The 110,230-nt window shown below is 61.9% G+C and carries 113 protein-coding genes, 3 tRNA genes and 4 pseudogenes (2 of these 120 running past the window's edge); 70 read left to right on the plus strand and 50 right to left on the minus strand.

Translation table 11 applies throughout. From position 1 onward, the window contains the following. Positions 1–910: the 5' portion of a metallophosphoesterase family protein gene (locus tag NKH23_RS10130; RefSeq protein ID WP_352450402.1), read on the minus strand. The gene continues 236 nt to the left of window position 1, outside the view; the window shows 910 of its 1,146 coding nt (coding positions 1–910); its start codon is at positions 908–910; the stop codon falls past the left edge of the window. Positions 911–1,001: 91 nt separating this feature from the next. Next, entirely contained in the window at positions 1,002–1,700 is a 699-nt protein-coding gene (locus NKH23_RS10135) for a carboxypeptidase regulatory-like domain-containing protein (RefSeq protein ID WP_502908328.1), read from the minus strand. Positions 1,701–1,894: 194 nt separating this feature from the next. Here NKH23_RS10135 and NKH23_RS10140 point away from each other — a divergent pair, with 194 nt between their 5' ends. The 6 genes from NKH23_RS10140 (at position 1,895) to NKH23_RS10165 (ending at position 8,005) form a co-directional block, all read left to right on the plus strand. After that, a complete protein-coding gene (locus NKH23_RS10140; RefSeq protein WP_352910953.1) occupies positions 1,895–2,500 on the plus strand; it encodes an SCO family protein in 606 nt (201 codons plus the stop codon). 79 nt (positions 2,501–2,579) lie between these two features. Beyond that, on the plus strand, positions 2,580–2,822 hold the full coding sequence (locus NKH23_RS10145) for a hypothetical protein (RefSeq protein WP_027154144.1): 243 nt from the start codon (positions 2,580–2,582) through the stop codon (positions 2,820–2,822). A 173-nt stretch (positions 2,823–2,995) separates the two neighbouring features. Next, on the plus strand, positions 2,996–4,252 hold the full coding sequence (gene hemA, locus NKH23_RS10150; protein WP_353015233.1) for a 5-aminolevulinate synthase: 1,257 nt from the start codon (positions 2,996–2,998) through the stop codon (positions 4,250–4,252). 54 nt (positions 4,253–4,306) lie between these two features. Further along, entirely contained in the window at positions 4,307–5,950 is a 1,644-nt protein-coding gene (gene groL, locus NKH23_RS10155; RefSeq protein WP_352910950.1) for a chaperonin GroEL, read from the plus strand. Positions 5,951–6,702: 752 nt separating this feature from the next. Continuing rightward, positions 6,703–7,647 carry an HWE histidine kinase domain-containing protein gene (locus tag NKH23_RS10160; protein ID WP_502912336.1) on the plus strand — a complete coding sequence of 315 codons (945 nt, stop codon included), beginning with the start codon at positions 6,703–6,705 and terminating at the stop codon, positions 7,645–7,647. After that, positions 7,640–8,005 (plus strand): response regulator, encoded by a 366-nt coding sequence (locus tag NKH23_RS10165; protein ID WP_352910948.1) that lies wholly within the window; start codon positions 7,640–7,642, stop codon positions 8,003–8,005. The genes NKH23_RS10160 and NKH23_RS10165 overlap by 8 nt, the downstream gene beginning before the upstream one ends. Before the next feature lie 172 nt (positions 8,006–8,177). Here the strand turns inward: NKH23_RS10165 and NKH23_RS10170 are convergent, their stop codons facing one another. After that, positions 8,178–9,266 (minus strand): AI-2E family transporter, encoded by a 1,089-nt coding sequence (locus NKH23_RS10170; RefSeq protein WP_353034621.1) that lies wholly within the window; start codon positions 9,264–9,266, stop codon positions 8,178–8,180. A 662-nt stretch (positions 9,267–9,928) separates the two neighbouring features. Here NKH23_RS10170 and NKH23_RS10175 point away from each other — a divergent pair. Then, positions 9,929–10,527 (plus strand): annotated as a pseudogene (locus NKH23_RS10175) (tyrosine-type recombinase/integrase). A gap of 215 nt (positions 10,528–10,742) precedes the next feature. Further along, positions 10,743–12,980: an adenylate/guanylate cyclase domain-containing protein gene (locus NKH23_RS10180; RefSeq protein ID WP_353034623.1), complete on the plus strand. Its 2,238-nt coding sequence runs from the start codon at positions 10,743–10,745 to the stop codon at positions 12,978–12,980. A 226-nt stretch (positions 12,981–13,206) separates the two neighbouring features. Here NKH23_RS10180 and NKH23_RS10185 read toward each other — a convergent pair whose 3' ends face one another. After that, on the minus strand, positions 13,207–13,602 hold the full coding sequence (locus NKH23_RS10185; protein ID WP_353034625.1) for an MAPEG family protein: 396 nt from the start codon (positions 13,600–13,602) through the stop codon (positions 13,207–13,209). A 205-nt stretch (positions 13,603–13,807) separates the two neighbouring features. On the opposite strand from NKH23_RS10185, the gene NKH23_RS10190 reads away from it, so the two are divergent. Next, positions 13,808–13,960, plus strand: a complete 153-nt coding sequence (locus NKH23_RS10190) for a hypothetical protein (protein WP_353025030.1) — start codon at positions 13,808–13,810, stop codon at positions 13,958–13,960. Positions 13,961–14,011: 51 nt separating this feature from the next. Here the strand turns inward: NKH23_RS10190 and NKH23_RS10195 are convergent. Beyond that, a pseudogene (locus tag NKH23_RS10195) lies at positions 14,012–14,260 on the minus strand (AhpC/TSA family protein); the annotation flags it as partial. A gap of 17 nt (positions 14,261–14,277) precedes the next feature. Between NKH23_RS10195 and NKH23_RS10200 the strand changes: the two are divergent. Together NKH23_RS10200 and NKH23_RS10205 are read left to right on the plus strand one after the other, a co-directional pair. Next, the gene (locus NKH23_RS10200; protein WP_352910939.1) at positions 14,278–14,541 is read left to right on the plus strand and encodes a hypothetical protein; all 264 of its coding nucleotides are present in this window, start codon (positions 14,278–14,280) and stop codon (positions 14,539–14,541) included. Between the two features lie 76 nt (positions 14,542–14,617). Continuing rightward, positions 14,618–15,265 (plus strand): hypothetical protein, encoded by a 648-nt coding sequence (locus tag NKH23_RS10205; RefSeq protein ID WP_353025031.1) that lies wholly within the window; start codon positions 14,618–14,620, stop codon positions 15,263–15,265. A gap of 1,263 nt (positions 15,266–16,528) precedes the next feature. Here the strand turns inward: NKH23_RS10205 and NKH23_RS10210 are convergent. Continuing rightward, positions 16,529–16,756: a hypothetical protein gene (locus NKH23_RS10210; protein WP_353034627.1), complete on the minus strand. Its 228-nt coding sequence runs from the start codon at positions 16,754–16,756 to the stop codon at positions 16,529–16,531. A 2-nt stretch (positions 16,757–16,758) separates the two neighbouring features. Between NKH23_RS10210 and NKH23_RS10215 the strand changes: the two genes are divergently transcribed. Beyond that, on the plus strand, positions 16,759–17,052 hold the full coding sequence (locus tag NKH23_RS10215; RefSeq protein ID WP_352910933.1) for a hypothetical protein: 294 nt from the start codon (positions 16,759–16,761) through the stop codon (positions 17,050–17,052). A gap of 108 nt (positions 17,053–17,160) precedes the next feature. Here NKH23_RS10215 and NKH23_RS10220 read toward each other — a convergent pair whose 3' ends face one another. After that, the gene (locus tag NKH23_RS10220; RefSeq protein WP_352910930.1) at positions 17,161–17,601 is read right to left on the minus strand and encodes a hypothetical protein; all 441 of its coding nucleotides are present in this window, start codon (positions 17,599–17,601) and stop codon (positions 17,161–17,163) included. A gap of 173 nt (positions 17,602–17,774) precedes the next feature. Then, positions 17,775–18,065 (minus strand): hypothetical protein, encoded by a 291-nt coding sequence (locus NKH23_RS10225; protein WP_352910928.1) that lies wholly within the window; start codon positions 18,063–18,065, stop codon positions 17,775–17,777. Between the two features lie 1,125 nt (positions 18,066–19,190). On the opposite strand from NKH23_RS10225, the pseudogene NKH23_RS10230 reads away from it, so the two are divergent. Then, a pseudogene (locus NKH23_RS10230) lies at positions 19,191–19,870 on the plus strand (peroxiredoxin-like family protein). Positions 19,871–20,139: 269 nt separating this feature from the next. On the opposite strand, the gene NKH23_RS10235 reads toward NKH23_RS10230, so the two are convergent. After that, positions 20,140–20,433 (minus strand): helix-turn-helix domain-containing protein, encoded by a 294-nt coding sequence (locus tag NKH23_RS10235; RefSeq protein WP_352910926.1) that lies wholly within the window; start codon positions 20,431–20,433, stop codon positions 20,140–20,142. A gap of 92 nt (positions 20,434–20,525) precedes the next feature. Between NKH23_RS10235 and NKH23_RS10240 the strand changes: the two genes are divergently transcribed. The 3 genes from NKH23_RS10240 (at position 20,526) to NKH23_RS10250 (ending at position 21,858) form a co-directional block, all read left to right on the plus strand. Beyond that, on the plus strand, positions 20,526–21,140 hold the full coding sequence (locus tag NKH23_RS10240) for a hypothetical protein (RefSeq protein WP_353034630.1): 615 nt from the start codon (positions 20,526–20,528) through the stop codon (positions 21,138–21,140). Further along, positions 21,137–21,394, plus strand: coding sequence for a hypothetical protein (locus NKH23_RS10245; RefSeq protein ID WP_352910920.1), 258 nt, complete (start codon positions 21,137–21,139; stop codon positions 21,392–21,394). The genes NKH23_RS10240 and NKH23_RS10245 overlap by 4 nt, the downstream gene beginning before the upstream one ends. A 113-nt stretch (positions 21,395–21,507) precedes the next feature. Further along, positions 21,508–21,858, plus strand: coding sequence for an SH3 domain-containing protein (locus tag NKH23_RS10250; protein ID WP_352910917.1), 351 nt, complete (start codon positions 21,508–21,510; stop codon positions 21,856–21,858). A 795-nt stretch (positions 21,859–22,653) separates the two neighbouring features. Here the strand turns inward: NKH23_RS10250 and NKH23_RS10255 are convergent. Next, positions 22,654–22,716 (minus strand) — tRNA-Ser (locus NKH23_RS10255). 124 nt (positions 22,717–22,840) lie between these two features. Here NKH23_RS10255 and NKH23_RS10260 point away from each other — a divergent pair. Further along, positions 22,841–23,230: a hypothetical protein gene (locus NKH23_RS10260; protein ID WP_143744454.1), complete on the plus strand. Its 390-nt coding sequence runs from the start codon at positions 22,841–22,843 to the stop codon at positions 23,228–23,230. A gap of 315 nt (positions 23,231–23,545) precedes the next feature. After that, positions 23,546–23,836, plus strand: coding sequence for a hypothetical protein (locus tag NKH23_RS10265; protein WP_353034632.1), 291 nt, complete (start codon positions 23,546–23,548; stop codon positions 23,834–23,836). Between the two features lie 153 nt (positions 23,837–23,989). Here the strand turns inward: NKH23_RS10265 and NKH23_RS10270 are convergent. Both NKH23_RS10270 and NKH23_RS10275 read right to left on the minus strand, forming a co-directional pair. Continuing rightward, positions 23,990–24,063: transfer RNA gene (locus NKH23_RS10270), tRNA-Gln, on the minus strand. Positions 24,064–24,182: 119 nt separating this feature from the next. Further along, positions 24,183–25,115, minus strand: coding sequence for a putative bifunctional lysylphosphatidylglycerol flippase/synthetase (locus NKH23_RS10275; RefSeq protein ID WP_352714895.1), 933 nt, complete (start codon positions 25,113–25,115; stop codon positions 24,183–24,185). Positions 25,116–25,405: 290 nt separating this feature from the next. Here NKH23_RS10275 and NKH23_RS10280 point away from each other — a divergent pair, with 290 nt between their 5' ends. Together NKH23_RS10280 and NKH23_RS10285 are read left to right on the plus strand one after the other, a co-directional pair. Continuing rightward, a complete protein-coding gene (locus NKH23_RS10280; RefSeq protein WP_352714893.1) occupies positions 25,406–26,833 on the plus strand; it encodes a Ppx/GppA phosphatase family protein in 1,428 nt (475 codons plus the stop codon). Further along, positions 26,830–27,525, plus strand: coding sequence for an RlmE family RNA methyltransferase (locus NKH23_RS10285; protein WP_352714891.1), 696 nt, complete (start codon positions 26,830–26,832; stop codon positions 27,523–27,525). Before NKH23_RS10280 ends, NKH23_RS10285 begins: the two co-directional genes overlap by 4 nt. Before the next feature lie 240 nt (positions 27,526–27,765). Here the strand turns inward: NKH23_RS10285 and NKH23_RS10290 are convergent, their stop codons facing one another. Continuing rightward, entirely contained in the window at positions 27,766–29,187 is a 1,422-nt protein-coding gene (locus tag NKH23_RS10290) for an MFS transporter (RefSeq protein WP_352977381.1), read from the minus strand. Between the two features lie 294 nt (positions 29,188–29,481). Between NKH23_RS10290 and guaB the strand changes: the two genes are divergently transcribed. From guaB to NKH23_RS10305, 3 genes are read left to right on the plus strand one after another with little or no spacing between them, the layout of a single operon-like run. Then, the gene (gene guaB / locus NKH23_RS10295; protein ID WP_352714887.1) at positions 29,482–30,984 is read left to right on the plus strand and encodes an IMP dehydrogenase; all 1,503 of its coding nucleotides are present in this window, start codon (positions 29,482–29,484) and stop codon (positions 30,982–30,984) included. A 31-nt stretch (positions 30,985–31,015) separates the two neighbouring features. Next, positions 31,016–31,555: a hypothetical protein gene (locus NKH23_RS10300; RefSeq protein ID WP_352977382.1), complete on the plus strand. Its 540-nt coding sequence runs from the start codon at positions 31,016–31,018 to the stop codon at positions 31,553–31,555. A 28-nt stretch (positions 31,556–31,583) separates the two neighbouring features. Further along, a complete protein-coding gene (locus NKH23_RS10305) occupies positions 31,584–32,003 on the plus strand; it encodes an MAPEG family protein (RefSeq protein WP_352910905.1) in 420 nt (139 codons plus the stop codon). A 12-nt stretch (positions 32,004–32,015) separates the two neighbouring features. Here the strand turns inward: NKH23_RS10305 and rnd are convergent, their stop codons facing one another. Both rnd and NKH23_RS10315 read right to left on the minus strand, forming a co-directional pair. Continuing rightward, positions 32,016–33,167 carry a ribonuclease D gene (rnd, locus tag NKH23_RS10310; RefSeq protein ID WP_352506534.1) on the minus strand — a complete coding sequence of 384 codons (1,152 nt, stop codon included), beginning with the start codon at positions 33,165–33,167 and terminating at the stop codon, positions 32,016–32,018. A gap of 73 nt (positions 33,168–33,240) precedes the next feature. Beyond that, entirely contained in the window at positions 33,241–34,488 is a 1,248-nt protein-coding gene (locus NKH23_RS10315) for an MFS transporter (RefSeq protein WP_352714884.1), read from the minus strand. 394 nt (positions 34,489–34,882) lie between these two features. Here NKH23_RS10315 and NKH23_RS10320 point away from each other — a divergent pair, with 394 nt between their 5' ends. The 4 genes from NKH23_RS10320 (at position 34,883) to aspS (ending at position 39,942) form a co-directional block, all read left to right on the plus strand. After that, positions 34,883–36,151, plus strand: coding sequence for an ABC transporter substrate-binding protein (locus NKH23_RS10320; RefSeq protein WP_353034634.1), 1,269 nt, complete (start codon positions 34,883–34,885; stop codon positions 36,149–36,151). A 68-nt stretch (positions 36,152–36,219) separates the two neighbouring features. Beyond that, complete coding sequence (locus tag NKH23_RS10325; RefSeq protein ID WP_352715237.1) at positions 36,220–37,092, plus strand: carbohydrate ABC transporter permease; 873 nt, start codon at positions 36,220–36,222, stop codon at positions 37,090–37,092. Between the two features lie 19 nt (positions 37,093–37,111). Next, a complete protein-coding gene (locus tag NKH23_RS10330) occupies positions 37,112–37,936 on the plus strand; it encodes a carbohydrate ABC transporter permease (protein ID WP_352715235.1) in 825 nt (274 codons plus the stop codon). A gap of 215 nt (positions 37,937–38,151) precedes the next feature. Continuing rightward, on the plus strand, positions 38,152–39,942 hold the full coding sequence (aspS, locus tag NKH23_RS10335; RefSeq protein WP_352715234.1) for an aspartate--tRNA ligase: 1,791 nt from the start codon (positions 38,152–38,154) through the stop codon (positions 39,940–39,942). Positions 39,943–40,023: 81 nt separating this feature from the next. Here aspS and NKH23_RS10340 read toward each other — a convergent pair whose 3' ends face one another. Beyond that, positions 40,024–41,217 carry an aq_1923 C-terminal domain gene (locus NKH23_RS10340; RefSeq protein ID WP_352714880.1) on the minus strand — a complete coding sequence of 398 codons (1,194 nt, stop codon included), beginning with the start codon at positions 41,215–41,217 and terminating at the stop codon, positions 40,024–40,026. 368 nt (positions 41,218–41,585) lie between these two features. Here NKH23_RS10340 and parC point away from each other — a divergent pair, with 368 nt between their 5' ends. Both parC and NKH23_RS10350 read left to right on the plus strand, forming a co-directional pair. Next, positions 41,586–43,838: a DNA topoisomerase IV subunit A gene (gene parC / locus NKH23_RS10345; protein WP_352714878.1), complete on the plus strand. Its 2,253-nt coding sequence runs from the start codon at positions 41,586–41,588 to the stop codon at positions 43,836–43,838. A gap of 250 nt (positions 43,839–44,088) precedes the next feature. Continuing rightward, complete coding sequence (locus tag NKH23_RS10350) at positions 44,089–45,309, plus strand: AI-2E family transporter (RefSeq protein ID WP_352714876.1); 1,221 nt, start codon at positions 44,089–44,091, stop codon at positions 45,307–45,309. Here NKH23_RS10350 and NKH23_RS10355 read toward each other — a convergent pair. The 3 genes from NKH23_RS10355 to NKH23_RS10365 form a co-directional block, all read right to left on the minus strand. Continuing rightward, a complete protein-coding gene (locus NKH23_RS10355; protein WP_352977384.1) occupies positions 45,297–46,193 on the minus strand; it encodes a DMT family transporter in 897 nt (298 codons plus the stop codon). The genes NKH23_RS10350 and NKH23_RS10355 overlap by 13 nt on opposite strands. Before the next feature lie 123 nt (positions 46,194–46,316). Continuing rightward, a complete protein-coding gene (locus tag NKH23_RS10360; RefSeq protein WP_352714873.1) occupies positions 46,317–47,081 on the minus strand; it encodes an arginyltransferase in 765 nt (254 codons plus the stop codon). A gap of 138 nt (positions 47,082–47,219) precedes the next feature. Continuing rightward, positions 47,220–47,690: an RDD family protein gene (locus tag NKH23_RS10365; protein ID WP_352714871.1), complete on the minus strand. Its 471-nt coding sequence runs from the start codon at positions 47,688–47,690 to the stop codon at positions 47,220–47,222. Positions 47,691–47,911: 221 nt separating this feature from the next. Between NKH23_RS10365 and sthA the strand changes: the two genes are divergently transcribed. Next, on the plus strand, positions 47,912–49,300 hold the full coding sequence (gene sthA / locus NKH23_RS10370; RefSeq protein ID WP_352465511.1) for a Si-specific NAD(P)(+) transhydrogenase: 1,389 nt from the start codon (positions 47,912–47,914) through the stop codon (positions 49,298–49,300). A 9-nt stretch (positions 49,301–49,309) separates the two neighbouring features. Here sthA and NKH23_RS10375 read toward each other — a convergent pair whose 3' ends face one another. After that, on the minus strand, positions 49,310–50,245 hold the full coding sequence (locus tag NKH23_RS10375; protein ID WP_352714869.1) for an alpha/beta hydrolase: 936 nt from the start codon (positions 50,243–50,245) through the stop codon (positions 49,310–49,312). Here NKH23_RS10375 and NKH23_RS10380 point away from each other — a divergent pair. Next, the gene (locus NKH23_RS10380; RefSeq protein ID WP_292656152.1) at positions 50,191–51,366 is read left to right on the plus strand and encodes an OpgC family protein; all 1,176 of its coding nucleotides are present in this window, start codon (positions 50,191–50,193) and stop codon (positions 51,364–51,366) included. The genes NKH23_RS10375 and NKH23_RS10380 overlap by 55 nt on opposite strands. A 24-nt stretch (positions 51,367–51,390) precedes the next feature. Here NKH23_RS10380 and NKH23_RS10385 read toward each other — a convergent pair whose 3' ends face one another. Continuing rightward, the gene (locus NKH23_RS10385) at positions 51,391–52,473 is read right to left on the minus strand and encodes a LacI family DNA-binding transcriptional regulator (RefSeq protein WP_352714867.1); all 1,083 of its coding nucleotides are present in this window, start codon (positions 52,471–52,473) and stop codon (positions 51,391–51,393) included. Positions 52,474–52,638: 165 nt separating this feature from the next. On the opposite strand from NKH23_RS10385, the gene NKH23_RS10390 reads away from it, so the two are divergent. After that, positions 52,639–52,782: a hypothetical protein gene (locus NKH23_RS10390; RefSeq protein ID WP_352910895.1), complete on the plus strand. Its 144-nt coding sequence runs from the start codon at positions 52,639–52,641 to the stop codon at positions 52,780–52,782. Positions 52,783–52,845: 63 nt separating this feature from the next. Further along, entirely contained in the window at positions 52,846–52,989 is a 144-nt protein-coding gene (locus tag NKH23_RS10395) for a hypothetical protein (protein WP_352481237.1), read from the plus strand. Positions 52,990–53,015: 26 nt separating this feature from the next. Here the strand turns inward: NKH23_RS10395 and NKH23_RS10400 are convergent, their stop codons facing one another. Continuing rightward, entirely contained in the window at positions 53,016–53,384 is a 369-nt protein-coding gene (locus tag NKH23_RS10400; protein ID WP_352714865.1) for a DUF423 domain-containing protein, read from the minus strand. Between the two features lie 53 nt (positions 53,385–53,437). After that, positions 53,438–54,697, minus strand: a complete 1,260-nt coding sequence (locus NKH23_RS10405) for a multidrug efflux MFS transporter (protein WP_352910892.1) — start codon at positions 54,695–54,697, stop codon at positions 53,438–53,440. 197 nt (positions 54,698–54,894) lie between these two features. Between NKH23_RS10405 and NKH23_RS10410 the strand changes: the two genes are divergently transcribed. Beyond that, complete coding sequence (locus NKH23_RS10410; protein WP_352715233.1) at positions 54,895–55,557, plus strand: GntR family transcriptional regulator; 663 nt, start codon at positions 54,895–54,897, stop codon at positions 55,555–55,557. Between the two features lie 96 nt (positions 55,558–55,653). Next, a complete protein-coding gene (locus tag NKH23_RS10415; RefSeq protein WP_023674477.1) occupies positions 55,654–55,911 on the plus strand; it encodes a DUF982 domain-containing protein in 258 nt (85 codons plus the stop codon). Positions 55,912–55,963: 52 nt separating this feature from the next. Here NKH23_RS10415 and NKH23_RS10420 read toward each other — a convergent pair whose 3' ends face one another. Then, positions 55,964–56,122 carry a hypothetical protein gene (locus tag NKH23_RS10420; protein WP_352714860.1) on the minus strand — a complete coding sequence of 53 codons (159 nt, stop codon included), beginning with the start codon at positions 56,120–56,122 and terminating at the stop codon, positions 55,964–55,966. Positions 56,123–56,234: 112 nt separating this feature from the next. Beyond that, entirely contained in the window at positions 56,235–57,278 is a 1,044-nt protein-coding gene (locus NKH23_RS10425; protein WP_352714858.1) for an aldo/keto reductase, read from the minus strand. A 279-nt stretch (positions 57,279–57,557) separates the two neighbouring features. Here NKH23_RS10425 and ppk2 point away from each other — a divergent pair, with 279 nt between their 5' ends. Further along, entirely contained in the window at positions 57,558–58,478 is a 921-nt protein-coding gene (ppk2, locus tag NKH23_RS10430; RefSeq protein WP_352472021.1) for a polyphosphate kinase 2, read from the plus strand. Positions 58,479–58,762: 284 nt separating this feature from the next. Here ppk2 and NKH23_RS10435 read toward each other — a convergent pair whose 3' ends face one another. The 4 genes from NKH23_RS10435 to NKH23_RS10450 form a co-directional block, all read right to left on the minus strand. Further along, a complete protein-coding gene (locus tag NKH23_RS10435; RefSeq protein WP_292658699.1) occupies positions 58,763–59,410 on the minus strand; it encodes a dihydrofolate reductase family protein in 648 nt (215 codons plus the stop codon). Positions 59,411–59,559: 149 nt separating this feature from the next. After that, entirely contained in the window at positions 59,560–60,504 is a 945-nt protein-coding gene (locus NKH23_RS10440) for a cobaltochelatase CobT-related protein (RefSeq protein WP_352910888.1), read from the minus strand. A 9-nt stretch (positions 60,505–60,513) separates the two neighbouring features. Beyond that, positions 60,514–61,545, minus strand: a complete 1,032-nt coding sequence (gene hemB / locus NKH23_RS10445) for a porphobilinogen synthase (protein ID WP_352714855.1) — start codon at positions 61,543–61,545, stop codon at positions 60,514–60,516. 86 nt (positions 61,546–61,631) lie between these two features. Beyond that, positions 61,632–62,456: a DUF8605 domain-containing protein gene (locus NKH23_RS10450; protein ID WP_352714854.1), complete on the minus strand. Its 825-nt coding sequence runs from the start codon at positions 62,454–62,456 to the stop codon at positions 61,632–61,634. A 149-nt stretch (positions 62,457–62,605) separates the two neighbouring features. Here NKH23_RS10450 and NKH23_RS10455 point away from each other — a divergent pair, with 149 nt between their 5' ends. The 16 genes from NKH23_RS10455 to NKH23_RS10530 all read left to right on the plus strand — a co-directional run bounded on the left by NKH23_RS10455 (position 62,606) and on the right by NKH23_RS10530 (position 77,392). Further along, complete coding sequence (locus NKH23_RS10455; RefSeq protein ID WP_352714853.1) at positions 62,606–63,649, plus strand: enoyl-CoA hydratase/isomerase family protein; 1,044 nt, start codon at positions 62,606–62,608, stop codon at positions 63,647–63,649. Beyond that, the gene (locus tag NKH23_RS10460) at positions 63,646–64,068 is read left to right on the plus strand and encodes a DUF6163 family protein (RefSeq protein WP_352714852.1); all 423 of its coding nucleotides are present in this window, start codon (positions 63,646–63,648) and stop codon (positions 64,066–64,068) included. The genes NKH23_RS10455 and NKH23_RS10460 overlap by 4 nt, the downstream gene beginning before the upstream one ends. Before the next feature lie 202 nt (positions 64,069–64,270). After that, complete coding sequence (gene ldtR / locus NKH23_RS10465; RefSeq protein ID WP_023674486.1) at positions 64,271–64,786, plus strand: transcriptional regulator LdtR; 516 nt, start codon at positions 64,271–64,273, stop codon at positions 64,784–64,786. 338 nt (positions 64,787–65,124) lie between these two features. Beyond that, positions 65,125–66,378: a L,D-transpeptidase family protein gene (locus tag NKH23_RS10470; protein WP_023717271.1), complete on the plus strand. Its 1,254-nt coding sequence runs from the start codon at positions 65,125–65,127 to the stop codon at positions 66,376–66,378. A gap of 298 nt (positions 66,379–66,676) precedes the next feature. Further along, positions 66,677–67,990, plus strand: a complete 1,314-nt coding sequence (gene glyA / locus NKH23_RS10475) for a serine hydroxymethyltransferase (protein WP_353034637.1) — start codon at positions 66,677–66,679, stop codon at positions 67,988–67,990. Positions 67,991–68,059: 69 nt separating this feature from the next. Beyond that, positions 68,060–68,641 (plus strand): hypothetical protein, encoded by a 582-nt coding sequence (locus NKH23_RS10480; RefSeq protein ID WP_352714850.1) that lies wholly within the window; start codon positions 68,060–68,062, stop codon positions 68,639–68,641. A gap of 153 nt (positions 68,642–68,794) precedes the next feature. Beyond that, complete coding sequence (nrdR, locus tag NKH23_RS10485) at positions 68,795–69,304, plus strand: transcriptional regulator NrdR (RefSeq protein WP_352977387.1); 510 nt, start codon at positions 68,795–68,797, stop codon at positions 69,302–69,304. Positions 69,305–69,306: 2 nt separating this feature from the next. After that, a complete protein-coding gene (gene ribD / locus NKH23_RS10490) occupies positions 69,307–70,437 on the plus strand; it encodes a bifunctional diaminohydroxyphosphoribosylaminopyrimidine deaminase/5-amino-6-(5-phosphoribosylamino)uracil reductase RibD (RefSeq protein ID WP_353034639.1) in 1,131 nt (376 codons plus the stop codon). A 30-nt stretch (positions 70,438–70,467) separates the two neighbouring features. Continuing rightward, positions 70,468–71,085, plus strand: a complete 618-nt coding sequence (locus NKH23_RS10495) for a riboflavin synthase (RefSeq protein WP_352977389.1) — start codon at positions 70,468–70,470, stop codon at positions 71,083–71,085. 130 nt (positions 71,086–71,215) lie between these two features. Beyond that, positions 71,216–71,710: a 6,7-dimethyl-8-ribityllumazine synthase gene (gene ribH, locus NKH23_RS10500; RefSeq protein WP_352977390.1), complete on the plus strand. Its 495-nt coding sequence runs from the start codon at positions 71,216–71,218 to the stop codon at positions 71,708–71,710. Beyond that, positions 71,707–72,207 carry a transcription antitermination factor NusB gene (gene nusB / locus NKH23_RS10505; RefSeq protein WP_352714844.1) on the plus strand — a complete coding sequence of 167 codons (501 nt, stop codon included), beginning with the start codon at positions 71,707–71,709 and terminating at the stop codon, positions 72,205–72,207. Before ribH ends, nusB begins: the two co-directional genes overlap by 4 nt. Next, entirely contained in the window at positions 72,204–73,421 is a 1,218-nt protein-coding gene (locus NKH23_RS10510; protein WP_352977391.1) for an MFS transporter, read from the plus strand. The genes nusB and NKH23_RS10510 overlap by 4 nt, the downstream gene beginning before the upstream one ends. A 159-nt stretch (positions 73,422–73,580) precedes the next feature. Continuing rightward, positions 73,581–74,492, plus strand: coding sequence for a glycine betaine ABC transporter substrate-binding protein OsmF (osmF, locus tag NKH23_RS10515; RefSeq protein ID WP_352977392.1), 912 nt, complete (start codon positions 73,581–73,583; stop codon positions 74,490–74,492). 43 nt (positions 74,493–74,535) lie between these two features. After that, on the plus strand, positions 74,536–75,711 hold the full coding sequence (locus NKH23_RS10520) for an ABC transporter permease (RefSeq protein WP_353025841.1): 1,176 nt from the start codon (positions 74,536–74,538) through the stop codon (positions 75,709–75,711). After that, a complete protein-coding gene (locus NKH23_RS10525) occupies positions 75,708–76,646 on the plus strand; it encodes an ABC transporter ATP-binding protein (RefSeq protein ID WP_353025842.1) in 939 nt (312 codons plus the stop codon). Before NKH23_RS10520 ends, NKH23_RS10525 begins: the two co-directional genes overlap by 4 nt. Next, entirely contained in the window at positions 76,643–77,392 is a 750-nt protein-coding gene (locus tag NKH23_RS10530) for an ABC transporter permease (protein ID WP_352977395.1), read from the plus strand. Before NKH23_RS10525 ends, NKH23_RS10530 begins: the two co-directional genes overlap by 4 nt. Before the next feature lie 25 nt (positions 77,393–77,417). On the opposite strand, the gene NKH23_RS10535 is transcribed toward NKH23_RS10530, so the two are convergent. Continuing rightward, entirely contained in the window at positions 77,418–77,651 is a 234-nt protein-coding gene (locus NKH23_RS10535; protein WP_352977396.1) for a hypothetical protein, read from the minus strand. A gap of 79 nt (positions 77,652–77,730) precedes the next feature. Between NKH23_RS10535 and NKH23_RS10540 the strand changes: the two genes are divergently transcribed. Next, entirely contained in the window at positions 77,731–78,231 is a 501-nt protein-coding gene (locus tag NKH23_RS10540) for a DUF2165 family protein (RefSeq protein ID WP_352977397.1), read from the plus strand. Positions 78,232–78,484: 253 nt separating this feature from the next. Beyond that, positions 78,485–80,626 (plus strand): sodium-translocating pyrophosphatase, encoded by a 2,142-nt coding sequence (locus NKH23_RS10545; protein ID WP_352977398.1) that lies wholly within the window; start codon positions 78,485–78,487, stop codon positions 80,624–80,626. Positions 80,627–80,745: 119 nt separating this feature from the next. On the opposite strand, the gene NKH23_RS10550 is transcribed toward NKH23_RS10545, so the two are convergent. Further along, positions 80,746–81,279, minus strand: coding sequence for an outer membrane protein assembly factor BamE (locus NKH23_RS10550; protein WP_254817563.1), 534 nt, complete (start codon positions 81,277–81,279; stop codon positions 80,746–80,748). Between the two features lie 114 nt (positions 81,280–81,393). On the opposite strand from NKH23_RS10550, the gene NKH23_RS10555 reads away from it, so the two are divergent. From NKH23_RS10555 to NKH23_RS10595, 9 genes are all read left to right on the plus strand, one after another. Next, positions 81,394–81,933: a ubiquinol-cytochrome C chaperone family protein gene (locus tag NKH23_RS10555; protein ID WP_352649989.1), complete on the plus strand. Its 540-nt coding sequence runs from the start codon at positions 81,394–81,396 to the stop codon at positions 81,931–81,933. A 41-nt stretch (positions 81,934–81,974) separates the two neighbouring features. Continuing rightward, positions 81,975–82,523, plus strand: a complete 549-nt coding sequence (locus tag NKH23_RS10560; RefSeq protein ID WP_352977399.1) for a YceD family protein — start codon at positions 81,975–81,977, stop codon at positions 82,521–82,523. Between the two features lie 123 nt (positions 82,524–82,646). Then, a complete protein-coding gene (plsX, locus tag NKH23_RS10565; RefSeq protein ID WP_352449317.1) occupies positions 82,647–83,717 on the plus strand; it encodes a phosphate acyltransferase PlsX in 1,071 nt (356 codons plus the stop codon). A 9-nt stretch (positions 83,718–83,726) separates the two neighbouring features. Further along, on the plus strand, positions 83,727–84,698 hold the full coding sequence (locus tag NKH23_RS10570; protein ID WP_352714820.1) for a beta-ketoacyl-ACP synthase III: 972 nt from the start codon (positions 83,727–83,729) through the stop codon (positions 84,696–84,698). Positions 84,699–84,802: 104 nt separating this feature from the next. Continuing rightward, complete coding sequence (locus NKH23_RS10575) at positions 84,803–85,126, plus strand: integration host factor subunit alpha (RefSeq protein ID WP_023717292.1); 324 nt, start codon at positions 84,803–84,805, stop codon at positions 85,124–85,126. Between the two features lie 243 nt (positions 85,127–85,369). Beyond that, positions 85,370–85,912 (plus strand): MerR family transcriptional regulator, encoded by a 543-nt coding sequence (locus tag NKH23_RS10580; protein ID WP_023674511.1) that lies wholly within the window; start codon positions 85,370–85,372, stop codon positions 85,910–85,912. 74 nt (positions 85,913–85,986) lie between these two features. Next, complete coding sequence (locus tag NKH23_RS10585; RefSeq protein ID WP_352714818.1) at positions 85,987–86,328, plus strand: hypothetical protein; 342 nt, start codon at positions 85,987–85,989, stop codon at positions 86,326–86,328. A gap of 419 nt (positions 86,329–86,747) precedes the next feature. After that, positions 86,748–87,026 carry a helix-turn-helix domain-containing protein gene (locus tag NKH23_RS10590; protein ID WP_023674515.1) on the plus strand — a complete coding sequence of 93 codons (279 nt, stop codon included), beginning with the start codon at positions 86,748–86,750 and terminating at the stop codon, positions 87,024–87,026. 119 nt (positions 87,027–87,145) lie between these two features. Continuing rightward, positions 87,146–87,604, plus strand: a complete 459-nt coding sequence (locus NKH23_RS10595; RefSeq protein ID WP_352449319.1) for a YbaK/EbsC family protein — start codon at positions 87,146–87,148, stop codon at positions 87,602–87,604. A gap of 38 nt (positions 87,605–87,642) precedes the next feature. Here the strand turns inward: NKH23_RS10595 and NKH23_RS10600 are convergent, their stop codons facing one another. Together NKH23_RS10600 and NKH23_RS10605 are read right to left on the minus strand one after the other, a co-directional pair. Further along, positions 87,643–87,837 (minus strand): hypothetical protein, encoded by a 195-nt coding sequence (locus NKH23_RS10600; RefSeq protein ID WP_352977400.1) that lies wholly within the window; start codon positions 87,835–87,837, stop codon positions 87,643–87,645. Between the two features lie 153 nt (positions 87,838–87,990). Continuing rightward, positions 87,991–88,224, minus strand: a complete 234-nt coding sequence (locus NKH23_RS10605; protein WP_352977401.1) for a hypothetical protein — start codon at positions 88,222–88,224, stop codon at positions 87,991–87,993. A 499-nt stretch (positions 88,225–88,723) separates the two neighbouring features. Between NKH23_RS10605 and NKH23_RS10610 the strand changes: the two are divergent. Beyond that, positions 88,724–89,022, plus strand: a pseudogene (locus tag NKH23_RS10610) (DUF1236 domain-containing protein). Here NKH23_RS10610 and NKH23_RS10615 read toward each other — a convergent pair. The 8 genes from NKH23_RS10615 to NKH23_RS10650 all read right to left on the minus strand — a co-directional run bounded on the left by NKH23_RS10615 (position 89,006) and on the right by NKH23_RS10650 (position 95,177). Beyond that, positions 89,006–89,215 (minus strand): hypothetical protein, encoded by a 210-nt coding sequence (locus NKH23_RS10615; protein WP_352714811.1) that lies wholly within the window; start codon positions 89,213–89,215, stop codon positions 89,006–89,008. The pseudogene NKH23_RS10610 and the gene NKH23_RS10615 overlap by 17 nt on opposite strands. Before the next feature lie 346 nt (positions 89,216–89,561). Then, positions 89,562–89,759: a hypothetical protein gene (locus NKH23_RS10620; RefSeq protein WP_352910872.1), complete on the minus strand. Its 198-nt coding sequence runs from the start codon at positions 89,757–89,759 to the stop codon at positions 89,562–89,564. Positions 89,760–89,768: 9 nt separating this feature from the next. Further along, entirely contained in the window at positions 89,769–90,038 is a 270-nt protein-coding gene (locus tag NKH23_RS10625; protein WP_352714807.1) for a hypothetical protein, read from the minus strand. A 381-nt stretch (positions 90,039–90,419) separates the two neighbouring features. Beyond that, a tRNA-Pro gene (locus tag NKH23_RS10630) sits at positions 90,420–90,496 on the minus strand. Between the two features lie 36 nt (positions 90,497–90,532). Further along, the gene (locus NKH23_RS10635) at positions 90,533–91,822 is read right to left on the minus strand and encodes an O-antigen ligase family protein (RefSeq protein ID WP_352714805.1); all 1,290 of its coding nucleotides are present in this window, start codon (positions 91,820–91,822) and stop codon (positions 90,533–90,535) included. Then, a complete protein-coding gene (locus NKH23_RS10640; protein ID WP_352910867.1) occupies positions 91,819–93,354 on the minus strand; it encodes an undecaprenyl-phosphate glucose phosphotransferase in 1,536 nt (511 codons plus the stop codon). Before NKH23_RS10640 ends, NKH23_RS10635 begins: the two co-directional genes overlap by 4 nt. A 122-nt stretch (positions 93,355–93,476) precedes the next feature. Further along, positions 93,477–94,601 carry a glycosyltransferase family 4 protein gene (locus tag NKH23_RS10645; RefSeq protein WP_352714801.1) on the minus strand — a complete coding sequence of 375 codons (1,125 nt, stop codon included), beginning with the start codon at positions 94,599–94,601 and terminating at the stop codon, positions 93,477–93,479. 12 nt (positions 94,602–94,613) lie between these two features. After that, on the minus strand, positions 94,614–95,177 hold the full coding sequence (locus tag NKH23_RS10650) for a polysaccharide biosynthesis/export family protein (RefSeq protein ID WP_254817578.1): 564 nt from the start codon (positions 95,175–95,177) through the stop codon (positions 94,614–94,616). A 255-nt stretch (positions 95,178–95,432) separates the two neighbouring features. Between NKH23_RS10650 and NKH23_RS10655 the strand changes: the two genes are divergently transcribed. After that, positions 95,433–97,682 (plus strand): GumC family protein, encoded by a 2,250-nt coding sequence (locus NKH23_RS10655; protein WP_352714799.1) that lies wholly within the window; start codon positions 95,433–95,435, stop codon positions 97,680–97,682. A gap of 21 nt (positions 97,683–97,703) precedes the next feature. Here the strand turns inward: NKH23_RS10655 and NKH23_RS10660 are convergent, their stop codons facing one another. Continuing rightward, the gene (locus NKH23_RS10660) at positions 97,704–98,933 is read right to left on the minus strand and encodes a GNAT family N-acetyltransferase (protein WP_352714797.1); all 1,230 of its coding nucleotides are present in this window, start codon (positions 98,931–98,933) and stop codon (positions 97,704–97,706) included. 89 nt (positions 98,934–99,022) lie between these two features. On the opposite strand from NKH23_RS10660, the gene NKH23_RS10665 reads away from it, so the two are divergent. Then, a complete protein-coding gene (locus NKH23_RS10665) occupies positions 99,023–100,081 on the plus strand; it encodes a polysaccharide deacetylase family protein (protein ID WP_352714795.1) in 1,059 nt (352 codons plus the stop codon). Here the strand turns inward: NKH23_RS10665 and NKH23_RS10670 are convergent. Then, positions 100,078–100,305: a DUF2842 domain-containing protein gene (locus NKH23_RS10670; protein ID WP_352715228.1), complete on the minus strand. Its 228-nt coding sequence runs from the start codon at positions 100,303–100,305 to the stop codon at positions 100,078–100,080. The genes NKH23_RS10665 and NKH23_RS10670 overlap by 4 nt on opposite strands. A gap of 151 nt (positions 100,306–100,456) precedes the next feature. Between NKH23_RS10670 and NKH23_RS10675 the strand changes: the two genes are divergently transcribed. Further along, on the plus strand, positions 100,457–101,551 hold the full coding sequence (locus tag NKH23_RS10675; protein ID WP_353025848.1) for a COX15/CtaA family protein: 1,095 nt from the start codon (positions 100,457–100,459) through the stop codon (positions 101,549–101,551). On the opposite strand, the gene NKH23_RS10680 is transcribed toward NKH23_RS10675, so the two are convergent. From NKH23_RS10680 to speB, 3 genes are read right to left on the minus strand one after another with little or no spacing between them, the layout of a single operon-like run. After that, complete coding sequence (locus NKH23_RS10680; protein ID WP_353034642.1) at positions 101,541–102,380, minus strand: aminoglycoside phosphotransferase family protein; 840 nt, start codon at positions 102,378–102,380, stop codon at positions 101,541–101,543. The genes NKH23_RS10675 and NKH23_RS10680 overlap by 11 nt on opposite strands. After that, positions 102,381–103,307 (minus strand): N-acetyl-gamma-glutamyl-phosphate reductase, encoded by a 927-nt coding sequence (argC, locus tag NKH23_RS10685; RefSeq protein ID WP_353025850.1) that lies wholly within the window; start codon positions 103,305–103,307, stop codon positions 102,381–102,383. A gap of 29 nt (positions 103,308–103,336) precedes the next feature. Continuing rightward, positions 103,337–104,344 carry an agmatinase gene (gene speB / locus NKH23_RS10690; protein WP_353025852.1) on the minus strand — a complete coding sequence of 336 codons (1,008 nt, stop codon included), beginning with the start codon at positions 104,342–104,344 and terminating at the stop codon, positions 103,337–103,339. Positions 104,345–104,631: 287 nt separating this feature from the next. Between speB and NKH23_RS10695 the strand changes: the two genes are divergently transcribed. Then, a complete protein-coding gene (locus NKH23_RS10695) occupies positions 104,632–105,690 on the plus strand; it encodes a glycerophosphodiester phosphodiesterase family protein (protein WP_353025853.1) in 1,059 nt (352 codons plus the stop codon). A 30-nt stretch (positions 105,691–105,720) separates the two neighbouring features. Here NKH23_RS10695 and NKH23_RS10700 read toward each other — a convergent pair whose 3' ends face one another. After that, positions 105,721–106,605, minus strand: coding sequence for an aldo/keto reductase family oxidoreductase (locus tag NKH23_RS10700; RefSeq protein ID WP_353034644.1), 885 nt, complete (start codon positions 106,603–106,605; stop codon positions 105,721–105,723). Between the two features lie 94 nt (positions 106,606–106,699). Between NKH23_RS10700 and NKH23_RS10705 the strand changes: the two genes are divergently transcribed. Then, positions 106,700–107,593, plus strand: a complete 894-nt coding sequence (locus NKH23_RS10705) for a LysR family transcriptional regulator (RefSeq protein WP_353025855.1) — start codon at positions 106,700–106,702, stop codon at positions 107,591–107,593. A 104-nt stretch (positions 107,594–107,697) separates the two neighbouring features. On the opposite strand, the gene rpsI is transcribed toward NKH23_RS10705, so the two are convergent. The 3 genes from rpsI to NKH23_RS10720 all read right to left on the minus strand — a co-directional run bounded on the left by rpsI (position 107,698) and on the right by NKH23_RS10720 (position 109,323). Continuing rightward, positions 107,698–108,180 carry a 30S ribosomal protein S9 gene (gene rpsI / locus NKH23_RS10710; protein WP_023717316.1) on the minus strand — a complete coding sequence of 161 codons (483 nt, stop codon included), beginning with the start codon at positions 108,178–108,180 and terminating at the stop codon, positions 107,698–107,700. A gap of 1 nt (position 108,181) precedes the next feature. Then, positions 108,182–108,646 (minus strand): 50S ribosomal protein L13, encoded by a 465-nt coding sequence (rplM, locus tag NKH23_RS10715; RefSeq protein ID WP_023674645.1) that lies wholly within the window; start codon positions 108,644–108,646, stop codon positions 108,182–108,184. 212 nt (positions 108,647–108,858) lie between these two features. Further along, positions 108,859–109,323, minus strand: coding sequence for a PaaI family thioesterase (locus tag NKH23_RS10720; RefSeq protein WP_353025857.1), 465 nt, complete (start codon positions 109,321–109,323; stop codon positions 108,859–108,861). Positions 109,324–109,472: 149 nt separating this feature from the next. Between NKH23_RS10720 and NKH23_RS10725 the strand changes: the two genes are divergently transcribed. Further along, on the plus strand, positions 109,473–110,230 hold the 5' portion of the coding sequence (locus NKH23_RS10725) for an enoyl-CoA hydratase (protein WP_352714780.1). It continues 64 nt past the right edge of the window; the window shows 758 of its 822 coding nt (coding positions 1–758); it begins with the start codon at positions 109,473–109,475; its stop codon lies off the right edge, out of view.

The raw sequence follows: 110,230 nt of genomic DNA on the forward strand, positions 1-110,230 counted from the left end.
GCGCATACGGCCACGGCCAGGAGGTCGCCAGCATGCCGATCGAGCGCATGCTGCCGATCTCGTTGTAGAGCACCTGGTGCACATGACCGTGGATGTTGGTGACTTTGGTATAAGGCTTCAGCACGTCATTCACTTCGCGCCAGTCGCGCACCCAGAAGTTCCAGGGCGGGTAGTACTCGTACAGCGGATTATGGCTGAAGATGACGATCGGTTTGGACTTATCCCAGTCGGCGAGTGTCTTCTGCATCCAGTCGAGCTGGTCGCGGCCGACGCCGGCCCACGCGCCGGCTACCGTGCCGTCGAGGGTAGCCATATGGCCCATGCGCTCCTCTGGCGTCATCTTCTTCGCTGTCCAGTAGTCCGGTCCCCGGCTGACCGTATCGAGCCCAATGAAGCGCACGCCCTTGTGATCGAAGGTCCAATTGGGTTGGCCGAACAACTCGCCCCACTTCTTGCCCATATCCAGATACCAGTCATGCTCGCCCGGGATGTAGTATTTCTTGATCGTCAGATCCTTGAGGAGCTCAACGCCAAGCTCAAGTTCCTCGATCTTTCCGAGCTGGGCCAGGTCGCCGCCGAAGATCAGGAAGTCGGCCGGCGGATCCATGGCCTGGACCTCTTGCACGGCGCGCACCACCTTGTCGACGAAGCGCGTGTTGAGGGATCTCTCGTAGAGATGGGTGTCCGAAATCCAGGCAAACTTGAAGGGCGCTTCGGCGGCGTGAGCGACGTCGATGGTGTTGAGCAGCGGCCACCACGCGAACGTCTGGCCGACGGAAGCAGCGCCGAACAGCAGCGATCTGTGAATGAAGGTGCGGCGGGTGATTTGGAGCGAGTCGTCGGGGCGTACGCCAGGCTGCTGCAGCACCGCATGCATTTCGCGCCGAATGCGGTCAAGCTCGTCAGACATCAGGGTTCCTCCTCAGTGCAGACCGTTTCTTAAAGCGTCGGTCTTCTCGCAGGGAACGCGACCCTGTTGAATCAGCAGGTCGCCCATTTTGTTATTTTTTCAGTTCAATCGTCAGACTGGTGGCCTTATTCTCCTCTACCGTTACGGGCTGCTCGATGGGCCCGGTGAAGGGATGGATCGCCACGAGCTTGTATTCCCCCGGCGGAACATCGGTTATGCTGAATTTGCCATCGGCGCCGGTGACCGCGTAGTAGGGATTGTCCACCACATAGACCCAGCCCTCCATCCAGCCATGCGCGTCGCAATCGATGCGGACAGTACCGGCACGCTTCAGTTCGACCGGTATACGCTGGCCCTTATTGGGCAACGCCACGTTGAAGGCGGTGCGCTTGCCATAATAGCCGTGAGTGTTGTGGAGCACTGGGTCGCTGTTGACCACCTCCAACGAACCGGCCGGTATCATCTGCACCGCGGGCTCAAAGCGACATTTGAGGTTGTTAAGCTCAGGCAGCTTTCCGGGCTGCGGCCAGGCCTTTCCCTGTGCCACGTCGACCAGCTGCACCGCCGCGTTCAGCACGGCCTGCTCGCTGCCGACTTGGATCAGCGGCTCCTCGCGGGGGTCGCCGCACACCTCGATATTCTTGGTGGGGATGATCTTTGTTGTCGGCACGTCGCCGCGGTAGACGATCGTACCCTCGATCGTTCCGCCTCCCGTGACCGGACCCACTTCGTAGGCTTGGGCAGGCGCGGACATTGTCGCAGCGAAAGCGATCGCCGCTAGTCCGCTCATCAATTCGCGAATCGTCATAAAAGCCGCCTCCTTCTAGAGAGATGAGGGGCAATGCTTAAAAGTAGAGCTAAACCAGTACCATGTCTAGCCATTCAGCATCAAAATATGATAAAGTGGGATAGTTTAGGCGAGTGTGTTAATCACAAACACACGCGGAGGTTGATGCGTCATTCTTAAAGTGCCGGAGGTACTTGATGAAGCGGCGGCATGGACTCCTCAGTCCCTGGGCCTACGGTCTGCATACCCTCTTCTGCATCATATTCGCAGCGGCCCTGTCGATCTGCCCACCGCTCGTGCGGGCCGACACGGCGCCTGTGACGGTCGGTGGCCCATTCACGCTCACGGCGCCGGACGGAACGACGGTCACGGATGAGACTTATCGCGGCAAATGGCTGCTGGTTTTCTTCGGCTATACGTCTTGCCCCGACATCTGTCCGACGACGCTGTCCTCAATCGCCGCGGCGATTAAGGAACTCGGCCCCGACGCCGCAAAACTGCAACCGCTCTTCATCACCGTCGATCCCGAACGCGACACGCCTGAGGTGATGGGAAGCTTTACCGCGGCGTTCGATCCGCGGATCGTCGGGCTGACCGGCAGCCCGCAACAGATCGCTGCGGTTTCGGAGGCATATGGCGCCTATGGTGTGGCGCGCCAGGGCGAGGCGGGCGATGACGACTACCTAATGGATCATGGCACCTACATATACATCATGAACCCACAGGGGCAATTCGTGGAGGGGCTAGACTCTGACACACCAAGCAGCGGTATTGCCGCTGCGTTGGGTGAATTGGTGCGATGACACGAGCCCTGGCATGACGGAGATCACGATTATGCAGTTGATCAATGCATAGCAGTTGTCATCCGGAAGGAAAGCGGCCATGCAAAGGCATACAAAGGAAGCTTCGGAGCTTAAGGCATTGATCCTCGCGGATCTTCATAAGGAGCCGGGATGCGAGCACGTCACCGATTTTGTGATTCAGCGGCTCGAAACCAAGGAGAACGGGGCAAACTGGACTGTCAAATATCTGGATCCCAATCAAGATAAGGTCTGCGAGACGATTCTGATAAACATAGCGCGAATGCTGCAGCTCAACTTCGACCTTCCTGAACGCGGGTCGTGAGGAACGATGCGAGCGGGACCGGCGCGCATTGCGCTTCGACATCGTTCGTATGCAAGCAGGGGAATCGGGCGATGGCGGAATCCACAGCGTTGCACACCGGCAAACCCGGCGGCGTAAAGAACGTCATTGCGCCGCGGCGATTTGGACCTCCGATGACCGGAAATGCGGGCGATATGGCCGATGGGCAAGGCAATATCTTGGAGCCAGGCATTACGAGTTATGACGGTTTCTTTGCGGATGCGATCGCGCGTCTGCAGGAGGAACGGCGCTACCGTGTGTTCGCGGACCTTGAGCGCATCGCCGGGCGCTTTCCCAATGCCGTGTGGCATTCCCCGCATGGACCGAAGGACGTCGTGATCTGGTGCTCCAACGACTATCTCGGGATGGGTCAACACCCAAGGGTGGTCGCCGCCATGGTGGAGACTGCTATCCGCCTGGGAACGGGGGCCGGCGGGACGCGCAATATCTCCGGCACCAGCCATCCGCTCGTAGAGCTTGAGGGCGAGCTTGCCGATCTCCACGGCAAGGAGGCGGCACTGGTCTTCACGTCCGGCTATGTTTCGAACCAGACTGGCATCTCGACTATCGCCAAGCTGATCCCCGGTTGTCTGATCCTGTCCGATGCGCTCAACCACAATTCGATGATCGAGGGCATCCGCCAGTCCGGTACGGAGAAGAGCATCTTCCGCCACAACGACGTCGATCATCTCGAGGAATTGTTGAAGGCGGCGGATCCGGATCGGCCAAAACTCATCGTCTTCGAAAGTCTCTATTCAATGGGCGGCGACGTCGCGCCAATCAATCGCATTTGCGAAATCGCCGATCGTTACGGCGCATTGACCTACCTCGACGAGGTCCATGCTGTGGGCATGTACGGCCCTCGCGGCGCCGGTATCGCCGCGCGCGACGGCGCCATGAACCGGATCGATGTGATCGAAGGCACGCTCGCCAAGGCCTTCGGCTGCCTCGGCGGCTATATCACGGGAAGTGCTGTGCTGATCGATGCGGTTCGTTCCTATGCTCCGGGTTTCATCTTCACCACCGCGTTGCCGCCGGCGATCTGCGCCGCGGCCACAGCGGCGATCCGGCATCTGAAAACCTCGCAGTGGGAGCGCAAGTGCCAGCAGGACCGGGTCCGGCGGGTCAAGGCGGCGCTCGGTGCCGCTGGGCTGCCGGTCATCCTGAGCGACACCCATATCGTTCCGGTGGCAGTCGGCGATCCGGCGCATTGCAAAGCGGCGAGCGACCTGCTGCTGAGCGAGCACGACATCTATATCCAGCCGATTAATTATCCGACCGTGGCGAAGGGAACTGAGCGGCTGCGCATCACGCCGACACCCTGTCATGAGGACATCATGATTGATCGGCTCGCGGCAGCTCTGTTCGATGTCTGGAACCGGCTTGGGCTGCCACGGGACAATCTCGCCTGAGCGGCCGAATGAGGCGTCGCCTTTCCCGAAAATTGGGTCTTAAGGATCAAGGAAATGGCTGCCAAGGAAATCATGTTTTCGTTCGAGGCTCGCGACAGAATGCTGCGCGGCATTGACACTCTGGCGAATGCGGTGAGCGTCACGCTTGGCCCGCGGGGGCGCAACGTCGCGATCGGCAGGGAGCACGGCGCACCGCGGATCACGAAGGACGGCGTGACCGTCGCCAGGGAAATCGAACTCGACAACAAGTTCGAGAACATGGGCGCTCAGATGGTGCGCGAGATAGCAACAAAAACCTCCTATCTGGCCGGCGACGGCACGACCACCGCCGTCGTGCTCGCGCATGCGATCGCCCGGGAGGGCGCCAAGGCGGTGGCCGCCGGCATGAATCCCATGGACCTGAAGCGCGGCATCGATCTCGCGGTCGAAGCCGTCGTCGCGGAACTCAAAAACAACACCACGAAGGTCACCTCGAACGTCGAGATTGCGCAAGTCGGCACCATCTCGGCCAACGGCGACAGGGAGATCGGCCGCTGCCTCGCCGACGCCATGAAGAGGGTCGGCAATGACGGCGTGATCACTGTCGAGGACGGGACGTCGCTCGAAACCGAACTCGAATTCGTCGAGGGCATGCAGTTCGACCGCGGCTATATCTCGCCCCATTTCGTCACTAATCGCGCAAAGATGCGGGTCGAGATGCAGGATGCCTTTGTCCTCATCAGCGAGAAGAAACTGTCCAGCCTGAACGAAATACTGCCGCTGCTGGAGAAGGTGGTGCAGGCCGGCAAGCCGCTGCTCATCATCGCCGAAGATGTCGAGGGTGAGGTGATTGCGGCGCTGGTGGTCAACAAATTGCGCGGCGCTCTCAAGGTTGCAGCCGTGAAGGCGCCGGCCTACGGAGACCGTCGTAAGGCGATGCTGCAGGATCTCGCGCTGATGACCGGCGGAACGGTGATCTCGGAAGATTTGGGCATCAAGCTCGAGCATGCTTCCCTCGATATGCTCGGGCGCACCAAGAAGGTGATGATCGACAAGGCAAACACCACGATCGTCGGCGGCGCCGGCAAGCGGGAAGGAATCGAGGCCCGCATCGCCGAGATCAAGCTGGAGCTTGCGGAAACCACCTCCGACTACGACCGCGAGAAGCTCCAGGAGCGGCTGGCCAGGCTCGCCGGTGGCGTCGCCGTGATCCGGGTCGGCGGTGCCACCGAAGTCGAGGTCAGGGAGAAGAAGGATCGCATCGATGACGCTATGAACGCGACAAGAGCCGCGGTTGCAGAGGGCATTCTCCCGGGCGGTGGGGTCGCCTTGCTGCGCGCCGGCAGGGCGCTCAAGAAGCTCAAGGGCAGCAACGAGGACCAGCAGGTCGGTATCGCGATTGTCAGGAAGGCGATCACCTGGCCGGCTCGGCAGATCGCGATCAATGCCGGGCTGGAAGGCTCGGTCGTCATCGCCGGGATCCTCGAAAAGGACGACAACGCCTATGGCTACGATGCCCAATCGGGCGAGTACGGGGATCTGGTGTCAAAGGGCATCATCGACCCGGCCAAGGTGGTGCGAACGGCGCTCCAGGGCGCAGCCTCGGTGGCGGGCCTCCTCATCATGACGGAGGCCATGGTGGCCGAAGTGCCTGGCCCGCCGCCGCCGGAGCTTCCCGGTCACGAGCATCATCATCACGATATGGATTTGGATTTCTGACCTCTTCGCGGCCGTAATCCGGGCTCGCGACCATCAACAATGATCTCGTCCGCTATCGAGGTGAGACAAGTCGTCGAGGATCACGGGATGCAAGGTCGGCTCATGGCGCAACCTCCCGGTTCAGGAACCGGAAAAACTGACCCGTTCCAGACCGTCCCCGGTGGTACCGAGAAGGGCCCTAATGGGTGTGTAGGCGGACGTAGAACTTCGTCGGCTGCAGCAGCGCTGGCAGCCGTCATTGACCCGCCGGCATCTGAAAACCCTCACAACTGACCGACTGTGGATGTGCATTCGTTCCAATGGACAAGAAAGCGTGCGGAACGTTGTTTGAGGTTGGAGTGCGATGACCCGACAACTCACCATTTAGTAAAAAAGAGCGGCGAGATGTCTAAGAGTACTCCCAGGAGACTCACATGGATACCACCACGCTGCTCATTATACTTATCGTCCTTGTCCTGCTAGGCGGCGGCGGCTGGTTTGGCCGCGGTCGCTGGTACTGAGCAACGCCTCAATACCGAAATCATTCGGCAAGATACCCACTCACGGGAAGGCATAGCTTCCTGTCCACTGGCGGAAGAACTCTGAGCGGCTTATGATGCCGCTTACTGGCTGCGGCCTGGCAGATAACAGGACAGGGTGGTGCATGCCAGAAGTAGCCCATCAAATCCGACGGTCAGAAAATCGCCGAGGCCGAGGTCGAGGGTTTTCGGAAAGATCTTGGCCCTTTCGTCGTCGCTGCTGAGACGACACGAATGGCGATGGTGTTTACGGACGCAAAACACGAAAATCCGATAATTTTTGTCAACGACGCCTTTCTCGAACTGACCGGATACAGCCGGGAGGAGGTGCTCGGGCAGAGCTTCAACTTCCTGATGGCGCGCGGAACCGATCCTGATTCGCTGGCGCGCATCGAAGCCGCGTTCGCGGGAAACGCGGTCGGCGGTTCAGAAATTTCCTATCGCCGCAAGGATGGCAGCCTGTTCTGGTCGGCGATCCTCATCAGTCCTGTTCGGAATGAAAGCGGCAATGTCGTCCAGCATTTCGCCTCCTTCGTCGATCTTACTGATCATAAGCAGGAACAAGCCCAGTCCCGGATGCTCATCGACGAGTTGAACCATCGCGTGAAAAATACCCTGGCCACTGTGCAATCGATTGTTTGGCAGGCTTTGCGGAATACTTCCGATCCCGAAGTGATCCGGGAAGCCATCGAGTCGCGCCTGTTCGCCCTCTCCCGGTCGCACGATCTGTTGACCCATGAGAAATGGGAAGGTGCAGGACTGCTCGATCTGACGAAAGCTGCCTTGGAGCCGTTCGGGGTTGCAAATGGAAGGTCTGAGCATTTTGTCATTACGGGCAGCAATATCCGCGCCTCCCCGAAAGCAGCGCTTGCCCTTGGCATTGCGTTGCACGAACTCGCGACCAATGCCGTGAAATACGGCGCGTTTTCCAACAAGGTTGGCTCAGTCCTGATCTCATGGATGATTGAGCCGTCGTCGGATGACGATCGGCTAATCCTGCGCTGGCAGGAGAAAGACGGCCCGCCTGTAAGGCCACCCTCCCGTAAAGGGTTCGGGTCGCGGGTGATCGAGCGCGGTCTGGCTCATGAACTGGAGGGCGCGGTTGATCTCGACTACCGGACGGACGGTGTGGTCTGCACGATCAATTTTCCCGCACCGAACGGTGCTCGGGATGGATAAATTGCTTTCTGGCCGGCGAAGCCTCGTTGTCGAGGACGAGATGCTGGTCCTCATCATGATCGAAGACATGCTGGCCGATCTTGGATGTGAGTCCGTAACCGCCGCTGCGACCATCAATCAGGCTCTCACTTTGATTGACGCGCAGATTTTCGATGTCGCCATGCTGGATATGAACCTGAATGGCAACCAGACTTATGCGGTTGCCGACGCACTCGTCGCCCGTGGCGTGCCTTTCGTCTTCTCGACCGGCTATAGCGGTCACGACATGAGGGACGGCTACCGCGACCGTCCAGTCCTGAAGAAGCCGTTCATGGATAAGGAACTGGTCGAGATGCTTACGCGCCTACTTTCTCGCTGATCGAATAGCCACATCCTCCATTAATCAATATCGACCCAATGACGCGTGATCGGCGGGACTCAGCCGTTCCCGCCCGCAGGCCATGACTTGGAGTCGGGCTGCACATAGCTCGACACAGAGCAGCTCCCGATTTTCCACAGGAGCTGGAACTGGGCTCGGAGACCCATATCACTCAAGCGGCATCCGGCGGCTCCGACTTGGAGTGCCTGCGGTCCTTGACCTCGGCCGCGTGCCACTCGAGGAAGAGGCTGTAGCCGACCGCCAGCAGCGTTGGGCCTAGGAACACGCCGATGAAGCCGAAGGCGAGAATGCCGCCGAGGAATCCAAAGAATCCGAGTACCACGGGCAAGCTGTTGGACTTAGTGAGGAGATAAGGCCTGAGGACATTGTCAATGCTGCTGACGAGGAGCAAGCCCCAAACCGCGACGAAGATACCCCACCAAACGGCTCCCTGGACAAACAGCCACAGCGCCACCGAGCCCCACACAAGCGGGGGGCCCGCCGGCACGAACGACAGGACAAACGTAAGGAAGCCGAGCAATAGCGCCTGAGGCACACCGGCGATCCAGAAACCAATGCCGGCCAATAGAGCCTGGGCGAGTGCTGTGCCGATCAAGCCGTAAACAACGCCGTGCACGGTCGCGCCCACGACCGTGAGCAGGTGCCGAGCGCGCGAACCAGCGAATCGTTCGGCGCTCTCGCGCACGTACGCTGCCATCTGCCGGCCGTGACGGTAGAAGAAGAAGGCGATGAATACACTCAGACCGAGTTCGAGAAGGCCGATGCCGAGCACAGTCCCGCTGGCGACGGCGATGTCGGTGGCGGGGCCGATCAGCTTCTTGAGCTCAATCATGAAGGCGGGTGCGTTGTGGGCTAACGCTTCCCAATGAGCAGCGAGGCTCTCGCCGACCACCGGGAGCCCTGCAACCCAATGCGGTGGCGCCGGCGGGCCTTGATCGAGGACGCGGGTCGCCGCTGTGATCAGGCTGCTTATACTGTCCGCCAGTGTCGCCACCATAATGGCGAACGGTGCGACCAGAACAAGGGCGACCGACAATGTCATCAGGGCGGCCGCCAGCCCTCTGTGGCCGCCCAGGGTCCGCTCGCACCACGTGTAGATGGGCCATGTGGAATAGCATATGACCGCCGCCCACAACAGGGCCGACAGGAAGGGCCAGAGCACAATGGCGCAACCAATCGACAACAGCAGGAGGGCGCCGATCCCAAGAATCTGCTCAATTGGCTTGCCGAGGGGTATCATGACCAATCAGCCTCGAGGCGGCCTGGGTCTCTGCCCGCGCATGGTCATGGCGGTTCCAGTTCACTCGGCCCGTGGCCCACAACTAGGCAACAACGAAGCCGCCGACAAGGTGTTCAAGGGTATACAGCTCCGCACACAGTCGAGGGAAGACCACAGCGTTGCCGAGCGCCACTTCGCCGAGGTGGACCGCATTGTACGCGGCTACTGATCGTCGCGATGACATGGAGCCGGTCATGCGCGAGGAACTTACCCGGGCATATACGCGAGGACCTCGTGACCCGTCATCGACGTCAGCCGCCGGACGAGTTTGTTCTTGGCCCATGTGCCCGGCGCGCTCAACGTTTCACTTGGCGACCTCCATATACGCAGTCGTGTATTCAGCGCGAGACGACTTGAAGACGGATGCCGGAGTGCAAGGCAACCGGATTGGCTGTCGAGATAGCTGCCTGGCGAGGAAGGTCCGCTTCTGTCACGAGGATGCCGGTTAAAATTCCCCGGGATGTAACGTCTGGATATGGCGCGACTGCGCCCATTGACGGCCCGCGGCTTCGATCGACCGGAGTCCGGTAAACCATTCGGCTGAATCCTCGGTCAGCCCATTGTTACATTCGCCTGCTCGCGTTGAGCGCTGCGGCTGCGGAGGGTGGCATGGGAGAAGAGCCATGCCTAACAGGAACAGAGGCCACATCGTCGGTCAGAAGCCTCCTCTCAAACCGCGCGAGGTCTGGAGCATTCGAACACGGCTGCAGGTGTCCGGCGCGGAACGGGATCTGGCACTCTTCAATCTCGCGCCATCGATAGCAAGCTTCGAGGTTGCGACCTAGTCACCATCACGGTTGGCGACATTGCGCTTTCCGGCGTTGTCCGCGACCGAGCAGTGATTGTTCAAAGAAAGACGGGGCGGCCGGTACAATTCGAGATCACGGAGCAGACCCGAGCCGCCGTCGGTGCCTGGATAACCCGTCGCGGTCTCACCGAAAGGGACTATTTGTTCCCAAGTCGCGTGCGGGCGAAACCGCACATGTCGACCAGGCAGTATGGAAGGATTGTCGACAAATGGGTTTCGAGCATCGGGCTCGACCCGAAGCGGTATGGAACACATTCCATGAGACGCACGAAAGCTTCGCAGATTTACAAGAAGACCGGCAATATCCGGGCCGTGCAGCTGCTCCTCGGGCACACTAAGCTTGAGAGCACCGTCCGCTACCTTGGCATTGAAGTGGACGACGCGTTGGCGATTTCTGAACAAGTCGAATTGTAGAGCAACTCGGAGCGTCGCATTCCCGAAGCGGCGCTCCGTGACCCAAACGAGCCATTCCGGCAGGCAAGCTCGAATGTCTCGAATGTGGTGAATACGACATTGACAAAACCTCAGCCGTCGATGAAAGCGCGGAAAGAAGGGATTTGCTGAGCGCCGGTGAGGTCGGTTTCCTTTCAGAACAACTGATACTATGATCCTGCGGGGCCAGGCCAACAATGGACCGCAAGCTTGCCGCGATTCTCGCCGCCGATGTCGTGGGCTATTCGGCTCTGATGGAGCGCGATGAGGCCGGCACGTTCGAGCGCCTTCGCGCCGGACGCAAGGAACTGTTTGAACCCGAAATTGCACGCCACCACGGCCATATCTTCAAGCTGATGGGCGACGGGATGTTGGCCGAATTCGGCAGCGTCATCGATGCCGTCGAATGTGCGGCGTCGCTGCAGCGCGGGCTTGGCGAACGCAACGCTTCGCTTCCCGAAACCGAGCAGATTCACGTGCGGATCGGCATCAACCTCGGCGAGGTGATCGTCGAGGGCGAGGACCGGTATGGTGACGGGGTCAACATCGCAGCCAGGCTTCAGCAACTGGCGGAGCCCGGCGGCATCTGCCTGTCGGGAAAAGTGGCCAAGGAGGTGGAGAGGAAACTGGCTTTCGCCTTCGAGCCGATGGGCGAGCAGAGGGTCAAAAACATTGCCCAACCAGTTCAGACCTATCGCGTGGTGCTTGATCCAGCGGCAGCGGGCACGACCCTCAAAGCTCGCCGCCGGCCGCGCGCCTGGCGCCTTCCGGTAGCGGCGGCTGTTCTCATCCTGGCCCTCGGCCTTGCCGCGGCATGGTGGCAGCCGTGGGAGAGGCCTGCGCAACCTGCTGCGCCCGCGGCCAGCGAGGCGGTAGATGCCCGGCCGTCGCTCGTAGTCCTGCCCTTCGACAATCTCAGCGACGACAAGGAACAGGAATATCTCGCCAACGGCTTCACCGAGGACCTGACGACCGAACTGGCGCGCGTGCCCGGCCTTTTCGTCGTCTCCCGCAACGCGGCCTTTGCCTACAAGCACAAGGACACGAAGCCGGCGGAGATTGCTGCGGCATTGGGCGTCCGCTATCTGCTGGAAGGCTCGATTCGCCGCGTCGGCGACAACATGCGCATCAATGCGCAACTGATCGACAGCTCGACATCCGGACATCTCTGGGCGGAGCGCTTCGACGGCCGGTGGGCGGACGTGTTCGCGCTGCAGGACAAGGTCGTCGGCAGCATTGCCGGCGCGCTCCAGCTCCGCCTGGTGAGCGTCGCGCCGGCCGCCCGCGTGGGAGGCACAAACAATCCCGAGGCCTATGATGTCTATCTCAAAGGGATGGACATCTATAACCGCATCAACACCCCCGAGGAGTTTGCGCAGGCTGTGAAGCATTTCCAGCACGCGGTGCAACTCGACCCCGATTTCGGCGCGGCTCATGCCCAACTCGCCTGGGCCTATTGGGACGCGGACATCACCCGGGCCGTGGTGATGGGACTCACGCGAGCCGAGGCCTATGACAAAGTCCACGAAACCCTGAAGCTCGCCGCCCGACATCCCTCGCCGGGTTATTATCAACTGGTCGCCGAGTTGATGGTCAGGGAGCACAACTCGGACGAAGCAGTCACCGTTCTTCTGAAATCGGTGGCGCTCGATCCTAGCGATTCCTGGAATTATCTCTCGCTGGCCAATGCCCTGAATTTCAACGGCCGGCCGAAGGAAGCGCTGAGCTATCTCGATGCGGCTGCGCGCGTCGACCCGATCTCGTGGATGGACTACAGGCGCTACCAGGCCGGACTGGCCGAGTTCGGTCAAGAGAAATTCAAGGGCGCGGTTCGCTCCATCGAGAAGATGGACCTTGCTTCGCCCGATCCACCGGCCAACTTCTATGCCCTGCAAGTCCTTGTTTCGGCCTATGGGCATCTTGGGCGCACCGACCAGGCCGCGGCCGCCTTGGAAATGTTTAGGAAGGCTGTTGCGCGCAGAATGGAATACGACACGAGCCAGTTGATCACCCAGGACTACATGGTGTTCAAGAATACGGCCGATATCGAACGCCTTTTGGCCGGCCTGACCAAGGCAGGTGTGCCCGATCTGCCGGCATTGGCAAGGGCAGGCATGAATCCGAAGGACCGGCTCACAGGCGCGGAAATAAGGTCTCTCATGTTCGGCCACGAAACGCGCGGAAAATTGGCGTTTGACAAGTTCCTGCCTATGCAGCGCACGACCTCCGTCGATGGCGCCGTCAGCGAGACCATTGGCCAAACGACCCACTCGGGAACCTCGTGGGTGCAAGGCAATTTCTTGTGCAATGCCTTTCCGGTAGAGCTGACAAGCTGTGGAGCAATTTATCGCAATGTGTTCAGGACGCCGGGGCGCGACGACGAATACAAGGCCGTTTACCGCTGGGACCAGTTCGAATTTTCGGTCATAAAGTGAACTCCCAAATGCCGCAAAGGCCGAAAGTCTGCTTGCGGGATATACATGCGACCTTGTTCGCCATAACCGCAAACGACCGGAATTGGCGCTAGTTACCGGTTCGGGCCGCCGGCTCAAGCGGCAAAACCTGACCCAATGAGGTCGTTCGAGAGTTGTTCTTGGAACTTCCGCGATGGTCAAGGAAGCGGACGTCGCCGCAGCGGCGATCGGCATACGGTCACGACAGCTAAGGCCAGACTGACGCGAGCAAAAGAAGGATAATTCCAACGAACGCGGCGTTCCAGACGAGCGAGCGGAGCAAGGGAACGCCCGCTGCATAGAGTAGAAGGTAAACCAACCTGGCCGAAACATAGAGACCAGCTCCCCATTCGCTGAGAGCGCTCTCACGGCCGAGCAAGTGAACAAGGAAGACCGCAGCCACAAACACCGGAAACGTCTCAAGGAAGTTTCGAAGCGCTCTTTCCAAGCGCCCAGCTATGCCCGTGAGCGGGGGGACTTCGGCGTCACGGGAGCTGGCAGTCCACCGATAACCTCGCTGAAGGCTGGCTGCGTGGGAGGAGATAACAATTTGGATCAAACAGAGCACGCAGCTCGCCGCAAGCATTGCTAGCTCGAAGCTCATTCAACCCTCCCACCTGCCCATTCTTCATGGACTTTACCAGAACCCCGCGTGGTGTGCCTGCCGGCTGGCCAGGCTGATTGTCCACCGAGGTCGGAACAGGCATCCCGCATGGGGCACCAAGCGTTAGACTTCCACGTAGATGAGATGGGCCGACGATGCCTTGGCATATCTGGATGGGCGGACAGCTGCGCCGCCCGCGTCAATCATGGCCAAGGCCCGACTGCTGGGCCTTGTCGTTGACAAGGCAGAGATCAACAGCACGATCAGGAAGCCCATTCGCCCATTCCGGACACCCACCAGCATCGACGAGTGGGTGAAACGCTTCGCGCCGAAGCGCGTCGACCCCGGCTCGAACTAACGGTTTGCATAACACCTGCTATCCGTGCAGCCGATGTCCGCAACTGCGCCGCTACTGACCAATGTGCGACGCTGCCGACATTAGCTCCTGCATATTCGGAGCGCCGAACAGGCCGCCATCGAGAACCTCGGTGGAGGTCCAGCGAACGACACCGTCGCGGTCGAGCAGGAACTGGCCGACGAGCTGCCCCATGCCGGTGGCCATCATCTGTTGATCCGCTTCCGTGATATCGTAGCTGTCCTTCTTGTTCAGATATTCGAGCGCCGCAAACGGGTCCATCGGCTCCGGCATCTCGCCCGGCCAAGCTGGGCCTTTCGATGGTCACGGGCAAGCAGATATCTCGCTACGCCTCCAGGAACACCGCTGGCGCCCTGCTAGGGCCAACGCTCGACGCTGCGTCCGACCTGTTTCAGATTTCCGGCGCCATTTCGGCCGGGGATTTCAAGCAGAGCGATCTGCATACCGTGCGCAAGCTGCTGCCGATCCAGAATCTTTTCTTCGTTCGCACGCTGTTCGACCGGATCGAGGCCGCTACCGGTGATGCCTTGGGCCTGCCGGACGCCGCAGCGGCCAATCGATAGGAGTGCAAGATGACCGCCATTGTTTTTTCTAAAGGTTCTGACGCACACTGTGCATCTCTGGCGGAGGATTGATCTGATGGCACTAATTGGTCAGATGGCGATGATGGGCACATACGCTCCGTCCGGCGTGACCTCCGTTACGCTGATCTCGATCACGATAACCTCGGCGGCAACGATCGCTTGGCCGGCAGGCCTTCAGGCCGGCGATGTCGCTGTGTTAGCCGATGCCGGGAGCGGCATTGGCGCCCCGGCTTCCGTGACACCCACAGGCTTTACGAACGTTGTTGATTGCCCCGGCGTCGTTCATAGGCTCATGGTCGACTACAAAATTCTGGATGGAACAGAAGCGGGCAATATCATGGGTATCTCCAGCGGTATCGGCGCCGGAAAGTGCCTCTATATATATCGCGGCAACGTTCCGATAACTGCTGTAGTACCATCGACATGGAATTCTGAGGCGACGACTGGCGATCCTGCTCCACAGACGGTTTTAGCTTCGGCGGGTGCACCGCCTCTTGTCGTCTTTGGTGCCAATATTGGCACGAATGGGAACACGACATTCTCCACGGCATCGCCTGCTTTTGACGCGACGGAAAACTTCGGCAGCGCTAATTTCGCCATTGCCGGCTACAAAATATACAATTCATCGCCAGCAAATCACACGATCGACATGACCGACAACAACGCCAACGCGCTCGTCAGCGGCTACCTGCAATTTAGCTGACGTGGGCCGCCGAAAGGTGCAAGTCACTTGATCGGGTCCCGGCGTCCTGGCATATTCCTATTTTCGATTGGGTTTGTCAGCCAGAACCGCCCGGTGAAAGCGCCTTGGGAATGAGGGACACCAAGCTGTCGCGCGCTCGTTCGTGAAGCGCGCCTGTCGCATGTCCCGTAGGGGGTTCTTGCGTTTCGGCGCCCTGTACTTCTCCACCTAGCCTGACCGCGCCGAAGGTCCGGCGGGATTTTTTGCTGTCTTGGTGGAACACTCGCCTGCGACCATGGTTCGATAAAGCAGCACCGTGCCGCCAGGTCGGCGGCATGCACTTTAGGGAGCGCCGCTTGGCCACTTGGACACAAAGAGATGAGAGAGAGCAGCGCACGTCAGATGCTGCACGGTCATTGATCGATGTTGAGCGCGCGGCCCGAGACGCGAAGACGGCTCGGCTCCGCGAACAGCGGCTGAGGGCTGAAAACACACCCTCCTTGGAAACACGCGATGGAACAGCTTCGCAGTGAAATGGCAGTGCTGGTGGACCCCGGCTTTTGGGTAGCGCTGGCGGTCGTGCTGGTTCCCTACGGGATCCGCGTTGCACTGCTTCTGTGGGTAGCCAGCCCCCGGCTCTGCAGTAGTCTTCTTCCACCGTCGGTTGGTGGACGCGTTGCAGTTGATGCGCCTATGATTCCTGACGGTCTGCGTGCACCGGGCGAGCCCACCCCCGCATCCCCCCAGACTGGTGCAAGTCGCTTGATCGGGTCCCGCCGTCATGGGGCATGTGCGGCGGGACTTTTATCCAACTGGCAGAAAACCGAAGTGGCTTCGACCTCCGTCACCGATCCGTCGTGAACGGCTCATGCTCGGGAAGGTGATGATGCAGCACTTCGACAAGCTTTCGCTTATCGAATGTCTGGCCGCAAATTGGGCAGAACTCCAAATGCCCCCGTTCGTCGTTGTCCGGCGAACCGTGGATTTTGCCCTTCATAGTTGGCGGATTGTGCTTATCCCGTCTCACGTCGTCACCCATCACAACCTGTTGGGATAGCGCGACGGCATTTGGGGACGATTTGGCCGCTGGGCGTACCGGCTGAGAGCGTTTGGCTCCAGCTGGAGCGGATCATACGCCCGTTCATGCATCATTGCTAATTTAATAAAATGATCATGGTACGGGAAGAAGGAACTTAATCCCATTCGCCAGCTTATGGCTGGATGAGCACACGTGGCGTCAACTTCTTCGACAAATGGATGGCAGAGCATCTGCCTAACGCAAGGTCAAGCGATCCGTTCGCCATTAGGGATCTTGCCGACCAGGCCCTGAAAGCGGCTGAGGAGAGCGGCATCAAGGCACATGAGATCGAAGAGGAGGTCGGGAACGTTTTCGACGTCATTGTCGCCGCCATGCTGCATCGTGAAGGCGGCATGGTGGAAGCGACTTGCATCCGTCCGACAGACCGGGGACAGTGAATTCGGTGCGGCGACCCCATCAACGGAGATCGCCATGCATGCCTCAGAAGACACTCGCCGATACCCTGGCCGCCCGAGAAACCATCTATGTCAATTGTGCGCACCCGATGTGCTGCAAATCGACGAAGCTCGACATCCAGGCGCTGATTGAAAGGCTCGGCCGTGATCACGGCTCGATGCATGATGACCTGGTCGGGCTTTTTGTCTGCTCAAATTGCAAGGCTGCCGGTCGTGAGCGCCGGCAGGTGTTCTTCACATGCATTCCTGATTACGAAGGCCAGCAGCGAGCGCGCAATCGCGACTGGAAGCCAACTTTCGAACGAAGGGGCTGAAAGTGGCCGGCGCCGCTTGTGGGGAGTGCGCATGCGAGACGATGGGCTTGTCCAGACATGCGTTAGGAGGGGCGAAGGGCCACCTCAGTAGGCGGCCCTCTAAAACGCTTAGGCAGGTATCAGAACGGAGATCCGGTGGATCCCGACTTCCTTGCTTATGTTCGTGGCATGGTCCGTTTTGCCTTTGCCGCAGGTATAGTACTCACCTTTCTTAACGTTAAATTCCTTATCGGGGTTCGTCTTCTTGATGGTGAACTCACCAGCGGTGATAAAACAGACCATGTCGTTGTCCATGACGGATTCTTTGTCGGCAGCCCCAGGTTGGAATACTGCATCGAGCACTAGAATACTTTTGATGCCTGTCATATCCGAGTCCCAAGTGCCTACTTCCACTATGCGAACGCCGGGGGCAATCTCCTTACCGTCATTTGTGCCATATGTCGGGACGATCTCTGCGGCTCCCGCGGGCGTCGCTAAAGCGAATAGAGGGGTCGCGGCGGCTGTCGCTAGACCGATCGTCAATGCAGACCGACGATTGATCTCTTCCATGGGGTTTTCCTCCCTAGTCAATACGTGCGCGCATGCGCACAAAGAGACTCGGCGCTTGGGATGGCCTACTGTCAAATCAATTTTGGCCCAAGCTACCCTGTGGTTTCCGCCGCCGACCCCGATAAGATCATCGCTGCCGTCAGACGCGGGCACCAAGCGTTAGACTCTATCCACTAGGCGCTCCCGTCTGTTTCGCTCTCTTCATCGATTTCGCGCACTGGCAGATAGGCGTTGGTTTCCAGCCATTCGCGCAGCACGATCTGGATGAGGTCCGACCGGCCAATTTTCATTTCAGCCGCGATGGAGTTGAGAGCGTCCTCCGTCGCGGGCTCCAGCGGCACGCCAGAGACGTTTCTAAGCATCAATGCAGCGCGACGCAGGATGACCTGCAGATCGGCGCGCGACATATCGGCGATGCGGTCGGCGGCGCTTTCAAGCTCTTCCGCAACAGTTAGGCGGGTCATTCAGACGCGCCGACATTTGCGGTGGAGCGTTCGCACTAGGGGCGGCATGCGTTATCCTCGTGCCCTTCATATTTCCGCAAATATCAAAACGTCGTGCAATTTACGGTGTTGCCGAAGCGATTGCAGGTCGTCGTTTTTGGTTGGCTGTTTTGCATGTTGGTAAAAGCCGCATTTGCTCTGGCGGATGCCCTGCCGCGAGACGAAATGGACTCGTTTTGGATGCACTGGGCCATGGCTGGGGTTCCTGGTTCGAAGCCGTAGGAGACGCATCGATTCCGGAAGTAGGTTACCTGCTCCGCCTGTGGTGTGGTGGCAAACCAAGCCGGTGAGCCAGGCATTCCAAGCCCGGAACCAGAGCAGCCGCTCAAAAGGATAATCGCGGCCCCCGCCGCCGCGAAGGTGTGGTGTTGGCGCAATGTGATATCCCCCTACCCACACTGAACGTCAAAAGCTTCGCCCGAGCAAGGGCGCGATTGACGATAGCAGGAGGAAGTGGCTAGGACCCGACCCGCTAACCGCGCGGTTTGGACTTCGGTTGAGGGGTGCTTTCTGACGGGTTCGCAGCCAATATTGCAGATCGCCGATCTCTGAGCCAAAGGGACTTCTTTCTTGCGATTAGCTCCTCACGATCGTCCTCAGCGGTCGCTCGATTATGCATAGCAGCAATGGCAAAGTCGGCTCTGTTCGTTCGATAGTCTTCCTTTTGCACGGCCATCGTTTTCTCCCTGTTCGTGGCCCCTCTTTGCCCTGGCGGGAGATTAGCTGCCGGTGCATTGCTCGAGTCAACCGACGAAACGATGTCTCAATTTGAATATCGGCTCACGACCCGTTGACGACCTTGGTCGTTGCAGACTTGAACGTCCAAAACGAGGTCGGGAACCTGACCTTCAGCACAAGAGCATTCGGGAGTGCGCTCGCGTGAGGTCATTGACCACATTTGGCGGCGACCCGCAGATGCTTTTTCGTGCTATGATGGGCTTGCAACGCGCGTAATCTCGACCTCGGCAATATGGCAGAGGTCGAAAGCTATTGCCTTGGCACAGGAAGCTTGCGCCCCAGCACTTGATCGCCTCCGAAACGCTGGGTGCTGCTTTCCCTGACTGACCCGGGGCGAGGAGGTTGTCCATGTCCACGAGTAGTGTTGACCGCCCGCTGCAGCCGGGCGACCGGGCACCGAATGTTGTGCTCAATGCGATCTCACGCGAAGGCAAGATCGCGCTCGATGATTTTCGGGGCCGTAGCTCGTTACTGGTCGGTTTGTTTCGAGGCCTGCACTGTCCGTTCTGCCGGCGCCATGTCGCGGCGATGGCGCAGCTTAAGCCGGCCCTGCGTGAGAAAGGCGTCGAATGCCTGGCGGTGGTCAAGACGCCGGTCGAGCGGGCGCGGCTCTACTTCCGTTACCATCCGCTACCCGATCTTCTTAGCGCATCCGACCCGGAGGGCGCTTCACACCGCGCCTTGGGGTTACCCATCGTCGAGATCACGGAGAATGAAACCGAATGGCCGCACAAGGTCGGAATGGACCTGGTCATGACAATGCGGATCGATCTGCCGGGGGAATTGCCCGAACCGATGAACCCGGCTGCGGCGGGCGACTTCTTGAGAAGAAGGACGGGTACGAAATTACGAAGGCCGACCGGCAGATAATGATCGCCGGTCACATGCCACTGATCGGCGAGTTCCTGCTCGATCAGGAAGGCTTTGTGCGCTGGAGCTTCACGGAAGCTGAAGAGGAGGGCCAAAATGTATGCCGGGCGCCGAATCTCGAGGAATTGATGTCAGCAGCTTCCCAAGTCGCACATTAATAAGCTGCTGAAATAGGCTGCTGAAAACTCGCGCGACGACCACCGTCCTGTGGTGAATCTGTGGATTTTGGCATCATTGAGATGCTCGGGCGCAGAGGGCCAACGTCTGCCCCGTAGGCTTCGTAGCGTTTTCGATACAACAGCCCGCGGACGCGGGGCGACGTCCGCTCCTTGCCGCAATCACGCCGTTCCAACAGGCGCGCCATACCGCAAGTTGCCAGCCACAGCCAAAATTCCACACTACCAACGATGCAACTCCGCAGTCGCGCCTACATGTCATTGTTTTCGATGATGCCGGCCTCCCCGTCGGGCAGGTGAGGGGCGGCTGACGCGGGCTTTTTAAGCCGTACCCCGGCGCCACCCCCATTCTCGGGGATGAACTCGACGCCGGCCGTGATCAGCGTTTCTTGAAGTCTTGCAAGTGTTGTGGCGTAAGGCGCGCGTTTCCCGGATTCAAAGTCTGCGATCGTTGCCCTTCCGACTTCGGCCTTCTCCGAAAGGTCCTGTTGCGACCATCCGATCAGGCCGCGCGCTGCCCTCAATTGACTTGCTGTGATCGTCATTAGGCTCCAACTTCATGCAGAATGTATTGACTTGATGCTGATGTCATGTATTTTGCATGATGTTACATCAATCACGCTCTAGGAGCAACACCATGCCGAACACCACTGTTCGGGCAGCCGCCGAAGGCATGCCCGCAATCAACCGCCGCCGCCTGCTCAATCTGACCGGGGCGGGGCTCGCGCTCGCCGCAACTGCAATGGCTACGAAGCCATCTGTCGCCGCACCTACCAGCCAGGTTGCCGAACTCGAAGCCGCATTCCATGCCGAATGGGCAACGCTCCGCTCCTTGGAGCCGGCGCTGAATGCGGCCGAGCTACGTTATATGGCTGTCAGGGGTAAGCGACCCGTCATGGGCGAGATGACCGCGGAGGAAGTCGAAACGCTTCGCAAAACCGCTGTCGCTGATCTCGCAAAGATGCCGCCGAGCCGCGCCAGCGTCGAACATGTCGAAGCAATGCGCGCGTATAAGAAGGCCGATGCTGCTGCTCGCCGCAAGACGGGCTTTGGCAAGCTCGATAAAGCATATTCCGACGCCACACACCGCACTGCGGACGCGGCCGACGCGCTCCTACGCCATCCGGCCGAGACGCTTGATGACCTTACCGCCAAGGTGCGGGTGCATCGCGTCTTGGAATACGACGGGGAGGACTTCGAATTCATCATGGAAGACATTGCGCGTATCGCCGGGAAAGGGGGTGTCTTATGAACGCCGCTGCACCTGTCGCGTCGGATCAGGGTCTAATCACCGAGGCTGATATCGATCGCGGCTATGATGCATGCGCGATAGTCCGCGTTTGCGAACTGGCGATGGAGCAAATTCCCGAGCTGGGCCAAGACGCTCTTGTCAACGAAGCCGCTGGCGACATCGTGAGGTTGTTGCGGATGGTGGGACAGATGACCGGAGCATCGCTTAATGCCCTGGAGCTGGCAAAAACGAGACAGGCAGATACCAAAGCCTGATCAATTGCCCTTCGGACACTTGAAGCCCGCTGGCTCACGGTGGCGGCCTTTTTTGTTGCTGAGGAACCATACGCTCGGGCGGCCGTTGAGCCCCACCCCAAAGGGAGATCACAATGGCCGACGACCCAAACGAAGCCGCAAAGCCGACCGTGAGTCAGCGGGAAGCTCAGGAAGCCTTGGAGAAGCAGGTTGCGCAGCTGAAGCGCGAGATCAGCAAGATCAATCGGACGCTCGCGGATCGCGCTGAAGAGGTGGTCGAGGAAGCCACTGGTTGGTATGAGGGCGCGGCTAATAGCGTGTCTCGGACAACGCAGGCACTTCGGAACAGGGCGTCTACGGCCTCCGGTGTCGTTCAAGAAAATCCTGGCGCGGTTTCGGCCGCCTTCATGCTGGGTGCGGCTGTAGGCTCGCTGGTGGGCCTCGTTCTTGTGGGCAGCGACCAGCGCCGGGACCGCTGGATCTAATCACGCTCAAATGAGGGCCAGAGCCCGCTGCCTAACGGTAGGCTGGCTCGTTTGCTTGAGCCTGTTGCTGCTTGCGCAAAGCAAGATCGAGGCAGAGCGCGAGAAGCACGATGCGAGATGAGGGCGGCGGGAGCGGCGGGAGCTTTGCCATACCCCCGTATAACATATGTTAAGCGGGAATGTTCCTCGTCCAGCCCGCTGCCTCTGGTGGCGGGCCTTCTTTAGCTTGTGGCAGAAAAGTCACGCAGCTTGAATATGCAGCACTTCAACCGGCGCGAGCTTATTATCCAGCTAAGCGAGGCGTACCGTTGTTCACACGGGCAAAGGGGACGCCCGACTCCTCCCGAACTAGCGCCCGCTGCCTCACGGTGGCGGGCTTTTTATGAGAGCGGCCTTTGACGAGAAAGGGGATGCCGTTTTCGAGCACGCCCATCTCAATGCCGTTCACGTCACGCTGAACTTCAATCCCAATATCTAAAACGAGCTGTCCAAGGGGTGCCGGTTGGGTGGCCATTTTGCGAACTAACCCGTTGTTATCTTTGAGGAAATAGGGTGCCGGTTGTCGAATCTGTCTATCTCGTTACGTAGCGTAACACAACCATAGCGATTCCTAATATGGAGGCGCTACTATCCTCGACACAGGCCAGCGCCATTCCCCTACGGCTACAGTCGCACGACCTTCTCTAGGGTATCCGCCGGGCGCTCACCCCGAAGCTATTCACGGAAATTCGCGGGCGTTTATTCGGTGCACATTCGACGTATCGACCCGAAATTCGGCTAAGTGCTTGATTTTGCTGGTACGCCCAAGGGGAATCGAACCCCTGTTACCGCCGTGAAAGGGCAGAAAACCACTACCGTTCATGCCTAATGCCGAACGCTCGCAAGGCGCTGCAGCAGTCTGCAATTTCTTTCAACGGCATTTGCGGATTTGAAGGCGGATTTGCTTTAGCCTCGCAGGAGCGGTCTCAAAGGAACCGTCCATATGCACCGTACTTTCCGGGGAATCTTGGCGACAATGTTGATTGCCTGTGGTGTCGCAGACGCTGCCGGCTACGCGCAGGCGCAAAATCTGCTCACCATCACCGCACCAGTCTCCGGTCAGACTGTTGATGGGACGCTCTCCTTTTCCGGGACGGCTTTCGTCAACAGTATTACACGGCGCGGTACTATTCGCGGACAGACCAACACTGGGGTCGAATGCCGAGGCACGACCACTGCCAATCTTACCTTCTCGCGTGGAGAAGGAACGATGGTTTGCGGGCAACTCTCAACCCGATTCGTGTTCTCGCTGACCAGCAGACAACCCCCGGTTGGCACAGGAACGGGAACCCTTTCCGACGGGCGCAAAGTGGTGTTGAGAATAGGACAATGACCGCAAAACGACTGGCACGAATTGATGTCCTACTCACAGCACACGTGGCTTTCACACCGTTTGGCCATCCGTCCAAGTAGTTGACTTGACAGTGCCTTCTGCCTCTCTGCGGTTTGCTCAAAAGGCCGTTTGCGGTCGGCTCTCATCGGAGAGGAAGAATAGAGCCTCGGCCACTGCATCGTCACTCCATTCAAAGTTATCGCTCATAACGAGTGCGTCTGCGATGTAGCTGGCGGCCTCCATCGGCAATCGGGCGCTCGGACATGACCCCTCCCATCGGCAGAGCCATTAGAAACTACGACACGTTCGGGCGGAATGACAGCTTTGGGTCTCGAAGTGCTCTACGACCAGACCACGGAACAGGAGTTCGAACGCGACGGGAAGAGGGTCGCTTTGGCGGACCAAATAAGCGCGCTGCCCATGATCGCCCGCGACCTCGCCGAACGCCTGAACGAGGCGGCTGGCGCGTGTATCGATAAGGCGATGGCCGACGCCAAGGCACAGAAAGGCGAGCGCCTAAATCCCTCAACTGCGAATCAAACAAGCCCGCTGCCTCACAGTTGCGGGCTTTCTTCGCTGCGAACATGGCGGGAACAAATGGGCTGATCCGTGTTGCAGTCATGTTGCAATGACAACAAGGGACGGACCGAGACAGGCCCGGAAAGCAAGGGGTTGAGCGCTACAGGACGTGAAAACCCATGCAACACGCACCGGTCGCGATGGTGCTGCGTAACCGATTGTTTTCATTCATGAAGTTTTTGGCTGGGGAACCTGGATTCGAACCAGGACTAACGGAGTCAGAGTCCGTGGGTCTACCGTTAACCTATTCCCCAGCAGGCGCGGCTGTTGAAAACCACGCGGGCAGGGCGACGATGTCGCCGCGCGTGCCTTGTAGCCGCCGCCGGAAAATAGTCAACCCTGTGTCTGGGCTCAATCGTCGGCTTCCGGCGCGTCAATTCGCGCTACGGCTGAATTGCGAGCGCTCGAAATACAGCACCACGCCGAGCGCGATCAGCAGCGGGATGATCAGGTAGAACAGCCGGAATACCAGGAGCGCCGCCAGCACGCCGACCTGGTCCATATGTGACAAGCCGGCGAGGAACACCACCTCGAAGACGCCGAGCCCGCCCGGCGCATGCGAGATCTGCGCGATCGAGAACGACACCAGGAACACGCCGAGCACGACGAAATAGCCGGGATTGCCGGTGGCGGGCAGGGCGAAGAAGATGATCGCCGCCGCCGCCAGCAGCTCGATCGGGCCGACCAGCAATTGCCGTGCTACGATCGGCAGCGCCGGGTAGTGCAACTGGAAGCTGCCGATCCTCAGCGGCCTCAGATGCAGCCAGCTGCCGAAGACATAGGCCGCCACCAAGAGCAGCATGGCGAGCCCTGCCGCTTGCGACAGCTTGTGGTGCGGCGTGCCGGAAAACCGGTCGATCACCTCAGGCTCGAGCAGCAGGACGATGCTTGAGACGAACAGCGTCGACAGCACGAAGGTGATCCAGCAGATCGCCACCAGAATGCCGACATCCTGGCCGGTCAGGCCCTTGGTGCCGTAGGCGCGGTAGCGGATCACCGCACCGGAAAATACCGATCCGCCGATATTGTGCGACAGCGCGTAGGTGGTGAACGAGCAGAAGGTGACGAACAGCCACGAGACTCGTCTGCCGATGTGCAGCAGCGCTATGTGGTCGTAGCCGGCGAGCGAGGCATAGGCGATGACCGAGCTCAGCGCCGCCAGCATCCAGCCGCGCGCCGGGATGGCGACGATGCCGTCCCAGACGTCGTCGAGCGAAATGCCGCGCAATTCGTGCAGCAGCAGCCACAGCGAGAACACCACCGCGGCGATGCCGATGACGGGCCAGAAATAACGCCTCCAGTTCATGGCGTGACGATCATGCGTTGCAGCCCGTACCCGTTTTTCCGGTTCGCAGCAGGAAAATCGCCGGCGCTCCCGAATGGTTCATTTCAGAAATGCCTCATTGAAGCCGGCTATTCAACCGGGAAGGCGCGCCATCATCCGCCGAGGGCAGGGGCGAGACAACGCCGCCGGCAAAATTCGCCGCGAGCACTCTTGGTGATCCGGCCCGGCGCTGATAGTCTGGCCGCAACTTGAACATGTAAAAGCGCCTGCTGCGTCCGGTCTCGGTTCGCGCGGCGCCGGAAGGAACGACAGTGGAAGACCACGACGCCGGCGCTGGCGCGCCGGAAGTGGGCGTGTCCAGGGGTTCGCCGCCGCCCGGCCAGGCAAGCCCATCCGCCGGACGCTACGGCCGTCAGGCGCAGCCCCGGTCCGGCAATGGACAGGCTGGCGACACGTCCCACGATCACAAGGGTCAGAACGGCCCTCATCAGAACGGCAAACCCAAGAAGCGGCGCAAGCGGCGGCGCGGGCGCAAGGTTTTCGCACGCGACGAGGCTCGTCCGGTGATATCAGGCACTTCGGTGCCAGCCGCCGGCGATGCCCCGGCCGCTCGCCAGCCCCAGCCAGCGGCTTCGATCGCGCCCCAGTCCTCGATCGCGCAATCGGCTTCAATCGCGCAATTGCCTCCAGCCTCGCCAAGGCCGGGGCAAGGTGCCCGCACGCCGCCGCCGCTGCAGGAATTGCCGGTCTTTGCCGCGCTAGATCTCGGCACCAACAATTGTCGCCTGCTGGTCGCGGTGCCGACGCGTCATGGCCAGTTCCGCGTCATCGATGCCTTCTCGCGCATCGTCAGGCTGGGCGAGGGCCTTACCGCCAATGGCCGGCTCGGCGAGGCTGCAATGGACCGCGCTGTCGAGGCGCTGAAGATCTGCGGTGACAAATTGCGTAACCGCAAGGTCAGGAAGGCCAGGCTGATCGCAACCGAGGCCTGCCGCACCGCCGCCAACGGCGTCGAGTTCCTCGAGCGCGTCGAGCGCGAGGCCGGCCTGAAGCTCGAAATCATCGACCGCCAGACCGAGGCGCGGCTGGCTGTGTCGGGCTGCGGCTCGCTGGTCGAGCGCGACACGCAAGGCGTCGTGCTGTTCGACATCGGCGGCGGCTCGTCCGAAATCGCGCTGATCGACCTCACCGGTCAGCGCTCGCCAAGGCTTGCCAACCATATCGTGTCGTGGACCTCGCTGCCGGTCGGCGTCGTCTCGCTGGCGGAGCGTTTCGGCGGCCGCGCGGTGACGCGCGAGATCTTTGGCGCCATGGTCGAGGATGTCGCAATGCGGCTGCGCGCCTTCGACGGGCGCGACCGGCTGAGCCACCTCCTGTCCAGCCCGAAATTCCATTTGCTCGGCACGTCGGGCACGGTGACGACGCTGGCCGGCGTCCACCTCGATCTCGAACGCTACGACCGCCGCCGCGTCGACGGGCTGTGGATGAATCGCGACAGCGTTGATCGCATGGTCGAAAAACTGGTCGGCTGGGATTTCCAACAGCGCGTCGCCAACCCTTGCATCGGCGCCGACCGCGCCGACCTGGTTCTGGCCGGCTGCGCCATATTGGAGGCGATCCGCGCCGTCTGGCCGTCGGAGCGGCTGCGTGTCGCCGACCGTGGCCTGCGCGAGGGAATATTGAGCGAATTGATGGCCGATGACGGCGTCTGGCGCAACAGTGGGCGTGGCCGGCAATGACGAAGAAACCGGAAAGACCGAGTTCGGCCGGCATTCGCGTGCTGAAGACGAAGATCAAGAAGAAAAGCGGGCTGAAGGAATCGTCGCGCCGCTGGCTGCAGCGCCACATCAACGATCCCTATGTCCAGCGCTCGAAGGCCGATGGCTATCGCTCGCGCGCCGCCTATAAGCTGATCGAGATCGACGACAAGCACCATTTGCTCAAGCCCGGCATGAAGGTGATTGACCTTGGTGCGGCACCCGGCGGCTGGTGCCAGGTCGCCGCCGCACGTACGAAATCTACGGCGGAACACCCGAACGTCGTCGGCATCGATTACCTCGAGATGGACGCGGTGCCGGGCGCGCCGGTGCTGCTGATGGATTTCCTCGATCCCCAGGCGCCGCAGAAGCTGGCCGAGACGCTGGGCGGGCCGCCGGACATCGTGCTCTCCGACATGGCCGCACCCACCACCGGCCACAAGCGGACCGACCACATCCGCACCATGCATTTGTGCGAGGTGGCGGCCGATTTCGCGCTGTCGGTATTGAAGCCGGGCGGACATTTCCTCGCCAAGACGTTTCAGGGCGGCGCCGAGAACGAATTGCTGGCCAGGCTGAAGCGGAATTTCCGCTCGGTCCATCACGTCAAGCCGCCGGCCTCGCGCGATGAGTCGGTGGAGCTCTATTTGTTGGCGAAGGATTTTAAGGGTTAAGCTGCCTCAGCTTGTTGACGCTGGAGGGACAGCACCCCCCTCTGTCCTGCCGGACATCTCCCCCACGAGGGGGGAGATTGGCAGCTTCGGCGCGCCGTCTAATCCTGCAACGTTGAACATTGGCGAAAGCGGTAGCACAACCGATCTCCCCCCTTGCGGGGGAGATGTCCGGTAGGACAGAGGGGGGTGGGAAGGATCGCTACGGTTCTGCATTGCTCCGTTCTGTACCGCTCCGCCCCCTCAACTCCCCGGCGGGCTCACCGGCTCCAGGGTCTTCGGCGGCGTCAGTCGGCCATGTCCCGACACGGCATTGCCGGCGTCCGGCGCCAGCCGCATGAACGACAGCGAGGCCGCCGCCGACACCGCCGCCACGATGAAGAAGGCGGTGTGGAAGTCGCTCAGCGTCAGTGGGCCGCCATGGATCTTGGTCGACACTTCCAGGATGCCGCCGGCCAGCGCCACGCCGAGCGCGATCGCCAACTGCTGGAACACCGCCGTGATCGGCGTCGCCTTGCTGGTGTCGGCGGCCGAAATCTCGGCGTAGGCAAGCGCATTGATGCCGGTGAAGAACATCGAGCGGATGAAGCCCCCGGCGAGCAGCATGGCGAGGATCAGCCCATAGGGCGTATCGGGTGTGAACAGGCCGTTGATGGCGATGGACGCGGCAGCGATGAGCGAGCCTGAAATCAGCACACGGCGGAAGCCGGCGACCCTGAAGATCAGCGCGGTGACGAATTTCATGCCTATGGCGCCGATCGCCGAGACAAAGGTGATCATGCCGGACTGGAACGGCGTCAGCCCGAAACCGATCTGGAACATCAGCGGCAACAGGAAAGGTACGGCACCAATGCCAATGCGGAACAATCCGCCGCCGAGCACCGACGAGCGGAACACCCGATTGCGAAACAGCTCGAGCGCCAGCAGCGGATTCTTGGCGCGGCGCGCGTGCAGCAGATAAAGCACCGCCGACGCCAGCCCGACGGCTACGGTGAAAAAGCCGGCAGCGGGCGGCAGAGCCGGCAGGCTGACCACCGACAGGCCGAACACAATGCCCGATGCCGCCAGCCCGCTCAGCACAAAACCGATGAAATCGAGTGGCGGTGTCTCGGCAGGGTCGGTCTTTGGCAGGAAACGCGTGGCCAGCCAGATGCCGATCAGCCCGATCGGCACGTTGATCAGAAAAATCCAGTGCCAGGAAAAATAGGTCGTGATGAAGCCGCCGACCGGCGGGCCGACCAGCGGGCCGACCAGAGCCGGGACGGTCAGCCATGACATGGCGGCGACGAGTTCGCTTTTCGGCGTCGCGCGTACCAGCACCAGGCGTCCGACCGGCGTCATCATGGCGCCGCCAATGCCTTGCAGGAAGCGTGACACCACGAAAGCCGGCAGCGAATTGGACATGGCGCACGCGACCGAACCGGCGATGAACACGGCGATCGCGGCACGGAAGACATTCTTGGCGCCAAAGCGGTCGGCCATCCAGCCGCTGATCGGAATGAAGATCGCCAGCGATACCAGATAGGCGGTCAGCGCCAGCTTGAGCGCGATCGGGCTGGTGTGGATGTCGATGGCGATCGTCGGCAACGATGTCGCAATGACGGTCGAATCCATGTTCTCCATGAATAGAGCGACCGCCAGAATAAGCGGAATGGTGCGGTTCACGATGGATCCGGCCTTGAAATGTGCGTCGCCGCTTGCTTGCCGGCCTTGAGGGCCAAACCGACACGTAGGGCGGTTATCATGCCTTGGCCCGGATGTCGCATTAAATTGCTGTCACGTTTGTGCGACCGCAAGTCTTGCAGCACCTGGGGCAAATGCAGCTTTGCCACTACACAACCATCGGCTTTTCAACGGCGACGGGACGTGTTACGAGCCAGCGCCAATCCTGAAAGGGAAGAAGACGAGTCGGCGCTGTCCATCAGGGCGAGCGCCTTTCCTGCATTCCGAGGGCTGGCCATGGCAAAAATCATCGAGACGTCCACCGGCGCATTGGCGCTGACTTTTGACGACGTGCTGCTGCAGCCGGGTCATTCCGAGGTCATGCCCGGCGAGACCGACATCCGCACCCGCATCGCCGGCGACATCGACCTCAACGTGCCGATCCTGTCGGCCGCCATGGACACGGTCACCGAGGCAAGGCTTGCCATCGCCATGGCCCAGGCCGGCGGCATCGGCGTCATCCACCGCAATTTCTCGCCGGCCGAACAGGCCGAGCAGGTGCGGCAAGTGAAGAAATTCGAATCCGGCATGGTGGTCAACCCCGTCACCATCGGTCCCGAGGCGACGCTTGCAGATGCGCTGGGTCTGATGCGCACCTACAGCATCTCGGGCATTCCGGTGGTCGAGAACGGCGGCAGCGGCGGCCACACGGTGGGCCGGCTGGTCGGCATCCTGACCAACCGCGACGTCCGCTTCGCCTCCGACCCGGCGCAAAAGGTCTATGAGCTGATGACCCGCGAGAACCTGATCACGGTCAAGGAGAACGTCGATCAGGACGAGGCCAAGCGACTGCTCCATCAGCACCGCATCGAGAAGCTTGTTGTGGTCGACCGGGACGGCAATTGCGTTGGGCTGATCACGGTCAAGGACATCGAGAAGTCGCAGCTCAACCCGCACGCCACCAAGGATGCGCAGGGACGCTTGCGGGCCGCCGCCGCCACCAGCGTCGGCGATGACGGTTTCGAACGGGCCGAGCGCCTCATCGACGCCGGCGTCGACCTTCTGGTGATCGACACCGCGCACGGTCATTCGCAGCGCGTCCTGGATGCGGTGACGCGGGCCAAAAAACTCTCCAACTCGGTTCGCATCCTGGCCGGCAACGTCGCCACGTCAGAAGGCACGCTGGCGCTGATCGATGCCGGCGCCGACGCAGTCAAGGTCGGCATCGGGCCGGGTTCCATCTGCACCACCCGCATCGTCGCCGGCGTCGGCGTGCCGCAGCTCTCGGCGATCATGTCGGCGGTCGAGACGGCGCAGAAATCGGGCGTCTCGGTCATTGCCGATGGCGGCATCAAATATTCGGGCGATCTCGCCAAGGCGCTGGCCGCCGGGGCCAGCGCGGCGATGATCGGTTCGCTGCTGGCCGGCACCGACGAGAGCCCGGGCGAGGTCTATCTGCATCAGGGCCGCTCCTTCAAAGCCTATCGCGGCATGGGCTCGGTCGGCGCGATGGCGCGCGGCTCCGCCGATCGCTACTTCCAGGCCGAGGTGCGCGACACGCTGAAACTGGTCCCGGAAGGCATCGAAGGGCAGGTGCCGTACAAAGGACCTGTGTCTGGCGTGCTGCACCAGCTTGCAGGCGGCCTGAAAGCCGCTATGGGTTATGTCGGTGGCCGCGACCTTGCCGATTTCCGCGAGCGCGCCACTTTTGTGCGGATATCCAATGCCGGACTTCGTGAAAGCCACGCCCATGACGTCACGATTACCCGCGAAAGCCCGAATTATCCTGGCGGAGCCTGACCGTCATGCGTCTTGGCGCAATCTGGCGGCAATGATCCTGCGGCTGTCGCGCCACGCGGCCGCACTGTGTGTCGCCACCGTGGCGGTTTTCATCATCATGACGGCGATGGAGTTCCTCTATTTTCGCCAATTGAGCGGCGGTCTGCCGTCGCTCGACATGCGCTATGCCGGTTTCACTCCGGATGAGGGCATGGCCTGGCTAACGGCCCTCGGCCGGCGCGGCAGCGAGATTATTCTCGTCTGGCATTACCTGACCTTCGACCTGCTTTTTCCGGCGCTGCTATCGCTGACGATGGTCAGCCTGATCCTGGCCACGGGCAGGCGGCTGAAAAACTTCCGTGCACTGCCTGCGCAAACCCAGGCGATATTCGCAGCCGTGCTGGTGCTGCCCTACACGCTTGCCGACTATGCCCAGAACATCACCGTGGCTCGTCTATTGTCCGATTTCCTGTCAGCCAATCCGGATTCGCTATCCTTCGCCTCGGCGCTGATCGTCACCAAATTCGCCCTACTGGCGATACCGGTGACCGTCATTGCGGCTTTCACTCTGATGGCTCAGAAACGGCCTTGAAGGCTGGGTGACAACGACAGGGGGCGTCTTGAACCAGACCGCGATCTTCTGGCCGATGCTGGCGCAGGTGCTGCTGGTCTATATCGTCTATTTCGTAATGGGCCGGCGCCGTTATGGTGCGGTCAGATCGGGCGAAGCCAAGACCGGCCAGTTCAAGACGCGCTCGACGGAGCCTGGTTCCAGCATCAGCGTCGCCAACAATCTGAGTAACCAGTTCGAACTGCCGGTGCTCTTCTACGTCTTATGCTTGACCCTGCACGTGACCAATGGCGTCAATTATCTGACCTTGGCACTGATGTGGATCTTTGTCGTCTCCCGCTATCTTCACGCATCGGTCCACTTGACCAGCAATCGGCTACTCCTGCGCAGCAGGGCATTCTACCTGGGCGCGGTAGTTCTCGCACTTGGCTGGATATGGCTGGCGCTGCATCTGCTCGGCTTGGTCTGAGCAAGCTCAAGGCTACAAATCGAACACTGCAATCTTGCGCTTGTCGAACCTGATGGCGAGTTCGCCGCGCACCAGCTTGAGCGCGGCCTCGCCGAAAACGGCACGCCGCCAACCTTGCAATGCAGGCACGTCGGCTTCCTCGCCCTCGGCAGCGATGCGGTCGATGTCGTCACTGGAGGCGAGTACCTTGGATGCGACGCCTTCCTTTTCGGCAACGATCCGCAGCAGCACCTTCAGCAACTCCGCCGCGGCGCTCGACCCCTCTGGCGGCTGGAAGCTCTTCGGCAGCTTCGGCATCTCTTCCCTGGGCAGGGCGAGCGCAGCGTTTACTGCTCCAAGCAGTGCCGTAGCCGTCGACGAGCGCTCCCAGCCCTTCGGCGTGGTGCGCAGCTTGCTCAGCGCCGCAGCGTCGCGCGGCGCCTGCTGCGCTACTTCGTAGATCGCATCGTCCTTGAGCACCCGGCCGCGCGGCACGTCGCGCTCGCGCGCTTCGCGTTCGCGCCAGGCGGCCACCGCCTGGACGATCGCCAGTTCCTGCGGCTTGCGCAGCCGCATCTTGAGCCGCTTCCAGGCATCCTCGGGATGCGGATCGTAGGTCTCGCGCGAGGTCAGCACGTCCATCTCCTCGTTCAGCCAGTGGGCGCGGTTTTCCCGCACCAGCTCGGCGCTGAGATGCTTGTAGACCTCGATCAGGTGGGTGACGTCGGCGAGCGCGTAGTCGAGCTGCTTTTCGGACAGCGGACGGTGGCGCCAGTCGGTGAAGCGCGAGGACTTGTCGAGCCTCGCGCCGGTGATGCGCTGCACCAGCTGGTCGTAGGAGACGCTGTCGCCGAAGCCGCAGACCATCGCCGCGACCTGGGTGTCGAACACCGGATGCGGCACCAGATCGCCGAGATGCACAATGATTTCGATGTCCTGCCGCGCCGCATGGAAGACTTTGACGATCGCCTCATTGGCCATCAGCCTGAAGAACGGTTTCAGGTCGATGTCGGGCGACAGCGGATCAATCAGCGCCGTCACCCCGGGCGCTGCCATCTGGATCAGGCACAGGATCGGCCAGAAGGTCGTTTCGCGAATGAATTCGGTATCGACGGTGACGAACTCCGCCTTTTCGAAAGCGGCAATAACGGTCTCGAGTTCTTTCTGGGTGGTGATGACGTGCATCAAATCGCTTTTGGCAAGGGATAGGGTCTCTTTCAATTTCAGCCGCGCGCGCTTTCGTCAAGCGCAAGCACCTCTATCGGGGCTTTACGGGTTCATCGGGATCAGCATTCCGCTTCGCCAACCGGGCAAAAACCGTAGACGTGCGCAACAGCGCCGTAAAACGGCTGCGATGGCTGGCCGGCACGGCGGAGCGCGCCTGCATCCGGTAAAGGATGACGGCCACGAAGATCGCATAGACGGTGGCGCTGAACACGAACAGCGCGCTCGGCCCGAAAAATTGCATCACCGTCGAGGCGGCGAACGGCCCGCCGATGGCGCCAAAGGAATAAAACAGCATCAAGGCTGCATTGATCAGCACGAACTCGCCCTTGTCGGCGCGGTCGTTGGAATGCGCGGCCGACAGCGAATAGAGCGGCATGGCGAAGCAGCCGAAGATGAAGACGAGCAGGAAGTTGAGGAACGGACTGCCGCCTGCCACGAACGCCAGCGCCAGTGCCGCCACCATCGCACAGCACGTCGTCATCAGCAGGACCGAGCGCCGGTCCCAGCGGTCGGAGAGATAGCCAAGCGGGTATTGGATGATGGCGCCGCCAAAAATGCCGACGCTGACAAAGGTGACGACGTCGGCGACCGACATGCCGATCTGCTCGGCATAGACCGGCGACAGGGTGCGGAAGGCGCTGTTTGTGACGCCGACGGCGATGCAGCCGAAGCAGCCGAGCGGTGAAATCCGCCAGACGCGCGCCAAATCGAGCTTGACGTCTTCCGGCGGCGTCGGATTGGAGCGGTCGCCGAGCGAAACCGGCACCAGCGAAACGGTGATCATCATCGACATGATGGCGAAGATGGCAAAGCCGCCGGCGCCGAAGATCGGGATCAGGAACTGGGCGCCCGTCACCGAGCCGATGTCGACCATGCGGTAGATGGCAAGCACCCGCGCCCGGTCGGTGTTGGTGACGCCGGAATTCAGCCAGGCTTCCATGATGGTGAACAGGCCGGCAAAGCAGAACCCGCCGGCAAAGCGCACGGCGCACCACATCACCGGATCGATGACCAGCACCAGAAGCAGCGTTCCCGCCGAGGCGATCGCCGCGAGTGCCGAAAAGGCGCGCACATGGCCAACGGACTTCATGATGCGGGTCACGGCAAGGCAGCCGAGCAGGAAGCCGGCGAAATAGAACGTGCCCATCAGGCCGATCGAGGAAGCGGGAAAACCCTCCTGCGCACCACGCAGCGCAATCAAGGTGCTCTGCAGGCCGTTGCCGCCGAGCAGGATGCCGGCGGCGATCAGGAGCGGGATCAGCGGGCGGATGGAGGACATGAAGGAATGCCTGTCGTTGATCCTTCTTGAACCATCGCCTTCGCCAATGCCAGCGGCAATTCCCGGTGGCGTTGGGGCCAGCCGGGGGGCCTTAATGCATGTCGCGCAAAAGTGTGCAGCGGTTTTGCGATAACGACATGCATAAAAACAAGAACCTAAAGCGCGTCGCATGAGGCCGATCGAACGCGACGCGCTTTAGGTCCACTACCGACGTGGGAGCTTGCGCTGCCGCGTGGCGCCCGACGCTCCGTGTTGGGAACCAAGGCGTATCTTTGTAGTTCAGTGCTGGTGGGCGAATACGCGTCTTGTGAGCTGCCGGTGTGCGGAGACGGTGTCGGGCATCGACGTCCGTTTCTGCTGCCCGGCCTGAAGCTCCAAAGGGAGGTCCGCCATCATGAAATTTCATCCCGCATTTGCTGCATTTGCCGTGGCCGCAGTTCTGGCGGCCGGGCCGGCGCGGGCTGTCGACCTCGCGATGGTGTCCGGCGACACCGGCAACGGCCAGAGAATCCTTCGCGAGATCCTCGATCAGTACGAGAAGAAGACCGGCAACAAGGTTAGCGTCGTTCCGCTGCCGCCCTCGGCGACGGACCAGTTTGGCCAATACCGGCTCTGGCTCGCTGCCGGAAGCAGCGACGCCGACGTCTATCAAACAGACATCATCTGGGCCCCCCAGCTTGCAAGGCAGTTCATCGACCTGACCGAAGCGACCAAGGATGTCGTTGGCGCCCATTTCCCATCGATCATCAAATCGCAGACCGTGGACGGCAAGCTCGTCGCGTTGCCGATCTTCACCGACGCTCCGGCGCTCTACTACCGCAAGGATCTCCTCGACAAATACGGCGCCAGGGTGCCGGCCAGCTGGGCCGAGCTTGCCGACACCGCCAAGCGTGTCATGGACAAGGAGCGCGAGGCCGGCAACAAGGACATGTGGGGCTTCGTTTTCCAGGGCAACGCCTACGAGGGGCTGACCTGCGATGCACTCGAATGGGTGAAGTCGAACGGCGGCGGCCAGGTTATCGAGCCGGACGGCACGATCTCCATCAACAATCCGCAAGCAGCCGCGGCGCTGGAAATGGCGAGGAGCTGGGTGGGAACCATCTCACCGCCCGGCGTTCTGGCCTACCAGGAAGAAGAGTCGCGCGGTGTCTGGCAGACCGGCAACGCCGTCTTCATGCGCAACTGGCCCTACGCCTACGCGCTTGGCAACAGCGAAAGCTCACCCATCAAAGCCAAGTTCGAGGTGACGACGCTGCCGCCGGGGTCGGGTGAGGGCGCCCGCCCGGCAGCAACGCTTGGCGGCTGGAATCTCGCGGTTTCCAAATATTCGAAGAACCCGGATGCAGCGATCGAGCTGGTCAAATGGATCGCCTCGCCTCAGATGCAGAAGTACCGCGCCTTGAAGGGGGCATATCTGCCGACCATCGAGGCACTCTATGACGATGCCGACATCGCCAGCGCCCAGCCGGTGATTCCGCGCTGGAAGGAAGTCGTCCTCAACGCGGTGCCGCGTCCCTCGGCCCAGGCCAAGAGCAGGTACAATGAGGCATCGAGCGAGTTCTGGACCGCCGTCCACAACACCATTTCCGGCGAGGGCACGGCTGCGGACAACCTTGCCGATCTGGAGTTCTCCTTGACCAGACTCAAAGGCACCGCCTGGTGACCTCGCCGCGCTCAGGCTCGCTGCTGGCGCGTCAGCGTGCGCGCTCGGCATGGCTGCTGCTTGCCCCGATGCTCATCGTGCTTGCCGCCGTTGCCGGCTGGCCGTTGATGCGCACGATCTATTTCGGGTTCACGGATGCCTCGCTCGCCGACCTCGAAGCCCGCCGCTGGGTTGGCTTCGCCAACTATTTCTCCGTCCTGCAAATGCCGAGCGGCCGCGTCATCTATGACGGGCTGCTCGCCGATCCGGTCTGGTGGCGCGCTGTCTGGAACACGGTGCGCTTCGCGGTGATTTCGGTGACCTGCGAGACGGTGCTCGGCATGATCGTCGCGTTGGTGCTCAACACCAAGTTTCGCGGCCGTGGCATCGTGCGCGCCGCGATCCTCATCCCTTGGGCGATCCCGACGATCGTCTCGGCGAAAATGTGGCAGTGGATGCTCAACGACCAGTTCGGCATCATCAACGACGTCCTGCTCAAGCTTGGCCTGATCAGCACAAAAATCGCCTGGGCGGCCAGCGCCGACACGGCGATGGTCGCCGTCCTCGTTGTCGACATCTGGAAAGCGACCCCTTTCATGGCGCTTCTCATTCTCGCCGGTCTCCAGATGCTTCCACAGGAAATCTACGAGGTCGCCAAGCTCGACGGCGTCGGCGCGTGGAGAATTTTCTGGAAGATCACCTTGCCGCTCATCCGACCGGCGTTGATGGTGGCCATGATCTTTCGCGGTCTCGATGCCTTGCGCATCTTCGATCTGATCTACGTGCTCACGCCAAACAACATACACACCAAGTCGATGTCGGTGTTTGCCCGCGAGAGCCTGTTTGAGTTCGACAAGTTCGCCTACGGTTCCGCCGCCTCGACGCTGCTCTTCCTCATCCTAGCTCTGCTGACCATGCTCGTTCTCTGGCTCGGCCGGATAAGACTGGACAAGGACTATTGATCATGTGGGACTACTGACCATGTGGATCGTCAAGCGCACGGCTTTCTACCTCCTCGTCGCCGTCATCGTCGTCGTCGCGGTGTTCCCGTTCTACTACGCCATCATCACCAGCCTGAAATCGGGGACGGCGCTCTTCCAGATCGACTATTGGCCGACGACGATTACCTTCAGCAATTACCGGACCGTTTTCACCGAGGGGACCTTCCTGCGCAACCTCGTGAACTCGCTGTTCATCTCGAGCGCCGTTGTCGTCATTTCGCTGTTCCTCGGCGTCACCGCCGCCTATGCGCTGGCGCGCATCCGCTTCAGAGGCCGCTCGGCTCTGCTCCTCATTATCCTGTCCGTCTCGATGTTCCCGCAATTGGCGGTGCTTGCCGGTCTTTTCGAGCTGATCCGCACCTTCGGCCTCTACAATTCGCCGTTCGCGCTGATCTTGTCCTACATGATCTTCACCTTGCCGTTCACCGTCTGGGTGCTCACCGCCTTCGTTCGCGACCTGCCGATCGAGCTGGAGGAAGCGGCGATCCTCGATGGCGCCACGCCCTGGATCATCATCAGCCGCGTCTTCCTGCCGCTGATGTGGCCGGCGCTGGCGACCACCGGGCTTCTCGCGTTCATCGGTGCGTGGAACGAGTTCCTGTTCGCTCTGACGTTTACCTCCAGCAACGAGCAGCGAACCGTGCCGGTCGCGATCGCGCTGCTCTCCGGCAACTCGCAGTTCGAGATCCCGTGGGGCAACATCATGGCCGCATCGGTGATCGTCACCGTGCCGCTCGTCATCCTCGTCCTCATCTTCCAGCGCAAGATCGTCTCCGGCCTCACGGCGGGCGGGGTCAAGGGATAAGGTGGATAGTTGAACTGCCGCACAGAGCAGCGAATTAGGATTGAGGCCTCTGGGATAAATTGATGCTGGTGGGGCAGGGGCGGGAAGAAACGCGAAATCGACCCGTGCGCCGCTTGCCTTGACAAATGCACCCTCTCATGTGCTTTTCGCGCAAATTTTCAGGCTGGGCCATCATGCCTCGGCCGCAACCCAACATCCGGACTTTAAGAATGACAATGCATCGTTACCGCAGCCATACCTGTGCCCAGTTGAGGAAGGCCGACGTCGGTTCCTCCGTTCGCCTGTCGGGCTGGGTGCATCGCGTGCGCGACCATGGCGGCTTGCTGTTCATCGATTTGCGCGACCACTACGGCCTGACGCAGATCGTCGCCGATCCGGATTCGCCGGCCTTCAAGATTGCCGAGACCTTGCGCGGCGAATGGGTCGTCCGCGTCGACGGCGAGGTCAAGGCGCGCCTCGCCGACACTGTTAACCCTAATTTGCCGACCGGCGAGATCGAGATTTTTGCGCGCGAGATCGAGGTGCTGTCGGCGGCCAAGGAATTGCCACTGCCGGTCTTCGGCGAGCCGGACTATCCGGAGGACATCCGCCTCAAATACCGCTTCCTCGATCTGCGCCGCGACACGCTGCACAAGAATATCGTCGCGCGGACGAAAATCATCGCCGAGATGCGCAAGCTGATGGGCGAGGTCGGCTTCACCGAATTCTCGACGCCGATCTTGACCGCCTCGTCGCCGGAAGGGGCGCGCGACTTTCTGGTGCCGTCGCGCATTCACCCCGGCACGTTCTACGCGCTGCCGCAGGCACCGCAGCAGTACAAGCAGCTGATCATGGTGTCCGGCTTCGACCGCTACTTCCAGATTGCGCCGTGCTTCCGCGACGAGGATCCGCGCGCCGACCGTCTGCCGGGTGAATTCTATCAGCTCGACGTGGAGATGAGCTTCGTCGAGCAGGAGGACGTGTTCACCACCATGGAGCCGGTGATGCGGGGGGTGTTCGAGACCTTTGCCGCCGGCAAGCCGGTGACGCAGAAGTTTCCGCGCATCGCCTATGATGTCGCCATGCGCAAATACGGCACCGACAAGCCGGATCTGCGCAACCCGATCGAGATGCAGGCCGTCTCGGATAATTTTCGCGATTCCGGCTTCAAGGTATTCGCCAACATCCTTGCCAACGATCCGAAGGCCGAGGTCTGGGCAATTCCAGCGAAAACCGGCGGGTCTCGCGCCTTCTGCGACCGCATGAACTCATGGGCGCAAGGCGAGGGCCAGCCAGGGCTGGGCTACATCTTCTGGCGCAAGGAGGGCGAGAAGCTTGAAGGCGCCGGGCCGCTGGCCAAGAACATCGGCGAGGAGCGCACCGAGGCGATCCGCCAACAACTCGGCCTTGCCGATGGCGATGCCGCCTTCTTCGTCGCCGGCGACCCGAAGAAATTCGTCTCCTTCGCGGGAGCGGCGCGCAGCCGCGCCGGCGAGGAGCTCAATCTTGTCGACCGCGACCGCTTCGAATTGTGCTGGATCGTCGACTTCCCGTTCTTCGAATGGAACGAGGAGGAGAAGAAGATCGACTTCGCGCACAATCCGTTCTCGATGCCGCAAGGTGGCATCGATGCGCTTAACGGCGAGGATCTGCTCGGCATCAAGGCGTTCCAGTACGACATGGTCTGCAACGGTTTCGAGATCGCCTCAGGCGGCATCCGCAACCATCTGCCCGAAACCATGGTCAAGGCGTTCGAAACCGTCGGGCTGGACCGCGCAACAGTCGAGGAACGCTTCGGCGGCCTTTACCGCGCCTTCCAGTATGGCGCCCCGCCGCATGGCGGCATGGCGGCCGGCATCGACCGTGTCGTCATGCTTCTGGTCGGCGCAAGGAACCTGCGCGAAGTGACCATGTTTCCGATGAACCAGCAGGCCTACGACCTGTTGATGAACGCGCCGTCGGAAGCCAGCCCGCAGCAGCTTCGCGAATTGTCGCTGCGCGTGGTGGCGACGAAGAAAGAGGTTTAGGAAACGCTCCGAACCGGGTGCTATTGATTCATAAAAAAGCCCGGCAGCGCTGCCGGGCTTTTTGCTTGAAGCCTGTCTCTATCAATCTTCGTTCGCCGTAACCGTCACGCCGAGCGTTTTCGGCAGGTCGAGCGGGTTGGACATGGCGCCCGCCATGATCAGCGCGAACGGCACCGCTGCCGACGGCTCGGCCGAGACCTCGATGCTTTGCGGATCGTCGAGGAACTTGTTGACCGCGGCCGAAACCTGCGCCGTCAGTTCCGGATTGTTGAGCTGCGCCATGCCGAATGGCACGATCGCCTTGGCCTGGTTGGCGATGTCCTTGCCGGACATGCCTTGCTGCTTGCCGGCATAATCGAGCACCTTTTTGGTCAGCGAATCGTCGTCGAAGCGGATCGAGGCGCTGTTGAACGAAAGCTGCTGCAGTAGCCCGAGCATGGCCATGCCTTGAGCGGAATTGTCCGCGCCTTCGGGCTGCGCTGCCATCTTCTTCTGCATCTCCTGCAGTGATTTGATGACGTCCAGCGTGTAGCCGCCGAGATCGAAGGTCATGCCGAGCGTGCCGGCATTGTCGACGGATATTTCGTATTTCGACAAGTCCATCCTGCCGTCGGTAGGCTGCCAGGTGCCTTCCATCTCAAGATTGCCTGATATGTTCTGGTAGCCGAGCGCGTTGATGACTTCCTTGGACTTCGGATCTTCGACCAGTGTCAGGTCGGCAGCGAATTTTTCCGTGGTGCCGGAAAACGCCAAGGCCTTGCCGTCGGCCGGCGGCGTGATTGCGATGGCAAGCCCGTCCATCGAGAAAGCGGTCTTGTCAGCCACTTTGACTGTCATGTTGTCGAGCTCGGCCGATTTGTACATCATCAGCGAGCCCAGCGGACCGGTTGCGCCTTCGGCCGGAACCGTCATGTCGTGGATGACGAAGGGGCTGAGATTGAGCGTGACGCCATCTTCGCTGTGTTCGAACGGCGACGTCGATACGGTCGCGATTTGATAGCCGCCATTGGCTTCGGTCACGCCTTCGAGCTTGACGTCGCCGATCTTGAGCGCCTCCTTTTCGGCCGCCGGCTTGACCGCTACGCCTTGCAGAACCATGCTGGAGGTGTCGCCGGTTACTCCGGTCCAGGAGAGGTCGACGCCTTGGGCGGCGAGGGCAGCCTTCAGCCGGTCGGCGACCGCGGTATCCTGCGCTAGGGCCGCGTTCAGCGGCAGCGTCAGCAAAAAGGTTGAAAAAGCCAGTCTTTTAATAAGTGTCGAGTGTCTGATCGTCATCGAGAGCTCCCCTGAGAGTGTCCTGAAATTCTTTTCGAATCGTCGCGTCGTCACCATTCGGTGACGAACTGGACCGGAAAAAGGCGTGCCTCGGCACAATGATCGAAAATCGCGGCCAAAGGCAAACCCGATCCATCAGGCTTGCGATAGAAGCAGGATGTAACGGGTTGATGTTGGCCGGCGTCGTGACGCTTCCAATTCCTGTTTCATAATGGATGTCGCGCAAAAGTGTGCAGCGGTTTTGCGATTACGACATGCATCAAAACAAACCTAAAGCGTCGCATGAGGCCGGTCGAACGCGACGCGCTTTAGGAGGACGCATACCGGTGCCTCTTGCCGCGAATCACCCGCTCGGCTAGTGCCAGCCCATGGGAAAAAGGCTTTTGCCGCCCGAGAGTGGCGGCGGCGACAATATCGAGCCGGTCGATCTGAAGAAGGCGCTGGAAGAGCGCTACCTCGCCTACGCGCTGTCGACCATCATGCACCGGGCACTGCCGGACGTGCGCGACGGGCTGAAGCCGGTGCATCGTCGCATTATGCATGCCATGCGCCTGTTGCGACTCAACCCCGACCAGGGCTTTGCCAAATGCGCCCGCATCGTCGGCGAGGTGATGGGCAAATTCCATCCGCATGGCGACCAGTCGATCTACGACGCGTTGGTGCGGTTGGCGCAGGATTTTTCGATGCGCTACCCGCTCGTCGACGGGCAGGGCAATTTCGGCAATATCGACGGCGATAACGCCGCCGCCATGCGCTACACCGAAGCGCGCATGACCGAAGTGTCGACGCTGCTGCTGGAAGGCATCACCGAGGACGCCGTCGATTTCCGACCGACCTATAACGAGGAAGACGAGGAGCCCGCCGTGCTGCCCGGCGCCTTCCCGAACCTGCTCGCCAACGGCTCTTCCGGTATCGCCGTCGGCATGGCGACCTCGATCCCGCCGCACAATGCGGCCGAGCTTTGCGACGCCGCGCTCCACCTGATCGAGCATCCGGATGCGCCGGTGACGAAGCTGATGGATTTCGTACAAGGTCCGGATTTCCCGACCGGCGGCATCATCGTCGACAGCCGCGCCTCGATCCTCGAAGCTTATGAAACCGGCCGCGGCGGCTTTCGCGTCAGGGCGAAATGGAACCAGGAGGATCAGGGCAGGGGCACCTGGAACATAGTCGTCACCGAAATCCCCTACGGCGTCCAGAAGGCCAGGCTGATCGAAAAGATCGCCGAGCTCTTGATGGCGCGCAAGCTGCCGCTGCTCGAGGATATCCGCGACGAGAGCGCCGAGGACATCCGCGTTGTGCTGGTGCCGAAGAGCCGCTCGGTCGATCCCGGCATCATGATGGAATCGCTGTTCAAGCTGACCGAGCTCGAAAGCCGCTTTCCGCTCAACATGAACGTGTTGTCGCGCGGCAAGGTGCCGAACGTGCTGTCGCTGAAAGGCGTGCTCAAGGAATGGCTGGAGCACCGCCGCGACGTCCTGATCCGCCGCTCCAAGCACCGTCTCGGCGAGATCGAAAGGCGGCTGGAGATCCTCGCCGGCTATTTGATCGCCTACCTCAACATCGACGAGGTGATCAGGATCATCCGCGAGGAGGACGAGCCCAAGCAAGTGATGATGGCGCGCTGGTCACTCACCGACACCCAGGCCGAAGCCATCCTCAACATGCGGCTGAGAGCGCTGCGCAAGCTCGAGGAATTCGAAATCCGCGAGGAATTCAATGGCCTGACCGGCGAGAAGAAGCAGATCGAGGCACTGCTTGCGTCCGACGCCAAGCAGTGGGCGACGATCAAGTGGGAAGTCGCCAATGTTCGCCAGAAATACGGGCCCGAGACCGAGATCGGCAAGCGCCGGACCGAGTTCGCAGATGCACCCGAACATGACCTGACCGATATCGCCCATGCCATGATCGAGCGCGAGCCGGTCACCGTCGTCGTGTCGGAAAAGGGCTGGCTGAGGGCCATGAAAGGTCATCTGACCGACCATTCGGCCCTGACCTTCAAGGAAGGCGACAGCCTCAAGCTCGCCTTCCACGCCCAGACGACCGACAAGGTGCTGGTCTTCACCACCGGCGGCAAGTTCTACACGATCGGCGCCGACCGGCTTCCGGGTGGGCGTGGCCATGGCGAGCCGATCCGCATCATCGTCGACATGGACAACGACCAGGACATCGTCACCGCCTTCGTCCATGATCCCAAGCGCAAGCTGCTGCTGGTGTCGCATGACGGCAACGGTTTCATCGTGCCGGAAGAAGAAGTCGTCGCCAACACCCGCAAGGGCAAGCAGGTGATGAACGTCAAGGCGCCCGACGAGGCCCAGCGCTGCGTGAGCGTCGCGGGCGACCATCTCGCCATTGTCGGCGAGAACCGCAAGATGCTGGTGTTCCCGCTAGCCGAGATCCCGGAGATGGGGCGCGGCAAGGGCGTGCGCCTGCAGAAGTACAAGGATGGCGGTGTCCTCGACGTCAAGACCTTCACGCTCGCGGCAGGTCTCTCCTGGCAGGATTCGGCCGACCGCACCTTCGTCAAGTCGCGTGAAGAGCTGATCGAATGGATCGGTGCCCGAGCCTCGGCCGGACGCATGGTGCCGAAGGGATTCCCGAGGACTGGGAAATTTGGGTAGCTGCTAATCTCCCCCCTCGAGGGGGAGATGTCGCCGAAGGCGACAGAGGGGGTCGGCACGTCCTGACGCGACCTCCAATCGCGAACAGAGGAGGCTGGCGCCTCACGCGCGGCGACCCCCTCTGGCCTGCCGGCCATCTCCCCCTCAAGGGGGGAGATTAGCAGCTCCACCCAAACATTTGGAATGTCGTCACGATTGCTGCACTATATCAGTGCATAAGCGATGCGATGGGCCAGGGAGAGTTGGGCGCTTGAAGGAAGTCAGGATACAGAAGCCGGAGCGGCAGCAGCGCCTGTTTGGCCTGTCGACGCCGCTCAGGGCCGCTGTCATTCCGCCGCTGTCGGCGGCGCGCTGGCTCCTGGTGCTGATCGTCGCCGCCGGCGTTTATTTCTTCCACGGCTTCCTGTTCCCGGTCCTTGCCGCCCTGGTTATCGCTTTCGCCAGTTGGCCGCTCTATCGGCGGTTGCTCGCTGGCGTCGGCGGCAACCGCACGATCGCCGCGACGCTTGCGATCTTGTTCATCCTGACCTTCCTGGTGGTGCCGATCGCGCTTGCCGGCACCTACGCCATCAATGAGGTGCGCGAATGGGTCAGCTGGGCCATCGAGACCAACCGCTATGGTGCGCCGACGCCGCACTGGATCGCCACCATGCCCGTGGTGGGCGAATGGCTCAATGAACAATGGACGGTCAACGTTGGCCACCCCGGCGGTATCGGCGAACTGATCCAGCTGATCAGTGGCGCCAATATCGGCAGCATCTATCGCGGCGTGCTTGCCGCCGGCGGCAGCGCCTTCGGCCTTTTGCTGACGCTGCTGTTCATGATGATCGCGCTGTTCTTCGCCTATCGCGACGGCGAGCATTTCGCCGGACAGATCGATCGCCTCGGCGAACGCATCCTGCCGGCCAGATGGGAACGGATCTCACGCGTGGTGCCGGCGACTATTTCCTCGACGGTGACCGGCATGACCGTTATCGCCATCGGCGAAGGGCTGGTGTTGGGTATCGCTTACTGGCTGGCCGGCGTACCGTCGCCGGTGACGCTCGGCGCGCTGACCGGCATCATGGCGCTGATCCCCGGCGGCGCGCCGCTGTCCTTCACGCTTGTCTCGATCTATCTCGCGGCCAGCGGCTCGCCGATGGCCGGGCTGGCGCTGTTCATCTGGGGCGCGGTCGAACTCTTCATCGTCGACAAGACATTGCGCCCGAAGCTGGTCGGCGGGCCGATAAAGCTGCCCTTCCTGCCAACCTTTTTCGGCCTGATCGGCGGCGTCAAGACGATGGGCTTTCTCGGCCTGTTCATCGGCCCGGTGCTGATGGCGCTGCTGGTCGCAATCTGGCGCGAATGGCTGCGCGAGGTGGAACTGACCGATGAACTCGCTGCCGCCGAACCGGCGGAGCAGGATGACGCACCGCCGCAGATCGAAATTGTCGCCGAACGCGCCGCCGCGAAAAAGAATCAGGCCGGGTGACTGACGGCGAACATGGCGCGGCGCTTGCGCCCCTCGTGCAACTGCCAGAGCGAATGGCCGATCAAGGTGACGATGAGGATCGCGCCGCCGATCAGGCTGTTGTGCGACGGGGTCTCGGCGAAGATCATCCACACCCAGACCGGCGCCAGCACGGTTTCGAGCAGGTAGAACATCGCCACTTCCGGCCCGGAGATGTATTTCGGGCCGTTGGCGAGGCAAAAGAACGAGATCGGCATGATGACGGCACCGTTGAAGATGATCCACCAGGGTGCGTTGACGTGAAAACCTACCTTGGAAACCATCAGGGCGGCAACGGCCAGCGGCAGGACCACTCCGATCAGCGCCGTGAAACCCATATCCTTGCCGCTGGCGCGCGAGATGGTGATGGCCGCGGCGATCATGAAAGCCGAGCATAGCGCCATCAAGTCGCCGAAGAGATGTCCGGTTCCAACGGAATCGCCGACAATGATCGTGACGCCGACGATCATCAATGCCAGCGCGGCAAGCGTCAGCGGTCGTGGCCTCTCCTTCAGGAACAGCCATGACAAAAGGGCCGCGAACATGGTTGTGAACGCCAGGATGAAAACGAGGTTGGCTGTCGAGGTGTTGTAGACGCCGGTGATGAAGGCGATCGAGCCGAGCCCGTAGAGGGCGGCAACGATGAGCCCCGACCAGCCCGGCACAAGCTGCGGTGCCTTTGCGCTCAGCGAACGCCAGACGGCCCAGATGATGAGCGTGGTGACGAAGGTTGTGCCGGTGCGCAACAGCAGGATCGTCCACGCCTCGCCATCGGCGAGCCGGATCAGCGGAATGTCGACGGTCAGCGTCAGCCCGCCGATGGCGGTGATCAGAAGGCCTCTCTGGTGGTCGTTGTGGGAAGGCATGCGGCAATTCTCGCGATAGGCTTGGAGGCGCAAAATTGACTCGCCCGGTCTTCCAGCCGATCGGCCGGAAGCCCAGCGGCATCCTCCTCGAAACAATTTAAGAGTGAATACCGAAAGCGGAGATCAGCGCGAAACCGCTTCGTGATTGTGGCGTTCCCAGCCTTTCGGGCCGAGATGCTCCTGCGGCTGGAAGCGCATCTTATAATTCATCTTGCGCGAGCCGTTGACCCAGTAACCCAGGTAGACATGGGGCAGGCCCATCGCCCTGGCGCGGGCGATGTGGTCGAGGATCATGAAGGTGCCGAGCGAGCGGTCCTCGAAATCCGGGTTGAAGTAGGAATAGACCATCGACAGGCCATCGGCCATCTTGTCGGTGAGGGCCACGGCGATCAGTTCGCCCTGGCCCTTGCCGGTGATGAAGCTGTCGGGTCCGCGGCGACGGTATTCGATGACCTTGGTGTCGACATGGGTATCCTCGACCATCATGGCGTAGTCGAGCACGGTCATATCGGACATGCCGCCACGGCGATGGCGGGCGTCGAGATAGCTGCGGAACAGCGAATACTGTTCGGTGGACGGTTCGGCGTCGTGCATGGCGCCGACCAGATCCGAATTATGCTGTATGACCCGTTTCATGTTGCGGCTGGCGGTGAATTCCTGCGCGAGGATGCGCACCGACACACAGGCGCGGCAGGTCTCGCAAGCCGGCCTGTAGGCGATGTTCTGCGACCGCCTGAAACCGCCCTGTGTCAACAGATCGTTCATCTCCGGGGCCTTGTCGCCGACCAGGTGTGTGAACACCTTGCGCTCGAACTGGCCCTCGAGATAGGGACACGGCGAGGGCGCGGTCAGAAAGAACTGTGGCGACTGGGTCGGGTGCTGCGTCATCGAGCCTTGGAAACACTCCTGCGAATCGTTCTACCTTTGGCGCGGACGCCGAAAAATTCAACAGGATTGTGAAAGCCTGGTTGACTGGAGGTCTTCACTTTTGTGCGCAAAGGCTGCGGCCGCGCTTCAAAAGTCTGCTCAGCGGCCGCTGCGGCTGACGACGGTGCCGAGCAACAGGTCGTGCAGCGTGCGCTTGCGGTCGGAAAACAGGCTCACCAGCAGGACCAGCGGTGAGAGGATGACATTGCCGGCCCAAAACAGCACCGAATGCACGACGGCGGTCAGCCCGTCGATGCGGCTGCCGTCGAGCCGGTCGAGCCGGATGCCCATTACCTTCATGCCGGTGGTGGCCTGGTCTTTACTGCCGAGCGTGTTCCAGATGTAGAGGATGGCGACGGCCGGCACGAGAATGGAAAACAGCATCCAGCCGAGGCCGAGCGTCAACAGCCCGAACAAGAACACCAGGATCGCGAATGGAATGGTGAGCAGCGCGACGATGAAATAATCGATGACGAAGGCGAGAATGCGCCGCGTGCGCACGCCCTCATAAGCGCGGACATCTTCGAGCCTGCTGGTGATGATTTCGCCGTCGAGAACGCGAGCGTTCATGTCATTTCCTCGTAATCGAACCCGGGTTAATGCACGGGGCCGCTCCTTGGTGAAATGGTGAAGGTTCGCGGCGGAATCAAGATCGAGCCTTTCGCCGCCGTGTAGATGGTGACGGACTGCCTGATGTCGTCTGAGCCGTCTGACTTGTTGAATTCATGGCGCGGATAGCGTTAGCTTGCTGCGGCGCAACAAAAGGCGCCGAGCCGAGGGGACGGGGCGACATGGACTACGACATGCTGGTCATCGGCAGCGGCCCATCCGGGCGCCGCGCCGCGGTGCAGTCGGCCAAGCTCGGCAAGTCGGTGCTGGTGGTCGACAGAGGCCGGCGTCTCGGCGGCGTTTCGGTGCATACCGGCACCATACCGTCGAAGACGTTGCGCGAGACGGTGCTCAACCTCTCCGGCTGGCGTGAGCGCGGCTTTTATGGACGCGGCTACCGCGTCAAGCAGGACATTTCGGTCGGCGATCTGGTCGAGCGCCTGCACAAGACGCTCGACCACGAGGTCGAGGTGCTGCAGCACCAGTTCATGCGCAACACGGTCAAGAGTGCGCGCGCCGCGGTAAAATTCCTCGGCCCCAACAAGGTCAGCCTGACCACCGACACCGGCGACTACAGCGAGGTTGGCTTCGCCCATGCGCTGATCGCGGTCGGCACCCGGCCGCACCGGCCGCGCGACGTGCCGTTCGACAAGACACGGATCTTCGACAGCGACGAGATGCTGGAACTCGACCGCCTGCCGCGCACGCTGACGGTGATCGGCGCGGGCGTTATCGGCGTCGAATATGCGACGATCTTTTCGGCGCTCGACGTTCCAGTGACGCTGGTCGAGCCGCGCAACACAATGTTGGATTTCGTCGACCGCGAGATCGTCGACGACTTCATCCATCAGATGCGCGATCGCGGCATGACGATCAGATTAGGCAGTGCCGTCAAGGAGATCGCCTCGAAACCCGATTGCGCCGAGGTGACGCTGGCCGACGGCCGCACCATCCGTTCCGAGATCGTGCTCTACGCTGCAGGGCGTACCGGCAATGTCGGCAGCCTGGGGTTGGAAGCGGTCGGCATCGAGGCCGATCCCAGGGGCCGCATCAAGGTCGATCCGCACACCTTCCAGACCAGCGCGCCCAATATCTATGCCGCCGGCGACGTCATCGGCTTTCCGAGCCTGGCCTCGACCTCGATGGAGCAGGGCAGGGTGGCCGCCTGCCATGCGTTCGGCGTGCCCTTGCCGCCGCCGCCCGAAACCTTTCCCTACGGCATCTACGCCGTGCCGGAAATCTCCACCGTCGGCCAGTCGGAGGAGCAGGTGCGCGAGAGTGGTGCTGCCTACGAGGTCGGCGTGGCGCGGTTCCGCGAGACGTCGCGCGGCCACATAATGGGCGTCAACACCGGGTTCCTGAAGCTTCTGTTCTCGATCGAAACACGCCGTCTGCTCGGCGCCCATATTGTCGGCGAGGGCGCGACCGAGCTCATCCACATCGGCCAGGCGGTGATTAATCTCGGCGGCACTGTCGACTTCTTCGTCAACAACACCTTCAACTATCCGACGCTGGCCGAAGCCTACAAGATCGCCGGGCTGGACGCCTGGAACCGCATGGGGCGAGGGTAGCTTCGAGGCTCATCGATTTGACGATGCAACGGCGACTGCAGGATCCGTCAGCCATTGCCTGACGATCTCGGCGTCCGGATCGCCGATTTCATGGCCGGAGGCAATGGTGTGGGTCTCGACCTTGGCGCCATGCGAGCTCAGTAGAGCGGCCAGCGCCGGCGCGAATGGCGCGTAGGTCAGGTCGGCAGCGCCGGCGATGATCAACGCTCGCGCCTTCGACAGGTCGGCCGGCGGCACCGAGTCGAGCACCGGCATCGGACGCAGCAATGCGGCGCGCTCGATCAGGCCCGGACGCAGCAGCATGACGCTTGAGACCAGGTTGGCGCCGTTCGAATAACCGAGAAAGGTCGCGCGGCTGAGATCGAAGCGGCGGCGCTTCGCGATGCCGTCGACGAAGCCCGCGAATGCGTCCGCCTCAGCACGGATGCTGGCCTGTTCGAAACGCGTCGGGGTGATTCGCGTGAACCAACGGAACCCGTGCTCCTGAGGAATGCGGCCACGGACCGCAACCAGCGCCGCGTGCGGCGCGATTTGCCGACCAAGCGGCAGCAAGGTCGTCTCGTCTACACCCGATCCATGCAACAGGAACAGCCAGTCACCGGGTAAATTGGCGGGTCGAAGGAGCCGGTAGAAAAAGCCTGAATTTTCCTGCAAAATACCGTCTTCGAGGCTCTCCTCGGCCATAGTCGCATCCTTTTGATTTTGCGTTACTTTCGTTAATTTGCCGGCTTCAAAACGAAATATTTTCAAGCTCCGCCAAAGTTGATTGAACCGGGCGCATTTCAGTCCGTTTCTTCGCCGATATAATCCCCGCGGGAGGGATCGAAGCAGTGTGCGCCCGGGTGGTCGCATTGCCGCGCATGAACAACCAGCTTTAAGGCCTTTTATCGATGACCATGCCAGTTTCGCCGGAACGCGATACGCGTATTGATGTGTTCCGGGCACTCGCTCTCCTGACCATATTCGTCGACCACGTGCCGGGCACTGTTTTCGAAACCCTGACCTACAAGAATTTCGGGTTTTCGGATGCGGCCGAGGCCTTCGTGCTGATCTCCGGCATGTCCGTCGCTCTCGCCTACGGCACTAAATTCCAGCCGGGAAACCGGCTGATTGCAACGCTGAAAATGTGGCGCCGCGCCGGTGTGCTCTATGTCACCCACATCGTCACGACGATGGTGGTCATGGCTATCTTCTGCGCGGCGGCGGTGTTTGCGAAACGGCCGGACCTTCTGACGCTGATCAACATCGAGCCGCTCGTCAGGAACCCACCACAAGTCCTGGTCGGTATCGTCACGCTCGGCCATCAGCTCGGTTACAACAACATACTGCCGGTCTATGCGGCGCTGCTGTTGATGGCGCCGGCCTTCCTGCTGTTCATCAGCTACAGGCCACTGGCCGCGCTTGCCGTGTCCGCAGCCCTTTGGCTGGTTGCCGGAATCTACCAGATCGCGCCGCCGAACTACCCGGAGCCCGGGTTTTGGTTCCTCAATCCGCTGTCATGGCAATTGCTGTTCAATATCGGCATGGCCAGCGTGTTGCATGTGCGGCGCGGCGGCACCATCCCGGTCAATCGCTGGCTGGTCGGCGTGGCGGCCGCCTACGTGCTGACGGCGCTCGTCTGGGTGCACAGCCCGCTGTGGGGGCATGTGTCATGGCTCGACCTGCCGGTGGTGCTGACCGGTTTCGACAAGACGTTCCTGTCGTTGCCGCGGCTGCTGCACATCCTGGCGATGAGCTATCTGGTCGTCGCCTTGCCTTTCGTCTCGAACCTGTTCCGCACCGGCCGCGACAATCCGCTCGCCATATTGGGCAAACGCTCGCTGCCGGTTTTCATCGCCGGCACGGTGATTGCCATGGCGGCGCAGGTGATGAAGCTGATCAACCCGGGCGGCATTGCCTATGACAGTCTGCTGCTCGCCGCCGGCATCGCCATGCAGTTCGCACTCGCCTTCTATCTGGAGTGGCTGTCCGCCATCGGCTGGTCCGGCAAGGGCAAGCCGGTCCGCAACGAGGCGGCCCGCTCGTCTTTTGAAATCGGGCCGATGGCCGCACAAGCGAACCGATAGACCTGGACGGTCGATCTGCCGGCCTCAAGCTATGCTCGGCGGCGGTCCGGACGATGCCCTGACGACAAGTTCGACATCGAGCGTTTCTCGCCGCACCGTGCCGTCGAAGTCGAGGATTCTTCGCGCTGCCCGGCGGCCGATCTCGGCGATCGGCTGGGCGATGGTGGTGAGCGGAGGCTCGCAAGTTGCGGCTTCAGGCACGCCGTCGAAGCCGACGACGGAAACATCGCGGGGAACCGCGATGCCCCGTGCGTTGAGCCATTCTAATGCCACCATTGCGATCCGGTCCGACATCGCCAGGATGGCGGTCGGCGGTTCCGCCGAGGCGAAGATGGTTTCGAGACCAGCCCTTGTGCTCGCCTTGTCGTTTTCGGTCTCGTAGACCGGCACCTCGGCGGTGTCGACACCAAACCGGGAAAGCTCTTCGAAATAGCCGAGGAGGCGGTCACGGGTTCCGGTATAGGTTGCCGTCCGGACCTGCTCGGGCGAGACAAGACCGGTGCTGTCGTCGGCGAAGGCCAGCGACAACACGGCGAAGCGGCGATGTCCAAGTTCCGCCAGATGGCGCGCCGCGAGTCGGCCGCCGGCAACATTGTCGATACTGATCGCGGAGACCGTGTCGTCCTGCGAGCCGAGCTCGAGCGCGACGAAGGGGAGCTTTCGTTCGCGCGTCAGCTCAACGAGGCGCGGACCGCCCTCGATGCAGAACAGGATGAAGCCGTCCACGAGGGCGCTCTGGATATTCCAGGCAAGTTTTTCCTCGTTGCCAGCCGACACGAGGGCTATTCCCGCGCCGGTGGCGTCGCAGGCTTCCGAGATGCCGGCCATCATCACGCGGGCAAAGGGGTCGTCGAAGAAATAGGACAGCGGCTCGGTTGTGGCGACGCCGATTGCATTGACCTTGCCGGCGCGCAGCAGGCGGCCCTTGGGATCCGGGCCGGCGTAGCCCAGCGCGTCGGCCGCCGCCTTGACCCGCTCGCGGACTTCCTCGCGCACGATTTCGGGACGGCTGAAGACATTGGAGGCAGTGCCGTGCGATACGCCCGCGGCTTTGGCGATGTCCGCCAGCCGGATGGGTCTCCTGCCGCCTTCGGTGAGTGATGCCATTTGTTTGTCTCCAGGACTCCTGTCCAACAGTATCGCCAATTAACTAACACCTTCGTTGGATCGATTCAAATTTTTGCTTGACATTTATGGTGCGACGCATATTCTTTGAATCGATCCAAGAGCGTTTTTCGTCCGCTGATTGGATCGATACAAGAGGAGAGTGCCATGCACCCCGTCAATTATCTGTTCGAGGACATTTACCGGAACGACTGGAGCATCCGCTCGAACGCGGAGGCCGGTAAGGGGCGCGACAGGACCGGTCCGTGGATTCGCGACCTGCGTTTCCTCGTAGGACGCAAGTGGAGCTGATCGGCGGCCTATTTTTTGTGCCCGCTGATTGGATCGATTCAAAAAGCTAGAGGAGATTAAGCCATGCACCCGATCAAGCATCTGTTCGAAGACATCTATCGCAATTATTGGGGCATCTCGCCGGCCACCGAACGGCCGGAGCGACGGCGTGTGGTCAAGACGACCAAGCGCGACGGCCAAGTCCGGCCCGAGCGTCCGCGCGACTGACAGAACTGGCGAACCTGGCTGCCGCGTCAAGGGCGCGGGCGCACCAGCGCCGAGGCGGCCATCACCAGCCAGCCGCCGATGAGCAACGTGCCGCCGATCGGCGCCGACATCGGGAACAGCCGCGAGCCAAGGAAGTCGCGGGCCAGAAGATCTCCCGAGAACAGCAGAAGCCCGACGAGAAGGATGAGGCTTCCGGTTCGCAGGATGCTATTTCCACCGAGCAGCCCGACGACAAGGAAGACCGGCGCATGCATGAGCAGGAAGGACGCGGCCGTACCGACGAAAGCGCCGCCGAGATGCGCCGCCGCCGCCGAAAGCGCCACGCCGGTTGCGCCGCATAGGCCGCCGGCAAGAACCAGAATGCGGCCGCCTGCCGCGTGTTCATCCGTGCTCATTTCCACGCCTCCATGATTCCTGGCGACCGCCTGAGATAGTGCCGCGAACCGTGTCAGGATTTGCCGGCTTCCGCCAGCATGTCGCGTTCGCGGCGCGACTGGACCAGCCAGTTATAGGCCGCTCCGCCCGCCATCAGAACGGATGTGCCGAGAAACACCGAGCGCATACCGAAATGGCCACCGGCGAAGCCGCCGAGCAACGGCCCGGCGACCTGCCCGACATATTGCGCCGAGATCGACAAGCCCAGCACATTGCCGCCGACGCCGTCGGGCACATTGTGGCGGATGACGCTGGTGATGCAGGGCAAAAGACCGCCAAGCGCCAGGCCCATCAGGAAACGCAGGCCGACGAGCTGCCAGCCTTGCGTGGCGAAGGCCTGCGGAATCAAGAGCAGCGCCGAGACTGCGAGTGAGGCAACGATGACGTTCCAGTGGCCGATACGGTCGGCGAGCTTGCCGAGCCGCGACGCCGACAGGATGGCGCCGAGCGCTGCCGCCGACATGACGATGCCGGAGACAAGCGTGACCTGGCTCTGATCTTCGATGAGCTGTTGGACATAGACGGTGATGATCGGCTCGATCGACATGGTGGCGAAACTCAACAGCATGCCTGTCGCCAGCATGGCGACGACGGGGCGCTTGTCGGGAATCTGCGACCAGCCGCCTTTCGCCTTTTCTTCTGACGCGGCCTTGGCGGCAACCGGGCGAGGGGCCTCCTTGATCAGCAAGGTGGTTGCCAGAAAGGCCAGGAAAATGACGCCGCCGGCGAGCAGGAATGTGGCCCGGATGCCAATCAGCGGCGGCAGCGCGCCGCCGAGCAGCGGACCGACCAGGGCACCGGCCGTGATTCCGGCCGACAGCACGCCCAGCGCCCAGCCCGAGCGATCCTTCGGCGTCTGCATGGCAACCAGGATGGTCGAGCCCGAAGAATAGCCGCCGGCAAAGCCGATCAGCAGGCGCAAGAACACCAATTGCCAGACAGTCTGCACCATGCCGGTCAGCGACATGCACAGCGCCATGCCGAAACTGGCGCGCACCAGCATCAGTTTGCGGCCGTAGCGGTCGCCTAGCCGGCCCCATAGGGGTGCCACCAGCGCGGCAGCAAGGAAGGTGGCGCCGTAGGCGATGCCCGACCACTGCACGATCGCCGCATGGCCCTCGGCGCCCAACTGCTCGACGTAGAGCGGCAGGAAGGGCAACAGCAGCGTCATCGCTGCGAGCGTGCTGAACGAGCCGGCCAAACACACGGCGAGATTGCGACGCCAGTGGACGTTATGCGTGCCTTGCGTGGCGAGGGTGGCGTCTTGCGGCATGTCCTGTCCTGCCGGCCAGCTTGCATGAAAACTTGCTGCGGATACCATTTTGGGATACCAAGCTGGTATCTGTCATGAACGCAAGCCTCGTCGCTGTCAATGCGGGCCTCTCCAACATGATCGACAAAGGCCGGCGTGATCGGCCAACGCTGGCCAGTGACCCGATTGCCGGAACAAATGACCTGAACGGAACGCCAATGTCGCAGATGCAGAACGTCGAAAAGCAGCTTCGCGAAATGATCCTCGGGCTCGAGATCGGTCCCGGCGAGCGGCTGACAGAGCGCTGGATCGAAAGCCGCTTCGGTGCCTCGCGCACGCCGGTCAGGGCGGCCTTGCTGCGGCTCGAGACCGAAGGCCTGATTTGCCGCGACGGCCGCGGCTGGACGGTCTCGCCTATCAATCTCGCCGAACTCGAGCAGATCGCCGTCTATCGCGAGGCGGTCGAGGTCGCGGCGCTCAGGCTGACTTGTGCCTTGCAGGACAGGAGCGCCGTCGAAATCATCGAGGCGATGCTCGATTCCTGCGACGACCAAACCCCGCGCGAGGAATGGCATCGCGTCGGCATGGATTTTCATATCGAGTTGGCACGCCTGTCAGGCAACGAGTTCCTGTTCAGAGCGGTTCGCGACGCGATGACGCGCCTGTCGCGCGCCCGCTGGCTCGAGGTTCGCGACGAGGCAGCGCTCAGCCGCGCCTGGGCCGAACACCATGCCATTCTGTCGGCGGTGCGGGCCGGCGACGCCGATGGGGCCGCCCGCCTGGTTTCAGCCCATATCGTCGGCAGCCGCGACCGGCTGGTGACGTCGCTGCGCAACGACCGGCGCGGCCTGCGCGCCAGGGGATTTGCCGTCGTCGCTTGAGTGCGGATCGGCGGCCATTGATCACGAAAAAGGCAGATGAGCGAAGAAAGCTACTTTCGGTCTCGCTTCGCAAATGCCGATGGCGTAAGAGCGGCGATGGAAAACAACCGATTTGACACACCCGTGACCGTCAAGGGCGCGGCGGGAAGCAACCAGCTCTTGCGTACAGCCCGCGAGGCTTCCGACTACCTCCTCAACAATTGGCCCGGCAAGCGCAGCCCCAAGCACCGCGAAGCGCTGCAGGCCTGTCATGATGCGCTGGCCGGCGACAAGCCGGCCATGAACGCAAGACGGGCCTTCATTGCCGCCGCCCGTGAAGTGAACGTCTTCGTCAGCGACAAGGCGCCGGCCTGAGGCATAGCGGGGACTTGACCGAGACCCGGGCCACCTGACAGGCCTGATATCATCACTCGGCCGTTTCGGTGTTGGTCTGGGGCTCGCTTTCGCCCTCGGGCTTCGAGCGCTCCTTGGCCGCGACCTTGGCAGCCTGCTTTTCCGCCTTCTTGGCAGCCTTCTGCCGGTCGCGTTCCTTGCGTTCCTGACCGTAGTTCGGTGCTCGTGCCATATCGTTTCCTTTCATTGTGCTTGGCCTTTGCCTAGGAGCATTGGACCGCAAACACAACACCGCAAGGCACGATCGGCTCCATATCTCGGCGCTGTCCGGAGAGCCCGACTTTTCAGGCGCCGTCCCGGTCGAGGACGAGATCGGCCGGCCCGAACCGGTCCTTTGCCGTGAATTGCTGGTGCCAGTAGGGATAGAGCACGGGCGGCCTGCTGACCACGTCGAGCCGTGTGCGCTCCTCATCGGCAAGCACAAGGCTTGCAGCGGCGATATTGTCTTTGAAATGCGCTTCGGTTCGTCCGCCGATCACCAGCGAACTGACAGCGGGCCGGCCGAGCAGCCAGGCAAGCGCCACCTGCGCCGCCGACACGCCGTGGTTATTGCCGATATCGATCAGCGCGTCGACGATCCGCCACAGCCGGTCCTCGTCGCGGATCGGCGGTTCCGACCAGCCGCTGAGCTGGCGGGCGGTCGGCTGGTCACGGTGGTATTTGCCGGACAGCAACCCGCCGGCAAGCGGGCTCCAGACCAGCACGCCGAGCCCCTGGTCGACCGAGATCGGCAACAATTCATACTCGGCCTCGCGCGCTTCCAGCGTGTAATGGATCTGCTGGGTGACGAAGCGCGGCTGGTGATGACGGTCGCTGATCCCCAGCCCCTTCATAACTTGCCAGCCGGAATAATTGGAGCAGCCGACATAACGGACCTTGCCCTGCGCGACCAGCGTGTCGAGCGCGGCGATGGTTTCCTCAAGCGGTGTCAGGCCATCCCACTCGTGCAGGAAATAGATGTCGATGACATCGGTCCTGAGGCGCTTCAGGCTCCTCTCGCATTCGCGGATCAGATGGTAGCGCGACAAGCCTTCATCGTTGGGGCCCTTGCCGATCCGCATGCGCGCCTTGGACGCGATCAGCACGTCGCCCTTGCGCTTGCCTCCGAGCGCCTCGCCGATGATCTCTTCCGACACCCCGTTCGAATAGACGTTGGCGGTGTCGATGACATTGACGCCGGCATCGATGCAAAGGTCGATCATCCGGCGCGCCTCGTCGAGGTCGGTCTTGCCGACCGCCGAAAACGCGCCGCCGCCGCCGAACGTCATGGTGCCCATGGTCAGCGTCGAAACCTTCAGCCCGGAACGGCCGAGAGTGCGGTATTCCATGTCGTATCCTCACGATTTATCGGGAAAGGGCGTTGCAAACGACAGCCCTCAATGAACCGGGTATTTGTAGGATAATTCGTTCCGCTTGTCGCCCGTTCCGCATGGCAAGCTCGATCACATCTTCCGGATTGAACGCACAGCCAGCGCAGTAGTGGCTGCAATAAAACCGTCATTGCCGGCCTATACTAACATCGGTCCAGCGCTTCGATTTCCGGCCGCCGGGCCGGGCGGCAGAGCGCCTGACAGCGGCCGGCAAGGCCTGTAAGCGGAGCAGCGCAAATGACCGAGATAAAACAGAATTCCCCGGCCAGGGACTGGCTGGAAGCGGAACTCGCCGACACGCTCGATGAAGACTATGAGCTGGAAATCTCGGAGCCGGCGCTGTCGATGGAGATCGCCAAGATCTACAAGAATGCGCATCCGCCATCGATCGACCGCCTGCAGTATTTTCGCGATCTCATCACGCTGCAATCCGAATTGATCAAGCTACAATCCTGGGTCGCCTATCACAAGAAGAAGCTCGTCGTGGTCTTCGAGGGCCGCGACTCGGCGGGCAAGGGTGGTGTTATCAAGCGCATCACCCAGAGGCTTAATCCGCGCATCTGCCGCGTCGCAGCACTTCCGGCGCCGACCGAGCGCGAGAAGTCGCAATGGTATTTCCAGCGCTACGTTCCGCATCTGCCGGCCGGCGGCGAGATCGTGCTGTTCGACCGCTCCTGGTACAACCGCTCGGGCGTCGAGCGGGTAATGGGCTTTGCCCAGCCGGATCAGGTCGAGGAGTTCTTCCGCGACGTTCCGGATTTCGAACGCATGCTGGTCCGCTCAGGCATTACGCTTGTCAAATACTGGTTTTCGATCACCGACGAGGAGCAGCAGATGCGCTTTTTGATGCGCATCCATGACCCGATGAAGCAATGGAAACTATCACCGATGGACCTCCAGTCGCGCGTGCGCTGGGAGCAGTACACCAAGGCCAAGGAAGAGACCTTCGCCCGCACCAATATCCCGGAAGCCCCGTGGTTCATCGTCGAGGGCAACGACAAGAAGCGGGCACGGCTGAACTGCATTGACCATCTCCTCAAGCAAATGCCCTATGAGGAGGTGCCGCACGAGGAGATCACACTGCCGGAGCGCGTCTTCAATCCCGAATACGAGCGCCAGGTACTGCCGCGCGAACTGTATGTGCCGGAGAAGTACTGAGGCAGGGCTCCCTTCTCCCCGTCACCATACGGGGAGAAGGTGCCGGCAGGCGGATGAGGGGCGGCGCCAACCTCGACAATTGAACCCGCTCAAATCACTTCGTGGACTAAACTTATTCTGACGTCATATTGCCCTCGGGGGTATTGTCCGGCAGCGTAATCTTTGATCGCTTGCGCCGCCCCTCATTGCCCTGCCGGGCATTTCTCCCCGTATAGTGACGGGGAGAAAGGGGCCTGCACCAAAGGTTTCGCCAATAGCGCAGACAAAAACGCCCACGCTACTTCCTAATCGCGCTCGATGATGACGTGCGTGGCCTTCGGCGTCGCGACCTGCTCGCTGCAGCGATAGCCGAGCTTGGGCATGTCGATGCCGGCAAAAAGGCTCTCGCCGGCGCCTAGCAGGACCGGTGAGATCGCCAGATGCATTTCGTCGATGAGCTTTTCCTGGAGATATTGCCGGATCGTGGCGACGCCGCCGCCGAGCCGTACATCCTTGCCGTCAGCCACTGCTTTCGCCTTCTCCAGCGCCGAATGGATGCCGTCGGTGACGAAATGGAAAGTCGTGCCACCTTCCATGACGATGGGCTCACGCGCATGGTGCGTCAGCACGAAGACCGGCACGTGGTAGGGTGGGTTGTCACCCCACCAGCCTTTCCAGCTGTCATCCGGCCATTCGCCGCGGATCGGCCCGAACATGTTGCGGCCCAGGATCCATGCGCCGACATTTTCGAAGCTGCGCGCCGCGAACGCCTCGTCCGTGTCCGTGGTCCCGCCATCCTTGCCGAGGACCATCTTGCGGAAGGTGCGGGTGCCGAACATCCATTCGTGCAGGGCCTCCCCGCCAATACCCAGCGGATTCTTCAGGTCTTGGTCGGGACCGGCGCCGAAGCCGTCGATCGACAGGGTGAAAGCCTTGACGCGAAGTTTGGACATGAGAGCCTCCATAACTAGTTGCATTTTGCAATCGGTTATTGGGTAGCTTATCTGATTGCAAATTGCAAGCGGTATTTACGGCCGCCTCTGTGAGTTGACGATGGATAGCATCGTGGGACGACAGCCGCCGGGACGAAACCAGCCTCTCGTCAGCCACGGTCGCCGCTACTCGCTCTCGGCCCGGCGACAAGCTCACGTTTCAACAACGTCAGCATGGTTCTGGCAAGTTGATCGGGAGCCTCGCAATTGGCTGAGACACGATAGTAGCGGCTTGCATCAAAGCCTAACCCAACCGCCAGCAAATCAACTCTGCCGGTTGTCTCGAGCTGCCGAACCACATGAATGAGATGATCGTCGAGATAGCGCGGGCCGTTTGCTAAAAGTGTGGCATCGTCGACCGGCGCGCCGTCAGACACGACAAGCAGTATTTTACGGGATTCAGGACGTTCCAGCAGCCGCCCGGCCGCCCACTCGATGGCTTCGCCATCGACATTCTCTTTGGGCAGGTCGGGTCGCAGCATCGGCTTGAGGGCATGGCCTATACTGCTCTGGCGCTTGTCGCCAGCCTCCCTGTAGATGATATGAAGCAGGTCGTTCAGTCTTCCCGGATTGGCGGGCCGGCCATCTTCATTCCAGATGCGTCTTGATTCTCCGCCGCGCCAATTGCGCGTTGTGAAGCCCAGGAGTTCGACCTTGGGGCCGAGCGTGCGCAGGAATTCCTGAACAATGTCGGCGGATGCAGCCGCGTACAGAATTTTCTGGCCGCGCATCGAGCCGGATTGATCGAAGAGGATAGAAACGACCATGTCATCGAGGTCTGATTCCGAGAGGCTGTTTCGGACCTCTGCCGCTATATCCGCCGCCAGGATATGGTTGTTCGTCTTCCACCCGGCGAGACCGCTTTCCAGCTCGATCCATGCGGCGTCGAGCGCGGATTTTTGCTTGTCCGAAATTCGACCAATAGCGCTGGACAGCTTGGAACTCGGCACAGTCCAGTCATAAAGCGTGACGTACGCGTGATACCCAAGCGTATCCGTGTCGCCGCGTGGTTTAGGGCCAAACACCGTTTTGAAATGCTTGCCCAGCCCCCACAACAACGTCTGCTACCCCTTCAGCATTTCAGCCACTTCCGGCGCGAAATAGGTCAGGATGCCGTCGCAGCCGGCGCGCTTGAAGGCGAGCAGCGATTCCAGCATCGCCTTTTCGCCGTCGATCCAGCCATTGGCGGCGGCGGCCTTGATCATCGAATATTCGCCCGAGACCTGATAGGCGAAGGTCGGCATCTGCAACTCGTCCTTCAGCCGCCGGATGATGTCGAGATAGGGCAGGCCGGGCTTGACCATCAGCATGTCGGCGCCCTCGGCGAGATCCTGCTCGGCCTCGCGCACCGCTTCGTCGGAATTGGCGTGGTCGATGTAATAGGTCTTCTTGTCGCCCTTGAGCAGGCCGGCGGTGCCGACCGCCTCACGATAGGGGCCGTAAAAAGCGGATGCGAACTTGGTCGCATAGGACATGATCGCTACATCCTGAAACCCATTGGCGTCGAGCGCATCGCGGATGGCACCGATCCGACCGTCCATCATGTCCGACGGGGCAATGATGTCGGCCCCCGCCGCCGCCTGAATGACGGCCGCCGCCGTCACCTGCTCTACCGTTTCATCATTGACGATAATGCCCTCGCGCAAGATGCCGTCATGGCCATGCGAGGTGAACGGGTCAAGCGCGGCGTCGGTGATGATGCCGATCTCCGGGACTGCGTGCTTGATGGCGCGGGTGGCACGGTTGATGATGTTTTCCGGATCGAGGATGTGCGAACCGGTCTGATCGCGCAGGCCGAGCTCCACATTGGGGAAAGTGGCGATCGCCGGAATGCCAAGCTTAGCCGCGCGCTCAGCCTCCTTGACAACGAGGTCGAGCGACAGGCGGAACACGCCGGGCATGGCGGCGATCGGTTCGCGCACTTGTCTGCCGTCGACGACGAAGATCGGCCAGATCAGATCGTCGACCGAGAGCCGGTTCTCCTGGACAAGGCGGCGCGACCAATCGGCCTTGCGCATGCGCCGCAGCCGCCGGCTGCCGGTGATCTCGTCGACGCTGCGCGCGCCGGCAGGCTTTGCAGGGGTGAATTTGTTCATCGCAAAAACTCCGGATCGGCGGCTTTTACCACGAGCCTTCCCCGCTGACCAATGCGACACGATTGTGCCAGTGCTGGTTCAAAACCTTACTCTGGCGCGCCGTTGCCGGACAACACCTGCGCCGCGCCCCGCATGGCGACGCGGAATGCCTCGTCGAAGCTGACGCCGCGCACTTGCCATTTGTAGCTCTTGCCCTTCATGGCAAGCCGCCAATCGGCGATCCAGCCCAGTTCCTTGTCGCTCCAGACGATGCTGCCGGCGAGCGCCTGATCGGCACCGGCTTTTCGGGCAAGCTGGTCCAATGTCGCCATGTCGGCATGGCTGAGGCTTCGGTCGTCCAGCTTTGAGGCGGAGAGCAGCGACGCTGCCGGAAATACAATCCGCATGACCAGTGGACCGGTGGCATTGGCAAAGGATTCGCGCATCGCCGCTCCGCGCTGATCGTCCGCGGTCAGCGCGAAATGTCTCGCGCCTTGCTCCGCGCTGAGGAAAATTGCCAAGCGTGGCCGCTCGCCAAGCCATGGTTTGCTGCCAAGCCCGGCAAGCACGGGATCTATGACTTCGGGCTTATAAAGGCAGGTGAGATCGTGCGGTCGGTCGTGGGTGCCCTGTTCGTCATGGACCGGAATGCCTTCGAGACGATCATGATAGCGGAATTCGGCAACGAAGCTCCCGGCCTTGTCGCGCAACGCCGCCATATCAGGTCTTTTCGGCAGCCGCTGATCGCCGGAGACGCGAACCAGCACCGCATCGAGGCAGGCCTTGAAGCCGATCTGGCGGTTCTCTTCGCCCTGGCCGGTGACGATGGTCTGCGATCGGTAGAGCTCGTCGACGGTTGCGGCCGACACGGGAGAAGTGATCGCGCCGATCAGGCCGACCACCGCAACAGCAAGGCGCGGCAACCAAGACAAGGGTTCAACCTCCGGTTCAAAGAACCAGCTTTAGCACCGGCTGCTGCCAACGGCCAAGCAGCGGGATTGGCCGCCCGCCATTGACGCGGCCATGCGCCACGCTTTAGCACTTCACTCCCGGCGGGGCGCGGGGGAGGGAGTCTCTGGCGATGGATTTTGGCGGAGGCGACGAGATTCGCTTCGAAAGATTGGGCAGGGCCGGCATCGTCACGCTGACGCGGCCGCAGGCGCTCAATGCCGTAACCCACCGCATGGTCAAGGCGCTGGATAAGGCGCTGCGCAGTTGGGAACGCGACGACGGCGTCGATGTTGTCGTCGTCAAGGCCGAAGGCAGGGCGTTTTCCGCAGGCGGCGACATCCTCCACATCTACGAGGCCGGCCGGGCAGGAAAGCCGCCGGTCGAGTTCTTCGCCGACGAATACCGGCTGAACGCCCGCATCGCCCGTTTCAAGAAACCCTATGTCGCGCTGATCGACGGCATCGTCATGGGCGGCGGCGTCGGCATCTCCTTCCATGGCTCGCAGCGGGTGCTGACCGAGAACGCCCAGTTTGCCATGCCCGAAGTCGGCATCGGCTTTTTCCCGGATGTCGGCGCCAGCCATCTGTTGCCGGATCTCGGCGGCAGCTTCGGCATGTATCTGGCGCTGACCGGCAACCGCATCCGCTATGGCAATGCTTTGTGGTCGGGCCTCGCCACCCATACGATCAAGGCGGAGGACCAGGCCGGCTTTCTCGACCGTCTGGCGGAAAGCGGCGACCCGGAATCAGTGCTGCGCGGTTGCTTCATCCCGGCCAGGCGCGAGACCGACAGGCCGACACTGGAGGCCATCGCCCGGCATTTCGCGCAGCCGTCGCTGGCCGATATCGTCGCCAGTCTGGAGCGGGCAGCCACTGCCGACGAGTTCGCGGCAAAGACGCTGGCCACCATCCGCACCCGTTCACCGACCAGCCTGCATGTCGCCTGGCGCCAGATCAGCGCCGGGCAGACGTTGTCGATGGACGAGTGCATGAAAATGGAGTTCCGTATCCTCAACCGCATGCTTGCCGGGCACGACTTCTATGAAGGTATCCGCGCCGCCATCATCGACAAGGGCTCGACGCCGCAATGGCGGCCGGCAGGCATCGATGACGTCAGCGCCGCCGACGTCGACGCCTATTTCGCACCGCTCGGCGAACGGGAACTGAAGCTGTGAGCGAGGTCGCCTCGAGACGCGTGGTGCTGCAGCCCTCGACGGTCGAGGTCATCTTCGCCTGGTTCCAGCGCGTCATCGCCGGCTACTGCCTGCTGTTCGGCATCTTGTACTGGATCCGGCTGATCGGCTTTTACCCCGGCCCGTTGTGGCGCTTCGACCTGATGCCGGTGCACTGGCAGGTGGCGGCGGTGGTGCTGGCGGTGTTTTTTCCATTCGCTGCCGCCGGCCTCTGGATGCTGGCGTCCTGGGGGCCGGTGATCTGGTTCATCTGCGCGGTGACCGAGAGCGTCATGTATGCCGGCTTCCCCGAGCTGTTCGGCCACCGGCTGCTGATCGTCGCCTCGCACCTTGCGGTGGCGCTGCTCTACATCGTGTTCCGCGTGGTGATCTGGATCCAGAAACGGCAAGCCCGGCGATAGCAATTCCGGCCAGGATCGTTGGCTAAATCTTTAGGTTAATTATCCTTGCTCGGGTGACCGTCCGTTAAGCCTCTTTCGAAACCCTTTACCGGTAAGCTCTTGTTAGCCTTGGCGTTTAAGTCGAATTTTATGAGTATTCGATAGTGTCGCGATCAAGGTGAAGAACAAAAAATCACCGGGCGACAAACGAGAGGCAAAGACAATGATCAATTCGCGTCCGGCGGCGAAGACCGCCAACGTATCCGATGACCGCCGCGAGGCGATCCGTTCGCTGTACATGGAATCGCTGCAGCTGGTCGAGCGGCTGCATCGCCGTCTGCTTGATGTGATCAAGGACGAATTCGACCGCAACGGCCGCTCCGACATCAACGCCATCCAGGCGCTGCTCCTGTTCAACATTGGCAATTCGGAGCTGACCGCCGGCGAACTGCGCTCGCGCGGCTATTATCTCGGCTCGAATGTCTCCTACAATCTGAAGAAGCTGGTCGATCTCGGCTTCATCAACCACCAGCGCTCGCGCATCGACCGCCGTTCCGTGCGGGTTTCGCTGACACCGAAGGGCAATGAGGTGGCGGAAGTCGTCGCCGGCCTTTACGAGCGCCATGTCGGCTCGATCGAGCAGGTCGGCGGTATCAACACCGAAGAGTTCAAGCAGATGAACCGCGCCCTGCAGCGGTTGGATCGGTTCTGGAACGATACGATTGCCTATCGGATGTAGTCGCATCCGCCGCAGCAAGATCTGAAGCTGGACCACGGAAGCGCTGCCGCGGAGCAGACCAAAGGCCGGTGCCGAAAAGCACCGGTCTTTCCGTTTCGTCAGGCCTGCCGATCCAAATTCGAGCAACAGCCACGTTGCCGCCATATTCCAATGGAACCGAAGATGCGGGTGATGCTGGGGCCAAAGCCGTGCATTTGTCCTGTGCCCAAGTCACTTCCCATGTGTTTTTACACCGAAGTGATGCGGACCATGGTTGGCTAATTGTTAAGAAGCCAACCCTAGAGTGCGGGCGAGACCGCCCGGTGAGTGGAATTGTAGCAAGAATGTCTGGAACGTCCATGAGAACCAGCCGCCGTTTCTTCCTTTCAGGGGCCTCCGCGCTCGCAGCCGCTATGGTCGCCGGCCGAGCCAGTGCGCAGGATGTGATCGGGGATATCCTGAAATCCTCGGCCCGCGGCAATTGGGACGACCAGTTCGACGCGCGCCCCAGCCAGGGCGGCAAGGTGGCCTCGACGCTGCCGATCTTCAGCCTGCAGACCGTTTCGTTTACCGAACAGGCGGTCGCGCAATACCAGAACATCGTCGCCCAGGGCGGCTGGGAGCCGGTTCCCGACACCAAGAAATTGCAGCTCGGCGTCGATGATCCCGACGTGGTCCCGCTGCGCAAACGCCTGATGATTGCGGGCGATCTGGCGCAGAGCGCCGGCATTTCGACAGCCTTCGATTCCTATGTCGACTCCGCGGTCAAGCGCTTTCAGGCGCGCCATGGCCTGCCCGCCGACGGGACGCTGGGCCAATATTCTTATGCGGCGATGAATGTTTCGGCGCCAATTCGTCTCGGCCAGTTGCAGACCAATCTGCAGCGGCTGCGCGAGCGCGCCGGCACGCTTGGCAACCGTTACGTGCTGGTTGACATTCCAGGCGCCCAGATCGAGGCGGTCGAGAACGATCGCGTCGTGCTGCGCCATACCGCGATCGTCGGCAAGATCGACCGCCAGACGCCGATCGTCAATTCCAAGATCAACGAGATCATCGTCAATCCCTACTGGAACGCGCCGGTCTCAATCGTGCGCAAGGACATCATTCCGCTGATGCGGAAGGACCCCAACTATCTCAAGGACAGCCACATCCGTCTGTTCGCGCCGGATGGCAGCGAGGTTGATCCGCTGACCGTCGACTGGTCGACCGACGACGCCGAGAAGTACCGCTTCCGCCAGGATCCGGGTGCTGGCAACGCGATGGCCTCGGTCAAGATCAATTTCCCCAGCCCGGACGGCGTCTACATGCACGACACGCCGCAGCAGAGCCTGTTTGGCAAGATGATGCGCTTCGATTCCTCGGGCTGCGTGCGCGTCCAGAATGTGCGCGATCTCGTCACCTGGATCCTGCGCGACACGCCGGGCTGGAATCGCCAGCATTTCGAGGCGGCCATCAAGAGCGGCGAAAACGTCCCGGTGCAGGTCACCAATCCGGTGGCGGTCTATTTCCTCTACATCTCGGCCTGGTCGACGGGGCCGGGCGTGGTGCAGTTCCGCGACGACATTTACGGCCTCGACGGGGCCAACGAGCTGCAGATCACATCCGCGCTCTAAGCAGCTGAGTTCATTTGCAAAAAGGCCGCCGGAAGGGCGGCCTTTTTATTGTCGCCGTCGTTCCCTGAGCTTTGCGCATGATTCCGAAAATCGGTTTTCGCCACGGATCATATGCAAACCATGCGGGGCTGTTCAGGAGATCACGCGAAGCCCTGCTGCCGGCCGGCAGGCGAAGAAATAATGTGCTTTCAGGGGGGCTGCCGCAATCCGGCCAGCAAATTTCGCGCTGCAAACGTGGCGGGCCGAAAGCAACTGTGTTAATGGCGCGACAGACCCCGAACCTTGAGGATTTCAGCCCATGGCAACAGCAGCGGCAGTGTCGAACAAATTCGAATCCTTCTTCGAAACCACGCTTGCCGATGCCGACCCCGAGATTTTCGGCGCGATCCGCAACGAACTCGGCCGCCAGCGCCACGAGATCGAGCTGATTGCCTCGGAAAACATCGTCTCGCGCGCCGTGCTCGAGGCGCAAGGGTCGATCATGACCAACAAATATGCCGAGGGCTATCCGGGCAAGCGCTACTATGGCGGCTGCCAATTCGTCGATGTCGCCGAGGAACTGGCCATCGAACGCGCGAAAAAGCTGTTCGGCTGCAACTTCGCCAACGTCCAGCCGAATTCCGGCAGCCAGATGAACCAGGCGGTGTTCCTGGCGCTGCTGCAGCCCGGCGACACCTTCATGGGCCTCGACCTCAATTCCGGCGGGCACCTGACGCATGGCTCGCCGGTCAATATGAGCGGCAAATGGTTCAAGGTTGTCTCCTATGGCGTGCGCAGGGAAGATCATCTGCTCGACATGGACGCGATCGAGAAGACCGCCCATGAGACCAGGCCAAAGCTGATCCTGGCTGGCGGCACCGCCTATTCACGCGTCTGGGACTGGAAGCGTTTTCGCGAGATCGCCGATTCGATCGGTGCCTATCTGATGGTCGATATGGCCCACATCGCCGGCCTGGTCGCCGGCGGCATGCATCCTTCGCCGCTGCCGCATGCCCACGTGGTCACCACCACGACGCACAAATCGCTGCGCGGCCCGCGCGGCGGCATGATCCTTTGCAACGACGAGGATATTGCCAAAAAGATGAATTCGGCCGTCTTCCCCGGCCTGCAGGGTGGACCGCTGATGCATGTCATCGCCGCCAAGGCGGTGGCTCTGGGCGAGGCGCTGAAGCCGAGCTTCAAGATCTATGCCGAGAGCGTCGTCGCCAATGCCAAGGCGCTGGCCTCCAGTCTGCAGGAGACCGGTCTCGACATCGTCTCCGGCGGCACCGACAACCATCTGATGCTGGTCGACCTGCGCCCCAAGAACGCCACCGGCAAGCGCGCCGAGGCTGCCCTTGGCCGCGCCAACATCACCTGCAACAAGAACGGCATCCCCTTCGACCCGGAAAAGCCTTTCGTCACCTCCGGCGTTCGGCTCGGCACGCCGGCCGGCACCACGCGCGGCTTCGGCCAGGCCGAGTTCCGCGAGATCGGCAAGCTGATCGCCGAAGTGCTGGATGGACTGAAAGTCGCCAATCCCGACGAGGGCAATGCGGCCGTCGAGGCAGCCGTGAAGACCAAGGTGGCGGCATTGACGGATCGTTTTCCGCTTTACCCCTATCTTGGCTGACGCAGGGCGTCGTTCCCCAACTGTGACGGCGCCGATCAACTGGGCACGGCGGCATCTCGGAGAGGCTTGATGATGATGCGAATTTTCCGTTTCGCCAGCGTTGGCGCCTTGCTCACCTTAGCCATCTCGCAGCAGTCCGACGCCGCCTTGGCGCAGACCGAGCCGACGCCAGCAGCACCCAAGACAGAGACCTTCGGCAGGTGGTCCACCACGGTGGACGAGGTCAACACCGGTGAGGATGTGCGCAAGACCTGTGCCGCCTCGACGGTCTTTTTCGACGCTAACGGGACCAGCGGCACCCTTACGCTGGCCATCTCGAATGGCGACGTGCTGCCGCCCGAGGGCTATCCGAGCCTCATCATCGCCGTGAAAAACAGTGACTTGCCCAAGGGTGACAACATCCCGGCCGTGTTCCGCGACGTCAACGACAAGATCAAGGCTGGTTTTCATCTTATCGCCGACGGACAGTGGATGATGAACAACAAGCCCGAGACCACGCTTGCCATACTGCGTGCCATGCGCCGTACCAGCGCCCTCGATGTCAGCTTGGCCGACAAGCCGGTCGCGACCATATCGATGGACGGCTTCACCAAGGCCTATCGCTATCTCGGCACGTCCTGCGGCTTCCCGACCGGCGACGTCGCTCCCTGATTGGCGTATTGCCGTCCAACTGATTGCCGCTCTCGCAATTTTCCTCGTGCCTCGCTATCTCTGAGGCGCGATCGGTCATCGGCCATACTTTGCCATCGTGGCAAAAACCTCTAAGCCTTTCGCTCCACGAGAATCGCGAACCGAAGGCTCTCCATGCGCTGTCCCTACTGCCAGTCCGAAGATACGCAGGTGAAGGATTCGCGCCCCGCCGAAGACGGCGCGGCGATCCGCAGGCGGCGCGTCTGCCCGGATTGCGGCGGCCGCTTCACCACTTTCGAGCGCGTACAATTGCGCGACCTCGTCGTGGTGAAGAAGTCTGGACGCAAGGTGCCGTTCGACCGCGACAAGCTGCTGCGCTCGGTCGAAATCGCGGTACGCAAGCGCAATGTCGATCCCGAGCGCATCGACCGCGCGGTGACCGGCATTGTGCGCCAGCTCGAAAGCTCGGGCGAGACCGAAGTGGCTTCTGGGGAAGTCGGCCGACTGGTCATGGAGGCGCTTAAGTCGCTCGACGATGTCGCCTATGTGCGCTTTGCCTCCGTCTACCGCAATTTCCGCGAGGCCAAGGATTTCCACGACGTACTGGGTGAGCTCAAGGGCGACGAGCTCAAAGCTGACGAGCCCAGGGGCGAAGAGCTGAAGAGCGAAGAGGACGCCGGCTGAGCATGGCAGGGTCCGAGCGCGGCACGGCGCAGCAAGAGGTCCTCGATCGCCGCTATACGGCGGCAGCCCTCAGGCTGTCGCGCAAAAATGCCGGCCGGACCTCGACCAATCCTTCCGTCGGCACGCTGATCGTGCGCGACGACGGCGACGGGCCGATGATCGTCGGCAGCGGCGTCACGGCCGTCGGCGGCCGGCCGCATGCCGAGACCGAAGCGCTGGCCGAGGCCGGCGAACTGGCGCGCGGCGCCACCGCCTATGTAACGCTGGAGCCTTGCGCCCATCACGGCCGCACGCCGCCTTGCGCCAATGCGCTGGTCAGTGCCGGCGTGTCGCGTGTGGTTGGCGCTGCCAGCGATCCGGACCCGCGTGTTTCCGGCAAGGGCTATGCAATCTTGCATGCGGCTGGCGTCGAGGTGGTGGAAAAAGTGCTGGCGGCTGAGGCCGCGGAGCAGATGGCCGGCTATTTGATTCGATCTCTGAAAAAACGTCCGGAAGTGATCCTGAAGCTTGCGCTTTCGAGCGACAACAAGATCGGCGTGAGAGGCGAGGGGCAGGTCTCCATCACCGGCGACATCGCCCGGCGCGAAGTCTATCTGATGCGCGCCGAAGCCGATGGCATATTGATCGGCATCGGCACGGCACTGGAGGACGATCCGGCGCTGACGGTTAGGCTTCCGGGACTGGAGAGCCGTTCGCCGGCGCGCATCGTGCTCGACCGTCAGATCAGGCTACCCGAGACTTCGAAACTGGTCGCCGGCGTCGACCGTGTGCCGCTCTATATCGCTGCCTGCGCCGAGGCCGATCCGCACCGGCGCGCCGCGCTCGAACGCGCCGGCGTTCGCTTCATCGGCACTGAGACGTATGAAGGCGATATTGCGCTGCCAGAACTGCTCGAGGATCTGGCGGCGCTCGGCATGGCCAGCCTCCTGGTCGAGGGCGGCGCCAGGGTGGCCAAGGCGTTCCTCGACGAACAACTGGTCGATCGTATCGTGCTGTTTCAGGGGCCGGACGCGATCGGCGAGGGCGGCATAGTATCGCCGATCGATGCCAACAATATCCCGCCGGGATTTCGCAAATTGCGCAACATGCGTTTCGGCGAAGACACATATGCGGAATGGATAAGAGACATCTAGGACCGAACTGATGTTCACAGGGCCAAACTAATGTTCACTGGAATCGTCACCGATGTCGGCACCGTCGCTGCCGTGAAGCCGCTAAGGGAAGGCGTAGGTTTGCGTATCGACACCGCCTACGATCCGCAGACCATTGCCATTGGCGCCTCGATTTCCTGCGGCGGCGTCTGTCTGACGGTAACGGGATTGCCGGAAGATGGCGCCAATGCACGCTGGTTCGAGGTCGAGGCCTGGGAAGAGGCGCTCAGGCTAACGACCGCGATGGGCTGGAAATCTGGCACGCGCATCAACCTGGAGCGGGCTCTGAAGATCGGCGACGAGCTTGGCGGCCATATCGTGTCAGGCCATGTCGACGGCATGGCCGAGATCGTGGCCCGCAAGGAAGAGGGTGACGCCGTGCGCCTTACCCTGGAAGCACCGCGCGAGCTTGCCAAATTCATCGCCCCCAAGGGTTCCGTCGCACTCGACGGCACGTCGCTCACCGTCAACAAGGTCGAAGGCACCCGCTTCGACGTGCTGTTGATCCACCATTCGCTGACCGTCACCACCTGGGGCGAACGCCAGGTCGGCGACCGCGTCAATCTCGAGATCGACACCATGGCCCGCTACGCGGCGCGACTGGTGGAGGCGGCTAAAGAGGGGCTTTGAGGCGCTCGTCCATAAAGCCCATTCCCTGATGCGACCGCCGCCGGGTTGGCCTTGAAAGTTCGTTCGGCAATCTTCCGCTTGCGATCAAACCGGCTTCGGCCTAAGTCACCGGCGATCCCCGGAGACATCTATGGCAGGCACATCCCAACACGGCAAAGCGTTCATCCGTCCGAAGAAGAAGGCCCACCTTCTTGTCATCGAGGCGCGCTTTCACGACGACCTTGCGGACGCGTTGCTCGAAGGCGCGACCAGCGCGCTCGACGAAGCGGGCGCGACATACGATGTCGTCACCGTTCCTGGCTCGCTCGAAATCCCGGCGGTGATTTCCTTCGCGCTCGACGGTGCCTCCGAAGGCGGGACGAACTATGACGGTTTCGTCGCCCTCGGCACGGTGATCCGCGGCGACACTTATCATTTCGATATCGTCGCCAATGAATCCAGCCGTGCCCTGATGGACCTGTCCGTGCAGGATTCGGTCTGCATCGGCAACGGCATCCTTACCACCGAAAACGACGAACAGGCCTGGACACGGGCCAGGCGTTCGGAAGGCGACAAGGGCGGCTTTGCGGCGCGTGCGGCGCTGACAATGATTGCGCTCAAGCAGCAGTTGGGAGAGCGATCGTGAGCGAACCCGCTGCGCCCGGACAGCCTGCGGTTCGTCACGCCAACAAGCGTGGTGCTGCCCGTCTGGCCGCCGTGCAGGCGCTCTACCAGATGGACGTCGCCGGCAGCGGCGTATTTGAGATCACCGCTGAATACGAGGCGTTCAGGCTCGGCAAGGAAGTCGACGGCGCGCTCTATCGCGAAGCCGATGCGCAATGGTTTCGCGCCATTCTTGCCGGCGTCGTCGAGCACCAGAAGACCATCGATCCGATCATCCGACAGGCGCTGACCGAGGACTGGCCACTGTCGAGGCTCGATTCGACACTGCGCGCCATATTGCGCGCCGGCGTCTACGAGCTGATGCAGCGCGAGGACGTGCCGGTGGCGGTCATCGTCTCCGAATATGTCGACATCGCCAAGGCATTTTACGAAGAAGACGAGCCGAAACTGGTCAATGCGGTGCTTGATCGCGTGTCGCGCCGGGTGCGTGGCGAGGGCCGCGGCAAGGACGCCTCATGACTGCTGTCGTCGCCGTTGAGGCCGGCAAGGAAGCGCGTCGTACCGCCTTCATCCTCGCAGCCTCGCAGGCGATCATCGGCTCGGCCGCACCCATCGCCATTTCCATGGGCGGATTGGCCGGGCAGTACCTGCTCGACGCCGACAAGTCGCTGGCAACCGCGCCGATCACCGGTTTCAATGTCGGCGTGGCGCTCGGTTCCCTGCCGGCAGCGGCGATCATCCGCCGGCTCGGCCAGCGCGACGGCTTCATGATCGGCACGGCGGTCACAGCGCTTGGCGGCCTGGTCGCCACGCTGGCGCTGTTTCATGCCAGCTTCTGGCTCTTCGCTTTCGGCCTTGCCGTGATCGGGATCGGCGGCGCCTTTGTCCAGCAGTTCCGCTTTGCCGCCGCCGACAATGCTCCGCCTGAATTCAAGGCGCGCGCCATCTCCTTCGTGCTGGCCGGCGGCATCGTCACCGCCATCCTTGGGCCGCAGATCGTCATCTTCACCGGCGAACTGTTCTCGCCGGTGAAGTTTGCCGGCTCGTTTGCGTCCATCCTGGTGCTGGCGGCGGTCGGCGCCGCCATTCTCTCTTTGTTGCGCATCCCGGCCAAGGCAACCGACAAGGTGGAAATCGCCGACAGCGACGCCCGGCCGCTCTCAGAAATCGTCACCAGGCCGCGCTTCGTCGCGGCGCTGTTTTGCGCCGTCGGCAGCTACGCGCTGATGAGCTTCGTCATGACCGGAGCGCCGCTGGCCATGGTCGGCTGCGGCCTGTCGACCGACGACGCCACGCTCGGCATTTCCTGGCACGTCATGGCGATGTTCGCGCCGAGCTTCTTTACGGGGTCGCTGATCCATCGTTTTGGCGCGGAGCGGATCGTGGCCATCGGCCTGGTGCTGCTCATTGGCTGCGGTATAGTCGCGCTGTCGGGGTTGGCACCGTGGCAGTTCTGGACGACGCTGATCCTGCTCGGCCTCGGCTGGAACTTCAGCTTCATCGGCGCCACCGCCATGGTGGCCGACAGCTACCAGCCGTCCGAAAAAGGCAAGGTCCAGGGGTTCCACGATTTCGTCCTGTTCGGCTCCGTCGCCTTCGCCTCACTGATGTCGGGGGCGGTCTACAATGCCTGGGGCTGGGAGATGCTGAACTGGATGATTTTCCCGGTCGTCGTGCTGTGCTTCGTGGCACTGGGCGTGTTGAAGATGACGGGCTTGCGCGCGGCCAACTGACGTCACGCTGTCGGGACGGCGCGGCAGCGGAGTCACTCGCATTCGAACAAAATTATTGCGCCCATCCCTCTTCTTATGAAACCGTGTACCCCGACGGGGCATCGAAGCCATGCTCATATGCGGCAGCCGTATTCCGGTTCACAGCAAGGGATTTGTGAGATGTTTTCAATCAAGGTTCTGGCCGGTGCTGTACTGGCGCTCGGCATCACGGCAGCCTCGGCAAGCGCCCAGGTGGTGGTGTCGTCGAAGATCGACACCGAGGGCGGTGTGCTCGGCAACATCATCCAGCTGGTGCTGAACGCCAATAATATCCAGACCACCGACCGCATCCAGCTCGGCGGCACGCCCGTGGTACGCAAGGCGATTACAGCCGGCGAGATCGACATCTATCCGGAATACACCGGCAACGCCGCCTTCTTCTTCGAGAAGGCCGACGATCCGGTCTGGAAAGATGCCGCCAAGGCGTACGAGACTGCCAAGAAGCTCGACTACGACGCCAACAAGATCGTCTGGCTGTCCCCGTCACCGGCCAACAACACCTGGGCGATCGCCCTGCGCAAGGAGGTCGCCGAGACCAACAAGCTTGTGACGCTGTCCGACTTCGGCAAATACGTTTCGGGCAGCGGCAAGGTGGTGCTGGCGGCCTCCGCCGAGTTCGTCAATTCGGCGGCCGCGCTGCCCGCTTTCCAGACGACCTATGGCTTCACACTGAAGCCGGACCAGTTGATCACGCTGTCGGGCGGCGACACGGCGGCGACCATTGCCGCTGCGGCCAACCAGACTAACGGCGCCAACGCCGCCATGGTCTATGGCACCGACGGCGGCATCGCGCCTTCCGGCCTCGTCGTGCTTGAAGACGACAAGGGTGTGCAGCCGGTCTATCAGCCGGCGCCGATCATCCGCGAGGCGGTGCTGAAGGAGCACTCGGAAATCGAGACGCTGCTGAAGCCGGTCTTCGCCAAGCTCGATCTCGTCACGCTGCAGGAGTTGAATGGCCGCGTGCAGGTTGGCGGCGAGCCGGTCAAGGGCGTCGCTGAGGACTTTTTGAAAAAGAACGGCTTCCTGAAGTAAGGCGATTCCGGCGCGCCGCTTTCGAGGTGCGCCGGATCGGCCGATGGGGGAGGGCGTGCGCATCCGGTTCGACAAGCTCGGCGTGGTCATCGCGGCGATATCGGCCTATGCGGCTTTTGCGGCACCATTCGCCACGTTCCGCGCCAATCGCATCGTACCCGGCGAGGCGCGCTCGATCCTCGAATCTTTGCCTGCGGCGGTCGGTCCGCTATTGATGGCGATTGTTGTCGCAGCGGCGCTCATTGCATTGCTGAAAACGCCGCTTGCTCTGCGCCTCGCCGCCAGTGTGGTTGCACTTGCGGCGCTGACGCTGCTGATCGGCGTTGCCGGCAGCTTCCTGACGCCCGCCGGCAACACCTTCGCCCGTATCTCGCCGGCTTCGGGCTTCTGGCTGCTTATCTTCGCCTTTACGCTTCTGCTCGCCGACGTGCTTACAAGGCTGAACCTGTCGCCGCAGGCACGGGTCGGCGTGCTTGTTGTCGCCGCAGCGGCGATCGGCCTGCTGCTGGTCTCGGGGAGCTGGAACAGCCTGTCGATCCTCAAGGAATATCTCAATCGCGCCGATAGTTTTTGGGCGGAAGGCTCCAAGCACGTGACGCTGGCGCTGGGTTCGCTGGCGGCAGCAGTGATTATCGGCCTGCCGCTCGGCATCCTCTGCCACCGCGTCGAGAAATTGCGGGCCGGCGTGCTCAACGTGCTGAACATCATTCAGACCATTCCTTCGATCGCTCTGTTCGGCCTCTTGATAGCACCGCTCGGCTGGGTTGCTTCGCATGTGCCGGGAGCTGCCGCGCTCGGCATTCGCGGCATCGGCACGGCGCCGGCTTTCGTCGCCCTGTTCCTCTATTCGCTGCTGCCGGTTGTGGCCAACACCGTGGTCGGCCTTGCCGGTGTGCCGCGTGCCGCCAACGACGCAGCGCGCGGCATGGGCATGACCGACCGCCAGCGGCTGTTCGGCGTCGAGTTTCCTCTGGCCTTCCCGGTGATCCTCACCGGCATCCGCATCGTGCTGGTACAGAATATCGGCCTCGCCACGATTGCCGCGTTGATCGGCGGCGGCGGCTTTGGCGTGTTCGTGTTCCAGGGCGTCGGCCAGACGGCGATGGACCTGGTGCTGCTCGGTGCCGTGCCCACGGTGGCGCTGGCCTTCGCCGCCGCCATCATCCTCGATGCGTTGATCGAACTGACCGCCAGCAAGCGCAGGGTTGAAACGGCATGATCGAGATCGAAGGCATCACCAAGCGCTACGGCGAGACGACAGTTGTCGACGACGTGTCGATAGTAATCGAGCCGCGCAGCATCGCCGTCATCGTCGGCACCTCCGGCTCCGGCAAGACGACGCTGCTTCGCATGATCAACCGGCTGGTCGAGCCGACATCGGGCGTGATCAAGCTCGACGGCGTCGACAACCGCTCGGTACCGGATTATGAGCTGCGTCGCAGCATCGGCTATGCCATCCAGGGCCACGGTCTGTTTCCGCATCGCACGGTGGCGCAGAATATCGCCACTGTGCCGGTATTGCTTGGCTGGGATGCCAACCGCATCAAGGCCCGCGTCGACGAGCTGATGACGCTCTACCAACTCGACCCCGAAGCCTACGGGCCACGCTATCCGCATGAGCTTTCCGGCGGTCAGCAGCAGCGCGTCGGCGTCGCCCGCGCGCTTGCCGCGGAACCCAACGTGCTGTTGATGGATGAGCCGTTCGGCGCGCTCGATCCGATCATCCGCAACAAGGCGCAGGAGGATCTGCTGGCGATCCAGAAGCGCTTCGGCACCACCATCATCCTTGTCACCCATGACATGGAAGAGGCTGTTCACATGGGCGACAAGATCGCGGTGATGGATGGCGGCAAAGTGGTGCAATATGCCGGGCCGGCCGAGATACTGGCAAAACCGGCCAGCGCGTTTGTCGAAACCCTGGTAGGCGCCAGCGAAAAACCGTTCCGGCTGTTGTCGCTTGGCCGGGTCCGCGACGCGGTGGAAAAAGGCACCGCCGAAGGCGAGGCGATCCCCGGTGATGCCAGCCAGCGCGACGCGCTCGCCGAACTCCTGTGGTCGGCCCGCCCGGCGCTGCCGGTGAAAGATACCGACGGCAAGCCGCTTGGCCGCGTCACGGTGGACGGGCTGGTTAAGCGAGCGGCGAGGCCGGCATGAAGGCTTGGCTTCCCTCGCTGCTCAGGCTTGCCCTGGTGGTGGTGCTTATTGCCTTCGTCACCAATCCCGGCTGGTTCGAACCGCTGCTGAAGCCGCTGACCGAGAACAATGCGCCGGTAATCTACAATCAGGGCAGCCTGTTGACGCTAACGCTGCTGCATCTGCGGACCGTGCTGATAGCAACGGTTGCCGCGACAATCGTTGCGGTCGCGCTCGCCATCCTGGTCACCAGGCCAGCCGGCGCCGAATTCCTGCCGCTGTCGCGCAGCCTGGTCAATATAGGCCAGACCTTTCCGCCGGTGGCGGTACTGGCGCTTGCCGTGCCAGCGGTTGGCTTCGGCGAAAAGCCGACGCTGATTGCGCTGTTTCTCTATGGCTTGCTGCCGATCTTTGAGAACACGCTGACCGGCCTGACGACGCTGCCGGCCAACGTCGTCGAGGCGGCGCGTGGCGCTGGCATGACTGGCTGGCAAAGGCTGGTCAAGGTCGAACTGCCGCTCAGCGCGCCGATCATTCTCGGCGGTATCCGGCTGTCGGTGGTGATCAGCCTCGCCACTGCGACCATCGGCTCGACGGTGGCGGCGAGGACATTGGGCGAGGTGATCATCGCCGGCCTGCTGTCGAACAACCTCGCCTTCATCCTGCAGGGCGGCCTGATCGTCGCAGTCCTTGCCGTGCTGATCTATGATGGGCTGTCAGCGGTCGAGCGCTACACGGCTCGGCGCATGGGACGCGAGGCCGAGTAACCTCTCGGGGCGAAGTTCGTTTCTTTCAGCGGCCCGTTGAACGCGCTGGATGGTCGAGCGTCAGTTCGAGCGTGGCGCCCGTCTCGCTGGCGACCCAGCGGCGGCGGATGATGGCGAAATCATGCTGTGTGCCGGCTCTAACCACAGAGACCAAGTCGCCCACAGCGCAATCACTGTCGAGATCGAGGGCTTCGACAGTCTCGGCAATGTCTTGCTTGCCGGCATAATGTCTCGCAATGGCTGTGAGCACGATGATCACTGGCCCACCCGTTGCGCGATCTTCGGGACTCGGCGATTGATGAGTGCGATGCCCCGATCTTTCAGCAGGAGTTCTTGCCATGACCGCGCGTTTCTCCAAGATCGTCATGTGTTTGTGTCTGGCGGCTTTCGCCTTCCTCGTCGCCTTCGGCAACATCACCGACTACGGCTCAAACTTCGCCTCTGTCCAGCATGTGCTGAGCATGGACACGACCTTTCCCGGCAATGCGCTGATGTACCGCTCGATCACCAGCCCGGCCTTGTGGACGGCAGGCTACTGGCTGATCATTATTGGCGAGGCGCTGACCTGTCTGCTCTACCTGATCGCCGCCTGGCAACTCTGGCAGGCGCGCAACGCCAGCGGACAGGCTTTCAACGATGCCAAGAAGTTCGCCATCATTGCCGCCACCATGGGCTTCCTCGTTTGGTATTTCGGCTTCATGGTCGTTGGCGGCGAGTGGTTCGCCATGTGGCAGTCTTCAACATGGAATGGTCAGGAGGCGGCGTTCAAATTCTACATGACCATGCTGGTGGTGCTGGTCTTCGTCATCCAGCCGGACGGCGACCCGCGCAAAGCCTGACGGCCGTTCGCCGATTTCAATCGATCTAACCGGATGGCAGTGTCGACAGGCGTACTGCCGTCCAGCCTTTTGGACGAAACCCGAGATCTTTTGGGCGAAAGCCGGACAAGAACCGAACAATATCTTGACGTTCCGAGCCCTGTTTCGCATAAGCCGCTGCGAAGGGACGGATTCCGGTTGCGGAAAATTCGTCCCCTGTCTCAACGGCCCGGGGAGGGGTTCTTTTGGGCCACCAATCGAGGAAAATTCGGCAATGACCATAATTTCAGCTGTCATCGCCTGCGGTCTGCTTTCAGTCCTTTACGCCATCTGGGCGACACGTTCGGTCCTCGCGGCCGATCAGGGCAATGCACGCATGCAGGAAATTTCCGCAGCCATCCGCGAAGGCGCTCAGGCTTATCTGGCGCGCCAGTACACCACCATCGCCATGGTCGGCGTTGTGGTCCTGCTGCTCGCCTGGTGGCTGCTTTCGATCACCGCCGCCATCGGCTTCCTGATCGGCGCCGTTCTATCGGGTGCCGCTGGCTTCATCGGCATGCACGTCTCGGTGCGCGCCAATGTGCGCACCGCGCAGGCAGCTTCCAACAGCCTCGCTGCCGGCCTCGAGATCGCCTTCAAGTCGGGCGCCATCACTGGCATGCTGGTTGCTGGCCTGGCCCTGCTCGGCGTCTCGATCTACTACCTGATCCTGACCCAGTTCATGGGACTGCAGCCAAACGATCGCGTCGTCATCGACTCGCTTGTTTCGCTCGGCTTCGGCGCCTCGCTGATCTCGATCTTCGCCCGTCTTGGCGGCGGCATCTTCACAAAAGGCGCCGACGTCGGCGGGGATCTCGTCGGCAAGGTTGAAGCCGGCATTCCCGAAGACGATCCACGCAATCCGGCGACCATTGCCGACAATGTCGGCGACAATGTCGGCGATTGCGCCGGCATGGCCGCCGACCTGTTCGAGACCTATGCGGTGACCGTGGTCGCCACCATGGTCCTCGCCTCCATCTTCTTCGGTGGCACCGCCGTTCTCAGCTCGGCCATGCTCTATCCGCTGGCCATCTGCGGCGCCTGCATCCTCACCTCGATCGTCGGCACCTTCTTCGTCAAGCTCGGTTCCAGCGGCTCGATCATGGGCGCGCTCTACAAGGGCCTGATCGTCACCGGCCTGCTGTCGATTGTCGGCCTTGCCGTAGCCACTTCGGCATGTATCGGCTGGGGGGAGATCGGCACCGTCGCCGGCATGGCCATCACCGGCACGAACCTGTTCATCTGCGGCCTGGTCGGCCTTTTGGTAACCGGCCTGATCGTGGTGATCACCGAATATTATACCGGCACCAACAAGCGCCCGGTGAACTCGATCGCCCAGGCCTCGGTCACCGGTCACGGCACCAACGTCATCCAGGGCCTAGCGGTCTCGCTGGAATCGACGGCGTTGCCGGCGATCGTCATCGTCGGCGGCATCATCTCGACATACCAGCTTGCCGGCCTCTACGGCACGGCGATCGCGGTGACGACGATGCTTGGCCTCGCCGGCATGATCGTCGCGCTCGACGCCTTCGGCCCGGTCACCGACAATGCCGGCGGCATTGCCGAAATGGCCGGCCTGCCAAAGGAAGTGCGCCAGTCCACCGACGCGCTCGACGCGGTCGGCAACACCACCAAAGCGGTAACCAAGGGCTACGCCATCGGTTCGGCCGGTCTCGGCGCGCTGGTGCTGTTCGCGGCCTACTCCAACGACCTCAAGTTCTTTGCCGCCAATGGCGACAAATACCCCTACTTCCAGGGCATGGGCGACGTCTCCTTCGACCTCTCCAATCCTTACGTCGTCGCCGGCCTGATCTTCGGTGGCCTGATCCCGTATCTGTTCGGCGGCATCGCCATGACCGCCGTCGGCCGCGCCGCGGGTGCTATCGTCCAGGAGGTGCGCAAGCAGTTCCGCGAGGATCCGGGCATCATGGCCGGCACCTCGAAGCCGAACTATGCGCGCGCCGTCGACCTTCTGACCAAGGCAGCGATCCGGGAGATGATCGTTCCGTCATTGCTGCCGGTGCTGGCGCCGCTGGTGGTCTATTTCGGCGTCCTCCTGATCTCCGGTTCGAAGGCATCCGCCTTTGCCGCGCTCGGCGCCTCGTTGCTCGGCGTCATCGTCAACGGCCTGTTCGTTGCCATCTCGATGACCTCCGGCGGCGGTGCCTGGGACAACGCCAAGAAGTCGTTCGAAGACGGTTTCGTCGACAAGGACGGCCTCAAGCACCTCAAGGGCTCCGAAGCGCACAAGGCCTCGGTGACCGGCGACACGGTGGGTGATCCCTACAAGGATACTGCTGGGCCGGCGGTCAACCCGGCGATCAAGATCACCAATATCGTCGCGCTGCTGTTGCTGGCCGTTCTCGCGCACGGCTAAGCTCAGCCGCTACGACTCAAGACAAAACCCGCGGGATCGCTCCCGCGGGTTTTTCATTGCCTAAGATGTGCCGCTTACAGGGAAGCGAGAGGAACAAAAGCCGATACCGCCGGGGTGGATCAGGTGCCGCCGAGCGTGCTGCCGCCGCTGGCGCCCGGAACACCAGGCGCCAGCTTGCTGGCGCCACTGATGATCTGGCTGAGGAAGTTCTGGTCCTTGCCGCCGGTCGGCGTGGTGCGCGAGATGAAGTCGAACACCTTGCCGTCCTTCAGGCCGTAATTGGCGATCTGGGTGACGCGCCCGTCATCGCCAAAATAGACCGCCAGCACATGCTGATCGACCAGCCGCGGTTTGTCGAAGGCGACATAGCGCTTGCGCGTCTGCGAAATGTAATAAAAGGCCTCGTTGTCGAAGGTCGCCTTCGTCGAGGGAGTGCCGAGCGCCAGCAGCACCTGTTCGCGACTTGAGCCGACCGGCACCAGGTCGATCGCCTGCTGGTCAATGACGTAGCCCTGCGTCAGCGTCTCGCTCGGATTGAGATCGCCGATCATCTTGGACGAATTGCAGGCGGAAAGCGCCGCGGCGATCACCAGCAGCGAAACCGCACCGGCGGGCCTGGGCAGGAAAGTCGACTTGAATTTCAGCGCGCGCAACTACAACTCCATAAGCTGGCCGCAACTTGCGCTGGGCCGCAAAACCGGTAAACCAGCTTGCTTGCCGATGCAACAAGGCCACTTCAACAAACGGTCCCGGGAGACCACCCTCAAATGTTCCAGCGCCTCTTTGGCCGCGAACGTCATGCCAACCGCGCCATCACCGAGGCGCTTTACGCACAAATCGTGGCGGCGGCGCGGCAAACGGTGTTTTATTCCGCCTGGAACGTGCCGGACACGCCGCTCGGCCGCTTTGAGATGCTGTCGTTGCACATGTTCCTGTTCCAGCACCGGTTGCGCGGCGAGGGCGGTGCTGCGGCAGAGGTTGCGCAGGTGCTGATCGACGAGTTCTTCATGGATGTCGAACATTCGTTGCGGGAATTGGGCATTGGCGACGTCGGCGTGCCGAAGCGCATGCGGAAACTGGCGAAGATGTTCTATGGCCGCACCGCCGCCTATGACGATGCGCTGCAACGAAATGACCATGATGCACTTGCCGCCGCCCTTGCCCGCAATGTCAGGCCCGACGCCGGCGCCTGGCCGCAAGCGTCGCAACTGGCACTCTATGCCGCCGATGCATCAAGGCAACTCACGGAACAGCCGACCGAATCTATTGTTTCCGGCACGGTGGCATTTCCCGTGGCCAACGCTTGAGCGACGGCAGGCCGAATGAAGGTGGCGAAGTGGAGGCGAAGATGAGACATCCTGATACCCACAGCCCAGTGTCATTCCGGGCAAATGTCGCCCGGCTGCCGCAAAAGGGGCTGCCGGTGGTGATCGATGCCGACGCCGGGCAGCGCGCCCTGCTCGCCGTCGAGCACGAGCTGCTTTCGGTCGAGAACTATCGCGCCGAACTCCTGGTCGAGCCCTGGAAGCGCAACGGGGTGAAAGTCAGCGGCCATGTCGAGGCCGATATAACGCAGGCCTGCATCGTCACCCTCGACCCGGTCGAGGCGCATATCGACGAGCCGGTCGAGGCGCTGTTCCTGCCGGAGCAATCCAAGCTCGGGCGGCAAGGTTTCGACGGCGGCGGTGAGATCCTGCTCGACGCCGAAGGGCCGGACAGCCCGGAAACCTTTTCCGGCGACGCGATCGACGTCGGGGCGCTTGCCGAGCAGTTCTTTGGCTTGGCGATCGATCCCTATCCGCGCAAGCCCGGTGTGTCTCTGGAGGCAGCCGGCGATGCCGAGCCTGTGGAGAATGAATTCCAGCAGAAGCTCAGATCACTGCTGGGAAAATCCTGATAGCTGACCCAATTTGAGAAAAGTTGGTTGTGCGGCAGCCCAAAACCGTTATTTTCGCCGAACCTTCGCGAGCCCCGTACCTTGGCAAGCCCGCTGGCCAAGCAACCGTGAGATGAACACCGCGTGATCAGGATTTCCATCGATGCCATGGGCGGCGATCACGGGCCAAGCGTGGTCATCCCGGCGCTCATGACTGTCGCCACCCGCCGTCCCGATATACGCTTCGTCATTTATGGGCGTGAAGAAGTGGTACGGCCCGAACTCGCCAAATTCCCCAAGCTGGCGGAGGTGAGCGAGTTCATCCACTGCGAGATCGCGGTCCGGATGGACGACAAGCCGAGCCAGGCACTGCGCCATGGCCGCTGGAAGTCATCGATGTGGAAGGCCGTCGAGGCGGTCAAGGCAGGCACTGCCGACGCCTGCATCTCAGCCGGCAATACCGGCGCGCTGATGGCAATGTCCAGATTCTGCCTTCGCACCATGGCGACCATAGACCGCCCGGCAATCGCGGCGCTCTGGCCGACATTGCGGGGCGAAAGCGTGGTGCTGGACGTCGGCGCCACCATCGGCGCGGATGCGCATCAACTGGTTGATTTTGCAATTCTTGGCACCGGCATGGCGCGCTCGGTTTTCGGCATCGAACGGCCGAGCGTCGGGCTGCTCAATGTCGGCGTCGAGGAGATCAAGGGCCAGGAAGAGGTCAAGGAGGCGGGCCGTATGCTGCGCGAGGCCAACATGGCCTCGATGAACTACCATGGCTTTGTCGAGGGTGACGACATCGGCAAGGGCAGTGTCGACGTCGTCGTTACCGAAGGATTTGCCGGCAATATCGCGCTCAAGACGGCGGAAGGCACGGTCAGGCAGATCGCCGGCTATCTGCGCGCGGCGATGAACCGGACGCTGATGGCCAGGATCGGCTATATCTTTGCCAAGACCGCCTTCGATCGTCTGCGCGAGAAGATGGATGTCGGCCGCTCCAATGGCGGCGTCTTCCTCGGGTTGAACGGCATCGTGGTGAAAAGCCATGGCGGGGCTGATTCGGATGGCTTCGCGGCGGCGATCGAGCTTGGCTACGACATGGTGCGTAACAATCTGCTTGACCGCATCGAAGCCGATCTCGACCTGTTCCATGCCCGCAATCCGAATGCCCAGACAATCCGGAAATCCGACGTCGTCATCGACGCAAAGGAATAGGAAAGAGCATTGATCAGATCAGTCGTGCGCGGCACGGGCGCCGCGCTGCCCCGCCGCATTATGAAGAATGCCGATTTCGAAGGCATGGTCGAGACGTCGGACGAGTGGATCGTCCAGCGCACCGGTATTCGCCAGCGCCACATCGCGGCCGACGACGAGACGACGGCCTCGCTGGGCGAGGCGGCAGCGCGCGCAGCCCTCGACAACGCCGGCCTGACGGCTGACGACATCGACCTGATCGTGCTGGCGACCTCGACGCCCAACAACACCTTTCCCGCGACCGCGGTCGAGATCCAGAACCGGCTCGGCATGCACCACGGTTTTGCCTTCGACCTGCAGGCGGTCTGCTCCGGCTTCGTCTATGCAGTGACGACCGCCGACCTCTATATCCGCAGCGGCTTGGCCAGACGCGTGCTGGTGATCGGCTCGGAAACGTTTTCGCGCATTCTCGACTGGAACGACCGCTCGACCTGCGTTTTGTTCGGCGACGGCGCCGGCGCGATGGTGCTGGAAGCAGGCACGGGGGCAGGCGGCATCGCCGACCGAGGCGTTCTGGCGGCCAGCCTGCGCTCCGACGGCATCCACAAGGACAAGCTTTTCGTCGACGGTGGGCCGTCGACCACAGGAACGGTCGGGCACCTCAGGATGGAAGGCCGCGAAGTGTTCAAGCATGCGGTTGGCATGATCACCGACGTCATCGAGGCGACGTTCGCACAGGCCGGCGTCAGCGCCGCCGATCTCGACTGGTTCGTGCCGCATCAAGCCAATAAACGAATTATTGACGCTTCGGCCAAAAAGCTCGGGATAGAGGAGCGGAAGGTGGTGGTGACCGTCGATTTGCACGGTAATACCTCGGCTGCTTCCGTGCCGCTGGCACTGTCCGCGGCCGTCGCCGACGGTCGCATCAAAAAGGGTGACCTAGTACTGCTTGAGGCGATGGGCGGCGGCTTCACCTGGGGCGCCGTCCTGCTCCGCTGGTAAGTGCCGAACTATCGGGTTCGGGTCCTTGACCTTGACGGATCAATTACTTAGGTTCTGCCGTTGCTTGTATCGATTTATGTTTTTGAGCTGATGGGACGGTTCGTATGGGGGGAAAGACACTTACGCGCGCCGACCTCGCCGAAGCCGTTTACCGCAAGGTTGGGCTGTCGCGTACTGAATCGGCCGAGCTTGTCGAGGCGGTGCTGAATGAGATCTGCGAGGCGATCGTTCGCGGCGAGACGGTGAAGCTGTCGTCCTTCGCGACCTTCCACGTCCGCTCCAAAAACGAGCGCATCGGGCGCAATCCCAAGACCGGTGAGGAAGTGCCGATCCTGCCGCGCCGGGTGATGACCTTCAAGTCGTCGAACGTGCTGAAGAACCGTATCCTGCGCTCCCATCAAAACAGCAAAGCCAAGGGCAGCAAGTAGACGCCCGATCCACTTTGCCGAGAATCATGCTCCAGGCTTCGGTTGAAAAACGAACCCTGCTTTTGCGCTGGGCTTGAATATTGTTTCATAAACCGCTGAAATAAGATGCGATTCGGTAGGCCGGATCGGTATTTGGGTGTGATCCGCTCCGGCGGGACGGAAAGCTGCTCTCTTTGTTAAGCGTGATGTCGCCCGAACCCGGTTCCCGCCTTCGCGATCATGCTCTAGCGTGAGGATTCGCCCATGGACAAGAGCCCTGATGCTTTCCGCACCATCAGCGAGGTCGCGGAGGATCTGGATTTGCCGCAGCACGTGCTGCGCTTCTGGGAGACGCGTTTCAACCAGATCAAGCCGATGAAGCGCGGCGGCGGCCGCCGCTACTACCGTCCGCAGGACGTCGAACTGATCAAGGGTATTCGCCATATGCTCTACGATCAGGGCTATACGATCAAGGGGGTGCAGAAGCTGTTGCGCGAGAACGGCAACCAGTTTCTGATCGCCGTCGGCAGTGGCGACATGGCGGCGGTCGAGGCGATCTCGCAGCGCCGACAGGCTGACACGGTACCGCTGACGCAAGCGGCGCAGCCGCGCGGCCCGGACGACGAAATGCTGGTCGGCCAGCCGAGGGTGAAACCCAGCCGTCGTTTTTTCGGCATCGGCAAGACCGACGAGGAAGGTCCGGTTCCGCCGGACACGTCAAAACTTTCCCGTGACAATCGCGCTTTGCTGCAGGAGGCGCTGTTCGACCTCCTTGAATGCAAGCGCCTACTCGATCAGGTTCGCTAGAGCCCGCCGGGCTGACCGGAACGGTCTTCAGGGTCATGCGTTAGGCTTCCTTCTACAGCTGAAGGAAGCACGTCATGGCATCGCTTTCGAGCATCTCCGACACCGATCTGAACAAGCAGGTCGCGGCCTTGACCAGGGAACTGGCCACCTTGAAGAAAGCCGTGTTGAAGCAGGGCGGCGCCTTTTACGAAGACGGGCGCGATACCGCGTCGGATTATTATTCGGATATCACTGAGCGCCTCGGCGACGCCTTGCCGACAATCAGAAGGCAAGGCCGGGCGATCGAGAAGACCGCCCGAGATCACCCGGCGACGGCGGCCGCTGTCGGGCTGGTTCTGGTCGGGCTGGTCGCCAGTCTGTTCCTCGGCGGCCGGCAGCAACAAGCACCGCGAGGGCGTTCAAGATCGGCACGTTGAGATAAGCAAATGGCGGTGGTCAGCGGACCGCCGCCCTTTTTCGCCGACACGGAAAGCCCGGCAAGAGCGCCGCCCAAGGGCGGAGAGAAGAGGCTTGTTCATGACATCGTTTCCTTTTTGCGCAGGCGGAATTTGAGCGTCACTGATTCAGGTCGGTGACTCGAGCGCTGCGGTTGGGACTATCGCCTTGGAGTTTTTCGGCAGTTTTTCCGGCCTGTAGAATTTTGTTTCCGAACTGTGTCTGCTGACGATCCGGCCAGATGTCAGCTCGCCGGCATCCGCCATTCATTCCGGCGTCGGTTCACGATGCCGTGACGCTATCTTTGATGCTTGGCAAATCACCGGCGAGCGGGCATTCTCCCGATCGTCTCAGGCAACAACATGATTTGATCTAACTCTTTCATCCCACGGAGTTGCCAATGCCCCAAATAGCAAAACGCGAACCTTACTCCGAACTGGCGGCGAGCGCGGTTACGCCTGAACGCAGTGCCGTCCGAACCGCCCGGGAAGCCCGTGGATACAGCATCGAAGAGCTGTCCCTGGCGTGCGGGCTGGCAGCCTATGAGATCGCCGACATTGAAAGCGGCAAGGATGCCGATCCTTCGAAACGTCGGCGTATTGCCTCCGCGCTTCAACTTCCGGAAAGCGCTCTGTTTGACGAAGCCGTGTTGCCTGCCAAAAGGCGATCCGTGTCGTAGCGGCGTACCATGCTTTTATTCCACGAGCTCGCCATGGGTCGCCCTGGCGGGCTTCGTTTTTTCGGCCACGTAGTGGACTTGCCGGCCGCCACGGCGACGCCAGACGGAAATTGCTGGAGATGAGCCTCGAATCCGTTCGCGCCTTCTTCGCCGCCCACGCGCCCGACATTGACGTCATCGTCACGGAGGCAAGCTCGGCGACGGTGCCTCTGGCCGCCGAAGCGCATGGCGTAGCGCCGGCGCAGATTGCCAAGACGATCTGCTTGCGCGCCGGCGACCAGACGATGCTGATCGTGGCCAGCGGGATCTCCAGGCTGGACAATCGCAAATTCAAGGACCGGTTTGGTGGCAAGGCGCGAATGCTGGATGCCGAGCAGGTGCTCGCAGCGACCGATCATCCCGTCGGTGGGGTGTGCCCGTTCGGCCTACCGGCGCCGCTCCCGGTCTACTGCGACATCTCGCTGCGCGCCTTTGACGAGGTCGTCCCGGCGGCAGGCGCGACGAATGCCGCCGTGCGGCTCAGCCCGCAACGCCTGGCCGAACTCGTCGACGCCGAGTGGGTGGATGTGTGCCAGTAGCCATTTATCCGGGTCGCGGGATCCGCTGAGCGTTACCGCTATTCGGTCTTCTGTGGCTCTTCTTTCTTGATCGTCTGAGCGTCCGTGGCAGTCGACATATCGGCCTTCTCGACACTCGCTGTCCTCGTCTGCGTGTCGACCGATGCCTGGACCTTTGAATGCGCGGGGCAATCCGCAGAGGCAGCTGATATGGACATGGTCAGTGCGGCGGCTATTGCGAGGAATGTCTTCATGATCATTCTCCTCTTTCATTGGATATTCGTTGGGAAGATTAGCCCGTCTGGCACCGACCGCAAAATCACATTTGTTCACGCGCGCCCTTGCGTGCACGGAAGCCTACGCTGGACCAATAATTCAAATGGTTGCGCGGATAGTCGCTTGCCGTATCAAAGCCCACCGGCTCCGGCCGGAGGATTTTTGGCGTTAAAAATCTCGCCGCTCAGAGCCAGTCTCAAATCTTCGGCGCTGAGCTGACCACTTTCGAACAAATCCATCACCCTGCGGCCGAGCACTTCTCTGCCTGGATCGCCGTCAGCGAGGCCTAATTCACGGAATCGGGCATCAAGTGCTTTGGTCAACATGGTCAGCTCGGCAGGACAGGTAGCTCCTTGAAGCGACATTGCATCTCTCCCGAAAAAGGCGAAAGGGCGTGTCATCTTCGAAGCGTCCGCTCGCCCTTACAACTGCGGACGACGGCAATTCAACTAGAGCCAACCTTTTTCGAACTCAACATTCGAACGTATTAAAAACGCCGCCCGCGCTCCAATGGGAGGATCCTGCTACAATACGGTATGGCCGTCCGAATAGCGGTTGTCCTCGCGCTTCTTTTCGCCTTCGCCTACGGTTTCGCAAAACTCGTGGAACGTTATGGCAGCGTTGGCGACAGGCCCTCTCCGTGTGAAGAATTGCCCTATCCTGATTGTCCTGACCCAAAAGCTCCTCCCCGGGAAGAAACTAAGCCTTGAGCGTGCGCTTGTTCGTTGGCGGCCTCATGGCCGTGGCAGAGGGGTTCGCCCACCGCCAGCGGAACAACAAGTCCTTTGGCCCGTTTAGGTAAGTAGCCCCGCACGGGAGCATCAAGCGCTGTAGCGGAAGGTTGCCTTGCTGGAGGACTGCTATATGGGAAAGCAACTCTTATCTGCTGCGACAGGAATTTTTCTTTTCGTAGGTATTGGAACTGCCGCCGCCCAGGACGTCATCATTCAGCCCGAGCAAGACATGGTGATCCGGGAGTATGTAAAGAAGAAGCCGATAGCATCCTGAGCCTTCCCGGTGTTGAGCTCAACATTGGCACCGCTCTGCCCGACACAGTCGAGCTTTACGAAGTGCCGGACGTTCAGTACCGCTATGTAGTCGTCGAGGGACGAACCGTCCTGGTGGATCCAGGTACCCGCAAAATTGTTAAGATCTACGACTGATTTTCTGCCTGAAGCCCGCCGTGCCGAAAGACGCGGCGTGCTTGTTTGCGTTCAGCCGCCAATCGCGGTAGCGGACGATGCGCTCGTCGCCATCTTGGCGGCAGGCGTCTTCACGGAAACCGGCGGAGTGAGCTGCCACGTTTCGTTCGCATGCCGCCAGCATCCAGGTTGGGTTCTTCATGCTTGCTGCCATTGATGCTTCCGGCATTCCCGCAAGCAACGAGGGCCGGGCACGTTGCGCTTGCTCGACTTTCCTGACCCCTCCGTCATGATGGGCATCGCTGCCGCCCTGAAAAGTTTCAGGCCAGGCCAACCGCCGGCGTTGAACTAGTCCTTTCCAACCGACGGTTGGTGGACGCATTGCAGCTGATGCGCTTAGGGTTCATTACGATCCGCGCGCACCGGGCATGCCCAACCCCCGAGTCACCCCTGCCTGATGCAAGGCGCCTGATCGAGTCCCGCCGTTCTGGCATGTGCGGCGGGACCTTTTTTATTGAAGGTGGAACACAGGCTGACGGGTGACGGTTGGCAAAGCTTACCTAGCCACTACCGCGCGGTTTCTCGGCGGGCTTCTGGCTAGACTTCAGCATCCGTGCCTCGCGCACGAGTGATGCGTGGTCAATTCCAATCATTTCGATGAGATCGCGGGCCTGCGCCTCCGTTATACCGGTCTCATCTGCGAGCAGCCGCGCATGAAGATACTTGATACGCTCGCGGTCGGTCTCGTCCTCGCCCATTGGTGACAATCACCTTTTTTGGCAATCAGTTTCGCTTCGCCGAGGTGCATTCGTGCTCTTTCCTGGCGGATCTCCCTTGCCGTCCGATCGGCTCCGGCCGGCCGCCCGCCGGAGGGCCTTGGTGGCTTCCGCAACGCCCGCGCGGTCGTTGTCATTGGCCCGGATCAGTTCGGGGACCTGGTCCACGGCGATGCCATTCTGCCGCGCGAAATGCTCCAAGTCATAGTCCTGGCTGGACCCCAGGCGGTCTCGGTCGCGCGTGCTCTTGTCGTCGGCCATATGGTCCTCCTGGTGGAGCTTCGGATCAATGGCAACGTGGGCAAGCAGCTTTCGTTGCGGCATCAACGCGGAAATCGTTGTGTTCGCTCTGGCTAATATGATCTTTGTACCTGGGCGTAAAATTGTAAGTGCCGGCGCCGGCCGCCTCTTGTCGGCCGCGATCAGCCGACTGAGGGACCGCATGATCTCCCCACGTCGAGCCGGCCTCGGTCATGCAATCGGTGATCGTCTGAAAGCCGGGCGCCATCGCCTCCTGGCCCAGTCCGCGCAACATCAAGGCCGCCGAAAACCGCGTCCGCGGCCCATCGGCTGGGCGGTGCCATGCGGCTACTGACTGCATAGCCAGTTTGGGGGGAAACTGGCTAAGCCTTTGGATTTTAATGGTCGGAGTGGCCGGATTCGAACCGACGACCCCTTGACCCCCAGTCAAGTGCGCTACCGGGCTGCGCTACACTCCGGACCGGTCGCGATGTATCGTGATAGACAGGCTCCGGTCAACCGAATTCGGTTGCTGTCCTGCCTGAAGCAACAGCAACGGGGATTGCCGGTCGCTGCGCCGCCCGCAACTGCCACTGGTGGCGGTATTCGAGCGCGATGGCACCCCAGATCAGGCCGAGCAGCAGGTAGACATGGCGCCAGTGGTCGATGTCGATGAAGGTGCCGAGCCCGATATTGCCGATGAAGGCGACGTAGGCGCATAGAAGATAAGGCTGCCAGGGCCGGTCGCGCAGCAGAATTCGGAAGCCGGCGGCGATCGTCCAGCACGTCAGCGTCAGGAACGACACGAAGCCGAGCCAGCCGTAATCCATCAGCATCTTCAGCCAGATGTCGTGCGTGTCCTCGCCGAACATCTTGCCGAAGACGAGCGGGCCGATGCCGAACGGATGCTCCAGTGCCATCTGAAAGCCGATCGTGTAGCGGGCGAAGCGGCCGAGGCGGGCGGTGTCGTAGCTTTGTTCGAGCTGTGCGCGGTTCGAGAACATCTCCGCGACGCCCGGCAGTTGCAGGATGACGATCGTTGCGATGACCAGCAGTCCGACGGCGGCGATGGTCATGACGACGACGCGCAGCCGGAACTTGCCGCTGGCGCTCTGCAGGAACAAGGCACCGGTCAGCAGGATCGCTGAAACGGCGAACATGCCCCAGGCGCCGCGCGAAAAGGAAAAGAAGATGCCGGCGGTGATGATCAGCAGCGGCACCGCCAATAGCGGCATGCGCGCGACCGAGCCGGTAAGCAGCAGATAGAGCAGGTAGATGCCCGGCAGCACCAGGAAAGGCCCGAACACGTTCGGGTCCTGGAAGGCGCCGGCGGCGCGGTCGTATTTGGTGAAGATCTCCGCTCCTGGAAAGGCATGGAAATAGCCGGCTATGCCGACCAGCGAGGTCAGCACCGCCGACATCACATAAGCGACGAAGATCACCCGGTAGAGACTGGGCTGGACGGCCGTTACCGAAGCAAAGAACACGGCCGTGAAGGCCAGGAACAGCGAGACGGCTAGATAGAGCGGCGTGCCGGCGAGGTCCGACATCTGCGTCATCGAGATCATACCGCCGATGTTCATGATAACCAGCAGCACCAGCAGCGGCACCGCCGCGCGCTGTATGCGCATGCCGAACAAGGGCCACACCACGATCAGCCCGATCATATAGAGGTCGTACGGCGCGGGCTCGGCAATGACGAAGCCGGACAGGAAGACGCCGAGGAAAACCGCCCCCGACGCAATCAGTGCGATCAGCTTGGCGTTGACCGCCGCCGCCGGCAATTCGTAGGCCGTCGCGCTCAATACGCGTTTTCCGTATTGAGTAGACGGATCGGCGTCAGGAACAGGATTCTGAGGTCGAACAAGAGCGACCAGTTCTCGATGTAATAGAGGTCGTATTCCGTCCGCATGCGAATCTTCTCGTTGGTGTCCATCTCGCCGCGCCAGCCATTGATCTGCGCCCAGCCGGTCACACCGGGCTTGACCTTGTGGCGGGCGAAATAGCCGTCGACCACTTCATTGTAGAGGAGGTTGTGCGACTGCGCGGCAATGGCGTGCGGGCGCGGCCCGACCAGCGACAGCGAACCGAACAGCGAATTGAAGAACTGCGGCAATTCGTCGATCGAGGTCTTGCGGATGAAGCGGCCGACGCGGGTGACGCGTGGATCGTTCTTGGTCACGGTCTGCTTCGCCGTCGGGTCGGCCTTGTCGGTGTACATCGACCGGAACTTGTAGACCTCGATGATCTCGTTGTTGAAGCCGTGTCGTTTCTGGTGGAACAGCACCGGCCCCTTGCTGTCGAGTTTGATCGCGATTGCGGTCGCCAGCATCACCGGCGAGAACACGATGATGCCGATGATCGAAAAGACAATGTCGAAGGCGCGCTTGGCGACCGAATCCCAGTCGTTGATCGGCTTGTCGAAGATATCGAGCATCGGCACCGAGCCGATGTAGGAATAGGCACGCGGCCTGAACTGCAGTGCGTTCGAATGCGCCGACAGCCGGATGTCGACCGGCAGCACCCACAGCTTCTTCAATAGTTGCAGCACGCGCGATTCCGCGGTCAGCGGCAGCGACACGATCAGCATGTCGATGCGCGCGATGCGGGCAAATTCGATGAGTTCGGAAATTGTGCCGAGCTTGGGATAACCGGCGACAACCGGCGGCGACCGCTTGTCGCCGCGGTCGTCGAAGATGCCGCAAATGCGAATGTCGTTGTAGGGCTGCTTTTCGACCGAGCGGATCAGCACCTCTGCCGCCTTGCCGCCGCCGACGATGACGGCGCGGCGCTCCATCCGCCCGTCGCGCGCCCATCGCCGAATCAGCTTCGACATCACCAGGCGGAGACCCAGTATCAGCACGAAACCGACGATGAACCACGTGCCGAAGAGCAGGCGCGAATAGTCTTCCGACATTTTCATGGTGAAGGCGGTGAGCGCCATCAAGGCGAAGGTTCCGGCCCAGACGAGCAGGAGCCGGCCGAAATTGGCGATCGGCCGCATCAGCGCGACGATCTGGTAGCAGTCGGTGACGTCGAGCAGAACGACCGCGAGGAACGAGGTGGCGGCGATCGTCAGTGAGTACTGCCAGGCAAGATAGTTGAAAAAGCCGACGTAATAGAAATAGACGGCCAGACCTGACACCAACAGCAGCGCGAATTCAACCATGCGCAGGACGCCGCTCACCATGATCGGCGACATCGTATCGCGCCGGTATTGCGAGGCGACCTGGCGGGCGACGTCGTTCATGCCGCCGGCCGTGTTGTTCTCGGCAGGGGCGTCGAATTTGCGCACCGCGTCTAGCGAAAAACGGCGCGCGGGATCGATTTCGTTCATGGGGCGTCCGTAGGTTTCCCTCACGTGAATAGCAAAAGAGAGCTAAGAAACCCTTGAAACAACAGATGGCTTTGGAGACGCTTTCACCAAGGGCGTTTTGCAGCCGAGTGGAACCAGTTGCTCTATTGTTTGAGCGCGGCGAAATAAGCTTTTTCGATTTCAGCGGCCATTACATCGGCGCCGAAGCGTGCCTTGAGGTTGGCGGCGCCGGGCATCAGGCCCTTGTAGGCGTCGAGATCGGCCAGTGCAGTGCTTATCTTGTCGCCAAGTTCGCGTGGGTCGGGCCGGATCAGGGAAGGCGAGCCGGTGTCGAAGATTTCCGGTATGCCCCCGACCGACGTCGCAATGATCGGCTTGCCGGCGGCGAGTGCTTCCAGAACGATGTAGGGCATGGCTTCCGCACGCGAGGGAACGACGACCAGCTTGGCCAGCGCGAAGGCGAGCCGGGCTGGCATCGGCGGCAGGAAACCGACGTCCAGGCCGCTCTGATTCACCTGGGCGCGATAGCGCGGCAGGTCGTCGCCATCGCCGACCATCAGCGCTTTCAATGGGCGGCCGAGCCCCGTTGCGGCTATCCCCAGCGCATCGATGAAGATGTCCGGGCCTTTGAGGTCTCGCATCATGCCGATATAGAGGAGGTCAACCGCATTGTGCTCGGTCCGCACCGGCTCGAACTCGGCGGCGCGCAGGCCGTTGTGGACGAGAGCGTTCGGAATGGGCGGCTCGCCGACCTTCCTGCGATAAGTCCGCCGCTCATAATCGGAAACAAACAACAGGCAATCGGTGAAGCGAGCCATGAAGCGCTCGAGCGCGAAGAACAGCTTCCCCATGGCGGTGGTCTCGTCATAGTGGAGCGAGCCGCCATGCGGCGAATAAAGGCGGGCTACGCGAGACCTGGATACCCGCAACAATGAGCCGAACAGACGGGCATAGGCGCCACCTTTGGCGCCATGCCCGTGCAGCACGTCCGGCCGCAATTCTTTTATGATCCTATAGGTGCGCCGGGCCGAGGCGAGATCGCCCGGCCCGACATGCCGCTGCATCGGCGTGCGGTGAATACCGAGCGCCAGGCTGCCTTTCATCTGTTCGAACAGCCGTTCCTCGAAATCGCCCCCAGTCGTCGAATCGCAGACGATGCCGACGGCATGGCCGGCGGCGACCTGAGCCTCGGTCAGGTCGCGCACGTGCCGGAAGATGCCTCCGACCGGTGAGCGAAAGCAGTGGACGATCCTGAGTGTGTCCGCCACTTGGTCAGCACATCAAAACAGGCGTTCGCGAACGTAGACTGTATCCCCGGGCAACAGCGGGTCGGAGGTCACCACGCGTCCAGTTATCACTTTGCCGTTGATGTCGCGGGTAATGTCGACGCTTTCCTGGTTGGCGCGCGGCGTGAACCCGCCGGCGATTGCGACGGCTTTCTGCACGGTCAGGCCCGGAACGTAGGAATACTGGCCCGCCGCGCCCACTTCACCCATGACGAAGATCGGTCGGTAGCGATCGATTTCGACCGAAACGTCGGGATCCCGCAAATAGCCCTGGCGCAGTTTCTCGGCGATCTCGCCCTCGAGCTGCTGGGCGGTATGGCCGCGCGCCGGCACGTTGCCGACGAGCGGCAGCGAGAGATAGCCGGACTGGTCGACGCTGTAGGTGTTCGTCAATCCTTCCTGCTCGAACACGGTGACGCGGACGCGGTCGCCGGCACCGAGGCGATAGGGCTGGTCGAGCACTTCATGGAATGCGGCCGGCGTCGGCCGGTAGCTGGAGCAGCCCGAAAGCATCGATACGGCAAGCAGCGCGCGGAAAAGGGGAGCAGTGCTTTTCATGAGCGGACACGTACCTTTGAATAGCCGGCGACTCTGCGGCAAACCTTAACGATCGAGCTCGGTTATCATCCTGTTAGGGTTAATGGCCGGTAAAGGCGCACGGCCGATGCGGGGCCGATCGACCAATGCAGATGGTTTTCAGCCTCTTGTTTGCGGCTTGTTAGTAGAGCCTAACAGGTTCTTACCGCGATATTAACGGCTGAGTTACCATAGTTGTTTACGGTGCATGCTGACTCAGTACCGGAGCAGGGATGCATGTCCGTTCAATCCGCGGCCGCAGATGTCGACGTCGATCTCAGGCAGCTTTTCGCCAGCCTGACGCGAAACTGGCTGCGCATCGTTGTCGTCGCGCTGGTGGTAACCGGCCTGGCCTTTGCGCTCGCCTGGCTTGCAACGCCCGAATACAAGGCGGCAGCCAAGCTGGAGATCGGGCCTCGAGAATCGGAGTTCACGCGGCCGGCCGGTACCAACGGCAACGAGCGGTCGATTCCCGACGAAGAGGCTGTGGCCACCGAGGTCCAGATAATTTCGTCCCCCGACATCCTCAAACAGGTGGCGGCGAAGCTCAACCTCGCGAAATTGCCCGAATTCGACGAGGCGCTGAAGATGTCGGCGCTGAGCCGCACCCTTGTCCTCGTTGGCTTGAAAAGCGATCCCTTCGAGATCCCGCTGGAAGAGCGCGTGCTGGACGCAATGCATGAGAAGCTCAACGTCTATGGCGTCGAAAAAACCCGCGCGATAGCAATCGAGTTCTCGTCGGAGGATCCAAAGCTTGCCGCCGCGATCCCGAACGCCATTGCAAACGCCTATATCGCCTCCAAGGGCAATGCCAAGCTCGAATCGAATTCTGCCGCCACCGACTTTCTGGCGCCGGAAATCGCGGATCTGCAGAATCGGGTGAAGGAGGCGGAAGCCAAGGTTGCCGCATTCCGTGCGCAGTCCGATCTTTTGATGGGCAACAACAATTCGGTGCTTGCCACCCAGCAGCTGTCCGAATTGTCGAGCGAACTGTCACGGGTGCGCGCCAACCGCGCTTCGGCGGACGCGACCGCCGACAGCGTGCGCAGGGCGTTGCGTAATGGCGGCTCGCTGGATGCCGTTCCGGAGGTGTTGTCTTCCGAACTGATCCAGCGCCTGCGCGAGCGGCAAGTCGAACTCAAGAACAACATCGCCGACCTTTCCACCACCTTGCTCGACAACCATCCGCGCATCCGCGCGCTGAAGTCGCAGCTCGCCGATCTCGACCGCCAGATCCGCAACGAAGCGGAAAAGATCATGAAGGGTCTGATGGCGCAGGCCGAGACGGCGAAGGCGCGAGAGGCTCAACTCATGGCCGACGTCAACACGCTGAAGGCGGCGTCCGCCCGCGCCGGCGAAGAGCAGGTGGAACTCGATGCGCTGCAGCGTGATGCCGCGACCAAGCGTCAGCAGCTCGATCTCTATTCGTCCAGCTATCTCCAGGCGGCCGCACGCAAGGATCGCAACTACCTGCCTGTCGACGCTCGCGTTTTTTCGGAGGCCCAGGTGCCGACCGAACCCTATTTCCCCAAGATTGGTCCGATTGTCAGTGCGGCCTTTGTCGGCTCGTTGCTCATCATGGCGATCGTCACGCTGCTGCAGGAACTGTTTTCCGGCCGCGCCATGCGTCCGGCCGCCGGTGCCCATTTCGAGCGCATCGAGCAGGTTGCGATGCCGGCTGTCCAGGCCGACCGCGTAATGGCCGAGCCCGGCCCGCCGGTTGCCCGGCCCGAACCGGCAGTCGTCGAGATCGATGAGACCGACGACGACAAGATTATCGAAACCAAAGTGGAGCCGGAACCCGTCGCGGTGGCGGAAGCGGCTGCCGAGAAAATCGAACCGGAGTACTCTGAGATGGCTGCTGGAGACATTGAACCGGCACGTTCTACCCTCGGCGAGGTCGACATCGACAAGGCCGCGGAAAAACTGATCGCCACCGGTGCCGCCCGCGCCATATTCGTGTCGCCAGAAGGCGACGAGGCGACCGCCTCGGCGGTGCTGGTGGCGCGCGCAGTCTCCGACGCCGGGCTACGCGTGCTGCTGCTTGATCTCACCGCTTCGGGTGCCGCCTCGCGGCCGATGCTGGACAGCGGGCTGTTTCCGGGCATCACCGATCTGCTCGCCTCGCAAGCGCAGTTCAGCGATGTGATCCACCCCGATCTCTATTCGGACTGCCACGTTATTCCCGTCGGCACAGCCGATCCGGTCCGCGCCATGCGCGCCGCCGACCGGCTGCCGATCATCATGCAGTCGCTGACCACCGCCTATGATCTGGTCGTGGTCGAATGCGGACCGGCCGACGCGCAAGGCATCAGCCGCCTGGTGGGCGAGGGGACCGAGGTCTTGCTCTCCATGCTGGAGCCGGACGACGAGGTGACGCAGGCCGCGGTCGCGCTCATCGAGAGCGGCTATCCCGACCTGACGCTGGTCACGCCGATCGGTCATGTCGCGCCGGGGCCAATGCCGGGACGGCGCTCGGCCGCCTGAGGCAGTTTTCTCAAATCGAAATCAGCTGTCGTCTTCGCCCGCGGCCGGCACTGTCTGCCCCGCGGCCTTGCGGCGCAGCAGCTTGGTCAGCTTCCAGACTGTCGGCCTGTGCTTGATGAAGGCCTTCGCGCGCGCGCCATGCCTGAGCACAAGCGCCAGCCCCCGACCCTTCAGCGTCAGCGGAACCAGCACCTCGAAATGCTGCGTTTCGAGGTCGCACCACAATCGCTTGTAGGGTTCGTCGCCGACTGAGAAATCATAGATTTCAAAACCCGCCTCGCAGGCTTCCTGGATGTTCTCGAAGAACAGGAAGTCGCCGGGGCTGGTATGTGCGAGGTCATCCTCGGCGATCGCCCCGAATTCGCAGATCAGCCGCTTGCCCGAGCGGCTCGATCCGGTGACTGCACGAAGCTTGCCGGCGACTTCCAGCCCATGCAGCACGAAGGACGGATCTTCCTCTTGGAGCGCGTCGGTAAACAGCGAGCGGAAAAAAGCGCGCACCTCCGCCTCACCGAAAACATTGGCGATGCCCATCTTGCGGAAGCGGAATTCCTTCATCTCGAAAAAGGCGTCGAGCAGCCTGTTCACCTCGTCCGCAGTCTTCGCCTCGATGCGGCGACAGCTGCCGACGGCCTCGAACTTGCGCGCCTGCGAGCGATGCTTCTTGCGCCTGCGCTTGCCACTCACCCGGGTGAGCAGTGCATCAAACCCTCCTGCAAGACCAGCGGCCAGCGACAGATTGGGGCTCGAAAAATGCGGCAAGGCGGAGAGCGGGTTGTGTACGCCGTCGAAATCGGGCAGCAGCCGCTCTAGCGCGACAAGATCGATGTCGCGCCGCGCCTTGGCAATCGCAGCCAGCATAGTACGGATCGCCGCGCTATCGGCACTCGCCAGCCATTGCGGGTCGGCGGCGGCAAAATTGCCGTTGGCATGGCGGCCGCCCATGAAGCGGGCGACGCGGAACGCTCCACTGCGAGTGACCTCCAGCGCCAGCGAGAAAACCGGCCTGTCGTCGGCGCGCAGCGTCGCAACGACAACGTCGGCGCCGGTATGTGCGGCCCAGTTCAGGATCCAGCCTGCGCTCTGCGCCGGGGCAAAAAGCGCCGAACGGCAGAATTCGGCGTACGCCGCCAGCGCCGCACTGTCGGCGACCGAGGTTGACAGACCGGCTTTGCCGGCCGGCAAGGCACACGGCGACGCCTCGCTGCTTGCCAGCCGATTGCCGTCAAATGACGCGGTGGCGTCAACCATACCTCAATCCTTAGGGCGTATTCGTCGCGATTGGGGGTCCGCGCAGGCGCATTCCATGCTTGATGAGCTTAGGCGCAAAAGGTGAATGAATGATCGACGGGGGCGAGGCAATCCGCAAACTGGCGCTCAATCTCGCCCGCTATTCCGGTCTCGCGCCGCTGGCCAAGCCGTTTATCGGCGGCCTCGGCGCCATCCTGATGCTGCATCGGGTCACCGCGACACCGGAAAAGCCGAACGGCGTCAACCGCCACTTGAACATCGCGCCTGGGTTTCTCGACACCGTGATCGCCGACATGAAGGCGAACGGCTACAGTTTCGTCACGCTGGACGAAGCGATCGAGCGCATCGAGGCTGGCGACAAGGACAGCCAGTTCGCGACGATCACCGCCGACGACGCCTATCGAGACAACATGACCGAGGCGCTGCCGGTGCTGGAGAAGCACGGCGCGCCGATCACCATCTACGTCGCGCCGGGACTGATCGACGGCGCTGCCGATTTGTGGTGGGACATGGTCGAGGACATCGTCAATGCGCGCGATCGCCTGACGCTGACGACGCCGGATGGCCCGGTGACGATCGACTGCTCGAGTCCGGGAAAAAAGGTCCAGGCCAATGCGCGCCTGCACGCTCATCTGACGCTGAAGGTGCGCGAGCAGGACCAGCGTGCGGTGTTGCGCGATCTGGCGCGCTCGAACGGCATCGAGTTGGGCGGTCCGCGCCCGAGCACGCTGATGAACTGGGACGAGATCCGCACCATGGCCGAGCACCCGCTGGTGACGATCGGCGCGCATAGCGTCAACCACTGCAATCTGAAGCGGCTTTCCGAGAGCGATGCGCGACATGAGATCGGCGACGTCAAGCGCATATTGCAGGCCAAACTCGGCGAGGAGCCGCGCCATTTCGCCTATCCCTACGGTTATGCCGGCGCCGTCGGCCGTCGCGAAGTGAGCCTTGTCCGCGATGCCGGCTATGCCTCGGCGGTGACGACCCGCCACGGCATACTCCGCGCCGAGCATGCCGGGTTCCTGCATGCCCTGCCGCGCATTTCGGTCAATGGCCGCTATCAGAGCGTCGCCCACATCCGAACAATGTTGTCGGGCGTGACGACGCCGCTGGCCAATGCCGGCAAGACGGTGGTGACGATCTAACTGTTGCCTCGGCTCTTCGGGCGCGGCTCCAGGATCAGCCATTTGATGATGCCCATCGCCGGCAGCACCCACAAAAGCCCGCTGAGCAGGAAGAAGATGAAGTGCGCCAGCGGCCCGGACTGCGCCAGTTGGGCAACCGCCACGATCGATGCGACCAGCGCATAGACGATGACCAGCACTACCAGCAGGAAGCTTCCGATCAGCTTTTTCAGGCGAATGGGCATGGCGCGATCTCGTTGATCGCTATCGCTTAGGCCGAACAGCCGATGCGCGCAACCCGCCAGAAACGGCGCGACGGCGTGCCGCGCCGCCCGGCCTTGCAAGCCGGGTTGCGATGGTTCACCAATCCGCGACCTCAACTGCCGGGACAAACCCATGGCTGCTGCCCTATCCGACGCCGCGCCTGTCGTCGCCCGCGATCGCGACCTTCGCAACCGTGCGCTGATGCGCGGTTGGCTCTATGTCGTGCTCCTGGTGCTGTTTGCGCTGGTGCTGGTCGGCGGCGCCACAAGGCTCACCGATTCCGGCCTGTCGATCACCGAATGGCAGCCGATGCACGGCGTCATCCCGCCGCTCAATGATGCCGAGTGGCAGGAGGAGTTCGTGCGTTACCAGCAGATCCCGCAATATGCCGAACTCAACAAGGGCATGAGCATCGAGGCTTTCAAATCGATCTTCTGGTGGGAATGGGTGCACCGCATCCTGGCGCGTAGTGTCGGCGTGGTCTTCGCCCTGCCGTTGCTGTTCTTCTGGGCGACGCGCCGCATCGAGCGCGGCCTCGGCACGAAATTGTCGGGCATCCTCCTGCTCGGCGGGCTGCAGGGCGCGATAGGCTGGTGGATGGTGGCGTCCGGGTTGGTTGACCGGGTTTCGGTCAGCCAATATCGGCTGGCGACGCATCTGACGCTGGCGGCGCTGATCTTCACGGCGACCATGGTGGTCGCGCGTGGGCTGGCGCCGCACTCGGAACCTGCCGCCGACCGCTCGACGCAACGTCTGGCCGGCTTTCTGGTGCTGCTGGCGCTGGTCCAGATCTATCTCGGCGGGCTGGTCGCAGGGCTCGATGCCGGCTTGAGCTACAACACCTGGCCGCTGATGGACGGCAAGCTGCTCCCCGGCGACCTGCTGCTGCTCGAGCCGGCATGGCGCAATTTCTTCGAAAACCCGAAGACGGTGCAGTTCGTCCACCGGGTCGGCGCCTACACGATCTTCGCGGTCGCGCTCTGGCACATGATCGCGGCACGCCGGCGCCTGCCGGGCACGACGCATGCCCGGCGCGCGACGCTGCTGTTCCTGATTGTCGTGGTGCAGGCGTCGATCGGCATCGGCACCCTATTGATGCAGGTGCCGCTGCACATGGCCCTGACGCATCAGGCATTCGCGCTGGTTCTGCTGGGCTTCGCCGCCGCGCATTGGCGCGGTACCAAGGGCGCTTACCCGCTGCCCCACGAGATTGCTCTCAGAGGCTGAGCCGCACCCGCCGGATTGCCGCGGCAATCGCCAACTCGCGGTTTTCGTCGACCGCATTGCGATCTTCATGGTGCCATGCAGCCGACAGGCAACCATTGGCAACGGCGTGGTCCAGTATGGCGGGCGCCGTCTGGCCGAGCGTTGCGGCAAAGACTTGCGCCATATGGGCGATCCGCCGCGGATCGAGGCAAAGATCGTCTCGGTCGAGTGGGTTGTAGAACATGTTGGCGGCATCGAAGCCCGGGTCGCCGAGAACGCCCTTCGGATCGATCGCCAGCCAGCCACGTGGACCGTGCATGATGTTGTCGTGATGCAGATCGCCATGCAGCGGCCGCACGTCATGCGGATTGGACAACAGCCGTTCCGCGATTTCGGCTGCTTCGACATACAGGCCCCTTTCGCCGGCGGCGTGATCGGCCTTCGCCTTTTTGAACAGGCTGGAAAACCGTGTCCGCAGCGGCTGAAGGTCCGGCGGGGCAGGGTGCGTCGAAGGCGAGAGCAGCTTCGCCATCACCTCCGCCGCGATGGCGGTGGCGGCATTGTCGTCCTGATCCGCAATGATCTGTGACAGCAAGATTTCGCCGGCGTATTCGAGCAGCATGCGGTGGCCATCACGGCCGAGCAGCCGCACCGCGCCTTCCCCGCGTCGCCAGGCGAGGAAATGCTCGCCACGCAATTCGTCCTCCACATCGTCGAAAGGTTTTAGATCCTTGACGATTGCCGGTGAGCCGTCCTCGCGAGCAACCTTCCAGATGCGGCTGCTGAACGTTTCGGCGACGAGTTCGGGCGCGCCGACCTTCCAGCGCTTTGGAAATGCCGGCACATCCATTCAGAGGCCGAGCATCAGATCCATGTTCTGCACGGCGGCGCCCGAGGCGCCCTTGCCGAGATTGTCGTAGACCGCAAGCAGCAGCGCCTGCGCTCGATCGTCATTGGCGAAGACGTAGAGCTTCATCCGGTTGGTGCCATTATAGATCTCCGGATCGATCTCAGGCATGCGTTCCTGATGCAGATAGGGCGCCACCTCGACCGCGCCGCCATCGATGGAAGCGAAATGATCGGCGATCGCTGCGTGAAGCTCGGCGCCGGTCGGCACATGGTCGAGGCCGCCGAGTTGCAGCGGCACCACCGTGATCATGCCTTGCGCGAAATTGCCGACCGCCGGCTGCATGATCGGATCGTGCGAAAGCTTGGCATAGGTCCTGAGCTCAGGCACGTGCTTGTGCTGCAGCGTCAGCCCGTAGGGCAGGAATTCCGGCGCATCATCCCCCTTGGCGACATAATCCTCGATCATCGGCCGGCCGCCGCCGGAATAGCCGGAAATTCCGTTGACGGTGACCGGAAAATCGGCCGGCAGCAGCCCCGCCGCAACCAGCGGCCGCAGCGTCGCGATCGGTCCTTGCGGCCAGCAGCCCGGATTGGCGACGCGCTTCGCCGAAGCGATCTTCTTCGCCTGGTCCTTGTCCATTTCGGCGAAACCATATTCCCACCCATCGGCGACACGATGCGCCGTCGAGGCGTCGATCACTTTGGTGGTGTCATTGGCGATCAGCGAGACGCTTTCCTTGGCGGCCGCGTCCGGTAGGCAGAGGATCGCGACATCGGCGGCATTGAGGAACTCGGCGCGCGCTGCCGTTTCCTTGCGGCGCTCGGTCGGGATGGAGATGATTTCCAGGTCGCCGCGCTCGGCAAGCAGCGCCCTGATCTGCAGGCCGGTGGTGCCGTGCTCGCCGTCGATGAAGATTTTCGGTTTCATTGCCTGTCAAAATTCCTGTTGTCTCAAAGCTATATGCCGCTTGCCAGATTCAATCCGGCAACGCTGTGATTGCCCTGGTTCATTTCCTCGAGCCGGGCCTTTCGTTCCGCCAGCAGCCCGAGATAGTGCATGGCCACCATCGAGCCGGCAATTGCCGTTATATCGGCGTGATCATAGGCTGGCGCAACCTCGACGACGTCGGCGCCGACGATATCGACCTGGTTGATCTGGCGCAGCACCGACAGGATCTTTGCCGAAGACGGGCCTCCCGCGACCGGCGTTCCGGTGCCGGGCGCAAAAGCCGGGTCCAGGCAATCGATGTCGAAAGTGACATAGGTCTTCTTGCCGCCGGTACGGTCGACGATGGCATAGGCGATGTCGGACGCCCGCATTTCCTCCACTTCATGGCCATACAGGATCTTGATGCCGAACGTGTCGGGCGCATGGGTGCGGATGCCGATCTGGATCGACCGGTCGGGGTCGATGATGCCCTCCTTGACCGCACGGCCGACGAACGAGCCATGATCGATGCGCTTGCCGTCGTCGGGCCAGGTGTCCTGGTGTGCGTCGAACTGCACCAGGGCCAGCGGGCCGTGGATGGCGGCATGCGCCTTGAGCAGCGGCCAGGTGACGAAATGGTCGCCGCCGAGCGATAGCAGGAAGGCGCCGGATTTCAGGATCCTTGCCGCTTCGCGCTCGATTGTAGCAGGCGTCTTCTGGTGATTGCCGCTGTCGAGCAGGCAATCGCCAAAGTCGATCACGGCAAGCTGTTCGAACAGGTCGCGCGAAAACGGATATTGCGGATCGTTGTCGAGGATGGCCGAGGCGCGGCGAATCGCCTGCGGTCCGAAACGCGCGCCCGGCCGATTGGTGACCGCCGCATCGAAGGGAATGCCCCACACCACTGCATCGGCGCCCTTCACGTCCTTCGAATATTTGCGCCGCATGAACGACAGCGCGCCGGCATAGGTCGGCTCAAACGACGCGCCCGTCCTGGAGCGGGTAGTGAAGGCGTGATCTATGGTCCTTGGCGGCATGAAGCGATCTCCTGTGCGTCGACGCGCAACCTTATTGGACATAATTCTCAGAATTGCGACTCCTTCGGAGAACCGAGGCCATTCGAGCCCGGTCACAAGTTCTTGCTTGCCAGACGCGCTCCGCATGGCTGGCCAGGAGATTGCCTGGCAAGCGACCGAAAGTAGCCGCCAACGGCTGCTTCGGCCGGCGCTGACCTGATTTTCCGGCATTTTGCAAGCCGGCTTCGTTCACCTGCCTGTCACGGGCATCGCTTAACGGGGTGCGATCCCGGTACGGAGCGATTCTCATGCGAACGACTTGGCTGAGCCTTCTGCTTTCCGCGGCGCTGGCGGCCTCCCTTGGCCATGCATCGGCAGGCGAAACGCGCGCCAGGCAGATTCTTAACCGCTTCGAGCACGCCAACCAGTGGCGCGACCATGTGATGGTGGCCGCGCACCGCGCCGGCGGCATGCAGGCCGGCAAGACGCTCTATCCCGAAAATTCGATCGCCGCCGTCGAGGCGTCGATTGCAATGGGCGCCGAAATCGTCGAGGTCGACATCAGGCGCTCGAAGGACGGCGAGTTCGTCGTCATGCATGACAGCTGGCTTGACCGCACGACGAACTGCAAGGGCGAGGTGGTCACCCGCACGCTGGCCGAACTCAAGACCTGCCGGTTGGTGATCGAAGGCACCGGCGCCGTTACGGGCGAGACGGTCTCGACGTTGCGCGAGATGTTGATGACGACCAGGGACAGGATCCTCATCAATCTCGACAATAAGCTCGATACCGAAAGCCTCGCTGGCATGGTCGCGGTCGCGCGCGACCTCGGCATGGCCGAACAGGTGATCGTCAAGGAGAATCTGTGGAATGCGGAGCGCATCGCCACCGTCAAAACCGCCATGGACGCGATCGGCAGCGGCTTCCAGTTCATGCCGATCATCGCCGATGATGCGGTTCGCGACGCCATGTTTGCCGAGAAAGTCAGCCGGGCCTTCTCGGTGTGCGCCGTCGAGATGATCAACTGGCGCTCAGGATCAGAGACGCTGACCGAGACCGGCGGTCCGCTGTTCAGCCCACACATGCGCGCGCTGGCGGTGAGGGGCGACTGGCACATCTGGGCCGACACCTACGCCATCGTTAACAAGCCGGGCGGCTTCCTCGCCGGCGGCCGCGGTGACGAGCTGGCGGTCGCGGCCAGCCTGCCGCGCGAGACCTACGGCTTCTGGGTCGAGCGCGGCGCCACCATCATCCAGACCGACGAACCGAGGGCCGCCATCGGTTGGCTGGCGGCGAACGGTTTTCGCGTACCCTATGCCGGTGAGAAGCGCCCGGCCGAGCCGGCCAACACGGCCAGCATTAACTAAGGCCGGGCACGAACCAGAGTGATTGCCACGCTACGCGTGAGCGCGGACATTGCCGCCGATGCCGTCCAATTCCTCGAGTGCATCTTCCGACAGTTCGAGTTCCGCCGCGGCGAGATTTTCCCTGAGATGCGCAACTGACGACGTGCCGGGGATCAGAAGAATGTTTGGCTCGCGGCGAAGCAGCCAGGCGAGCGCGACCTGCATGGGCGTGGCGCCGAGGCGTGCCGCGACCTTAGACAAGGTCGACGACTGCAGCGGGTTGAAGCCGCCAAGCGGGAAGAACGGCACATAGGCGATGCCGTCGCGGGCGAGATCGTCGATCAAGGCATCGTCGCCCCGATGCGCCAGATTGTACTGGTTCTGCACGCAGATGATCTTGCAGATCCTGCGGCCTTCGGCGATCTGCGCAGCGGTGACGTTGCTCAGCCCGATATGATGCACTAGGCCCTGTCGCTGAAGCTCGGCGAGTGCGGCGAGCGGCGCCTCGATCGACCCTTCGGCGGGGCCATGCGCGTCGAACATGACCCGAAGGTTGACCACCTCCAGCACGTCGAGTCCGAGATTGTGCAGATTGTCGTGCACGGCCTTGGGGAGTTCTTGGGCCGAGAAGGCCGGCAGCCACGATCCGTCCTGGCCGCGTCGGGCGCCGATCTTGGTGACGACAACGAGGTCGTCGGGATAGGGTGCGAGCGCTTCGCGGATCAACAGGTTGGTCACGTGCGGGCCATAGAAGTCGCTGGTGTCGATGTGATTGACGCCTTGTGCAACGGCTTCGCGCAGCACGGCCAATGCCGCGTCGTGGTCCTTTGGTGGGCCGAAGACGCCTGGCCCTGCGAGCTGCATGGCGCCGTAGCCGAGTCGTCTGACTTTGCGGTCGCCGAGGATGAATGTGCCGGACTGGTCGAGGCTGGACATGGTTTTTCTCCTTCAGGAACGGTGCACAGATAGACGCTGTCCGATCTCATGATAATTGGGTACAATTCGCACGGGCTGTGCGGAATGACGAACAATGCAGATTGATCTTGGGGACCTGAACGCCTTCGTGGCCGTAGCGCGCGCCAAAGGTTTTCGGGATGCGGCACGCGCCAGCGGCGGCAGTGCGTCCGGCTTGAGCGAGGCGGTGCGGCGCCTGGAGACGCAACTCGGTGTCAGGCTGCTCAACCGGACGACCCGCAGCGTTGTCCTGACGGAAGCCGGCGAAGGCCTGCTGGCGCGGCTCGGTCCTGCCTTGACCGAGGTGGAGTCGGCCCTCGACGTGGTGAACGGCTTTCGCGACAGGCCGGCAGGTACGCTGCGCCTCAACGTGCCGGTCAGCGCGGCGCGACTGGTGCTGCCCGGCATCGTCCCGCGGTTCCTTGCCGCCTATCCCGGCATCCGGCTGGAGGTGATCGCCGAGGAAAGCTTTGTCGATGTGCTGGCGGCGGGCTGCGACGCCGGCATCCGCTATGACGAGCGGCTGGAGCAGGACATGATCGCCGTGCCGATCGGACCGCGCGTGCAGCGCTTCGCCACCGCCGCCAGCCCTGCCTACCTGGATCGTCATGGCCGGCCGCAACACCCGAGCGACCTGCTCGGCCACGCCTGCCTGCGTGGCCGCTTTGCCAGCCGTGCAATGCCGCCGTGGGAATTCGAGCGCGACGGCGAGGTGGTGCGGGTCGACCCGACGGGACCGCTGATCGTGACCCTGGGCGGGGGAGCCGATCTCGCGGTCGATGCAGCCATCGCCGGCACCGGCGTGGTCAGCATCTTCGAGGATTGGCTACGCCCTCACTTCGAGAGCGGGGCGCTCGAACCGGTGCTTGAACCGTGGTGGCAGAGCTTCTCCGGGCCGTTCCTTTATTATCCCGGCCGGCGCCTCGTGCCGGCGCCGCTGCGGGCGTTCATTGACTTCATCAAAGTCTGAAGTCCGCCAGCATGCGTACGAGCCGCGCCCGATGGGTGATGGCTCTGCACGAAAAGAAAGGCCGCCCGGAGGCGGCCTTTCGATAGTGTGTAATTGCGCAGTGCTTAGCGTTTGGAGAACTGGAAGCTCCGGCGGGCCTTCGCCTTGCCGTATTTCTTGCGCTCGACGACGCGGCTGTCGCGGGTCAGGAAGCCACCCTTCTTGAGCACGGCGCGCAGCGCCGGCTCGTAATAGGTCAGCGCCTTGGAGATGCCGTGGCGCACGGCACCGGCCTGACCGGAGAGGCCGCCGCCGATGACGGTGGCAACGATGTCGTACTGGCCGGCGCGGTTGGCGGCGATGATCGGCTGGTTGAGGATCATCTGCAGCACCGGACGCGCGAAATATTCGGCGAACACCTTGTCGTTGACGACGATCTTGCCGGAGCCGGGCTTCACCCAGACACGGGCGATGGCGTTCTTGCGCTTGCCGGTAGCGTAGGCGCGGCCCGATTTGTCGAGCTTCTGGACATGGACGGGTGCTGCCGGCTGGGTGTTGGTGTTGCCGGTGGCAGTTCCGAGTTCTGCGAGCGAGGAAAGCTCAGCCATTTTACGAAACCTTCTTGTTCTTGGCGTTCAGCTTGGCCACGTCGAGGACGACGGGCTGCTGGGCGACATGCGGATGTTCCGTGCCTGCATAGACGCGGAGATTTTTCATCTGGCGACGGCCGAGCGGGCCACGCGGGATCATGCGTTCAACGGCCTTCTCCACGACACGCTCGGGAAAGCGGCCCTCGAGCAGCTGGCGCGCGGTGCGCTCCTTGACGCCGCCGGGGTGGCCGGTGTGCCAGTAATAGACCTTGTCGGTGAACTTCTTGCCGGTGAACACCACTTTGTCGGCATTGATGACGATGACGTTGTCGCCGTCGTCGACGTGCGGGGTGAAGGTGGGCTTGTGCTTGCCGCGAAGATGATTGGCGATGACAGTGGCGAGACGGCCGACGACGAGACCCTCGGCGTCGATCAGCACCCACTTCTTCACCACATCCGCAGGCTTCTGCGAAAAGGTTGCCATGGATTGTTGCTTTCGGTTCGGACCTTCAAAGAAGGCGTTTCTTGTTGCTTGGATTGGCGAAAGGCACTTGCCGTCGCCAATAACAAAACGGCGGCCTTTGCGGGCCGCTGCTTCGTCAGGGCTTATAGGGGAGGGTGGTTATCGCGTCAAGGCGCGTGAAAAGAAGAATGGCAAGCAAAAACAAACAAAAACAATGATTTAACTGAAAGGTATTATTTTACCACATCGTTGATCCGCCTCGGCGGGATCGAATAGGTGCCCGTGGCGTGCGCCACCGTGTGTCCGTCGGGTCCGGCGACGATGTCGATATCGAACACCATCAGGCTCTTGCCGAGCTTGAGGATGCGGCAATGGCCGTCGATCGGCCCGGCCTCGGCCTTGCGGACAAAATTGATGTTGAGATTGGTGGTGACCGAAAGCGCATCCGGCCCGGCATGCGAGAGCACGCAGACATAGCCGCCTATGTCGGCCAGCGTGAACAGCGCCGAACCCGACACGGTGCCGCCGGGACGCAAATGGCGCTCGTCTGCATTGAGCCGCACGATACAGCCGCCTGGAAACACCTCCAACGCCTCATAGAAGGTGAACTGGTCGTTGAGTTGCGGGAAAACGGTCGCCATCAGCGCGTTGATTTCGGCAGCCGTCAGCACCGGCTTGAGATTGCTTTGAGCAGGCATGTCGGTCTCTCGTTTGCGCCTACCTGTATGAGCGTAGCGTGCCGTTTCTGGCAACAGCCATTCATTATTGCAGAAGCGGGGTGTTGGACGAAGCGAGACCCGCATACTAGATTAGTCCATCACCGATCCGGAATCGCGGAGGAACGATCATGGCCGAAATCGTCGCCATCAAGCCTGCCGTTGCCGAAGGGCCGGTCGCCGCCCGGCTGGATAAGGGCGTGCTGCGCCTTACGCTCGCCAATCCGCCGGCCAATGCTCTTTCGCTTGCAGTGATGGCGGCGCTGATGACGGAACTCGACCGCGCCAAGGCCGACAAGTCCGTCCGCGTCATCGTCCTTGGGGCGGCCGGCAAAGTGTTCTGCGCCGGGCACGACCTCAAGGAGTTGAGCACGCATCGCGCCGATGCCGATCGCGGCAGGGCCTTCTTCGAAAAGACGTTTTCCGCCTGCGCTTCACTGATGCAGGCGATCGTTCGCCATCCCAAGCCGGTGATCGCCGAAGTCGACGGACTGGCGACGGCGGCCGGGTCGCAGCTGGTCGCCAGCTGCGACCTCGCCATCGCCTCGCACGAGGCGACCTTCTGCACGCCTGGCGTCAATATCGGACTGTTCTGTTCGACACCGATGGTGGCGCTGTCGCGCAATGTCTCGCGCAAGCACGCCATGGAGATGCTTTTGACCGGCGAGACGATCGATGCGGCAACCGCCAAGGAATTCGGCTTGGTCAACCGCGTCGTGCCGCGCGAATATCTGAATCAGATCGTCACCAAATACGCGCAAACCATTGCGTCCAAATCCTCCTTGGTCGTCAAGATCGGCAAGGAAGCCTTCTACGAGCAGGCGGAAATGGGGCTGGCCGAGGCCTATGATTACACTGGGCGCGTCATGGTCGAGAACATGCTGGCGCG

Origin of the sequence: Mesorhizobium sp. M1328 (assembly GCF_040318075.1) — a bacterium.
Classification (GTDB): domain Bacteria; phylum Pseudomonadota; class Alphaproteobacteria; order Rhizobiales; family Rhizobiaceae; genus Mesorhizobium.

Excerpts from the sequence above, each read along its gene's own strand:
- NKH23_RS10135 (WP_502908328.1), bottom strand. The coding sequence starts at position 1,700 with ATGAGCGGACTAGCGGCGATCGCTTTCGCTGCGACAATGTCCGCGCCT.
- NKH23_RS10140 (WP_352910953.1), top strand. The coding sequence starts at position 1,895 with ATGAAGCGGCGGCATGGACTCCTCAGTCCCTGGGCCTACGGTCTGCAT.
- NKH23_RS10145 (WP_027154144.1), top strand. The coding sequence starts at position 2,580 with ATGCAAAGGCATACAAAGGAAGCTTCGGAGCTTAAGGCATTGATCCTC.
- hemA (WP_353015233.1), top strand. The coding sequence starts at position 2,996 with ATGGCCGATGGGCAAGGCAATATCTTGGAGCCAGGCATTACGAGTTAT.
- groL (WP_352910950.1), top strand. The coding sequence starts at position 4,307 with ATGGCTGCCAAGGAAATCATGTTTTCGTTCGAGGCTCGCGACAGAATG.
- NKH23_RS10160 (WP_502912336.1), top strand. The coding sequence starts at position 6,703 with ATGGCGATGGTGTTTACGGACGCAAAACACGAAAATCCGATAATTTTT.
- NKH23_RS10165 (WP_352910948.1), top strand. The coding sequence starts at position 7,640 with ATGGATAAATTGCTTTCTGGCCGGCGAAGCCTCGTTGTCGAGGACGAG.
- NKH23_RS10170 (WP_353034621.1), bottom strand. The coding sequence starts at position 9,266 with ATGATACCCCTCGGCAAGCCAATTGAGCAGATTCTTGGGATCGGCGCC.
- NKH23_RS10180 (WP_353034623.1), top strand. The coding sequence starts at position 10,743 with ATGGACCGCAAGCTTGCCGCGATTCTCGCCGCCGATGTCGTGGGCTAT.
- NKH23_RS10185 (WP_353034625.1), bottom strand. The coding sequence starts at position 13,602 with ATGAGCTTCGAGCTAGCAATGCTTGCGGCGAGCTGCGTGCTCTGTTTG.
- NKH23_RS10190 (WP_353025030.1), top strand. The coding sequence starts at position 13,808 with ATGGCCAAGGCCCGACTGCTGGGCCTTGTCGTTGACAAGGCAGAGATC.
- NKH23_RS10200 (WP_352910939.1), top strand. The coding sequence starts at position 14,278 with ATGGTCACGGGCAAGCAGATATCTCGCTACGCCTCCAGGAACACCGCT.
- NKH23_RS10205 (WP_353025031.1), top strand. The coding sequence starts at position 14,618 with ATGGCACTAATTGGTCAGATGGCGATGATGGGCACATACGCTCCGTCC.
- NKH23_RS10210 (WP_353034627.1), bottom strand. The coding sequence starts at position 16,756 with ATGGCGATCTCCGTTGATGGGGTCGCCGCACCGAATTCACTGTCCCCG.
- NKH23_RS10215 (WP_352910933.1), top strand. The coding sequence starts at position 16,759 with ATGCCTCAGAAGACACTCGCCGATACCCTGGCCGCCCGAGAAACCATC.
- NKH23_RS10220 (WP_352910930.1), bottom strand. The coding sequence starts at position 17,601 with ATGGAAGAGATCAATCGTCGGTCTGCATTGACGATCGGTCTAGCGACA.
- NKH23_RS10225 (WP_352910928.1), bottom strand. The coding sequence starts at position 18,065 with ATGACCCGCCTAACTGTTGCGGAAGAGCTTGAAAGCGCCGCCGACCGC.
- NKH23_RS10235 (WP_352910926.1), bottom strand. The coding sequence starts at position 20,433 with ATGACGATCACAGCAAGTCAATTGAGGGCAGCGCGCGGCCTGATCGGA.
- NKH23_RS10240 (WP_353034630.1), top strand. The coding sequence starts at position 20,526 with ATGCCGAACACCACTGTTCGGGCAGCCGCCGAAGGCATGCCCGCAATC.
- NKH23_RS10245 (WP_352910920.1), top strand. The coding sequence starts at position 21,137 with ATGAACGCCGCTGCACCTGTCGCGTCGGATCAGGGTCTAATCACCGAG.
- NKH23_RS10250 (WP_352910917.1), top strand. The coding sequence starts at position 21,508 with ATGGCCGACGACCCAAACGAAGCCGCAAAGCCGACCGTGAGTCAGCGG.
- NKH23_RS10260 (WP_143744454.1), top strand. The coding sequence starts at position 22,841 with ATGCACCGTACTTTCCGGGGAATCTTGGCGACAATGTTGATTGCCTGT.
- NKH23_RS10265 (WP_353034632.1), top strand. The coding sequence starts at position 23,546 with ATGACAGCTTTGGGTCTCGAAGTGCTCTACGACCAGACCACGGAACAG.
- NKH23_RS10275 (WP_352714895.1), bottom strand. The coding sequence starts at position 25,115 with ATGAACTGGAGGCGTTATTTCTGGCCCGTCATCGGCATCGCCGCGGTG.
- NKH23_RS10285 (WP_352714891.1), top strand. The coding sequence starts at position 26,830 with ATGACGAAGAAACCGGAAAGACCGAGTTCGGCCGGCATTCGCGTGCTG.
- guaB (WP_352714887.1), top strand. The coding sequence starts at position 29,482 with ATGGCAAAAATCATCGAGACGTCCACCGGCGCATTGGCGCTGACTTTT.
- NKH23_RS10300 (WP_352977382.1), top strand. The coding sequence starts at position 31,016 with ATGATCCTGCGGCTGTCGCGCCACGCGGCCGCACTGTGTGTCGCCACC.
- rnd (WP_352506534.1), bottom strand. The coding sequence starts at position 33,167 with ATGCACGTCATCACCACCCAGAAAGAACTCGAGACCGTTATTGCCGCT.
- NKH23_RS10315 (WP_352714884.1), bottom strand. The coding sequence starts at position 34,488 with ATGTCCTCCATCCGCCCGCTGATCCCGCTCCTGATCGCCGCCGGCATC.
- NKH23_RS10320 (WP_353034634.1), top strand. The coding sequence starts at position 34,883 with ATGAAATTTCATCCCGCATTTGCTGCATTTGCCGTGGCCGCAGTTCTG.
- NKH23_RS10325 (WP_352715237.1), top strand. The coding sequence starts at position 36,220 with ATGCTCATCGTGCTTGCCGCCGTTGCCGGCTGGCCGTTGATGCGCACG.
- NKH23_RS10330 (WP_352715235.1), top strand. The coding sequence starts at position 37,112 with ATGTGGATCGTCAAGCGCACGGCTTTCTACCTCCTCGTCGCCGTCATC.
- aspS (WP_352715234.1), top strand. The coding sequence starts at position 38,152 with ATGCATCGTTACCGCAGCCATACCTGTGCCCAGTTGAGGAAGGCCGAC.
- NKH23_RS10340 (WP_352714880.1), bottom strand. The coding sequence starts at position 41,217 with ATGACGATCAGACACTCGACACTTATTAAAAGACTGGCTTTTTCAACC.
- parC (WP_352714878.1), top strand. The coding sequence starts at position 41,586 with ATGGGAAAAAGGCTTTTGCCGCCCGAGAGTGGCGGCGGCGACAATATC.
- NKH23_RS10355 (WP_352977384.1), bottom strand. The coding sequence starts at position 46,193 with ATGCCTTCCCACAACGACCACCAGAGAGGCCTTCTGATCACCGCCATC.
- NKH23_RS10360 (WP_352714873.1), bottom strand. The coding sequence starts at position 47,081 with ATGACGCAGCACCCGACCCAGTCGCCACAGTTCTTTCTGACCGCGCCC.
- NKH23_RS10365 (WP_352714871.1), bottom strand. The coding sequence starts at position 47,690 with ATGAACGCTCGCGTTCTCGACGGCGAAATCATCACCAGCAGGCTCGAA.
- sthA (WP_352465511.1), top strand. The coding sequence starts at position 47,912 with ATGGACTACGACATGCTGGTCATCGGCAGCGGCCCATCCGGGCGCCGC.
- NKH23_RS10380 (WP_292656152.1), top strand. The coding sequence starts at position 50,191 with ATGACCATGCCAGTTTCGCCGGAACGCGATACGCGTATTGATGTGTTC.
- NKH23_RS10385 (WP_352714867.1), bottom strand. The coding sequence starts at position 52,473 with ATGGCATCACTCACCGAAGGCGGCAGGAGACCCATCCGGCTGGCGGAC.
- NKH23_RS10390 (WP_352910895.1), top strand. The coding sequence starts at position 52,639 with ATGCACCCCGTCAATTATCTGTTCGAGGACATTTACCGGAACGACTGG.
- NKH23_RS10395 (WP_352481237.1), top strand. The coding sequence starts at position 52,846 with ATGCACCCGATCAAGCATCTGTTCGAAGACATCTATCGCAATTATTGG.
- NKH23_RS10400 (WP_352714865.1), bottom strand. The coding sequence starts at position 53,384 with ATGAGCACGGATGAACACGCGGCAGGCGGCCGCATTCTGGTTCTTGCC.
- NKH23_RS10405 (WP_352910892.1), bottom strand. The coding sequence starts at position 54,697 with ATGCCGCAAGACGCCACCCTCGCCACGCAAGGCACGCATAACGTCCAC.
- NKH23_RS10410 (WP_352715233.1), top strand. The coding sequence starts at position 54,895 with ATGTCGCAGATGCAGAACGTCGAAAAGCAGCTTCGCGAAATGATCCTC.
- NKH23_RS10415 (WP_023674477.1), top strand. The coding sequence starts at position 55,654 with ATGGAAAACAACCGATTTGACACACCCGTGACCGTCAAGGGCGCGGCG.
- NKH23_RS10420 (WP_352714860.1), bottom strand. The coding sequence starts at position 56,122 with ATGGCACGAGCACCGAACTACGGTCAGGAACGCAAGGAACGCGACCGG.
- NKH23_RS10425 (WP_352714858.1), bottom strand. The coding sequence starts at position 57,278 with ATGGAATACCGCACTCTCGGCCGTTCCGGGCTGAAGGTTTCGACGCTG.
- ppk2 (WP_352472021.1), top strand. The coding sequence starts at position 57,558 with ATGACCGAGATAAAACAGAATTCCCCGGCCAGGGACTGGCTGGAAGCG.
- NKH23_RS10435 (WP_292658699.1), bottom strand. The coding sequence starts at position 59,410 with ATGTCCAAACTTCGCGTCAAGGCTTTCACCCTGTCGATCGACGGCTTC.
- hemB (WP_352714855.1), bottom strand. The coding sequence starts at position 61,545 with ATGAACAAATTCACCCCTGCAAAGCCTGCCGGCGCGCGCAGCGTCGAC.
- NKH23_RS10455 (WP_352714853.1), top strand. The coding sequence starts at position 62,606 with ATGGATTTTGGCGGAGGCGACGAGATTCGCTTCGAAAGATTGGGCAGG.
- ldtR (WP_023674486.1), top strand. The coding sequence starts at position 64,271 with ATGATCAATTCGCGTCCGGCGGCGAAGACCGCCAACGTATCCGATGAC.
- NKH23_RS10470 (WP_023717271.1), top strand. The coding sequence starts at position 65,125 with ATGAGAACCAGCCGCCGTTTCTTCCTTTCAGGGGCCTCCGCGCTCGCA.
- glyA (WP_353034637.1), top strand. The coding sequence starts at position 66,677 with ATGGCAACAGCAGCGGCAGTGTCGAACAAATTCGAATCCTTCTTCGAA.
- NKH23_RS10480 (WP_352714850.1), top strand. The coding sequence starts at position 68,060 with ATGATGATGCGAATTTTCCGTTTCGCCAGCGTTGGCGCCTTGCTCACC.
- nrdR (WP_352977387.1), top strand. The coding sequence starts at position 68,795 with ATGCGCTGTCCCTACTGCCAGTCCGAAGATACGCAGGTGAAGGATTCG.
- ribD (WP_353034639.1), top strand. The coding sequence starts at position 69,307 with ATGGCAGGGTCCGAGCGCGGCACGGCGCAGCAAGAGGTCCTCGATCGC.
- NKH23_RS10495 (WP_352977389.1), top strand. The coding sequence starts at position 70,468 with ATGTTCACTGGAATCGTCACCGATGTCGGCACCGTCGCTGCCGTGAAG.
- ribH (WP_352977390.1), top strand. The coding sequence starts at position 71,216 with ATGGCAGGCACATCCCAACACGGCAAAGCGTTCATCCGTCCGAAGAAG.
- NKH23_RS10510 (WP_352977391.1), top strand. The coding sequence starts at position 72,204 with ATGACTGCTGTCGTCGCCGTTGAGGCCGGCAAGGAAGCGCGTCGTACC.
- osmF (WP_352977392.1), top strand. The coding sequence starts at position 73,581 with ATGTTTTCAATCAAGGTTCTGGCCGGTGCTGTACTGGCGCTCGGCATC.
- NKH23_RS10520 (WP_353025841.1), top strand. The coding sequence starts at position 74,536 with ATGGGGGAGGGCGTGCGCATCCGGTTCGACAAGCTCGGCGTGGTCATC.
- NKH23_RS10525 (WP_353025842.1), top strand. The coding sequence starts at position 75,708 with ATGATCGAGATCGAAGGCATCACCAAGCGCTACGGCGAGACGACAGTT.
- NKH23_RS10530 (WP_352977395.1), top strand. The coding sequence starts at position 76,643 with ATGAAGGCTTGGCTTCCCTCGCTGCTCAGGCTTGCCCTGGTGGTGGTG.
- NKH23_RS10540 (WP_352977397.1), top strand. The coding sequence starts at position 77,731 with ATGACCGCGCGTTTCTCCAAGATCGTCATGTGTTTGTGTCTGGCGGCT.
- NKH23_RS10545 (WP_352977398.1), top strand. The coding sequence starts at position 78,485 with ATGACCATAATTTCAGCTGTCATCGCCTGCGGTCTGCTTTCAGTCCTT.
- NKH23_RS10555 (WP_352649989.1), top strand. The coding sequence starts at position 81,394 with ATGTTCCAGCGCCTCTTTGGCCGCGAACGTCATGCCAACCGCGCCATC.
- NKH23_RS10560 (WP_352977399.1), top strand. The coding sequence starts at position 81,975 with ATGAGACATCCTGATACCCACAGCCCAGTGTCATTCCGGGCAAATGTC.
- NKH23_RS10575 (WP_023717292.1), top strand. The coding sequence starts at position 84,803 with ATGGGGGGAAAGACACTTACGCGCGCCGACCTCGCCGAAGCCGTTTAC.
- NKH23_RS10580 (WP_023674511.1), top strand. The coding sequence starts at position 85,370 with ATGGACAAGAGCCCTGATGCTTTCCGCACCATCAGCGAGGTCGCGGAG.
- NKH23_RS10585 (WP_352714818.1), top strand. The coding sequence starts at position 85,987 with ATGGCATCGCTTTCGAGCATCTCCGACACCGATCTGAACAAGCAGGTC.
- NKH23_RS10590 (WP_023674515.1), top strand. The coding sequence starts at position 86,748 with ATGCCCCAAATAGCAAAACGCGAACCTTACTCCGAACTGGCGGCGAGC.
- NKH23_RS10595 (WP_352449319.1), top strand. The coding sequence starts at position 87,146 with ATGAGCCTCGAATCCGTTCGCGCCTTCTTCGCCGCCCACGCGCCCGAC.
- NKH23_RS10600 (WP_352977400.1), bottom strand. The coding sequence starts at position 87,837 with ATGAAGACATTCCTCGCAATAGCCGCCGCACTGACCATGTCCATATCA.
- NKH23_RS10605 (WP_352977401.1), bottom strand. The coding sequence starts at position 88,224 with ATGTCGCTTCAAGGAGCTACCTGTCCTGCCGAGCTGACCATGTTGACC.
- NKH23_RS10615 (WP_352714811.1), bottom strand. The coding sequence starts at position 89,215 with ATGGCAGCAAGCATGAAGAACCCAACCTGGATGCTGGCGGCATGCGAA.
- NKH23_RS10620 (WP_352910872.1), bottom strand. The coding sequence starts at position 89,759 with ATGGGCGAGGACGAGACCGACCGCGAGCGTATCAAGTATCTTCATGCG.
- NKH23_RS10625 (WP_352714807.1), bottom strand. The coding sequence starts at position 90,038 with ATGGCCGACGACAAGAGCACGCGCGACCGAGACCGCCTGGGGTCCAGC.
- NKH23_RS10640 (WP_352910867.1), bottom strand. The coding sequence starts at position 93,354 with ATGAACGAAATCGATCCCGCGCGCCGTTTTTCGCTAGACGCGGTGCGC.
- NKH23_RS10650 (WP_254817578.1), bottom strand. The coding sequence starts at position 95,177 with ATGAAAAGCACTGCTCCCCTTTTCCGCGCGCTGCTTGCCGTATCGATG.
- NKH23_RS10655 (WP_352714799.1), top strand. The coding sequence starts at position 95,433 with ATGTCCGTTCAATCCGCGGCCGCAGATGTCGACGTCGATCTCAGGCAG.
- NKH23_RS10660 (WP_352714797.1), bottom strand. The coding sequence starts at position 98,933 with ATGGTTGACGCCACCGCGTCATTTGACGGCAATCGGCTGGCAAGCAGC.
- NKH23_RS10665 (WP_352714795.1), top strand. The coding sequence starts at position 99,023 with ATGATCGACGGGGGCGAGGCAATCCGCAAACTGGCGCTCAATCTCGCC.
- NKH23_RS10670 (WP_352715228.1), bottom strand. The coding sequence starts at position 100,305 with ATGCCCATTCGCCTGAAAAAGCTGATCGGAAGCTTCCTGCTGGTAGTG.
- NKH23_RS10675 (WP_353025848.1), top strand. The coding sequence starts at position 100,457 with ATGGCTGCTGCCCTATCCGACGCCGCGCCTGTCGTCGCCCGCGATCGC.
- NKH23_RS10680 (WP_353034642.1), bottom strand. The coding sequence starts at position 102,380 with ATGGATGTGCCGGCATTTCCAAAGCGCTGGAAGGTCGGCGCGCCCGAA.
- argC (WP_353025850.1), bottom strand. The coding sequence starts at position 103,307 with ATGAAACCGAAAATCTTCATCGACGGCGAGCACGGCACCACCGGCCTG.
- speB (WP_353025852.1), bottom strand. The coding sequence starts at position 104,344 with ATGCCGCCAAGGACCATAGATCACGCCTTCACTACCCGCTCCAGGACG.
- NKH23_RS10695 (WP_353025853.1), top strand. The coding sequence starts at position 104,632 with ATGCGAACGACTTGGCTGAGCCTTCTGCTTTCCGCGGCGCTGGCGGCC.
- NKH23_RS10700 (WP_353034644.1), bottom strand. The coding sequence starts at position 106,605 with ATGTCCAGCCTCGACCAGTCCGGCACATTCATCCTCGGCGACCGCAAA.
- NKH23_RS10705 (WP_353025855.1), top strand. The coding sequence starts at position 106,700 with ATGCAGATTGATCTTGGGGACCTGAACGCCTTCGTGGCCGTAGCGCGC.
- rpsI (WP_023717316.1), bottom strand. The coding sequence starts at position 108,180 with ATGGCTGAGCTTTCCTCGCTCGCAGAACTCGGAACTGCCACCGGCAAC.
- rplM (WP_023674645.1), bottom strand. The coding sequence starts at position 108,646 with ATGGCAACCTTTTCGCAGAAGCCTGCGGATGTGGTGAAGAAGTGGGTG.
- NKH23_RS10720 (WP_353025857.1), bottom strand. The coding sequence starts at position 109,323 with ATGCCTGCTCAAAGCAATCTCAAGCCGGTGCTGACGGCTGCCGAAATC.